The organism is Thioclava sp. (genome assembly GCF_048263065.1).
GTDB lineage: Bacteria > Pseudomonadota > Alphaproteobacteria > Rhodobacterales > Rhodobacteraceae > Thioclava.
In genome coordinates, this window is record NZ_JBLXEM010000001.1 from 277,474 (window position 1) to 391,849 (window position 114,376).

Sequence of the window (114,376 nt, forward strand, 5' to 3'; positions counted from 1 at the left end):
CGCCCCGCGCCGTTGCACGTTTGGAAAGCTACGCCCCCGCTTGGCCGCTGCCGAAAATCTTCCGCATGACCAAAGGCGGCAAACTGATCGAAGGCATCTTCGTCGGTGAAACCATCAACACGCCCTCGATGCTGTGTGTCGAAGACTACCTAGTGTCGCTGAAATGGGCGAAATCCATTGGCGGGCTCGAGGGCCTTGTGGATCGCGCCACGGCGAATGCGAAAACCGTCTGGGATTTCTGCGATGCACGCGACTGGATCGCGAATCTCGCCAATGACCCGGCGACCGCCTCGACCACCAGCGTCTGCGTGAAGTTCACCGATGATCGTATCAAAGATGGCGCGGCATTTGCCAAAGCCGTCGCCAAGCGTCTGGAAAAAGAGGGCGTCGGTCTTGATCTTGGCGCCTATCGCGACGCGCCCGCAGGTCTGCGGATCTGGTGCGGCTCGACCGTCGAGCAGGCCGATATCGCAGCGCTTCTGCCGTGGGTCGAATACGCATTCGAGGCCGAGATTGCGGCGCAAGCCTGATCTTGATTGATTGACGGGCGGGCCATGCAGGCCCGACCCCTCCCCAAAATTCAGAAAATTCAAGGAACCCAGAAAATGGCTCCCAAAGTTCTCGTCTCCGACAAACTCTCCGAAACCGCCGTGCAGATTTTCCGCGACCGTGGCATCGAGGTCGACTTCGAACCCGGTCTTGGCAAGGATAAGGAAAAGCTGGCCGAAGTGATCGGCAAATATGACGGTCTTGCGATCCGCTCGGCCACCAAGGTCACCGCGAAACTGCTGGAAAGCGCGACCAACCTCAAAGTTGTCGGGCGCGCCGGCATCGGCACCGATAACGTCGATAAAGAAGCGTCCAGCAAAAAGGGCGTGATCGTGATGAACACGCCGTTTGGCAACATGATTACCACCGCCGAACACGCCATCGCGCTGATGTTCGCCGTTGCGCGCCAGATCCCCGAGGCCGATGCCTCCACCCAAGCGGGCAAATGGGAAAAGTCGAAATTCATGGGGGTCGAGCTGACCGCCAAAACGCTGGGCGTGATCGGCGCGGGCAATATCGGTGGCATCGTGTGCGACCGTGCGCGCGGCCTCAAGATGAAAGTCGTGGCCTATGACCCCTTCCTGTCCGAGGAAAAAGCCGCAACGATGGGCGTCGAAAAGGTCGAGCTGGACGAGCTGCTCAAGCGCGCCGATTTCATCACGCTGCATGTGCCGCTGACCGATCAGACCCGCAACATCCTGTCGGCGGAAAACCTCGCCAAGACCAAAAAGGGCGTGCGCATCATCAACTGTGCGCGCGGCGGTCTGGTCGATGAAAACGCGCTGGCCGAGTTGCTGAAATCGGGCCATGTCGCGGGCGCGGCCTTTGATGTGTTCTCGCAAGAACCTGCCACCGAGAACGTGCTGTTCGGTCTGCCCAACGTGGTCTGCACGCCCCACCTTGGCGCCGCCACGACCGAAGCGCAGGAAAACGTGGCCCTGCAAGTGGCAGAGCAGATGTCGAACTACCTGCTCGACGGGGCCGTTGAAAACGCGCTCAACATGCCCTCGATGACGGCTGAAGAGGCCAAAACGATGGGCCCGTGGGTCAAACTGGCCGAGCATCTGGGTGGTTTCATCGGTCAGATGACCGAAGACGCGATCAAGGCGATCAACGTCACCTATGACGGTGTAGTGTCGGAAATGAACCTCAAGGCGCTGGATTGCGCCGTGATTTCGGGCATCCTCAAGGCCAGCCAACCGGACGTGAATATGGTCTCCGCCCCGGTCATCGCCAAGGAACGCGGCATTCAGATTTCCACAACCTCGCAAGATCAAAGCGGCGTGTTTGACGGCTACATCAAAGTCACCGTCGTCAGCGAAAGCAAGGAACGCTCCATCGCGGGCACCGTGTTTAGCGATGGCAAGCCGCGCTTTATCCAGATCAAAGGCATCAACATTGACGCCGAAGTCGGCAATCACATGCTTTACACCACCAACAATGACGTCCCCGGCATCATCGGCAAGCTTGGCACGTTGCTGGGCGATCATGGCGTGAACCTTGCGAACTTCACCTTGGGCCGCTCGAAACAAAGCGGCGAGGCTATCGCAATCGCCTATGTCGATGAGGCGGTTCCCGCAAGCGTCGTGAAGGCGATGAAAGACACCGGCAACTTCAAACAGGTGAAACCGCTGGAATTTAACGTCGATTGATCTAACTGAACGCACGAACGGGCCCCTCGCGGTTGCGGGGGGCCTTGTGCATGAAGGGGGCGAAATGCGCAGCTATGCTATCGGCGATATCCACGGCCATCTTGAACAGGTGCGCGCAGCACATGCGTTGATCGCGGCAGATCGTGCGACCTGTGGCGATACTGACGCCCCAATCGTGCATCTTGGCGATCTGGTGGATCGCGGGCCGGAGTCAAAAGGCGTGATCCAGTTTCTTATGGATGGGCAGGCACGTGGCGAAAACTGGGTTGTGCTGCGAGGCAATCATGACCGGATGTTCCTGGGTTTCCTAAACGATCCAGCCGCACAAGACCCGATCCTGAGCAGCCATGTCACCTATCTCAACCCGCGCGTCGGCGGTGAAGCAACGCTGCAAAGCTACGGTATCCCTGATGCTTTTTCCCGCCCCCTGAGCGAAATCGTCCCGCTGCTTGGTGCCGTCCCGCAATCCCATCGCGACTGGCTGGCTGCACAACCCGCCTATTTCTTGCGCGACGCCGCGCTGTTCGTCCATGCAGGCATTCGCCCCGGCGTTGATCTGCACGATCAGGTCGAGGATGATCTGCTCTGGATTCGCGAGCCGTTCCTGTCAGATCCCCGCGATCACGGGGTGCTTGTCGTGCATGGTCACACTAACATTCAGGCGGCCACCCATTACGGCAATCGCCTGAACCTTGATAGCGGCGCAGGCTATGGCCACCCGATTTCTACAGCCGTGATCGAAGGGCGCGACGCGTGGTTATTGACGCCTGAGGGCCGCGTGCCCCTCACCCCTCACCGCGGCTCGAAGTAATCCAGCGGGATCTTGAGGTAGCGACGTCCGTCGCTCTCCGCCTCAGGCTTACGCCCGCCGCGAATGTTGATTTGCAACGCCGCGAGCATCAGCTTGGGCAGCGGCAAGGTCGCATCGCGCGCCTCACGTGTTTCGATGAAATCGGCGCGGCTGATCCCGTCCTTTACATGTTTGTTGTCGCGGCGATGCTCGGCCACCGTTGCCATGCAGCGCGGCTCGCCCCCGTCGCCGGGATAATCATGGCCGATGAACAGGCGCGTCTCACGCGGCAGGTCCAGAATGGCGCGCACCGAGTCCCACAACTCTGCGGCCGATCCACCCGGAAAATCCGCGCGGCTCGTCCCATTTTCGGGCATCATCAGCGTGTCATGCACAAACGCTGCATCGCCCACCACATAGGTAATCGAAGCCAGCGTATGCCCGGTCGACAGCATCACCCGGACATCGAGATTGCCGATCTTGAAGCTCTCGCCATCGGAAAACAGATGATCCCATTGCCGCCCGTCCTGCGGCAAATCGGGCGTGTTGTAGATACCGGCCCACAGGCTTTGCACCTTGCGCACCCGCTCACCAATGCCGCGTTTCGCGCCCAGCTGATCGGCCAGCCAGATCGCCGATGTAAAGTGATCGGCATGGGGGTGCGTGTCGAGCACCCATTGCACGTCGATCCCCGTCTCGCGGATATAGGCCAAGATCGCCTTGGCATTGCCCAGACCCGTCGCGCCCGCCTGCGGATCATAATCCCAGACCGGATCAACCACGGCCCCCTTCATCGTATCGGGGTCGTGAAACACATATTGCCAGCTACCGGTGGGTTTATCCCAAAAACCTTTGACGATGGGGTGGGCGGTCATGGTGGCCTCCTGAAATCACATTCGCTATCTGGAATGTGTCGCTGCCTTGCAAGATTTCAACCCCCCGCCATCCGCGCAGTAACGTGCCGTCATTTTCGCACCACCCCTCTGGCCGCAGCCGCGTACAAAGCCTACCGTGACGCCAACCCAAACTTCAGGAGGCTCTCATGACCGGCATCGTCATCCTTTCCGCGACCCGCACGCCCATCGGCACCTTTGGCGGTTCGCTTTCGGGCTTTTCGCCCATTGAACTCGCGACCATCGTCTCGAAAGAGGCCATCGCGCGCGCCGGAATTGCCCCCGAGAAAATTAACCAAGTGGTGTTTGGTCACATCATCAACACCGAGCCGCGTGATATGTATGTCAGCCGCGTCGCTGCCGTAAATGCTGGCGTCCCTGTCGGCACCCCAGCGATGAACGTCAACCGCCTGTGTGGATCGGGCGTGCAGGCAGTCGTATCAGCCGCACAAATGCTGATGCTTGGGGATGGGGATTTCGCGCTGGCGGGCGGCGCCGAAGTCATGAGCAAATCGCCCTACATCCTACCCGCCGCTCGGTTCGGCCAGAAGATGGGCGATGCGAAAGTGGTTGATATGATGACCGGCGCGCTGTCTTGCCCGTTCGGCACGGGCCATATGGGTGTGACGGCAGAAAACGTCGCTGCGGAATGTAACATCACTCGTGAAGAACAAGACGCGGTGGCGATGCAAAGTCAGGAACGCGCCGCCGCTGCCATCGCTGCGGGCCACTTCAAAGAAGAAATCATCCCCGTTGAAATCACCACCCGCAAGGGCACGATCGTTTTTGACACCGACGAACACCCGAAAGCCACCAGCCTAGAAAAACTCACGTCGCTCAAGCCGGTCTTCAAAAAAGACGGCACCGTCACCGCAGGCAATGCCAGCGGCATCAATGACGCGGCGGCAGCCCTAGTCATTGCCCGCGAAGACGCCGCCGCTGCTGCGGGTCTAAAGCCGCGCGCGAAAATCACCGGCTACGCCTTTGCCGGTGTGCGCCCCGAGGTCATGGGGCTTGGCCCGATCCCCGCCGTGCGCGCTTTGCTGGAAAAAACCGGTCTTAGCGCCAGTGACTTCGACTGGATCGAAAGCAACGAGGCGTTTGCCTCGCAAGCCATCGCCGTCTCAAAAGAGCTGGGCCTTGATCTTACTAAGGTGAACCCTGATGGCGGCGCGATTGCACTGGGCCACCCGGTCGGCGCAAGTGGGGCGATCCTGATCGTCAAGGCGCTCCATGCGCTCGAACGCACCGGTGGCAAGCGCGCGCTGGTCACGATGTGCATCGGTGGTGGCCAAGGCATCGCTTTCGCGATCGAACGGGTCTAAGTCGCGCCTAACACGATTAAATTTAATAGTATTTTCAGCGCCCTGTCGCCAAATACGCGCGTCTGAAATTAAGTGTAAATTCACCGCCCTGTGCCAATCTGCCCCCGAAGGAATGCTTTCGGGGGCAACTGGCGCGTGATGCAATCGACTATCGCGGATAAACTGGCGCAAGAACGCCGGGCCCGGCTTGGGGCTGAACGCATGCTGGAGCAGAAAAAGAACGAACTGTTCGCCGCAAACCAGAAACTGGCTGTGCATGCGCGTATGCTGTCTGACCAGATCGTCGAACAACGTCAGGGCCTTGTGCGCGCGCTCAATGAAACGGAAACGCTTAAGGGCGAAAATACGCGCGTAAAAACCGATCTCGAACACGCCAATTCGATGGCGATGATCGCGCAGCGTCGCCTCTGGGACGCGATCGAAACGATTACGCAGGCCTTCGCCGTTTATGATAGCGACCTGCGCCTCGTTGCGGCAAACCGGACATATCTGTCCTTCTTTGAGGGTGAGGTCGCGATAGCGCCGGGCACCTCCTATGATGATGTGCTGCGGTTCGTGGCGGAACGCGGCATGTTCGATTTGCAAGGGCGCGATCCGCAAGACTGGCATTTCGAAATGAGCGCGCGCGTTCGTAGCCGCGATATCCGCCCCGTCGAAATGCAATCCCATGACGGGCATTGGTATCGGCTCAACAATCGCTGGGGCGCGCAGGGCGATCTGGTGACCTACGCGCAAGACATCACCGAGTCGATCGCCCGCGAGGATGAGTTGCGCGAGGCCCGCGATAAGGCCGAGGCCGCAAATCGCGCCAAATCCGCCTTCCTCGCAAATATGAGCCATGAACTCCGTACTCCGATGAATGGCGTCGTGGGCATGGCTGATCTGCTTTCAGACACTGAACTGACCGAAGAACAACAGCTTTATGCCGATACGATCCGCTCCTCGGGTGAGGCGCTTTTGACGATCATCAACGACGTTCTCGACTATTCCAAGATTGAGGCCGAGCGGATGAAACTCTATCCCGAACCCTTCGATCTGGAACGTTGCCTGCACGAAATCACGGTGCTGCTACAGCCCTCCGCCAAGGACCGTGACGTCAAGCTGCTGGTCGATTACGACCTGTTTCTACCGACAAGGTTCAAGGCCGATCCCGGCCGGATGCGCCAAATCCTCACCAATCTGCTGGGCAATGCAGTCAAGTTCACGCAAAGCGGCCATGTGCTTGCACGCGTCGTCGGATTTGAACGCAGTGAGGCGCAATACGAGCTGCATATCACGATCGAAGACACCGGCATCGGCATCGCGCCCGAGTTGCTGGAACATGTGTTTGGCGAGTTCAATCAGGTCGAGGTTGATTCAAACCGCAAGTTTGAGGGAACGGGTCTGGGCCTTGCGATCACAAGCCAGCTTGTAGCGTTGATGGGGGGCGAGGTGTGGGTCGATAGCGCGCTGGGCGAGGGGTCATGTTTCGGCTTCAAGCTCACCTTGCCCCGCTGCGAACCCGTCACGCCCGTCGACGCGCCCTCGCCGCCCATCACCCTGCGCGCCGCGCTGGTCGTTGACGATCTGCTGGTCAATCGCGTCATTCTTGAACGACAGCTCCAGACCTATGGCCTTGAGGTCACGCTGTGTCGTTCGGGCGAAGAGGCGCTGCATGTTGTGCAGGACGGTGCGCAGTTCGACGTCGTGCTCAGCGATCATCACATGCCCAATCTTGACGGGTCCGCATTCGCACAAAAACTGCATGCGGCAGGCGTCGAGGTGCCGATCTTGCTGCTCAGTTCCGACCCGAACGCCGCGCAAAGCGAGGACGTGGCGGGCTATCTGCAAAAGCCAGTGCTGCGCTCGGAACTGTTCCGCGCCTTGCAAGACCTGTCAAAATCCACCCCGATGTCGCCCAAGCCAAACGCCCCGCCCGTCGCGCCCGCCAGCCCCGTGTCGCTGCGCCAAATGCGCGTGCTCGCCGCCGAGGATAATCGCACAAACCAGCTTGTCTTTGCCAAGATGGTCAAGGATTTCGACATCGACCTGCGCTTTGCCACGAACGGGCGCGAGGCCATCGCAGCATGGCGCGATTTTGCGCCCGATCTGATCTTTATGGATCTCTCGATGCCCGAAATGGATGGCCGCGAGGCCGCGCGCGCAATCCGCGATGCAGAACCGCTTGGCGCGCATGTGCCGATCTGCGCGTTGACTGCGCACGCGATGGACGGAGACTGCGAGTCGATCTTTGCCGCGGGCATCGACCACTATCTGACCAAGCCTTTGAAAAAGATTGCAATCGCCGAACGTCTCAGCGCCGGACGTCCAGATGAGGCGCGCCCGCCCATCCCCGAGTAACCTCGCTCAACGATACTCTGCCAGCACCGCTAGAAATGCATCGCCAAAGCGGTCCAGTTTCGCCTCGGGCAATCGAGTCAGCCGCGCCAGATCGTCTTGCGTGTGCGGCTTGACCTCAGCGATCTTGCGCAACAGCGATGTCGAACACGACAAGGGCCGCGCCAGCCCATCTGCGCCGCGCTCCAGATCGCGCTGAACCTGCGCCAGACGGTCAAAAATTTCGCCCGCCGGACTGCCTGCCAGCTTGCGCCGTGTCGGATGCATTTCCTCGACCGCCCCCGCGATCACACCCAGAAACGCCGAACCATAGCTTTCCAGCTTTTTCGCGCCGACCCCGCCGATCCCCGCCATCTCGTCCAAGCTCGCGGGCCGTTTCTCTGCCATCTCGATCAGCGTGCGATCATTGAAAATGATATAGGCAGGCATGCCCGCCGCCTCGGCCAATGCGCGCCGTTTCGCCTTAAGCGCGGACAGCAGCGGCGCATCCTCATCACTTACCAGCGCCTTCGCCGTGGTTTTGGCCTTTGCCTTTGTCACCAGATCACGCCGCAACGTGATGCTTTCCTCGCCGCGCAAAATCGGATGCGCGCGGGCCGTCATCACCAAAGCTCCGTGGCGCGACGCATCGGGCCGCATCAGATCATGCCCCATCATCTGGCGAAATACGGCCTGCCATTGCGCCCGGCTCAGATCGCGTCCGATCCCGAAGGTTGGCAGCTTATCATGGCCGCGTTGGGTGATCTTGTCCGTCGTGCTGCCCAGCAAAATCTCGATTAAGTGGCCCGCGCCAAACCGTTCATCGGTGCGCAGCGCCGCCGACAAGCCTTTGCGCACGGCCTCGGTGCCATCAAACAAGTCAGGCGGGCTGTTGCACAGGTCGCAATTGCCGCAGGCCGTAGCGTCCTCGCCAAAATAGCGCAACAACTTCACGCGCCGACATCCGGTCGCCTCGGCCAGCCCCAGCAGCGCGTTCAGCCGTCCGTGATCGGCCTCTTTATGCTCGGGCGGGGCAAGCCCCTCGTCAATCTGGGACCGCCGAAGCCGGATATCATCCGGCCCGTACAGCGTCAGCGTCTCGGCAGGCGCGCCATCGCGCCCTGCGCGCCCGATTTCCTGATAATACGCCTCGATGGATTTCGGCAAATCGGCATGCGCGACCCAGCGGATATCGGGCTTGTCCACGCCCATCCCGAACGCCACTGTCGCCACCACGATCAGCCCGTCTTCTTGCTGAAACCGCACCTCGACTTCGCGGCGATCATCGGCGTCCATCCCGCCGTGATAGTGGCACGCCGAATGATCCGCCTCGCGCAGCGCCCGCGCCAGCGTCTCGGTTTTCGCGCGCGTGCCGCAATAGACGATGCCAGACTGGCCCTTGCGCGCTGCCGCAAAGCTCAGGATTTGCTGACGCGGCTGATCTTTGGGCGAAAATGCAAGGTGGATGTTGGGTCGATCAAACCCGCGCAGAAACGTTTCCGGCAGCACGCCATCAAACAGCCGCGTGACAATTTCGGCGCGGGTTTCTTCATCGGCGGTGGCAGTAAAGGCCGCCAAAGGCACCCCAAGAGTGCGCCGCAATTCCCCGATACGCAGATAATCGGGGCGGAAATCATGGCCCCACTGGCTGACGCAATGGGCCTCATCCACCGCGATCAGGCTGACATTCGCGCGCCGCAGCAAGTTGATCGCCCCACCCGAGGCCAGCCGTTCCGGCGCCATATACAGTAGTTTCAGCCGGCCCTCATCCAGCGCAGCAAAGACCTCTTCGGTCTCTTCCTCGGTATTGCCCGAGGTCAGTGCGCCCGCCTCAACCCCCGCCTGTTTCATCGCGCGCACCTGATCGCGCATCAGCGCAATCAGAGGCGAAATCACCACCGTCACGCCATCGCGCATCAAGGCAGGCAATTGAAAACACAAGGATTTGCCGCCTCCCGTGGGCATGATCGCAAGCACATTATGCCCCGCGATCACCGCACGGACGACCTCTTCCTGACCGGGCCGGAACGCATCGAACCCCCAGACCCGCGCCAACAGCGCGGATGGGTCGTCGATCAGGTCCGACTCAGACATTATATGGCGTTGCCGTAAAAGAAGCCCGCGTTGTTAAACAGCGCCTGACGCAGGATGATAATCACGATGAAGGCCACCAAGGGCGCCAGATCAAGCCCGCCGGTATTAGGCAGGAACTGGCGAATGCGGCCATAGATCGGCTCCAGCAGGTTATTCAAACCATACCAGATCTGACTGACCAACGGCTGACGCAGGTTGAGTACCTGAAAATTGATCAGCCAACTCATGATGATATGGGCAATCATGATGAACCAGATCACATTCAGAATAAGGACGAGCGCTTGGAAAAGCGTGACCATTGAAAACCTCCGCTTTGGGTCGCTAGGACAGGTAAGCGAGCCTTGCACGCAATGCAACCGTCACACCTGCGGCTTTTTCCGTAACGTCGTTATTGACGCGCCTGCTGCAGCGCGGCACCGCTAGGCTATGTACCCAATTATTCGCATGACCAAAGAGTACCTGAAGTTCCGCAAGGCGCCTGCATTGCCGGTCACGGGCACCCATATCAGCCATCACAGATGCTGGCCGTGGGATATTGACCTGTGGATGGAGTTGAACAACGGGCGCACCCTGACGTTGTATGATCTGGGGCGTATTCCGCTGGCGATGCGCACCGGTCTATGGGGCGCGCTGAAAAAGAACCGTTGGGGCATCACGGTGGCGGGCAACACCACGCGCTATCGCCGTCGCGTGCGCGCCTTTCAACGCTTTGAGATGCGCTCGCGCTGCATCGGTTGGGATGACCGCTGGATGTGGCTGGAGCACGCGATGTTCGTGGATGGTGAATGCACCTCGCATGTGCTGATCCGCGGTGCTGTGACCTCGCGTAAGGGGATGATCACCCCCGCGCAGGTGATTGCCGAGATGGGGCTTGATATGCCAAGTCCCGATTTGCCCGACTTCGTGACCGCTTGGGCCGAGGCCGATACAAAACGTCCCTGGCCACCAAGTTTCTAGCGCTTCCAAGCACTGTGACTTGCGCCACCCCGATATTTCGGGCTTGATCGCGCGAAAGGCGATTAACGTCTGCGGGGGACAACATGATTACAGCACGCAAGCGCATCTGGGGCTGGTGGTTTTTCGACTGGGCCAGCCAGCCCTATAACTCGCTGCTGATCACGTTCATCTTCGCGCCGTTTATGAAAGACCTGCTAGGCTCTGGCACTGGTGCTCAGACCGTCTGGGGCTATGGTGTCGGGCTGGCGGGGCTGGTCGTTGCGCTGTTTTCGCCTTTCCTTGGGGCCATCGCAGATCGGTCGGGGCGGCGGATGCCGTTTATCTGGGTGTTTTCCATCATGTATGTGCTGGGCGCTTGGGGCCTTTGGTATGCGGTGCCGGGCAATTACAGCCTGATGCTGATCATGCTGTCTTTCGCCATCGGCATGATCGGGATGGAATTTGCCACTACCTTCACCAATGCCATGCTGCCCGATTTGGGCCCGCGCGAGCAGATCGGAAAAATATCAGGCTCGGGCTGGGCCTTTGGCTATGTCGGCGGGCTGATCACGCTTTTAATTATGCTGTTTTTGCTGCAAGCCAGTCCGACTTCTGGCAAAACAATGCTAGGGATCGCGCCTTTGTTCGGTCTTGATGTGACCACGCGTGAAGACACCCGCGTCGTCGGGCCACTGGTGGCGATCTGGTATACGGTGTTTATGATCCCGTTTTTCTACTGGGTGCGCGAGCCGCGCAAAGCCGATGCCCTGCCAGTCCGCACAGCCCTGCGCGGCGCATGGCCCGAATTGCGCGCCACCCTGCGCGCGCTGCCCAAGCGCCGTTCGCTCTCGTCTTTCCTTCTATCGTCGATGTTTTACCGCGACGCCTTGAACGGCATCTACACATTTGGCGGGCTTTACGCGGCAGGCGTGCTGGGTTGGTCGATCACGATGATCGGCATCTTCGGCATTCTCGCCATCATCACCGGGGCGATCTTTGCGTGGCTAGGTGGTAAGGCCGATGACCGATTTGGCCCGAAATCAGTGATTGTGGTGAACGTGGTGATCCTGACGGCGGTAGTGATTGGCGTCGTGTTTATCTCGCGCGATCATGTCTTTGGCATCGCCGTCCCCGCTGACAGTAACCTGCCCGACATCGCTTTTTACGTCCTTGGCGGGTTGATCGGGGCCTGTGGTGGCGCATTGCAATCGGCCTCGCGCACGATGATGGTGCGCCAAGCCGACCCTGAAAAAATGACTGAACATTTCGGTCTTTATGCGCTGTCTGGAAAGGCCACGGCCTTTATCGCGCCGCTCGCGATTGGCATCACGACCCAGATCAGCGATAACCAATCCACCGGCATCACCCCGATTATCGTGCTTTTGATTCTGGGTCTGGTGCTGCTAAGCTTCGTGAAAACCAACGGAGATCCGCAGCCCGAAGGGTAAACTATGTTTCGTTTAATGATTATCGCCGCCGTTTCGCTTTGCACGTCCCTCGCTCCAGCGGCATCCGAACCTCTCGCGCGCCAGCTTTTTGGCTCAAAATCGGCCCCCTCAAACCAAGCCCCCGCCGCGATCGGGTTTTACTCGCGTGGCTGTGCGGCCGGGTTGCAAGCGATGCCGCAAAGCGGGCCGACGTGGCAGGCGATGCGCCTGTCGCGCAATCGCAATTGGGGCCAGCCCGAGATGATCGCTTATTTGCAAGATCTCTCGCGCTACGCGGCCAGCCTGTCCGGCTGGCAAGGTCTCTATATCGGCGATATTTCCCAACCCCGCGGAGGCCCGATGACGGGCGGTCATGCCAGCCACCAAATCGGGCTGGATGCCGACGTCTGGATGCTGCCGCCGCGACGCCTTGATCTGAGCCGCGCGCAGCGCGAGAAGATCTCGTCGATCTCGGTGCGCACCGCCGATCAGCGCCGCACCAATGGCAATTGGACCCCGCAGCACATGGCGCTGCTGCGTCATGCAGCCTCTGATCCGCGCGTGGACCGTATCTTTGTGACTGCGGCGGCCAAGATCGCGATGTGCAACTCCACGCCGCGCAATGATCGCGCGTGGTTGCAGAAAATCCGCCCGATCTACGGCCATAACACCCATTTCCACGTGCGCCTGAAATGCCCGCCCGGCGCGCGCTATTGCGAGGTGCAGAAACCCACCGTCGCGCAGCTTTCCAAGGGGGGCGATGGCTGTGACGAGACGCTGAACTGGTGGGTGACCGACTACCTCAACCCGCCGAAAAACACTGCGCCGCCTAAGAAGAAAGGCCCGCGTAAGAAAAATGCCAAGACATACGTCATGTCGGATTTGCCCAACCAATGCCGCGCCGTTCTTTCCTCGCGCTAGTCGCGGGGGCGTTGGCGCTGGGGCTTGCGGGGCTATCTGCCACCGCCGCTCAACCGCGCGCGCAGTTCCTGCAATCCTATCACTGGCGGATGCCAGACCAGTCGCTTTTCGGTGGCTTTTCGGGGTTTGAGATCGGTCCGAACGGGCGCAATTTCGTCACCCAATCCGACCGAGCAACGCTGTGGCGCGGCCAGATCCAGCGTGACGAAAAGAGCGCGATCACGGGGATTGACCTGACGTCGGGACCGACCAAGCTGCACAACCTCAAGGGCGCGCTGATGCCACACCGCTTTGCGGATTCTGAGGGACTGGCGCTTGCGCCTGATGGCTCGGTCTATCTCTCGTTTGAAGGCGAGGCCCGCGTTGCCCATTTCGCCACCGATGGCGGCCCGGCGCATGATTTGCCCCGCCCCTTGGCGTTCAAACAGATGCAGCGCAACTCCTCGCTAGAGGCGCTCGCGATTGCGCCTGATGGCACGCTTTACACGATGCCGGAACGCTCCGGCGCGCTTAACAAACCCTTTCCGGTCTGGCGTTGCCGCGATGGCAAATGGAGCCAGCCTTTCGCTATCCCCCGCTCGGGCGACTGGCTGCTCGTGGGCGCAGATTTCGGCCCCGACGGGCGGCTTTATGTGCTCGAACGTGATTTCTGGGGGCTTCTTGGCTTTCTGACCCGCGTGCAGGTCTTTGACATTACAGGTGACACGCTCAGCGGCGGCGACGTTCTGATCCAGACCGGACCGGGCAAGCATGACAACCTTGAGGGCATTTCCGTCTGGCAAGACAGCACCGGCGCAATCCGTCTAACGATGATCTCGGACGATAATTTCCGCGTCTTTCAACGCACCGAAATCGTGGAATACCGCCTACCACCAACTCCCAAGGGGGATTGACGCAAACAAAACATAGGCGTATCGCGCGCTTGCTTGGATCGACCAAGCCATGTCCCCGCTACCATGTAAAAACGGATGAAATGATGACTCGCTTCCTACCTGGCATTATTGCCATGGCCATTATTGTGGTGGCCTCGAATATCCTCGTGCAATTCCTTGTCGGTGACTGGCTGACATGGGGCGCGTTCACATACCCCTTTGCTTTTCTCATCAATGACGTGATGAACCGCGTTTATGGCCCCGCCGCTGCGCGCCGCGTGGTGTTTGCAGGTTTCGTCGCCGGCGTGGCCTGCTCGCTCATCGGCAGCCAAATTATGCTGCAAGGCGATGGCTACACCTACCCCGCCGTCACGCTGCGCATTGCGCTGGGTTCGGGTGCGGCATTCCTCGTGGCGCAAATGACCGATGTGTTCATCTTTGACAAGCTGCGTAACGGCGTGTGGTGGCGCGCGCCTGCGGTCTCCACGCTGATCGGCGCCTCGCTGGATACGATGATCTTCTTCTCCATCGCGTTTTCGGCCACGCTAACCTTCATTGAGCCGTCCAATGACGTGTCTTGGGCGGGCGCACATCTGCCGCTTTTGGGGCTTGGCCCGGAAGTGCCGCTTTGGGTATCGCTGGCCTGCGCCGATTGGCTTGTCAAACTTGCCCTCACTTTAATTGCGCTGATGCCCTTTAAGGCAATTGTCACAAAACTTTCTCCACGGATTGCGTAAAAAAACTTGTCACACACAAAATATGTGGCAGGCTGTGGATAACGGCAACGCATGAAAGGAGGTGGTCCAGTGTCTAGAGTGATAGTGGAGAGAGGTGTCGGGACAGTGAGGGGGGCCGTGGCCTAAGGGCAAACCCTAGGGCAAATGAACCCTGACTGGGACGGCTGGATCCTTCGGACCCTAACCGGACCATCTCCGTAGATCTCGGAGGGCCGTCTCACATCGAGACGGCCCTTTCTATATGGAAAACCGCCCCGCCATCCGGCGAGCAGCCGCGTTTCACGCCTTGCAGGGCTGGACCTTAGATCACTTTGGTGGCATCCCAAGATCAAGCCCCAAAAGATCAGGCAAGGAGCGATAAAATGAGCGACGAACAGCCCGACGTAAAATCCCTCAGCTTTGAACAGGCGATGAAGGCCCTCGAAGAGGTGGTCAGCCAATTGGAACATGGTGATGTGGCGCTGGATCGATCAATCGCGCTCTATGAACGTGGCGCTGAGTTGAAAGCGCGCTGTTCCAAGCTGCTCAAAGAGGCTGAAGAGCGTGTCGAAAAGATCACGCTGGGTGCTGATGGCGCACCCCAAGGCACGACTCCTGCTGACGGGCTGTAAATGTTCAAGGCGCGCCTGATTGACGTTCAAACATCGGTGCAAGCCGCGCTGGACGCAGCCGTGGCGCGCCAACCCGAAGGCCCGCTGCGTGCCCCGATGCACTATGCGCTGCAAGGCGGCAAACGCCTGCGCGCGTTTTTGGTGCTCGAAAGTGCCGCTTTGTTCGATTTGCCGCAATCTCAAGCCATGCCAGCGGCGGCGGCGGTTGAGGCCCTGCATGCGTTCAGTCTCGTGCATGATGACATGCCCTGCATGGATGATGATGATCTGCGCCGCGGCCAGCCCACTGTTCACGTCAAATGGGATGAGGCCACCGCCGTTCTAGCGGGCGATGCGCTGCAAACGCTGGCGTTTGAGCTGTGCTGTGATCCGATTTTGGGCGCGCCAGATCGCCGGATCGCCTTGGTCGAGGCTTTGGCGAAAGCCTCTGGCGCGGCGGGGATGTGTCATGGTCAAGCGTTGGATATTGCTGCAGAAACCGCCAAAACCCCGCTGACCCTTGATCAGATTATCGCCCTGCAAGCGGGCAAAACCGGCGCGCTAATTTCCTTTTCGGCGCGCGCCGGGGCGATCTTGGCCGGGGCTGATCAAACCGCGCTGCGTATCTACTCCGATGCGGTGGGCCTCGCCTTTCAGATCGCCGATGACATTCTGGATGTGACCGGCGATGAGGCCGCGACCGGCAAGCGCGTGGGCAAGGATGCTAGCGCGGGTAAGGCGACTTTCGTGTCGCTGCTTGGGCTGGAAGGTGCGCAGACTCGCGCAGCCGAGTTGATTGAAACTGCAAGCGATGCGCTATCTGCTTATGGTGAACGGGCAGAAAACTTGCGGGATGCCGCGCGTTTCGTTATCTCCCGTAAAACCTAAGCGAGCCGAAAGCAGCCAGATGAGCGATAGCGCCAATCCCGTGACCGTGACCCCGACTCTCGACCGGGTGCGTCTGCCTGCGGACATGAAAGGTCTGTCGGATGCCGAGTTGAAAAAGCTCGCCGATGAGCTGCGCGCTGAAACGATTTCCGCCGTGTCGCAAACCGGCGGGCATCTTGGCGCGGGGCTGGGCGTGGTCGAGTTGACCGTGGCGTTGCATGCGGTGTTCGATGCGCCGCGCGACAAGATCATCTGGGATGTCGGCCATCAATGCTACCCGCATAAAATCCTGACCGGGCGGCGCGATCGTATCCGCACCCTGCGCATGAAAGACGGGCTGTCGGGGTTCACCAAACGCTCGGAAAGCCCCTATGACGCATTCGGCGCCGGCCATAGCTCGACCTCGATCTCGGCGGCACTCGGCTTTACGATGGGGCGCGAATTGGGCGCGGAAACCGGCGATGCGATTGCCGTGATCGGTGATGGCGCGATGTCGGGCGGCATGGCGTTTGAGGCGATGAATCACGCGGGCCACTTGGGCAAGCGGATGTTCGTCGTGCTCAACGACAATGAAATGTCGATCGCCCCGCCGGTCGGCGCGCTGTCATCCTATCTCACGCGGCTTTACGCCGAAGGTCCGGTGCAAGACCTCAAGGAAGTCGCCAAGGGTGCCGCGCGGGCCTTTTTGCCCGAGGCGTTTCAAGAAGGGGCGCGCCGTGCCAAGGAAATGCTCAAGGGCATGGCGATTGGTGGCACCTTGTTCGAGGAACTCGGCTTTACCTATGTCGGCCCCGTCGATGGTCACGATCTGGACCAGCTATTGCCGCTGCTGCGGATGCTCAAGACCCGCGCCAAGGGTCCGGTGCTGATCCACACGCTGACGAAAAAGGGCAAGGGCTACGCCCATGCCGAAAGCCGCCCTGATGGCGGCCATGCCACCGCAAAATTCGATGTCGCAACGGGTGCGCAGGTCAAGGCGGTGTCGAACGCCCCTAGCTATACCAAGGTGTTCGCCGAAAGCCTGATCAAGGAAGCCGCGAAAGACGAGAAAATCGTCGCGATCACCGCCGCGATGCCCGATGGCACCGGGCTGAAACTGTTTGCTGAACACTATCCGCGCCGCTGCTTTGACGTCGGCATTGCTGAACAGCATGCGGTGACGTTCTCCGCTGGGCTTGCGGCCTCGGGGATGAAGCCGTTCTGCGCGATCTACTCGACCTTCTTGCAACGCGGTTACGATCAGATCGTGCATGATGTCGCGATCCAACGCCTTCCCGTGCGCTTTGCCATCGACCGCGCCGGGCTGGTGGGCGCTGATGGGGCGACCCATGCGGGCAGCTTCGATGTGGGCTTCATGGCTAGTCTCCCGGGCATGGTCGTGATGGCCGCGGCCGATGAGGCCGAGCTGGTGCATATGGTCGCCACCGCCGCCGCACATGATAGTGGCCCGATCGCGTTTCGCTATCCGCGTGGCGAGGGGATGGGCGTGGATATGCCCGAGACGGGCGTGCCGCTGGAAATCGGCAAAGGCCGGATGATCGCAGAAGGGGGCCGCGTCGCTATTCTCAGCTACGGAACGCGTCTGGCCGAGGTGCTTAAGGCGCGCGAGGCATTGCAGGCGCGCGGTCTTGCGCCCACCATTGCCGATGCTCGGTTTGCCAAACCGCTCGACACTGATCTGATCGACCAACTTGTCGCCAATCACGAGGCGCTGATCTGCATCGAAGAGGGCGCGATTGGTGGCTTTGGCAGCCATGTGTCGAAATATCTGTCAGATCAGGGCGTGTTCGATCGCGGCTTCAAGTTCCGCTCGATGGTGCTGCCCGATACGTTCATCGACCATGCCTCCGCCGATGACATGTATCGCAGCGCCGGAATGGACGCGCCCCAGATTGAGGCGAAGGTTCTGGAACTGCTCGGCGTCGCCGTCGCCAAGCGCGCTTGAGATAAGCAGCGCTTAATTCAGACGCCGGAAAATAAGCGCGGCTTATGCGGCCTCGTCTGCGCTTAGCAAGCCCTCGTCAACCAACCGCCGCGCCCAACCATCTGGCCCCTCAAACAGGTGCGTTTTCCAACCAAACGTGTGCGCCGTGGCAATATTGTCAGCGCGATCATCCGTAAACAATAGCTCGTGCCCGCTAAACCCGCTCGCATCCTCGACCATCTCATAAATCTTCGGATCGGGCTTGGTCACCCCCATATGCCCCGAGATGAAATCGCGATCGAATTCGCGCAGGAACGGGTAATGGGTCGCGGCGAAATCATAGCTCCCGATCCCGAAATTCGTCAGCGAAAATACCGGCATTCCCTTCGCCTGAAGGGCCTTCATCAAGCGCAACGAGCGCGGAATCTCGGGCGTCGCCATCTTGATCCACTCATCATGCCAAAGCCGGATTTTGTCGCGCCATCTCGGGTGCTGCTCGGCCACGGCGTAGATCGTCTCGCGAAATGGTGCACCACGGTCGATGTCGTCATTCATCGCGTGCAAATCGACTTGCGCGAACATTTCCTCGCGCGCGGCCACGGGCATGATCGAGTCGTAATATTGCTCGGGTTGCCATTCGATCAGCACATTGCCGATGTCGAAAATCACCGCCTCAACCATGTTTCGCCTCTCTCATAGCGGCCCGCGTCACGCGATCCAGCGCATCCGCAAAACGCGAGCGATCTGCTTTGGAGAACGGCTTCCCGCCGCCCTGACGAAACGGATCAGCACTGCGCAAATCAGACATTAAGTCGCGCGTCGCCAGCACATTTCCGATATTCGCGGGCGTTAGTGCCTCGCCGTCCGGGCGCAAAACGCGCGCGCCTGCCTCAACACATTTCGCCGCCAGCGGAATGTCATTGGTCACGACCACATCGCCAACCGTTGCGCGCTCGGCGATATACATATCAGCAATATCAGGGCCTTGATCGACATAGACCATCTCAACCAACGGGTTGGGCGAGGGCCGCAGCCCGCCATTGCTGACCAAGATCAGTTTCACCTGCAATCGGGTCGCAACGGTCTCGGCCTCGGCTTTGACCGGGCAAGCATCAGCATCGATCCAAATCACTGCCAAAGCGCCTCGGCGTGGAAATCAATGTGATCGGGGATGAACGTTTGCACGAAGAAGTAGCTGTGATCATAGCCCTGCTGCATCCGGAACGTGCCCGGCTGCCGACGCGTTGCCATCGCACTTGCCAGCGCCTCGGGGCGTAGCAGTTCAAGAAACTGATCGGAGGTACCCTGATCGACCAAGACCTCGCCGTCAAAGCCGTTTTGCCACATCAGATGCGAGGCGTCATGCTGCGCCCAAGCCGTCTCATCCTCTCCCAGATACGCGCCTAACTGCTTGCGCCCCCAATCCGAGTTCAGTGGATTGGAAATCGGCGCAAAGGCAGAAACCGAGCGGAAGCGCCCCGGCAAACCCATGGCCAACGTCAACGCCCCATGCCCGCCCATCGAATGACCGGTGATCGACTGGCGTTCGCTATCAATCGCGAAACTGGCGGTCACGACGCGCGGAAGTTCTTCGGCGACATAATCCCACATCTGGAAATGCTTGGCCCAAGGGTCTTGCGTGGCGTTGACGTAGAACCCTGCACCCTGACCCAGATCGTAATCCTCGTGATCTGCCACCCCCTCACCGCGCGGGCTGGTGTCGGGAAAGACCAGTGCGATGCCATGTTCAGCCGCGTAGGCCTGCGCGCCGGTTTTGTTCATCGCGTTCTCATGCGTGCAGGTCAGGCCAGACAGATACCATAGCACCGGAACGGGGCCGAACTCGGCCTCGGCAGGCAGGAACAGACCAAAGGTCATTTCGCAATTCGTGACTTGCGAGTCATGCGCATAGACGCCTTGCACGCCACCAAAACAGCGATTTTCCGAGATCGTGCGCATCGCGCCCTCCTACATTTGCACCCAGTGAATGACCGCCGGAACGGTCAGAATCGAAACGGCGGTCGAGACGAGGATCGCTGCTGACACACGCTGCGGCGCGACCCCGAAATGTTGCGCTAGAATATAGACATTGCCCGCGACGGGAAGGGCTGCCGCCGCAATCATGACGCCCGCCGCATAAGGATCGACATCAAAGATCATTAGCGATGTGATAGCGATGGCCAGCGGATGCAGGAACAGCTTGCCGAAGGATAACCAGATCGCGGGCGCAGGCTTTTCGGCCGATTTACTGGCCAGCGAGGCACCAATGGCAAACAAGGCACCCGGCGTGGCCGCCGCCCCCAACAGCGTGACAAATTCTTCAAGCGGGCCCGGCATCGGCAGTTTTAGAGAAGCCCAGATCAGCCCCGCGCCCATCGACACGATCATCGGGTTCTTTAATAAGCCCATGGCAACCGGCGCAACGGAAACCCGCCCGTGGCGCGTGGCGGTGATGATGATCGTGATGATCGAGGAAAACACAATTAGATCGCAGGAGAGCACCATCAGCACTGGCCCCACCGCTGCTGGCCCGAGCAGCACGACCAGCATCGGAACGCCCAGAAAGCCGGTGTTCCCGGTCATCGCGGTGTGGCTTTCCATCGCCGCCAACGCGGTGGGCAGCTTGCGCGCTTTGGCAACCGCGAATGTGATCAGCCAAACCGCCCCAGAGCCGCCGAGATAGGCCAGCACGAAGTTCAAATCGAACAGTTCCGCCAGCTTTAGATTGGCCGAAAACTTGAACAGCATCGCGGAAAGCGCAAAGTAAAAGACGAATTTCGTCAGCCATGCCGTGGCTTCGGCTGTGAAAAACCGGATCTGCCCGGCGAACCAGCCCAGCCCGATCAGGGCGAAAAATGGTAGCGTCTTGAGGAAGATATCCAGCATTACCAAGCGCTAGCATGCGCTCAAGGCAAGTGCCAGATATAGAATGAGCGTTGTTTGCTCAGGAAAAGGTGCCTCCGGCGGGAGTATTTACGGCTAGATGAAAGGGGTACGTGACCTTCTATTCATCTAGCGCAAAATACTCCCCGCGGAGCGTCCGACATCGCCAAGGGCGCGAAGCTTGCTTTAGCCCGCGCCGATCAATACACCGGCGGCAAAGACCAGCGCGCCACCCAGCACGACCTGGAAGGCTGCGCGCAGGAACGGGGTTTCCATAAAACGGTTCTGGATCCAAGTGATGGCCCAGAGTTCAAGGAACACAACGATCATGGCGATGGTGGTTGCGGTCCAGAAATCGGGGATCAGGTAGGGCAGCGCGTGGCCCAACCCGCCAAGCGTAGTCATCACGCCTGAGGCGATGCCGCGTTTGATGGGTGAGCCGCGCCCCGAGATCACGCCATCATCATGGGCTGCCTCGGTGAAGCCCATGGAGATACCCGCGCCGACCGAGGCCGCAAGACCCACGAGCAGCGTGGTATGTGGGTCATGTGTGGCGAAAGCGGTGGCGAAGATCGGCGCCAGCGTGGACACCGAACCATCCATCAGCCCGGCCAGACCCGGCTGCACCCATGTCAGGATGAACTGGCGGTGGGCCTTGCGGTCTTCTTCTTCCTTGGCGTCTTCGGGAAGATGGGTCGCGGTTAGTTCAGCGGCCTTTTTCTCATGGCCTTGTTCGGCCGCAGCAAGATCGCCTAGCAATTGGCGGGTATTGGCGTCTGAACTGCGCTGTGCAGCGAGGGTGTAGAATTTTCCCGCATCGCGCTCCATCGCTTCAGCCTCGCCACGGATGGTGTCGAGCGAAAGGTTTTGCGCCAGCCAGATCGGTTTGCGCGCATAAAACCCCGCGACATGTTCGCGCCGGATGAGGGGGATCACGTCGCCAAAGCGTTTGCGGTGTTGCTCGATCAGGCGGCGGCGATGTTCGTCTTCTTCTTGCGCCATGCCGTCGAAAATTTCGGCGGATGCGGGGTATTCCTTGCGCAGCATCTCGCCATATTGGCGGTAGATTCGCGCGTCGTCTTCCTCAGAAGAGATCGCAAGGGCAAGCACTTCTTGTTCGGATAAATCGGCGAAACGGCGGCGGGAGGTGAAACCGGCGAACATGTGGCATCCTTATTTAGAACGTTTCTAAATTACCAAGGGTTGCGGCGATTGCAATGCGCTATTTTGACCGGATCGGTTATGAGCGCCCGAGATGGGCCTCTCCGCGTATTTCAGCAAGTCGTATTTGGTGTTCGCGTTCGCGGAAACGGGCACGATCTGCATCCGTAAACTCGGCAATACAGCGATGGCAGGACACGCCTTTTTCATAATCGGCGTGTCGCTTGTCTTGGGCTGAAACGGGGCGGCGACAAGCGTAGCAGCTTTCGTAATCGCCTATTTCCAGCCCGTGGCGCAGGCTCACCCGATTGTCGAACACAAAGCAATCGCCATTCCAAAGTGAACCCTCTGCGGGCGTTTCCTCAAGGTATTTCAGGATGCCGCCTTTGAGGTGGTAAACGTCTGAAACCCCTTCGGAAATCAGGAAATTCGTGGCCTTTTCGCAGCGGATGCCCCCGGTGCAGAACATCGCCACGCGCTTGTTGTGAAAGCGCGGGGCGTTTTCGCGCCACCAGTCAGGGAATTCGCGGAAGGATTTGGTTTTAGGGTCGATTGCGCCCTCGAACGTGCCGATTTCGACCTCGTAATCGTTACGGGTGTCGATCACCACCGTGTCGGGCGAGGCGATCAGATCGTTCCATTCGGCGGGCTCGACGTAATGGCCGACGCGGGCGCGCGGATCGACATCGGCGATGCCCATCGTCACGATTTCTCGCTTGAGTCGCACTTTCATTTTGCCAAAGGGCATCTTGTCAGCGCCGCTTTCTTTCCACTCAAGATCGCCGCAACCGGGCAGGGCGCGGATATGGGCCAGCATCGCGTCAATGCCTGCACGCGATCCCGCGATGGTGCCGTTGATCCCCTCGTGGGCCAGCAAAAGCGAACCTTTGACATCCTGCGCGCGCGCCAAATCGGCCAGCGGCGCTTGCAGTGCGGCGGGGTCGGGGAACTTGGTGAAATGATAGAGTGCTGCAACGGTAATCATGCACAGGGGCTTAGCGCCGCAGGGGGTATTCTGGCAAGGGCTGGATTGACCGCGCGGGCCTGCCGCCCTACCCATTATGAAACCTTGGGAGAAACGCATGACCAAAGCCTTGATCGTGATTGATGTGCAAAACGACTTTTGCCCCGGTGGGAAACTGGCGGTGGAAGGCGGTGACGAGATCATCGCGCGGATTAATGCGCTGATGCCGGAGTTCGAGGTGGTGGTTCTGACGCAAGATTGGCACCCGGCGGGGCATTCGTCTTTTGCCTCAAGCCATGAGGGGGCGGCGGCGTTTACGCAGATCCATATGGCGTATGGTTTGCAGACGCTGTGGCCCGATCATTGCGTGCAAGGCAGCAAGGGCGCAGAGTTTCACGCCAATTTGGCGGTTGATCGCGCTCAGATGGTGATCCGTAAAGGGTTCCGCGCGGCGGTCGACAGCTATTCGGCGTTTTTCGAGAATGACCACAAAACCACCACGGGGCTGGCCGGATATCTGCGTGATCGCGGCGTCGATGATGTGACCTTTGTTGGGCTTGCGACCGATTTCTGCGTGGCGTGGTCAGCGCTGGATGCGGCGAAGCTGGGGTTCAAGGCGACGGTGCTTGAAGGCGCGTGCCGGGCGATTGATTTGGACGGATCACTGGCTGGCGCGCGCGATGCGATGCGCGCGGCTGGCGTGACATTGGAGCAATAAGCATGGTCGATATTGCCACTCGCGTTTATAATCACAAATGGAAAATCGACCCGATTGTGCGCTCGCTGATCGACACGGATTTCTACAAGCTGTTGATGTGTCAGTCGATTTTTCGCAACCATCCGGACACGCAGGTCACGTTTTCGCTAATCAACCGCACGAAATCGGTGCGTCTTGCCGATCTGGTCGATGAGGGAGAGCTGCGTGAGCAGTTGGATTATGTGCGCTCGCTATCGCTGGCGCGTGGCGAAAGCACATGGCTGCGCGGTAACACGTTTTACGGCAAACGGCAGATGTTCCGCCCCGATTTCATGGAGTGGTTCGAGGGCTTTCAACTGCCGCCCTACTATCTGGAAAAGCGCGACGGCCAATATGAGCTGACCTTTGAGGGCAAGTGGCACGAGGTCATGCTGTGGGAAATTCCCGCGCTAGCGATCTTGATGGAGCTGCGCGGGCGTGCGGTGCTGGACCGGATGGGGCGGTTTGAATTGCAGGTGCTCTATGCGCGCGCGATGACGAAGGTTTGGGAAAAGATCGAAGCGCTGCGAGAGCTGCCCGGGCTCAAGATCGCCGATTTTGGCACGCGCAGACGGCACTCGTTTCTGTGGCAGGATTGGTGCGTGCGCGCGATGCTTGAAGGCTTGGGCGATAGTGGCAAAGGCGGTGCGTTTACTGGCACGTCGAATTGCCTGATCGCGATGCGTCGCGACATCGAGGCGGTGGGCACGAATGCGCATGAATTGCCGATGATCTATGCCGCGCTGGCCGAGGATGACGCCGAGTTGGCGTTGTCGCCCTATAAGGTGCTGGCCGATTGGCACGAAGAGCACGAGGGCAACCTGCGCATCATTTTGCCCGACACTTATGGCACCCAGGGGTTCCTTGATCACGCGCCTGATTGGTTGGCTGGATGGACGGGGATTCGCATCGATTCCGGTGATCCGGCGACGGCGGCTGAGGTGGCTATTGATTGGTGGAAGGCGCGCGGCGAAGATCCGCGAGACAAGCTGGTGATTTTCTCGGACGGGCTGAACGTGGATAAGATCCGCGAATTGCATGCGAAGTTTTCAGGCCGCGTGAAGGTCAGCTTTGGCTGGGGCACGCTGCTGACCAATGATTTCCGCGGGTTGGTGCCCGATGATGAATTGGCGCCGTTTAGTCTTGTGTGCAAGGCGGTCTCAGCCAATGGGCGCCCCACGGTCAAGCTGTCGGACAATCCCGAAAAGGCGATGGGCCCACCCGATGAAATCGCGCGTTACAAGCGTGTGTTCGGGGTCGGCGCGCAAGAGGCGATAGAAGTCATCGTTTAGGCGGTCATCCAGTCCAGCACGACATAGATCAGCGCCGATAGCCCGGCGCTCACCGGCACGGTGATGATCCACGCCGCGGCCACTGTCAGCATATGCGAGCGGCGCACCAGAAGACGGCGTTTGCGTTCCTCAACTGGCACCGGTTTGCCTTTGCGGATGCCCAGTTCGCGTGCGCGTTTCTCTGAATGCCATTCGCGATAAAAGCCCACGCCAAAGATGCCGCCGACCGCGATATGGGTCGAGCTGACCGGCAGCCCCAGCCATGAGGCGACAATCACCGTGATCGCGGCGGAAAGGGCGACGCAATAGGCGCGCATCGGGTTGAGCTTGGTGATTTCATTGCCCACCAGCCGGATCAGCTTTGGTCCGTATAAAAGCAGCCCGAACGAGATCCCCAGCGCGCCCACTGCCATAACCCAAAACGGGATGCCGACTTGCGAGGCGATATCGCCTTGTTCAATGGTGTGCACGATCGCGGCCAACGGGCCGACCGCGTTGGCCACATCATTGGCGCCATGCGCAAAGCTCAGCAGCGCGGCCGAGACGATGAGCGGTAGAGAAAACAGCGATTTCAGGGATTTTTTGCGATTCTCCATGCCTTCAGATTGGCGGCGGATCATCGGGATTGTAACCATCCAACAGGCAACCCCTGCCGTGATGCCGATCAATATCGCTTGCAGAAAGCTGATTTTGAACAGATGTTTCAGCCCCTTAAGCGCAAGATAGGCGGCGAATGCGCCTGCCATGATCCCGATCAGGATCGGCACCCATTTGCGCGCGGCCGCGATCTTGTCATCGACATAGACGACCTTGGTTTTGATAATCGCCAAGAAGAGGGCCGCGATTATCCCGCCCATCACCGGAGAGATCACCCAACTCGCCGCGATCATGCCCATCGTGCCCCAGTCAACCGCGCCAAACCCTGCCGCCACGATCCCTGCGCCGACAACGCCGCCAACGATGGAATGGGTGGTCGAGACGGGCGCGCCCAGCCATGTTGCGAGGTTGAGCCAAAGCGCTGCGGCCAAAAGCGCGGCCATCATTGCCCAGACGAAATGCGCAGAATCCGGCAGCGCGTTTGGCGCGATAATACCTTTGGCGACGGTATTGACGACATCGCCGCCCGCAACCAGCGCGCCGAGGCTTTCGAACACCGCCGCCAGAACCAGCGCCAGCCCCAGCGTCATCGCCTTGGAACCCACAGCCGGCCCCATATTATTGGCCACGTCATTGGCCCCGATATTGAGCGCCATATACGCCCCGATCACCGCTGCGGCGACGACCACAAGATGGCCCGGTTGCCCGCCCATCAGCAGCGCCGCTGCCAGCCCCGCGAGCACGATAAAGGCAAGCGCCACGCCCGGCGCGATCAAGCCGCGCGAAACGGTATGTGCGCCTGCCTCAAGCCGACCGATCCGTTTGAGGTCCTTGTCGAGCGTCTTCCACTGATTGACGGGCGGCTTGTTGTCTTCGGCACTCACGATCACATACCTGTCATGCTGCTGTCATATGACCGTCGGCCCTAACGGCTTCGTCTTGGACAAACAAGGGACAGGCCGTGTTTAGCGGTTCAGGCCCCGCAGAATTTTCTTCAAGCCGTGCTCATCAACACGTTTAGCGGCCTGATTGGGCGAAAACCATTGCCGTTTGCGCTGATGATCTTCGGGATAAGCCTTGGACATTCTCTCAATTTTGAGGTGATAGACCAAAACGTCAGTTGGCACGACCAAGCCGCCCTCAAGGCGCTTGTCATAGCGAAAGCTGCCCAGTGGATCTGAGGAAATGTGCCCTTTCACACCAGCCTCTTCCCATGCCTCTTGACGTGCCGCGCCCGCAAGTGAGCGGCCCCGCATTGGCCAGCCTTTGGGGATGACCCAGCGCCCGGAATCGCGCGAAGTGATCAGGAGCACCTGCACCTTGCCATCGCGCAAACGGGTGCAAAGCGCCGCCACCTGCAACGAGGCGGGGCGGCGTCCCAAAAGATCTTTGGCCACGCGTTTGGCCAGTTTCAGGGTTCCTGTTGCCACGGAGCCGTTCCATCAAGCATATGTTGTGCGAAATCGCATGCACGCTCTACATAAGCGATTTGGCGCGGGTCGTCACCCGCTGCACGGCTCACAATCCAGCCACATGACGCAAATCCGCGCAATGCCACAAAAAGCGGCAACAAGCGGGCCTGATTGTCAGGGAGCGCGCGCTGGGCGCGGTATCCGGCTAGCAATCCGCTGACTTGTGCGCCCCAAAGCGGATCGCGCCAGCCTTGCACAAGGGCCGTGGCCAGATCGTAAAGCCGATAACCCAGGCCGCAATCGTCAAAGTCAATCAGCGCCAGCCCTTGCGATGTGGCCAGCACATTTTCACGCAGGATATCTGCGTGGATCGGGCCGAAATCTTGCGCTTTGGTGATTTGAGTTTGCGCCAGCCTGCGCGCGTTTTGCAGCAGCGCAGCTTGCGCGGCGGTCAGCGCGGGGTGCTGCCAGAAGCGACCCCATTGCGGGTGCTCGCCGAGCAGGCCTTCGCGGTCCCAAGCATGGCGGGTGAAATTCGCCGGTGGGGTGGCGTCGCTCGCGTTGTGGAGCTGCGCGATCAGCGCGCCCAACGTCTCGGCGTGGGCGTTCACCTGTGCCGCGTCCGGCCCAAGCGATTGATCGCCTGCGCCAATCGGCACACCCTCAAGCCATTCCACACACGAGGCCACGCGATTGCCCGCGCCCCCTGTCAGCCGCCCGTTGACGCCGCGTACCGGGCGCGGCACGGCCAGACCCTGCGCACTGAGCGCTTCGCACCAGCGCAGTTCGGATTCGATCCCCGCGCGGCCTTGATAACCGGGGCGATGCAGGCGCAACGCGACGTGGCGGCCATCCTTCAAGTGCGCCTCAAAGACGATGTTCTCGCGGATGTTCACAAGCCGAGGCGGAATCGCGGTTTGACCCCAGGTGAACAGCGCGGTTTGCGCCATCGCCATCGCTTTGCGTTCAGACATCATGCGGGGATCTCGGCAAAACTGGCGCGGAGTTGGTCGATCAGGAAATCGACATCTTGGCGCGAGAAGACCAGCGGTGGGCGGATCTTGAGAATGTGCTGGGCGCGACCCACGCGCCCCATCAGAATGTGGCGGTTGCGCATCGCCTCGACTATTTGTCCGGCCTCATGGCTGGCGGGTTGCCCCTCGCGCGCCAGTTCAATCGCGGCGAATAGGCCAAGCCCGCGCGTGTCGGCGATCAGCGGGTGTTCGATTTGACGCAGGCCCTGCAGCAGATAGGCCCCGATCTCGGCAGCGTTTTGTTGTAGTTCTTCGTCGTCGATCACGCGCAGCACCGCCATTGCCGCCGCACAAGAGACTGGATTGCCGCCGAAGGTGTTGAAATAACCGAACGCCTCGCGGAAGGCAGCCATCACATCGGCGCGCGCGACTACGCCAGCCACCGGATGCCCGTTGCCCATCGGCTTGCCTAAAGTAACGATGTCGGGCGCGAAGCCCAGCCAATCATGACCCCAAAAATGGCTTCCGATGCGGCCGAAACCGGGCTGGACCTCATCCGCGATGATCAAGCCACCGGCTTGGCGGATGATTTCGACCGTTGGATCGAGAAAGCCGGGGGTGACGGCGGGCATTCCCTCGTTCGCGAAGATCGGGCAGAGCATGAAACCGGCGAGCCCGTGACCCGAGGACTCTAGTTCGGCAATAGCTTGCGCGACATTTGCCGCGAACGCCTGCGGTTGCGCCTTCAGCGAGCCGCCCAACGGCGCAAGACTGTCGGGCGCGGGCACACGGCGGATATGGTCGGGCCAGCCCCCGATTGGCGGACGCCGCGTTGAGAGATGCGCGACTGCCGTAGTGTTGCCGTGATAGGTGTTGTCGGTGGCGATAAAGCCGCGCTTGCCGGTCACCGCCTGAGCCATGCGCAAGGCCACGTCATTGGCCTCGGACCCGGTGCAGGTCATCAGTAGTTGGTCGAGGCCGTGATTTAGACGCGCCACTAACGCCTCACCGTAATCGAGAATTCCCTCATGGAGATAGCGCGTATGGGTGTTCAGCGTGGCTGCCTGATCGGCGATCGCGCCCACTACGCGCGGGTGGCAATGCCCGACATGGGCAACGTTGTTATAGGCATCGAGATAGCGCTGACCCTGCGCGTCCCACAAATACGCGCCCTGACCGCGTGTGATATGCACGGGCTGGTCGTAAAATGTCGGCACATTGGGGCCTAGCAAGCGCGTGCGCCGCGCAATCAGCTCATTCTCCATCATCCACCTTTCCGCGCATCGCCTTGACCTCTCCACGGATCGTCTTTGCCTTCAAACGGCGGCGCTGGCTGCCCTTAGTTGGCTTGGTAGCGATCCGGCGTTTGGGGCGTTCGCAGGCCTTGCGGATCATCTCGGCTAGACGCTCGCGCGCGATCTCACGGTTGCGCGCCTGAGACCGCGTGTCTTGCACCTGCAACAGCAGCGCGCCCTCCAGCGTCCATTTGCGCCCGGCCAGCCGTTTCAAACGGGCCTTCACGGCAGGCGGAAGATTGGGCGACCGCTCGGCCTCAAACCGCAATTCGACGGCAGTCGAGACCTTGTTCACATTTTGCCCGCCCGGCCCTTGGGCACGGGTGAAGCTCTCGACGAGTTCCCAGTCTTCGATGGTGATCTGATCGTTTATCCGCAACATGACGCCAAGCTAGCGCGTGACGGGGAAAACGAAACCCCTTGGGCTTCCTCTTGATCGAAATATCCCGGGGGCGCGCGCTAGCGCGGGGGCAGCGCCCCCTGCTTGGCTACTATTTATCGCCCTCCGGCGATGGGGGCAGCGCCCCCTCTGCGGCTTGCAGGCGCGCACCGTCATGCCCGGTGATCCGCACGTGCATCAATGTGCCCTCTGCCTGATCACTGCCGAAAGCCACTTCGGCAAAACCCTCGGTGCGGGCCATGCGCGGACCTTCTGTCAGCACGATGTGATCACGCCCGATCTGCGCATCCAGATGGGTCGTCAGCGCAGCCTGCCCCTTGGCGCGCAACCGGGCGGCGCGCTCTTTGATCGCGGGGCCTTTGACGGCGGGCATCCGCGCGGCGGGGGTGCCTTGGCGGGCGGAATAGGGAAAGACGTGCAGGAAAGTCAGCCCGCAGTCATCCACCAGCTTGAGCGAGTTTTGAAACATCGCCTCATCCTCGGTCGGGAAGCCTGCGATGATATCGGCGCCAAACACGATGCCGGGGCGTAGTTTGCGGGCCTCTTCGCAAAAAGCGATGGCGTCGTCGCGCAGATGGCGGCGCTTCATCCGCTTGAGGATCAGGTCATCGCCATGTTGCAGCGACAGGTGCAGATGCGGCATCAGGCGGGGTTCGGCGGCGATCGCAAGCATCAGATTTTCATCCGCCTCAATCGAATCAATCGAGGAAATCCGCAACCGCGCTAGATCGGGCACCAGCCGCAGGATGCGCATCACCAGATCGCCAAGGCGCGGGAGGCCCGGCAGATCGGCCCCCCAAGACGTCAGATCGACGCCCGTCAGCACCACCTCGTTAAAACCGCGATCGACGAGGCGCTTGATTTGTTCAACCACCACGCCTGCGGGAACCGAGCGTGAATTGCCCCGCCCGAACGGAATGATGCAGAAAGTGCAGCGGTGATCGCAGCCGTTTTGCACCTGCACATAGGCGCGATGGCGGCCAAACCCATCGATCAGATGGCCCGCCGTCTCGCGCACGGACATGATGTCATCGACCATCACGCGCTCGGTCTGACCAATGAAATCGGGGCCTTTCGGGGCAAGCTGCGCCCAAGTGTCAGCTTGCATTTTTTCGTGATTGCCGATGACGCGCGTGACCTCGGTCATCGCAGAGAAGGTTTCGGGTTCGGTCTGTGCTGCGCAGCCAGTCACGATCACTGGCACATCGGGATTTTCCCGCGCCAGACGGCGGATTTCCTGCTTTGCCTTGCGCACGGCTTCGGCGGTGACGGCGCAGGTATTGACCACGACCGCGCCTTCCAGCCCGGCCTGCGCGGCCAGTTCTTTCATCGCCTCGGTCTCATAGGCGTTGAGCCGACAGCCGAGCGTCGAGAAAACGGGTGGCTTCATAGCGTGGCCAGAAAGTCTGGGGTGAGGGTCGCGTCGAAGACATGCGCGACCGGGCCGGTCATCCAGACGCCATCTTCGCGCCAGTCGATTTCCAATTGGCCGCCATCGACATCGACCAGTACGCGCTTGCCCGTCAGCCCGCGCAGGTTCGCGGCGACGGCGGTGGCGCAGGTGCCTGACCCGCAGGCTAGGGTGATTCCCGCGCCGCGCTCCCAGACGCGCATGCGCAGGTGGTCGGGCGTGATGAGGCTGGCGAATTCGACATTGCTGCGCTCGGGGAAGATCGGGTCGTGCTCGACCGCGGGGCCGAGGCCTGCAACATCGACCGCCTCGGCATCGGCAACGAAATAAATGCAATGCGGATTGCCCATACCCACCGCAATCGGATCACCGCTGAGCGGCAGATGCGCCGGATCGGCCGAGGGCGCGATCGGAATCAGCGCAGCCTCAAGAATCGGCGCGCCCATATTGACTGAAACCAGCCCGTCCGCACGTCGCAGCGCCGCAAGCTGGCCGCGTTCCGTCGTTAGCGAGACCTGATCGCGACCCAGTTGGCGCATCATATAGTCGCTGACGCAGCGCGTGGCATTACCGCAAGCGCCCGCGCGCGAGCCATCCGAATTCCAGAAATCCAACGTGAAATCGGTGCCTTGACCGGGACGGATCACCGCCAACTGGTCAAAGCCCACGCCGCGATGACGATCCCCCAAAGCGCGCGCCAGCGCAGGCGTGACCGGATCGGCGCCTTCGCGGGCGTCGATGACGACAAAGTCATTGCCAAGCCCGTGCATTTTCATGAAGGGCAGACCAGCGGTGTTTTGCGCGTTGTTCATGGCGCGCGATATACGCCTGCGCCAAGGTTTTTTCCAGACATGCAATTTTTCAGAGTTTTTGGCCTTGACCCCCATGGCCGGGGTTTATAGAGAAACGCCCTGTGATGGGCCGTTAGCTCAGTTGGTAGAGCAACTGACTTTTAATCAGTAGGTCGTTGGTTCGAACCCAACACGGCTCACCATCACTCCCTTTGTTTACAAAGGATAGCGCGACGTCTGGCTATCGACGCCAACCGCGCCCGCCGTTTCCGAAAGCCATACGAAAGCACGTGAGCGCCAATTCTGGCGTTACAATTTCGCAACGGGCGAATCGGCAGGGCGGGGTAGCGCTTAGGGGCGAACGATTCGTCTCTGACGGTAACTGTTGGCAATCGCCGTAAGGTTCAATGGTTTCAGAGATATGTTGACCGCGTCTTTCGCTTTGAAGGTGCGGTTGTGGGGCTCCCGTCTGACAGGGCACTCATCGTCAGAGGGGAGCGGGCATCGGCATTCTTTGCAGCCTGGTCTGTCACTCAATGATTTGGTTGGGGCTACGAATACCCCGTGCCGCGGCTATTAAGAAGACACCGTCAATGGACTAGCCCTCGCGATGAATCCATTCAACACGTTCAGCATTCTGATTGGCTGACCGCCGCCAACTCGTCGGCCATGAGGCTCATTGACCTGCTGCCCGGCTGCGCATGCCGGCATCCGCGATAGCTGCGCTCGCGTAACTCAGCACGGGGCTGTCGCGATAGCAGCTATCGCGGATGCCGCATCTTACAGGTGTGAAACCCTGACCCTAAAATTCGGCCACGAGGTCACGCAAACCCTCGGGAATCTCAGGCCAGTCTGGCTCAATCCCCTCGGAAATCGCATGTCGCGCCGTGCTCAACATCGCAGAAATCCACTGCTGCGCGCGCCGGAATGCTTCCATTTGCTCGGTGCTCAGCTCGCCGATGATCGCGGCGCTTTGAATATTGGCCATCGTGTTTGCGTCAAGAATTCCCGCGATACGTGTCGCACAGGCGTCCTTGATTGAACGCGCCCGCATCGCCTTGGCTTCTGTCGCCTTCGCGTCAGCCGTCACCAGCTTGGTCATATCCATTTTAATGCTCATGCGGTGATCTCCTCATCCTGATAAGGTGGCAGCACAATCGGTCCGTCCTGAGTGACGATGATCGGCTGCGGAAAGCGGGTTTCATCAGGCGCATTCGGCCCGCATGGCAGCGCAATGATCAGACACAACTCGCCATCATTTCGGCTGATCGGCCCGACGATCCAGTCAGACCCAACGGCATCAGCAGGCAGGGTTGCGCCGTCTGGAATTGCCGATAAATCAAGCGTTTGACCGTTGAACGTCAGCGTTTCGCCTGTGCAGGACAGTGTCAAAGGCGTGTCTTCGCGGCGGGGGGATAAAGTGAGTTTCATGTCGATCTCCTCAATACCAACGGCCAATTGCATATAAATCTAGCGAAAAGGTTCCGCTTTGTGGAATGGGATTGCGAACGTTCCAGGAGTCAACGTTTCTCCCGTAGGCGTTTGTTTTTCCGCCATACCATGCCGTGGCGGCAGCAGAGCTGAACTCTCGAATAGAGGCAGAGCCGAACGGAGGTGTCGCGAAAACTGCGGGCATCGGATACGTCACGTTGAGTCCCGGCGCAAAATCATGATCGATTGTGGCGGTGCAAATTTGAGTGCCATCGGCAAACCGGACATATCTTCCATTCGCGTTTGATCCCCGTTCAAGCACAGCGCCCGACGGGGTGCCGCTCAATTGAGACACGGTGCCGACGACATTTGATTGGTCGTAAATTTGCGCCCAGGTGCTCCACGTGCCTGTGACGCAAACTCGATGCCATCGCCCCCCAACGCCACTGGTTTTCCAAACGATCTGTAATAGGGAGCCATTGCCGAACTGATGAACGTCGATTTGGCCATGGGTCACAGCGAAGGGGAGAGAGGCTACGTTGACGCTCGACGGGGAGAAATTCCAGTGACCGGCCGGAGTATCGATCGCGTCGATATCCGCAATTTCCGGACTATACCCCACGTCCGTCTGGCCCAATCCGAAAGCCCCTACGGTCATCAGCCGCCCTACTGTCACGTCCGCTGCGTCGCTTTGCACTGCGGCCCCGCTAAGCTGACCGCTTTGCGCGCTGATCCGCAATGCCTCGGTCCAAGCCATTCCATCATCGGACACCTTGATGTGAAAGTCGTTATCGCCCGACAGCCCCATCTCTGCATGGCCGGTCCAATCGCTCTGATACAACAGCGAGGCCGTGTCGGTTTCGCTCGCCTTGTTGAGCTTGAGCCGATGACCCGCCCCGGCATGGGTAAACAACGAGGCTTCGGATGCGACCGCAAGCCGGTTGGTCGTATCCCAATCGGTACCAATCCCCAGTCCATCCAAGCTTTGCAGTGTCGTGGCAATTTCCTGCCATTCCTCGTCCACAAAGATACATTGAATAGCGGCGCTCAGATCCCAAGCGTACCAGCCCTCTTGTGGCGCAATGAAAAGCCACTCAAAGCCGGTCCATTGCGCTAGCATCCCGCCTTTGCCAGCCCAATCACCTTGCGGCACGGTGGCCAAGGCATGAATCGGCCCGGCCTCGGGCACGGCTGGCGGGATCGTCGCCCCCCGCGCCTCCAGCACCAATTGCGTCAAAACATCGAGCCGCTGAAGCGCCTCGTTATAGGTGACGTGTTTCTGCGCCTGACTGGGCAGCATATAAGGCAGATCGAGACGTACGGAACTGTCCGACATGAGAGTTGGCCTCTTGCACTGTTAACAATTCAGCACTTTATGAGGCAAATCTCTCAACAAACTCTGGGGCGTCCGCCCGTCGCGGTCACAGTTCCTTAATCAATAACGCAAGATTTCCCTGCGTTTTGCCGCTAAACACCCTAACTTAGCGCGCCATATCGGGGCGCCCGATTGAGCTATACGCCTCGAACCCCGCATTGCGCGCGTCCTCCGCGCTATACACGTTGCGCAAATCTGCCATGCGCGCCGTCTTCATCCCGCCAGCGATACGCGTCAGATCAAGCGCGCGGAACTCGTTCCATTCTGTCATGATCACGATCAGATCACTGTGCTCGGTTGCCGCATAAGGATCATCAAGCCACTCGACGCCGGGCAATAGATGCTCGCCTTCATGGCGCCCCTGGGGATCAACAACGCGCACCTTCGCACCGCCACCCAGCAGCGCTGGCACCACAGTCAAGCTTGGCGCATCGCGCATATCATCGGTGTTGGGCTTGAACGTCACGCCCATGATCGCAATCGTTTTGCCGTTGAACGATCCGTCACACAGCTCCAGCAGCTTATCGACCATCCGGCGCTTGACCTGTTCGTTGATCGCGATCACGGCCTCGGTAATCATCATCGGCGAGGCATTTTCCTGACCGATCCGTGCCAGTGCCTTGGTATCTTTCGGGAAACACGACCCACCATAACCCGGTCCGGCATGCAGGAACTTCTTGCCAATCCGGTTGTCCAGCCCCATCCCCTTAGAGACCTGTTTCACATCCGCGCCGACTTTTTCGCACAGCGCGGCAATCTCATTGATGAAGGTGATCTTTGTCGCAAGAAACGCGTTCGCGGCGTATTTGATCATCTCGGCAGATTCCAGATCCGTCACGACAATCGGGAATTCACGCAGATAAAGCGGGCGATATATGTCCGCCATCACCTTCGCTGCGCGCTCGGTCTCAATACCAACAACAACACGATCCGGCTTCATGAAATCGTCAATCGCGGCACCTTCGCGCAGAAATTCGGGGTTTGAGGCGACGTCGAAATCCAACTCGGGGGCGGTCTCGGTCATCACCTCACGAACCTTGCGGTTGGTTCCAACCGGCACCGTCGATTTCGTCACGACAACGATATAATCCTTGGCCGCCTTCGCCACCTCTTGCGCCGCCGCCATCACATAGGTCAGATCCGCATGGCCATCGCCCCGCCGCGTCGGAGTGCCCACAGCGATAAACACCGCCTCAGCTCCTTCCATCGCCTCGTTCAGATCCAGCGTGAATCGCAAACGTCCCGCCTCCACGTTGCGCATCATCAACTGATCGAGTCCGGGCTCAAAGATAGGCACCTTTCCGCTATTCAGCATATCAATCTTGCGCGCATCTTTGTCGACACACACCACATCATGCCCGAAATCCGAGAAACACACGCCAGAGACAAGCCCGACATAGCCGGTTCCAATGACAACAATCCGCATAACAATCCCTCGTCTTTCAAGCTGGCGAAACGCTGGTGCGTTTTCGAACCGGACGACTGTTTTATAACCGCCGATTATACGATGTCCATTTTTCCCGATCATCCACAAGAGGCAGCCGGCGGATTGTGGCGAGGCAAAGACCGTCAATAGTGTTACCTAGGCGTATCAGCGTTGACGTGTTGGCACTTGTTCAGCACCGCAGCTTTGCTCATCTCGTGACCAGACAGGATTCTGGGTCTGAACGCCCCACACGTCCCTAAAGTAGTAACACGTGCTCTATTGATCCCGTAAAGAGTGAACGGTATGAGCGAATAAGGCAGGCTCTAAGGCTTTCTGGGCCACAATTGGGACGCCGCTGATCGCGGCGAGACAAATCAGGACACCGCCCCATGAGAGCCATTTGCCACATCGGGCATCATAAAACCGGAACAACGTCCCTACAGGCCTTCCTGTCCCGCAATGCCCCAAGCTTGCTCAAAGGTGGTATTTTGTATCCGTGGGTTGAATCTCAAGGTGCAGCTTTCGCTGTTGCTAGTGCCGTCGGTCGGCTTGATCTTCCAAAGGAGCTACCGATCAATATTCGCGAGGCGCATAACGCCCTAGCATTCCGGATGCTGGCAGATTCCGTTGAAAGCTGGAAAGTGCCGCCCTATCACACGGACCTACCGCACTCGCGTCAAATGTTGCTTGCTTTGAACAATCAAATCGAAGCGATCAGCCCCGATCATATCGTGCTCTGCTCCGAAGTCATGTCCCAGTTTGGCAAGGTTGCGAAGGGGCAAATCTCGCGTTTGCGTGGGGTCGGTCTCGCGGGTGCTGATGAAATAACAATCTGGTGCACCTTGCGCCGCCCCGATGAGCAATTGGTTTCTTGGCATGGTCAGCAGATTCGCTTTGGTCAGGCGCCCGCACCGCTATGCGATCCTGAAAATGGATTGAATCTGAATTGGCTCCATTTCGACTATCGCGGTGTTCTAAAGCCTTGGCTTGACGAAATTCCCGAGGCAAAAATTGTGCTGCGCCCCTATACGGAAACCTTGGCAGAGGGCGGCTCAGTCAAAGATTTCGTCAAGCATGCGGGAATTCGATTCCCCAAAAAACTGCGATCCGTCCCGCGGATGAATGTTAGTCTTAAGCCCGCGGTCCTCACATTGATGCGCGAAGCCAATCTGAATTTGCCCCCCCCCGCCGCGCGAGAATTGGCGCAGGTGCTCCCCCATCTTGTCGAGGAATTTACGCTTGCCGGATCAAGTGAGGTTGAACTCCTTGGTCAACCCTCTCGGGATCGACTTCTAGAGCGATTCCTTGCGATCCATGACTGGCTGTCTGAAATCTCTGGCCGGACGATGTTTTTTACGGATCTCGATGGCATGAGCCGTTGTCGTCCGATCCCCGAGAAAGAGGCATTGCGGCAATTGCTTGATCAGATGTCGCCCGACCTTTTCGCTCACATGGAGCACGCTGAAATTGGCGAATTTGTTGCCGGATTGTGCAATGCGTTCAGACCGTGAGATTGCTGAAAAGGTCGCGCAGCAGTGGTAGTTAGGCCCATTTTTCCGGTGCAAGCGCTTTTATGGCCCGAGTTGGGTGTCTCGACGGAGCGCGACTTATACGTAAAGCTTCACGGGCCGGTAACCTATTGCAGAGCGACGCAAAGTCTGACTTTCGGTCCCGATGGCGTTGCCGATTTCAGCACCGCAGCCAATCTACTTAGCCTTGGCAAGTGGCGCCGCGAATGTGGCTTGAAAACGCTGGGGCTCAGGGTCGAAGGACAAGGTCAGTTCAAGTTAACCGTCTTTCAGTCCGACTCGGAACACTCATCGCGTTACATTTTCAAAAAGATCGTCCATCTCGCAAAAGATCGCCCTTTCCAGTTGGATCTTTCGCCCTTCGTGCTACGCGGCCAATTGGGTGTGGTCCACTTTGCCCTAAAATCTCTGGGCGAAGGCGATGTGAGTGATGCAGTCTGGGAAACCAATGATCCACCGTTGCGAAATCCCAGTCTGACGCTGTCCATCACAACCTTCAAACGTGAGACGGCGGTGCAGGCCAGTGTGGCCCGGTTCGAGAGCTTCATGAAGAAAACGGCGCTCGCCTCTCGGTTTCATCTCTTGGTGGTGGATAATGGGCGCAGCGCGAATATCAAACCTTCCGCACATGTCTCGCCCATCGACAATGATAACCTTGGCGGGTCGGGTGGTTTTGCTCGCGGCCTTTACGAGGCCGAGGCACGCGGCGCCACACACTGCCTGTTCATGGACGACGACGCTGCGGTTCACATGGGCGCGATGGAACGGGTCTGGGCGTTTCTCGCCCATGCGCAAGACGAGAGCACCGCAATTGTCGGTTCAATTGCCATGGCCAATAAGCGCTGGGCCTTATGGGAAAGCGGCGCGATTTTCGATAGCAGTTGCCGTCCGCAATGGCAGGGAACGGATCTTCGAGATTTCTTAAAGGTGCTGGCGATGGAAACCGGTTCGACACTGCCAAAACCATACAATTTCTACGGTGGTTGGTGGTTCTTCGCTTTCCCGATTGCATCCGCGGCTCACAAGCCCTTTCCGTTTTTCGTGCGCGGCGACGATGTAAGTTTTTCGCTCGCAAACCGATTTAACTTCGTCACGCTTCCTGGTGTTATCTGTTTCCAAGATGCCGATTTTTCTGACAAAGAGTCGCTTCAGACCCTGTATCTCGACCTACGCAGCCATCTGATCCATCACCTCGCCCTACCGTCGATGGATATCGGTTTGAAGCGCACCCTTCGCATACCCGCCTGGTTCTTTGCGCGCAGCATGATGCAACTTCATTACGACTCCCTGAAGACCCTTAACCTCGCACTCGAAGACGTCTTGCGTGGACCAAAGTTCTTTGCCACCAATGCCGACATGACAGAGCGTCGCGCCGTTATCGCAAAGCTGCGCAAGATCGAAACATGGGCGCCACTGATCGGCGATCCTCCCGTATCAAAACGGCGCTTTGACCCTAGAAGTAATCGGTTCTGGCATGCGCTCATGAGATACTCATTGAACGGGCATCTGTTGCCGTTTTTTGGCTTTTGGGGAAATCACATCACGCTGAAATCCGGCCAGCGCGGAGCCCTCCACGAGGTTTGGGGCGCCGCGCGTATTACCTATATCAGCGCAGACGGATCGCAGAGCTTTACGGTTCGCCATTCCAAGCGCGCCGCTTTGTGCCAAGGGTTGCGGATGACCAAAAACGAAATCGCTTTGGCGCGACGCTATCGCGACCTGAAAGCACAATGGCAAAAGGGCTATGGCGATCTCACGTCGTGGCGCTTCTGGTTGAAAAAATTTGGCTTGGACGCGCCGGAAGGTCGTTGATGGGGGCGTCTGTCAGAAAGGCTCGCAGGCCAAGGGCTATTCAGCCTTGGACGAGCCCAGTGTTTCACCCAGTTTTGCAAGGTGACGCGCGACAAGCTTTTGAGCGATGTCAGCTTTGTCCGCCTCTGCGTAGCACCGGAATTCAGGCGCATTTCCAGAGGGTCGCAGATGCACGATGGTCCCATCCTCGAAACGCACGCGCAGACCATCGGTCAAATCCAGTCGGGTTTCGGCTGCTTCCTCGTCGAAGAATGACTGCCGCGCTGCGGGGTCTTGGACGAGTTTCTCAAGAAAGTTTCGCGACATTTCGCTGGGGACACCTGCAATGCGATCTGCGGCGGTAAAGCGTTGCGGCAAGCTGGCGACAAGAGACGCCAAAGTGCGACCGGTTGCGCGCGCGGTCGCAAGCGGCGCAAGGATCGGCAGCAGGCAATCGCGTGTCATCAGCGGCGCAATCGGCCCCGCCCGGCCTTGCGCCTCAAATCCCAGAAGAAAGCCGCCATTGGCCTCATATCCAACGACCCGGGCGTCAGGGGTTTGGGCGCGCACCTTCTCCATTGCGTCGATAACAAAGGGCGAGCCGATTTTCGTGAGATGAACGGCGCGAAACTCGGGCATCTCAGAGATCATGCTGTTTGACGACACCGGCGTGCAGATAATATCCGCGCCAAGGTTGCGCGCGGTAAGCGCCCCCAGCACATCACCCGCAACAATGCGCCCACTGGCATCGGCCACCATCGGGCGGTCCGCATCCCCATCGGTAGAAATGATCGCATCCAGGCTGTGATCTGCGCACCAACCTGCCAACATGGTGCGGGTCTGCGCATCGAGCGCCTCGGTATCTACCGGAATAAAGGTCCCCGAGCGCCCCAGCGGGATCGCGACGCCGCCCAAATCCTCAACGACGGCAACCATCAGATCACGCGCGACAGAGCTGTGTTGATAGACCCCAATACGTAGACCACGCAGCGCTTCAGGGCCAAAACCTAATACGTAGCGCGCCAGATAGTCCGCCGTTGCCGACGCATCTTCGTGTGCGAACCCGCCGCTCACATGCGCTGGCGGGCGCCCCAGATGGCCGTTGATCGCAACCTCGTCTGACTTCGAAATTTCCCCTGATGGCACATAAAACTTCAGCCCGTTGCGATCAGCGGGAATATGACTGCCCGTCACCATGATCGCCGCATGACCTTGGGCCATAGCTGAAAGCGCCAGCGCGGGGGTCGGCAGCGCGCCGCAGTCAATCACGCTTATGCCCTCGTCGCGCAAGGCCGCGCGCACCGCTTGAGCAATCGCTGGCGAGGAGGGCCGCAGATCGCGCCCTAGATGCACCGCGTCTCCCGTGGGGCAGGCCGCAACAAATGCCCGACAATAATCGCCCACGAGATCGGGAGTGAGTTCAACCACAAGACCGCGCAGCCCACTGGTTCCGAATTTGGGTGCCATCTTTGTCTCCACTCAATTTTGCGTATCTGGTCGCGGGCGCAGCTTGGGGATCAGTCCCGTGCGTAAACATCCTCGTAGCGAATAATGTCGTCTTCGCCCAGATAAGACCCGGTTTGCACCTCGATCAAAACCATAGGCACTTTGCCCGGGTTTTCCATCCGGTGAACCGCCCCAAGCGGAATGTAAACGGATTGGTTTTCGGTGACGAGCTTTACATCGTCGTTCACACTCACCTTTGCGGTGCCTTCGACGACGATCCAATGCTCGGATCGGTGATGATGCGATTGCAACGAAAGCGCGCCGCCCGGATGCACCACGATCCGCTTAACCTGAAAACGGTCACCGATCACGAGGCTTTCAAACCAACCCCACGGACGATGGTCTTTGGGGAAAGTGGTGGCTTGCAGTGCGTGCTTTTCTTTCAGCGCGGCGACGGCCAGTTTGACGTCTTGGGCGCGCGACATATCCGCGACAAGAACAGCATCGGGCATCGCAATCGCGATGATGTTTTGCAACCCGATCCCGACCACCTCTAGCGCCCCATCTTCAGAGCGCAGTAAACTGTTGTCGCAATCCAAAGCCGTCGCATGATCGGACGTGACGACGCCGCGCGCATCAGGATTGCCCTCGCGCCAGACAGCGTCCCAGCCGCCAAGATCGCTCCAGCCAGCGGCGAAGGGCACGACGGACAGGTTGTCGGCCTTTTCCATCACCGCGTAATCAATCGAAATATCGTTGGCCTTGGCCCACGGATCGGGGGCAAGGCGGAGAAAGCCCAAATCGGGTTTGCCCTGATCAACCGCCGCCTGCACCGGCCCGATTAAGTCCGGGGCATGGGCGCGGAATGCGGCAAGGATTGTTTTCACCGAGAACAGGAAAATCCCGGCATTCCAAAGATACCTTCCTGCCTGCAGCATTTCCTCGGCACGCGCCGCATCGGGTTTTTCGACAAAGCGCCGCAGCGCCAAGGGTTGGGCCGAGAAATCTAGCGGATCCTCGGCCAGTTCCAGATAGCCATAGCCGGTCTCGGGATGGGTTGGCTTGATGCCGAACGTTACCAACTGCCCGGCGCGCGCCGCCTCGGCCCCGGCAAGGGTGGCCGCGCGAAAGGCCTCGATGTCGGGAACAACGTGATCGGAGGGCGCGACAAGCATCAAGCCATCAGGGTCGCTTTTCTCCAGCCAAAGGGCTGCGGCAAGCACTGCGGGCGCCGTGTTGCGCCCCTCGGGTTCAATCAGGATTGCGCCGGGATCAATGCCAATCTCAGTCAGCTGTTCTGCGACAATGAAGCGGAAATCCGAATTCGTGAGCACCAAAGGGGGCGCAAACCCCGCATCACAAAGCCGCAACGCCGATGCTTGGAATAGCGTGTTTTCGCCAACGAGAGGCACGAATTGTTTGGGGTAAGACTTGCGCGACAATGGCCAAAGACGCGTGCCAGATCCACCGCAAAGAATGACAGGCGTGATCATGGTTCGGCCTTTCCGTTGGGTTATTTCCCAATGATTACCCATGAATTTGGCGAGTTTTTCAAGGCCTATTCCCCGACACGCATTTTAGAGGCCGAATCTTACTAAGATTTCAGGGCTTACGACTTTTCAGGCAACGCGGTTTTGACAATGCAATCATGAAGAACACATGGGTCTTGCCGAAAAGCATCCAGATGAAGGCGTCTTAAGCGTGTTTTGGACAAATGCCCGAGAACTTCTGATCTTGTTAATACGGTTAACTATAAATATGGACGGAAACTTGAAATGAAGGAGGGTGGCAGGGTCTGCGAACCCTGATCCGCCACATTGGCGGGCACACAGTTGGGGAACTGTAGGATGACCAAGAGGGCGCTTATCACGGGGATCACGGGGCAGGACGGGTCGTATCTTGCCGAACTTCTTTTGGAAAAAGGATATGAGGTTCACGGCATCAAGCGCCGCGCCTCGCTGTTTAACACCCAGCGCATTGATCACATCTACGAAGACCCCCATTCGGGAAAAGAAAACCTGAAGCTGCACTACGGCGATCTTAGCGACACCCTGAATCTGACACGGATCTTGCGAGAGGTCGAGCCGGACGAAGTCTATAACCTCGGGGCTCAATCCCATGTCGCGGTCAGTTTCGAAGCGCCGGAGTATACCGCAGATGTGGATGCGATCGGAACGTTGCGTTTGCTTGAGGCGATCCGGTTCTTGGGGCTCGAACAGAAATGCCGGTTCTATCAGGCCTCGACTTCTGAGCTTTTCGGGCTGGTAAGGGAGACACCGCAGACCGAGAATACGCCGTTTCACCCGCGCTCTCCCTATGCGGTCGCCAAGATGTACGCCTATTGGATCGCAGTGAACTATCGTGAAGCTTACGGGATGTATGCTTGCAACGGGATCTTGTTCAACCACGAGTCCCCGCGTCGTGGCGAAACCTTTGTGACGCGCAAGATTACACGTGGCCTGACCAATATCTCGCAAGGGCTGGAGCCGTGCCTGTATATGGGTAACATCGACTCATTGCGCGATTGGGGTCATGCCAAGGATTACGTGCGCATGCAGTGGATGATGCTGCAACAAGACGAACCCGAGGATTACGTGATCGCGACGGGCAAACAATATTCGGTGCGCGAGTTCATTCAGTGGAGCGCAGCGGAACTGGGCCTGACGCTGGAGTTCTCGGGGAGCGGAGTTGACGAGATCGCAACCGTTTCCAAGATTGAGGGCGATAAAGCGCCCGCGTTGAGTGTCGGTGATGTCGTCATGCGGATCGACCCGCGCTACTTCCGCCCGGCCGAGGTTGAAACGCTGCTGGGCAACCCCGCGAAAGCCAAACAAAAACTTGGCTGGGTGCCAGAGATCACCGCGCAAGAGATGTGTGCCGAGATGATTGCCGAAGATTTCAAAATCGCGCGGCGCTATGCTTTGCTCAAGGCGCATGGGCTGGAACTTCCCGTCAGCCTGGAGTGAGTGAGACGCATTTGAACGGGGGGCAAATCGCCACCCCAAAATCAGGATGCCAAGGCCATGAGTAAAATATACATAGCAGGCCATCGCGGCATGGTAGGGGGCGCCATTTTGCGCCAGCTTGAGGCGCGCAAGGCCGCTGGCGAGGACCTTGATCTGATCACCCGCACGTCGCGCGCTTTGGATCTGACGGATCAGGCTGCTGTGCGTGATTTCATGCAACGCGAAAAGCCAGATCAGGTGATCTTGGCCGCGGCAAAGGTTGGCGGAATTGTCGCCAATAATAGCTATCCAGCGCAGTTCATCTATGAAAATCTGATGATCGAATGCAACGTGATCCATCAAGCCTATGCCGCCGGGGTCAGGCGATTGCTGCAGCTCGGCTCGTCTTGCATCTACCCAAAACTGGCCGCGCAGCCGATGTCGGAAGATGCGCTACTGACGGGGACACTTGAGCCCACCAACGAACCTTACGCGATTGCAAAAATCGCCGGGATCAAGCTTTGCGAAAGCTATAATCGGCAATACGGCACGGATTACCGCTCGGTCATGCCGACGAACCTATATGGGCCGGGGGATAATTTTCATCCCGAAAATAGCCATGTTCTGCCCGCGCTGATTCAACGGTTTCACGCTGCGGCGCGCGATGGGGCTGATGAGGTTGTCGTCTGGGGGTCGGGCAAGCCGATGCGCGAATTTCTGCATGTGGATGATATGGCCGAAGCGTCGCTGTTCGTGCTGGGCCTTGACCCGGCGATTTATCAGCGCGAAACGCAACCGATGCTGAGCCATATTAACGTCGGTTCGGGCAGCGATGTCACAATTCGCGAACTGGCAGAGACGGTGGCGGATGTGACTGGCTATACTGGCAAGATCCGTTTTGACGCCTCTAAACCCGACGGAACACCGCGCAAACTGTTGGATGTTTCGCGACTCGCCCGCCTTGGCTGGACGGCGAAGATCGGCCTGCAAGAGGGTATCCGCGAGACTTACAAATGGTTCTTGGCGCAAGATCTGGCGACACTGCGCACGAAGTAATTCGGCCTCGACGATCACAACAAGACGCTCACCTATTTTAGTCGATGCGCGTCCTTTGCGCGGCTTGGTTTCTTACAAAGGCGAAGTCGCGAAGGCGGGCAGATCGGTCCCTTTGGCCAAGAACGCATCGGCGGTATCAAGCGCCTCGCGGATAGTCACGTCCATGTCGAGATAGCGGTAGGTGCCCAGACGCCCGACGAAGGTGACGCCCGAGGTTTGCTCGGCCAGTGCGACATATTCGGCCAACAACGCTTTTTCTTTCACCTGCCGGATCGGGTAATAGGGGATATCGTCTGGTTCGCAGGCGCGCGAGAACTCGCGGTAGCAAACCGACCCCTCATGGTTTTCCCAAGGCGAGAAATGCTTGTGCTCGGTGATGCGGGTGAAGGGCACCGCTTCTTCGCCGTAGTTCATCACTGCGCAGCCCTGATAATCGCCCTCATAGGTGAAGCGTTCGAAATCGAGCGTGCGATAGCCAAGCCGACCCAGTTCATAGTCAAAATAGCCATCGAGCGGGCCGGAATAGAAGACGTGGTCATAGTCGCCCACCATCTCGCGGGTGAACCGAGTGTTCAGATGTACGGTGATGGCGGGATGATCGAGGATGCGCGCGACCATCTCGGTGTAGCCATTCTCGGGCATGCCTTGGAAACGATGGAAGAAATAGTTGTCGTCATAGTTGAAACGCACCGGCAGGCGCTTGAGGATCGCGGCGGGCAATTCGGTGGGCGAGACGCCCCATTGCTTGATCGTGTAGCCTTTGAAGAACGCCTCATACAGAGCGCCGCCGACGAAACGCATCGCCTGCTCCTCGAAATTCTGCGGCTCGGCGATGCTGGTATCGGCCTGATCCTCGATGAAGGCGCGCGCCTCATCCGGGCGCATCGTGCGATTATAGAACTGGTTGATCGTATGCAGGTTGATCGGCAGCGAAAAAACCTGCCCGCCCGAGGTTGTTTTAACGCAGTTCTTATAAGGCATGAAGGTTTCGAAGGAATTGACGTAGTCCCAGACCGCTTCATCATCGGTGTGGAAGATATGCGGGCCGTAGATATGCACCATCACCCCGGTCTGCGCATCGCGTTCCGTATGGCAATTGCCTGCGATATGCGGGCGACTGTCAACGATCGTAACCGAATGACCCGCCTCTGCCAGCTTGCGACCAATGACAGCACCGGAGAGACCAGCCCCGACGAGCAAGATGTTCATACGTTGACTTTCAAAACACAACCTTAGCGTGTTTTTCCATAAAGCCCGCGAAAAATCAATATGAGGATACCGCTTGGCGCGCCGGCTCCCGAAGCGGCGCATGGATGACGGCGATACACTAAACTATGATGACGTCACTTGAGCTAATGTCATCGACCGACAGCCCTTGCAGCAACACCTCGCCGCCATGCCATTCCAGCCAGACGCCTTGGGAGGAGTTGGTCATTGCAAGTGCATCAAAGCTTTTCTCGCTGATATCAAGCACAAGATAGTCAACGCCCGGTATAAAATCGGTGATTTCGTTTCGATCTGAAAGAGCATCAAACGCGAATCCGTCAGAATCAAGTCCGCCAGTCAAAAGATCATAGCCGCTCCCGCCTTCAAGCCAATCTTTCCCGCCGCCACCAGATAGGACGTCGTCCCCGCCGCCGCCGAACATGGCGTCTCTTCCGGCGTTGCCAAACAGTTCGTCATTGCCTGAGCCGCCATTGATGAAGTCATTGCCGCCGCCGCCAGAAATGACATCGTCTCCGTTTCCGCCATCCAATGTGTCATAGCCAAACGCGCCATACAGTGTGTCATCACCATCCCCCCCTAACAGGGCGTCGCTTCTCGCACCGCCATGCATCCAATCATTTCCACCGCCGCCCGCCAGACTGTCTTCTCCGCTTCCGCCGAGCATGCTGTCATGTCCGTCGCCACCATCCAGCGTGTCAAAGCCATATGCGCCATACAGTGTGTCATTGCCATTTCCCCCCACCAGAGTGTCGCTTTTGCCACCACCGTGCATCCAGTCATTTCCAGCGCCGCCGAACATGCTGTCTGTTCCGTATCCGCCATCCAGCCGGTCATTCCCATCTTCACCGTAGATCGTGTCGGCTCCACCGTTTCCAAACAGAGTGTCGTTCTGTGCCCCACCATTCAGCCAATCTTTACCACCGCCACCTGCGATTGAATCGTTGCCGTTCTCTCCTTCAAGGCTGTCATTTCCAAACGCACCATAGATTGAGTCATCGCCATTGCCGCCAAGCATAGTGTCATTGTGCGCGCCCCCATGCATCCAGTCGTTGCCCTCCTCTCCGAAAATGAGGTCACGCCCATTCTGACCCTCAAGCCAATCATCGCCACCCGATCCGTAGATGCTATCTGCGTCGTCTCCCCCGATCAGCGTATCGTTTTGCGACCCGCCATGTAGGCCGCCAGGCACGTTTGTATCGGTATTGCCTAAGTCATCGGGAACGACATCGTCGGGCGTGCTGTCATCTTCGCCACTCGTAAGCACCATTGGCGGGCGGTTTGCGTTCCAGTCGATGGATTGAAAGATCCGATCTGCGGTCAGGGTTTTACCATCAGCACTGCGAATTTCGGTCTCTTCACCACCGCGAAAGGTAAGGACCGCGCCCCATGATGTTTCGGTAACGCTAAGGCGGCTGGTATCATACAGCATCGGGATTGCGGTCAGATCGAGATGATCGATCGACGCATCGAAATCGGTGATCACATCGCGTTTATCATCGGCATTCAGAACGAAAAAATCTGCTCCAGCGCCGCCGCTCAGGCTATCTTGGCCCCAGCCGTCGATCAAAATATCCGCGCCAGCGCCGCCGCGCAAATCGCTGTTGCCCGTTCCGCCGATGAGCATGTCGTCCTTGCTAGTGCCGTCCAGACGGCCACTATCCGTTGACAGCACGGCCCCCTGATTGGCGAGCGACACTGTGAGCCGGCTTAGCCCCGACGTCTTGTCCGAGCTGACTAGAATATCGAGCTGATCACCGGAACTGACTGTCGTAAGCGCCGAGATGTTTTCAAGCCCGGAATCTAACGTATCCGCAAGGCTATCGAGGTGAATCAACTGGCCGTTCGAGGCTAGCGTGAACAGGCTGAGGCCCGCGTCCCCGCCTCCGGCGACGATATATGTCCAGTCCCCAATCTGCGTGGCTGTCATGCTTTGCGTGCGGCCAAAGCGGGTGTCGAGCGTGTCGATCAAGTGGTCGGTTACGCTTAGTGATCCGTCATTGTGCAACTCAAGTGCGGTAAGCGCGCCGCCCTCGCCCGTGTCAGCAGAGCTTGTGACAAGAATGTAGCGATGCCCATCCACTTCGACAGCTTCCATGGCGGTCGGGTCGCTGAGAAGTCCAAGACCGGAGGCCACGCCAAGAGAGCCTGTGGTGGTCAGCGCGCCAGTACTTTGCGAAATGGAGAATGCACTGACGCCTTGTTCGGTGCCCGAAAGCGTTAACAGGAACTCCTTTCCGGCGAGTTGCACGGTCGCCATGGCGACCGGATTTTGCAGATAAAGATCGCCAGTGTCGCCATAAGACGCACCCGCCTGATAGCCGCCCGCTCCATCGGGGGCGAAGCATTGCAGCTTGTCTGCGGCGTTCATTGCATAGACGAAACCGCTTTGCGCGACGGCAATTACGGGGCCCGTCAGGCCATCTGCTTCGGGCAGACCCACCTTAGTCGATGACCCGATCTGGCCATTGGATTGGACGGAAAAACCAAATGTGCCATCCTGAGACGTGCCGCCCAAGACCGCGATTATTGACCCGCTTTCTACCTTAATCACGGTCGAGCCGCCTGTGACAGCATAAGACATCGACGTGTTATAGACGACGCTGTCGATCAGAACTGCATCGTCTGAATCGGCGCTTAGACAAAAGCTGAGCACCCCGCCTGATGGGCCGTTGACCGCCAGAATGATCGGATCGCCCGCAGCATCAAGAACCTGCATCGAGCGAATGTCGACCGCAAGATCGCCCCAAGACGCCCCTATTAGAGAACGGAATTCGAGACTCAGCATCTCTAGTCACCCATAATCGCTTACCCCAAAACAGGTCTGGCGCTGGGCTGTGGGGCTTTGGGGGGCGCAATCGGGCGAAACTGTGGAGAACGGCCCAAATTTGAAAAGAAGTTATTGCAAACCGGACGCGTTCGGCGTGCCTGTCACGCGCGCATTAGGGCTTCGTGCTCATCAATTGCCTCGTTGAGATCGTCGAAATAATACAGCTTGCCGCCGTCAAGTATGATCCCTGCATCGCAAAAATCGCGCATCTCTCGCATATTATGCGTCACCATAATCGAGCTACTCGCTTGCATCCGGTCGCGGAAAACAAGGCGGCTTTTATTGCGAAACCGAGCATCGCCGACGGCTGTCACCTCATCGACAAGATAGGTATCGAACCGGATTCCCATCGACGTGCCAAAGGTGAGCCGTGATTTCATCCCGGAAGAATAGGTGCGCACCGGCATCTTGAAGTGTTTGCCCAGCTCCGCGAAATCTTCGACGAAATCTACCAGGCTGTCAGTGTCGACTCCGTAGATCCGTGCCACGAAACGCACATTTTGCGCGCCCGTCAGTTCGGGGTGGAACGAACCGCCAAAGGCTACCGGCCAAGAAATCGACCCATCCGAGACGACACGACCGGAATCGGGTGGCAAGATGCCGGCGATGATCTGGATCAGGGTCGATTTCCCCGCGCCATTGCAGCCCAATAGCCCCAGCGATTTCCCCGTGGGCAAGGTAAGGTTAAGGTTGTCGATCACGGTCTTGCGCTCACCAGCAACCCAAAAGCCTTTTTGAGAGGTTCTCGAACCGGATCATGACACCCCTAACCCCGATCGCGGATCGAATAGTAGATCAAAACGATGATCCCCCAGCTCAGCAGCAAGAACAGCGCCGCAAGACCAAAAATCATGGCGCGTTGCGGATATTCTGGAGAGTCCGCCAAGGTCGGCGTGATGTAAGTCGCCAGATATCGGGTCTGACGTTGCGCGCTGTCATAGGCGGAATCGCGCGCGGTCAGAGCAGCGCGGTAGACCTTTTCAGCGAACTCTTGGTCGACGGTCAGGCCCTCAAACTCGGACATCAGGGCGGGGTAATCCTTGCCCGTTCCAGGCACGATCGTCGTCGCTAGATTTTTGCGTTCCGTCGCGATGCGTTCGCGAATGGCCTGAATGCGACGTTTGGCCTGAGTGACGCGCGGGTCGTCAGCGCTTGTCGAGGCGGCCAATTGGTCAAGCGCGACGAGTTCCTGGGCGAGTTGCTGCTGGAGGTTGTTCGTCACCCCCATTCGACCTTGGATGTCTGATTGCAGATCGACAATCTGCGTGCGGGTCCGAAACTCGGTTAGTTTTTCGCGCGCCTCGCGAAGCTGCTCTTGCGCCTTTTCAAGGTCGCTATCGGCATAGCGAATGGCATCTGCTCGGGCGAGATCGTTGAGCCCGTTGACCATTTTCGTACTTTCGTCGACGATTTCTTGCGCGATTTTCTGGGCCATGTCGGGCGTGAAAGTGTGCACATCAATTTGCAGCAATCCACTACTTTGATTGTAGGTAACGCGCACGACACGCCCCCAGTACCAATGCAAATCCTCAGCGGTCGCATCGGGCCACAACGCATAGGCTGGATCACTTTTCCAATGGGATGAAAAATAGGTGCGTAGATGGAGCTTTTTGTCGACCGCAAGCGCCAAATTCTGGCTACGGATGAACTGATACAGAACATCGCTATCGGGCGAAGAGGAGCCACCGGTAAACTGCGTCAAGCCACCCAAAATATCCGAGGAACTTGTTTCATCGGACTGGCGCACCGAGAACCCAGTCGTTGAGCCATAGCGATCATCTGCTACGGCCCACAAATAGATCGCGACAACAAAAAGCGGGACTAAAACGATTGCAATGAAGCTGGTCAAAACGCCCCAGTGGCGTTTGCGCATGCGCGCCGCTCGCGCCAGTGGCCGCGTCTCGACAGGTTTCTGGGCGCGTGTGCCCTGCGGTTTTCCTTTTTGCTTGTTGGCTGCCTGCTTTTGGCCCTGAGGCTGGCGTGCCGTCGGCTTTTGCGCCGGGACCGCGTCTTTATTATTTTCGCCTGTCAAATTCCTACCTCAAGAACGTGGTTTGCAATCGTGTCCAAGACTAACATAATAGATTTCGAGATCACCAATACAAAGGCGCCTCTCATTGACATCCGTCCCTATTCGCCCGCCTGCACCACCCGGACGCGGAGTGTCGCAAAGGTTTCGCATGGCGCGCACCGTGACAGCTCTTATACTGCGGGAAATGTCAACGCGCTACGGCCGATCACCCGGAGGATACGTTTGGGCAATTATCGAGCCTCTTGGCGCCATCTTGATCTTGACCGTAGCGTTTTCGTTCGTTCTGCGATCTCCGCCTATCGGCAATAGCTTCGTCTTGTTCTTTGCGACTGGCTTTGTGCCGTTCGGGTCCTTTCAGACGCTTTCAAACCTCATCGCGCGATCCCTTCGGTTTTCAGGGGCACTACTATCTTACCCGGTCGTTACCTGGGTGGATGCGATCGTGGCCCGCCTGTTACTCAACAGTCTGACACAGGTTCTCGTATCGTACATAATTTTGGGCGCGATCTTGTCCTTACAAGCTGACCCAGTCACGCTGAACCTGGTGCCAATCTTGGAGGCGATGGCGCTGGCGCTACTTTTAGGCTTAGCGGTGGGCACTCTGAATTGCGCGCTAATGGGGCTGGTGCACGTATGGGACCAGATCTGGTCAATTCTCACCCGGCCCTTGTTCCTCGCCTCGGGAGTGTTTTTTCTCTACGACGCGCTTCCAAAAATGGCGCAAGATATTCTGTGGTACAATCCGTTAATGCACATCACCGGTCTGATGCGTCAGGGCTTCTATCCCAGCTATGATGCCGATTATGTGTCCATCCCATATGTGGTCGGGGTCTCTCTGGTCATGTTGTTCTTCGGGGTTGTGCTGCTTGGTCGATATCATCGGCAAATCCTGACATCGTGACGGATCGCGTGTGATTGCATGTCCCTCTTGAAGGGCGACACACTGACCTGTTTGAAAGGGGGCTCAACGCTTACTTGCCCAAGCCAAAACGGTTTTATGAGCGATATCGGTACGTCGCAAGATGCCGTCGCGCAGCGCGCGACCGATCAGCGCGAGGAAAAGCAGCCGCTCGCCTTGATGGAAGCGCGCCTTCAACAGCCATTTCGGAACGATCACCAAGAGCACTGGCAAAAACATCCAACCCGCAGCCATGCGATACAGCAACAGCAGGTTGCGATGGTAGTAATAGACCTTCCACATCGGGTGAAATCGGCCTCGCTGCGAGTTGGCAAACGTCTGGCAGTCATGTTCAAACCGGATATCAGGCGCAAAGGCTATCCTGCCCCCCTTTTTCGATAGCCCAAGTGTATAAAGCCCATCATCGCCGTATAGAAACAGCCCCGGATCGGGCAGCCCGGCCAAGGCCAAGCCGTTGCGTGAAATGAAGAAACCAACGAATGAGGTCACGTCGATTTTCAACGCGTGATCTGAATCGTAAGCGTCGGGCGTTATGCGAAAACCGTCGCGCCCTTGCAGTAGCGTGCGCCAAAATGCCCGACCGTTTGAGAACGGATTGCGCGAAGGCCGGTTCATCTCACAGATCCGGCCATCAGGGAAATAAACCGCCGCCGCCAGCGCATCCCACTGCCCTAAATCACGCGCGTGAAATGCCGCCAAAGCGCCGGATTCGGGGCGGGCATCATCATCCATAACGACCATCCAGTCGGGATCAAAGCGATCCCGCGCGATCGCCATGCCGCCCGCGAACCCCCCGGCACCGCCAAGGTTGGTTTCACTGCATTCGATCACCAATCTCGGATCACACAGCGAGGCCAGCCAATCCGCAGTACCATCGTTTGAGGCATTGTTGAACACGATCACCGCTTGCAGGTCTTCGGCTGTGTTTTCAAGCAAGCGCGACATCGTCGCCTTGAGCTGAGCCAAGCGATTATAGGTCACTACCACCGCAACCAAACGGTTCGCCGCGCGATGTTGGCTGTCAGTGATGTCGCCGTTCTGCATCAAAACGCCGTTCCTTTGTGTGCTCGTCCCGTAGCGCGGGTCGGCGCCGCTTGGTTTTCTATCGCGTGAGTGATGGCAAAAGACTTTACGCTTCGGAAATCAGACGTTTCAGATAAGCCCCGTAGCTGTTTTTCCCGAACTGATTAGCGCGTTCTGCCAAAGCGTCCGCATTGATCCAACCATTGGCAAAGGCGATTTCATCGGGGCTACCGCTTTGCAAGCCTTGGCGTTGCTCAAGTGTGCGCACGAAATTCCCGGCGTCGAGCAAGCTCGCGTGGGTACCGGTATCCAGCCAAGCGTAGCCGCGCCCCATTTGCTTGACCGACAACGCACCATCCGTGAGATACATCTCAAGCAGCGACGCGATTTCAAGTTCGCCGCGCGCCGATGGGGTCACGTCACGGGCCCGTTCGGGCGCTGTTTCATCAAGGAAATATAGTCCAGTGACCGCGTAGTTCGAAGGCGGTTTCGCAGGCTTTTCGACAATCGCGCGCACTTGGCCGTTAGCATCAAAATCCACCACGCCGTAGCGTTCGGGATCGGCCACATGATAGCCGAAAACCGTACCCCCGGCCGCCGCGCGATCTGCCTCCTCCAGCAAAATCGGCAAACCATGACCGAAAAAGATGTTGTCACCCAGCACCATCGCCGAGGGCGCGCCATCCAGAAAATCCTCGGCCAGAATATAGGCCTGCGCAAGCCCGTCCGGCGCGGGCTGCATGATATATTCCAGCGAGATGCCCCACTGGCTGCCATCGCCCAGCGTGCGTTTGAACTGGTCTTGATCGACTGGAGTCGTGATAATCGCGATCTCGCGGATGCCCGATAGCATAAGCGTGGTCAGCGGATAATAGATCATCGGTTTGTCATAGATCGGCAGCAGTTGCTTGGACACGCCGATGGTGATCGGGTACAGTCGCGTCCCGGTGCCGCCGGCCAGAATGATGCCTTTGCGTTGGGTCATTGCGCCGCCTCCAGATCGCTTAGAATATGTGCCAGCCCGGTTTTCCAGTCTGGTGGTTCAATCCCGAAATCCTGCGTGAGGCGTGAACAGTCCAGCCGCGAGTTATGCGGTCGCGCAGCGGGTGTCGGGTATTGTGCACCGGGGATACCGGTGACGGTGATGTCGCGGTGGGCTTGCACAAAAATTTCGGTCGCAAAGTCTTTCCAACTCACCCAAGGCATGCCGCCGTAGTGATAAACTCCGCCGCTCTGGCCTACACCCAGCGGCGCCGCAATGCGCAGCAATGTGGCGGCGATGTCAGCGGCAGGTGTCGGCCCGCCAATTTGGTCATCGACAATGGCCAGTGCATCGCGGGTTTGCGACAGCCGCAGCATCGTTTTTACGAAATTATTGCCGTGAGACGACACCACCCAGCTTGTGCGCAAGATCGCAGAGCGCCCACCCGCCAGCGCGATGCCCTTTTCGCCCGCCAATTTTGACCGGCCATAGGCGTTGAGTGGCGCAACCGGATCATCAGGCTTCCAAGGGGCATCGCCCGTCCCATCAAACACGTAATCGGTCGAGAGATGCAGAAACGCAATTCCCTTGGCGGCGCAAGCCCGCGCCATGGCCGCAGGTGCATCGCCGTTGATCACGGTGGCCAAGGATTCCTCTTCTTCCGCACGGTCTACAGCTGTGTAGGCCGCGGCGTTGATGACGCAAGTCGCGTTACTTTCCTCGATCACTTTGGCGCAGGCCGCCGGATTGCTTAGATCCGCCGCGTCACGGCCCAGTGCGGTGACCTCGCCTTGTCGCCGTAACTCGGTTGCGACCTGACCGGTCTTGCCGAAAACGAGGATCATGTCTTCACCCCAAGCCGCTCACCGACGCCGGAGCGGGTTTGCAGCGCACGCCACCAATCTTCATTGTCGAGATACCATTGCACGGTTTTCGCAAGCCCTTGTTCGACGGTCACGCTAGGGCGCCAACCCAACTCGTTGCGAATACGGCTGGGGTCAATCGCGTAGCGCGCATCATGGCCGGGCCGGTCGGTGACAAAAGTGATCTGGTCGCTATAAGAGCCCTGCGAGTTCGGCCTTTTCTCATCAAGGATTGCGCACAGCGTTTTAACCAACTCAAGGTTACTGCGTTCATTTTCGCCGCCGATATTGTAGCTGCGCCCCGGCGCACCTTTTTCGAGCACCAGCAGCAGCGCATCGGCATGATCCTCGACATATAACCAGTCGCGAATGTTCGAACCATCGCCATAGATCGGCAGCGGATTGCCCGCCAAAGCCTTCAGAATGACTACCGGAATCAGTTTTTCCGGAAAGTGAAATGGCCCGTAATTATTCGAGCAATTGCTTAGAACAACCGGCAGTCCGTATGTCTCGTGCCATGCACGCACCAGATGGTCGGAACTCGCCTTTGAGGCCGAATAGGGCGAGCGCGGATCATAGGACGTGGTTTCCGTGAATTTAACGCTTGGGTCATTCGGGAGAGAGCCGAACACTTCATCGGTTGAAATATGATGAAAACGGAACGATGCGGGCTTGCCTTGCGCCGCCCAATAGCGCCGCGCCGCCTCCAGCATGTTGTAAGTGCCGGTGATGTTCGTCTCGATAAAATCGCCCGGTCCGTCGATTGATCGATCGACATGGCTTTCCGCCGCCAAATGCATCACCGCGTCGGGCTGATGACGATCAAACACCGGATCAAGCGCGGCACGGTCGCGAATATCGACCTGTTCAAAGGCGTAATGCGCACTGTTTGACACGCTGGCAACGTTTGCAAGGCAAGCGGCATAGGTCAGAGCGTCTAGATTGACGACGTCATGCCCGCGCGAGATGGCCAGACGCACGACTGCTGATCCGATAAACCCTGCGCCTCCGGTAACCAAGATTCTCATTCGCGGCTCTCCCAAAAGAATGGGCTGTCGAGATCAGTGAAGCTAGCCGCCTCAGCATCTTTTGCCGAAAGTGCTGGCGCAATCCCCTCGGGAAGACCCCAGTCAATCGCCAGATTTGGATCATCCCACCGTATCGCGCCCTCAGTCTCGGGCGCATAGTAATCCGTGCATTTATAGATGATTTCGGTATCCGGCTCATGCGTCACAAAGCCATGTGCGAAGCCCGCCGGAATCAGCAGTTGCCGCCCATTCTCAAAGCTAAGTTCGGTCCCGAACCACTGACCATACGTCGGGCTCCCCTTGCGAATGTCGACCGCGACATCCCAAAGCCGCCCTCTGCCGCAGCGCACTAATTTGTCTTGCGCGTGGGGAGGCGATTGAAAGTGTAGGCCGCGAATCGTACCGTTCGCCTGGGACAGCGAGTGATTGTCTTGCACGAAATCAAAATTGAGCTGGTTTTGCGCGAACGCTTTTGCGCTAAAGCTTTCGCAGAAAAATCCACGGCTATCGCCAAAGCGTTTGGGGGTTATGATCAGGACGCCGACGAGGGGCGTTTGTTCTATAAGCACGCGGGGCTCTCATTGCGTTGGATCTTTCAATCGGCAAAATGGTCTAGAATGGATCGGATTGCCAGTGTGGAAACGCATTGGGGTCGCCGCAGAGGGGCCGAAGTCTCGATAACATTTTGCTTGAGTGGCTGAGTGGGAGTTTGGCCTCGCACCCAAAAATACCCTTCTTGTTCCACCAAAATTCTATCTGATTAATTCACCAAAAATTCGGCATGCAATGCGCCTGCGGCGTTGATGCTTTTTAGGATGTCGATCATGTCGCGCGGGCTCACCCCAAGCGCATTCAGACCAGCGATGACTTCAGACAATGTGCTGCCCCCGGTCACCTCCGCCATGCGAATTCCGGGTTCTTCCGTGATTGATGCCTGCGAGCGCGGCACGACCACAGTTTCGCCCTCAGAAAACGGGTTTGGCTGCACGACCAACGGACGTTCTTCGACTTTGAGCGTCAGGTTTCCCTGGCTGACTGCCACGCGTGAGATGCGCACATCTTGCCCCATCACGATGGTTCCCGAGCGTTGATCAACGACCACGCGGGCACGCTGTTCGGGTTCAACACCAAGGTTTTCGACTCGTCCGATGGCATGTGCGACTGATCGCGCGCGTGTGGATTTGATGTCAAGCGCGACTGTGCCGCCATCCAGCATCTCAGCGACGCGCCGACCGTATTCGCGGTTGATCACCGTTTCAATTCGACTGGCGGTGGTAAAATCTGGGGTGCGTAACGCAAGGCGCACCACGCTCAAATCATTGATCGAAAAATCAATTTCACGCTCGACGCGGCCACCAGCCGGGATGTTGCCCGATGTTGGTACACCCTGCGTAACGGTCGCGCCCGCGCCTTCGGCGACGGCACCGCCTGCAATGATCGTGCCTTGTGAAACGACATATATTTCGCCATCAGCCGCTTTGAGCGGAGTCATTACCAAAGTGCCACCCAGAAGACTCTTTGCATCGCCAATCGCCGAGACGGTGACATCTATTTGGCTTCCAGCGCGCGCAAATGGTGGCAATGATGCTGTCACCATCACAGCGGCAACGTTCTTTGGCCGAAATTGTTCGCCGGTAACGTTAACGCCGAGTCGCTCAAGCATGTTTGACATGATTTCTTCAGTGAAGGGCGCATTGCGCAAACCATCACCCGTTCCATTGAGCCCGACGACAAGGCCATAGCCCACGAGATCGTTGCCGCGCACCCCATCGAATTCGACCAGATCCTTGATCCGGATCGGAGTGGCTGCCGACAGGCAGGGCACGAGCAACAAACAGAGGGCGAGAAAGGTTTTGAGCATTATAGATAATCCGCTAGCGAGAGCCGCGAGAGCCGCGACGTCAGTGTGTAAAGCGTTTCGAGTTGGGTACTGACGGCCTCAAGTGCAGTCGCGCTTTCATAGGGATCGGCAGAGATTAACTCGGTTCTTGCCAGTTTTAGGGACGTACTCTCGGCTTGGTTGCGTGTTTGGGCATCGGCGATTTTACCTTGCTTCGAGCCGATTTCGGCTGCCAACCCTGTAAGACTAGAGTTGCCCGATAGGATACGTTCCCCTGCCGCTGCAGAGAGTGTTGAGCGCGCTCCTTGGTCCCCTTCGTACAGCCCGTCAGCCATCAGCGACGCGATTGCAAACCCTTTGATCACGTCTCGAATACGCGGATCGGACGCAGAGCTGTCAATAGATGTGGTTTCACCATCTGCGATACGAAAACTTAGTCCCAGCCCGTCATCGCCAAGATAGGCTGTGTCGACGAAGCCGCCGCCTCCGGCGGGCGCATCAAACCAGCTATCAATCAAGGCAATTGCATCTTCTGGCGATGTCGCTCCAGAAATTTCAGTTTTGAGCGCTGACAGGATATCTGCGGGATCTGCTAAAGGTGCGGTGTCGGTGGCCGCGCCAGAAAAGACATAGCGACCCGCCACGTTGGTATTGAGTGCCGATATCAATGTGTCGAACTTCACCGCCGCATTGGCAGCGGTGACATCTATCAATGTCGGGCTGGAATTTGTGGTGGCCGACAGTAAGGTCGTGCCGGTATCCTCGGATAAGGATCTCATAACAGATAATGTTTCCTGCATCGTATCTGTCGTAAGCGCCGCTTCGGTTGTGACGACGTTATAGCTCTCCATCATCGAAAGGCTGCGATTTATGCCGGATAGTGAGGAAAAATCGCCGGCCACGGCTGCGCCTATATCTTGCTTAATGCCGCTGACGACTTCTTCACTGAGTTGCGACAGCGTCGTCTTTAGCTGCGTGTTATGCTGGCGTAGCTGAAAGCTTTGGGCCATATCGCCGATGGAAACGTAGTTCATCTCACAGCTCCAGTAGTGTATTAATTAGAGTGTCTACGGTCTGCATCACCTTCGCGTTGGCGGCATACATGCGTTCGACTTGTAGAAGCGTTTGTAGCTCTTGGTCGGTATCGACCCCGTCGGCGAGCGCCATTTCGTTCAATGTTTCGTGGCGCGCGGTGGCAAAGCTTTCGGTTGCCTCAGCGCTTTGACGTTTGCTTGAAAACTCGGACATCAAACTCGCGGCCAAACTGGAGGCACTGTATTTCGAGACGCCAAAATCACCCGAAGACGGAGAGCTTTGAGCTGTTAGCGCGTCGGCGAGTGACGTCAGAATTTGTGAGTTTCCGACCGAGCCCGCGCTGGTTGCGCCCAAACCGTCGCGAAGATGCCAGAGCGCTCCGCCCTGATCGGGATCGGCAATTGCGTTGATCGAAATCCGACTGCCCAATCCCAGTTCATTCGCCGTGTCGAGCGCCCCACCAGCATCGGTAAATAGGCCCGGACTGCCGGGGCTTAGGGTTGGGTCAGTTGCGGGATCAGAGAAGCGTTCAATTAGGTTGCGCGCATAGGCGTCAACTTGGGTCTGTGCCTGCGGCGCCAGTTCGTCGCGGATCGAAAATAGAGCACCGAGCGAACCTCCGCCCATCAGTCGATCATCGGCGGTTGCAATGTCCATTCCGTTGATCGTGAGACCAGAAAGCGCCCCCGAATCCTGCGTCATGTCAGCGGTAATCGTACCCGCTGCGGAAAACCCGATCTCGACCGGATTGCTTTCCAGCAGAAATGCACCACCAGTCGTTACTAGGCTGATCTGATCATTATCGCGCGCGATTTGGCGAACGGGAACGATTGTCGAAACTTGATCAACCAAGACCTGACGTTGATCGAGCAGTGTGCTGGCATCATTACCGGATGCGCGCAAAGAAAGAATATTGCTGTTGAGGGTGTCGATCTGTGCCAGTGATTCATTGAGGAGATTGACTTGGGATCCGATAGATTGATCGGCATCCATGCGCGCTTGTTGAATGTTGTCGCTGGTATCGCCCAAATGGGTCGTGATTGATTTTGCGGCTTCCAGTATGGCCGTTAGGCGAGATTCGCTTTCAGGCCGACTCGCAGCCTCAACAAAACTGGCTTCGAGGTCGGACAATTGGGTTGAGAGCGACCCGGCCTTTTCGGGATTGCCGAGCCAGCCCTCCATCTGTGAATAGAAATCGGTGCGCTTGCCGGCGTTTTCAGCACTTGCATCGGCGAGGCGACGATCTTGCAGGACGGTTTCGTTAACCGCGCGATTGATGCTGGTTACTGCTACGCCAGCACCGTTTGCGCCAAGCATTTGAGACGATAGCTGCACCTCGCGGCGTGCATAGCCCTCGGTCATGGCATTTGCGGTATTGGAGGCCACGACCTCTGCCATCCGCGAGGACGCGGTGAGCCCGGACAAAGCGTTGGATAGAGCGAGCGTGATGCTCATCATGGCCTCCTATCTGTGATCCTACCTTGATCAGCGTTTGATATTCGTCGTCTCTTGCAGCATCTCGTCGACGGTCTGGATGACCTTGGCATTCGAGGAATAAGCGCGCTGCGTCTGGATAAGGTTGGTAAGTTCCTCTGCGACATCGACGGCAGAGCCCTCTCGTGCGTAGCCCTGAATCGAGCCGGTTGGCCCGTCGCCCGCGTCCCATAAGAAGAACGACCCCGACGTTGGCGAGACCTGGAAGGTCTGGTTATCGAGCGAGGTAAGCCCGTTCTGATTGGGCACATCAACGAGCGGGATTTGATAGACGGTGCGGATGAAACCCGTGTCATAGGTCGCTTTGAGATAGCCGTTCTCGTCGATTTCGACGGCCGTCAGGTTACCCACGGGAGAGCCGTCTTTGTTGATAGATGTGGGGGCAAAACTGTCTGAAAGCTGCGTCAGCCCGTTGGTGTCACCGATCTTACCGATGGTCACCTCCATCGAACCGCCTGCGACCGTCAGATCAAGAGTGCCTGCGGTAGAATCATACGATCCGCCCGAAACTACGCTAACCGAGGCAAGCGTTCCGCCTGACCCGCGACTGTCGTCGAAGGTTAGCGTGTATTCACCGATGATGCTTTCATCGGCAGCGGTGGCTGAGACATCAACCGTCGCAGAGTCACGGATCACCATCGTCCATTCATTCGAACTTCCCGTGGCGGGAACGGTCGGCGAGAAACTGATATCAAGCGTTTCTGACGTATCGAGGTTGCCGAAATACTCGATCGAAAGCGGTAGCGTATCTCCTGCTGCACCTGCCTCGGTGTCGACCGCAGGCAGGTTCACACCCAGGTTCATCTTCGTGGTCGGATCACCAGCTGTTTGGTTGGCGTTGACGACAACGGGTTGTAGACCGGCGGTGGTGTCGCGCGGCATGACCGAGATCGAACCATCGGCGTTGGCGGGCCACCCCATCAGGACAAGGCCGGACTCGGTCATCAGCGTCCCGTCGGCATCGGTGCGAAATGCGCCCGTAGTCGTTAATAGAAGGGTCGGGTCACCAGACGAGGCTTCAACCTCGACTGAGGCGGCAACGGGCAACATGCCACGCCCCGTCACCGCGATATCAAGCGCGTTCGAGGTGCCTACAAGCGCGCCCCGTTCTTCGATCAAACGGTTGGTCGAGGCACGCACACCACCAGCGGAATACGACCCCGCGCCGTTTGAGTCGTCGATCACCATACTTTCGAACTCGGTGACCACGCGCTTGTACCCGTAAGTCCCTGAGTTCGCGATATTGTCTGAAATTGTAGCGAGTCGGGTGGCATTGGCTGCCAGACCGGCTACGCCAGCGTTCAGCGAAGAGGAAATGGACATTAAGTGCGCCTTTCTGCTGCTGTGTCCGAATTGCAGCTAGATTGGCGCGCTTTGGTTTAAGATCGTCCTAACATCTCAAATTTTTCCGACTTCTTTTTAGCGACGACTGCGCAACAAGATGATCTCAAGCCTGTTATTGCGTACATCCATCGGCTTTTTTACGCTTGGTTTGCGGTCGGCAAAGCCAGTAAGGCGCTGAATGCGGATTTTATCGAAATCCGCCGCTTCCAGCAGTTCGCGCATGGTTTGCGCACGCGCCGACGACAGTTCCCAGACCGGATCACGCTTGAGCATTTGCGGATACGACCGCGTGTATCCGTTGATTGCGACCTGATTCTTCACCAAGCCGAAAACACGCGTCAGCATTTCTGCAAGCTCGCGGGTCAGCGGTTCTGGCGTGGCAGTATCACCGTCAAAAAGCGGCTCTCCGGGAAGATCGAAAAACTCTACGATCAGACCTTCATCAGTCACTTTTGTCACGATATGGCGCGCCATCTGCTCCGAGACCATCGACTCACCGCCCACACCCGTCAGGGCCTTTTCGATCTTCTTCGCGGTTTGGTCGAACTGCGCCTTTTCAGTGTCGTTTTTGTCTTCCGCCGAGTTTTGACCTTTGGCCTGATGTTCCTCAGTCGGATTTAGCGCGGTTGCGCCAGTGCCGGTTTGCGCGATCTGATCTTCGGAAAAGACTGACTCGCCGCCAAAGGCGCCATCGCCGCCACCGGAAATCCGGTTGATCGGAATTGTCGGACTAAAATAATCCGCGATTCCCTTGCGTTGTTTTTCAGTCGTTGCGTTCAAAAGCCACATCAACAGAAAGAAGGCCATCATGGCAGTCACGAAGTCAGCATAGGCAACTTTCCACGCCCCACCGTGGTGCCCGCCGCCGCTAACGACCTTCTTACGTTTGATGATGACTGGAGCCGCTGTATCGCGCGCACCCATCACACCACCTCATTTTCACCCATGAGGAGATTTAGCAGAGCGGGTTTAACACGCAGTTTACAGATAAAATGCGCGCTATCTTGCTCAGCCCTTGTTGTTGGTCGGGCAATCGCTAGATTTGGCACATGACGGGGCCTGTATTTCAGCAAGATCAAGACCTGAGCGGGCTGATTGCCTGCCCGTACTGTGATGTCTTGCACCGTGCAGAGGAACTGGCCGATGGACAGAGGGCGAAATGCGCGCGCTGTGGCACGGTTCTAATGTGGCCGCGCGAGGGGGCGTTTTTGCACGTTGTGTCATTCTCGTTTACCGGGATGATCCTGATGATCGGGGCGATCTTTTTTCCGTTTCTCGAAATCGCGGCAGGGGGTCTGTCGCATAAAAGCTCAATCTTTGGCGTTGCGATGGCGTTTTCGGACGGGTTTCTGGCCCCACTGGCCTTCGCGGTGCTGACGATGATCGTGGCCTTGCCGATATTTCGTTTTACCGCCCTGATCTACACGCTTTGGCCCCTCGCCAACGGCAGACCTGCCTATCCTCACGCCGCTACGACGTTCCGGCTGGTGCAAGAGCTGCAACCTTGGGCAATGGCCGAAATATTCATTATCGGAACAGCGGTGGCGCTGGTGAAAATAGCGGGGCTTGCGACGGTATCTTTGGGTCCGGCCTTTTGGGCATTTTGCGCGTTGATCATCGTGATTGCGCTAAAAAACAGCTTTGTCAGCGACTGGACGATATGGAAAGCAATAGGACAGAAATGAACGCATTAACGGCGACCGATGCCGGTCTCGTCGGCTGCACGCGCTGTGGCCTCGTCTGGCATCAGGATGAGTCGCATTGCGGGCGCTGTGGGGCGCATCTGCGCGTTGTGAACAGTCACGGGCTTCAGGCCGTTTGGGCGTGGTGGATTGCGGGATTGGTTTTTTACATTCCGGCCAACCTTTTGCCGATGCTGGTCACGACGACGCTAGGCCATGCGCAAAAGAACACGATCGTCGGCGGCGCGATTGAGTTGTGGAAACACCACAATTATGGGGTCGCGTTGATCGTATTTGGCGCCTCGATCATGATCCCGATTGGCAAATTCATCGCCGTCGCCTATCTGGCGCTGATGGTAGGCAACGAAAGCCGACGTGGCGGGGCTCCGCATTTGCATATGCTGGAGGTTGTCGAGTTCATCGGGCGATGGTCGATGATTGATGTCTTTGTCGTGGCGATCCTGTCTGCGCTTGTGCAACTGGGTTTCGTTGCTTCGGTTCACCCGGGCCCGGCGGCGGCGTCTTTTGCGCTATCTGTTGCTTTTACAATGCTTTCCGCCCAAAGCTTCGACCCGCGTCTGATCTGGCGCGGCCCTGATAGAGAGAAAAAATGACCGACACGCCCGAGCCCGGCCCGGCCAAACTTGATACCTCCAAAGCTCCGCGTCCGATCTGGTCGCGGCTTTCGGTGGTTTGGATCGTGCCATTGTTGGCCTTGGTGGTCACGCTTGGGGTCGCCTTTAAGACGTATTCCGATCGCGGGGTGCTTATTCATATCGATTTCAAAGACGCCACCGGGGTCGAGATTGGCACGCCGCTGAAGTTTCGCGAAGTTGATGTCGGCAAGGTTGAGACCGTGGGTTTCACCGCTGATTTAACAAAGGTGCGTCTTGGCGTGCGTGTGGATAACGATGTCGCGCCCTATATCGACACGAAGACAAAGTTTTGGCTGGTGCGCCCTGAAGTATCGGCGCGCGGGATAGAAAACTTGGGGACGGTGTTATCTGGCACCTATCTTGAGGGATTTTGGACCAATAAGCCCGGTGCCCCGCAGGCCGAGTTTACGGGGCTTGAACAGCCGCCGATTTCGCCCGATCCCAGCAAGGGAACGAGCATTGAGCTGAGCGCGAAGGATGCGGGCGGTATCGTTGATGGCGCGCCGATTCTTTATCGCGGGATCACGGTGGGCCATTTGCAAAATCTGCGTCTGGACAAGGACTCATCGGGCGTGATCGTCGATGCGTTCATAGAGACGCCCTATAACAAATTGCTTTCGACCCAAACGCGGTTCTGGGACACGTCCGGGTTCTCGGTGAAAGTCGACACTTCGGGTCTAAGTCTTGATGTGCGCTCACTGGCGACATTGGTGCAGGGCGGGGTTGAGTTCGATACATTCACAAGCGGTGGCGGGATCGTGGATAACGGTCACTCGTTCCGCTTGTTCGCAAGTAAGGACTTGGCTGAAAACTCGATCTTCCAATCCGATCAGATCGACCCGCCACGCTATACCCTGTTATTTGACGATCCGGTGCAGGGGCTAAATGTTGGCTCTAAAGTGCAGTTTCGAGGCGTCGAGGCAGGCGAGGTTACGGGACTTGCGATCAAGGTCCGTGAAGATTCGACGGGTCAGCGGTTTGCACAGCAACAATTGACGATTGCGCTTTCGCCCGACCGTTTGGGTCTGGCGCGCGATACTGACGCTGAACAGGTCACGCAGTTCCTTGAAGGCCAGATTGAGAATGGGTTGCGGGCTCGGATTGCCTCGGTCGGGTTGTTGGGCGGGACGATGGTCGTCGAACTGACCGATGTGCCAAATCAGCCTAAAGAAACGATGAATCTGGATGCGAAACCTTATCCCTCTATCCCGACGGCACCGATGTCTGAGAACGACATCGCGAAATCTGCCAAAGGGGTGTTCAAACGCATCGAGGATCTGCCGATTGAGGATCTGATGAACTCCGCCATTCGCACGCTGGATTCGATTTCGGCCGTGGCCGAAAACGAAAACACGCGTAAAGTGCCGGAGGAGTTGTCAGGGCTGCTTGAACAATTGCGCACCTTTACGGGCGATCTGAACAAGCAAGGCGCTGCGGATAAAACGGTGGCCGCACTGGATCGTGTGACCGAGGCCGCGTCTTCGGTGCTCGAAGAGCTTTCCGGCCTTGATCAAACGCTTTCTTCCGCCGACAAGGCCGCACAGGCCATTGCGGACATGCCGCTGGGCGATATCGGCAAAAAACTTGATACGATCCTTGCCGATATTAACGGGCTGCTGAATAAGCAGGGCACGCAAGATCTGCCGCAATCGCTGAACGCGACGCTTGAGCAAACGGCAGCGATCTTGGAGCAGTTGCGCAAGGCTGGGGCGGCGGAGAAGCTGAACGAGACTTTGGATGCAACGCAGCAAGCGGCCGGGTCAATCTCCAAGGCGGCAGATCGCTTGCCCGAATTGACGCAACAGTTGCAAGACCTCGTGGGTCAGGCGCGTGCGCTGGTGGCAACTTATGGCCAAGGGTCGAACTTCTCAAACGAGACGAATAACATGCTGCGAGAACTGCGCCGCTCGGTTGCCGATATCGGCGCAGTGGCGCGGCTAATTGAACGCAACCCGCGTGCCTTTATTCTGGGCCGCTAATTGGAGATACCGATGACATTGTTGCGCCTTATCCCGCTCTGTTTGCTGGCTCTCGCCGCGTGTTCGGACCCTGAAAAGGTCGCGCGCTATCCGATCGAGCCGCCTGCGGTTTCCAAGACCCTTCCTAACCGGCTAGGCACTGCCGAGCTGCGCGAAGTGTCGTTGCCGCAATATGCCACGGCGCAAGAGATTCCCTATCAAACGGCAGATGGGGCGTTGCGGTCAAACCCGGACAATCTGTGGGCAGATGATCCGGGCCGTTCGATGACGCTCGCATTGGCGCGCCAGATTTCAGCGGTGTCGGGGGCTACCGTGTTGTCTGACCCTTGGCCGCTCTCTGACCCGCCGCGCCGCCGCATTGAGGTGCGCATCGAACAGATCCTGCCGGGCGCAGATGGTGCTTTGCATGTCGCGGGAGTGTATTTTGTCACGCCAGCCGGGCTGGATGCCGGAAATGACGTCGTACGCCGCTTTGACTTTACCGTGCCAATCGCAACTGCCGAGCCTGGTGGTGAGCCGACCCCAGCCGCCATTGTCGCTGCTCAAGGTGCCGCGGTGACTGAATTGGCACGGCGGATCGCGCGGCTCAATTAACTCCCGCTAAGGAAGCGTCCGAATTCGCCTTTGGCAAAGACCAGCGGTGCGCCCTTGGCGGTCACGCTAAAGCGTGTGATGCGACCGATGATGATGGTGTGATCACCCCCATCATGGCGCGCCTCTGTGATACATTCGAATCGCGCGAGCATATTCTCAAGCAGCGGCACGCCTTCGGCATTGAGCGTGTATGGCAGCCCGTCAAACCCGTCGCCGCGTTTGGTGAAGCGTTGCGCCAGAGCCTCTTGGTCGTCGCGCAACACATGAACGGCAAAAGCGGGCGTTTGCGTGAAATGCGCGTGGCGCATCGAACTGCGCGCGGCGGACCACAAGACCAACGCAGGTGAGAGCGAAACCGAGGCAAAGCTATTCACAGTCATGCCGACCGGCGTGGCCTCATCGGTAGATTCACAGGCCGTGACAACCGTCACGCCGGTCGCGAACTGACCTAACGCCTTTCGCAACAGGCGCGGATCACTCGGGTTGGGCGCATGGCCAAGCCCCGACGCCTCGGCTTGGGTCATCGCCGCCTCGATATCGTTGCTTTCACTCATTCTCTCTCCTTGCCTGCCCCTGAAATAAGGGACGGGCTGGCAAGAGCAAGCCTTAGCAGTCCAATCTGAGGAAATGATCCAGAGAAAATACGCCGGGCCCCTTTTTGATCACAAGTATAAAGCAGATCGCCTAAAGCCCGTGTGTCAGCCATGCGTCGGGAAAGACAAAAGTCTGAATGACGAGCGTCATCATCAGCAACGCCAGTGCCGAAGCGCGCGTAAACAGGCCGAAAACAAGCAAGATCGGCATCAGGTGCTCTGCAAATGTCGCAGCGACCGCAGCGATGTGGGGCGGGATCACAGGCAAAGCATAGATGTGCTCAAACAGCGTGTAAGTTGAGTCCTTGATCGAGAACCCATCCACCTTGGTGCGACCGGATTGCCAGAAGATTGCCGCCGGAAAAACGCGCGCGGCGAGTAAGACGATACTGTCGGGACTAAACCCACCCGTCTTTGTGATGTACGAATATAGGTGAAATAGTCTCTTATTCTGGCGTTGCGCCAAAGTTTGATCGGTCATTTCAGCCTCCCTTGGGTGATGTCTGAGATCAAATCGTTTTGGACCAACAGGACCAGGGCGTCGGTGAGGTCAAACTCTGGTCCCGCTTGCGTGCAGAAGGTAGCAAGTGTTTGCCGCGCCAATAGTTGTTGAACGAAAACGCCAAGCTGCGGCGAGTTCACCGGAGCGATAACGTTCCCAAGGCCCCGCCGCGCGATCATCACGGTCTCGGCTCGCCAATTCTCGGAACATAGCGGTGGGGAACCTTCGGGTTGTTGTGAGGCCCAGATGCTGCCAGCGGGTGTTGAAAGCGTCAGTTTTGTACCGATGGATGCAGGTGCATACGATGATGCCGCGCCAAGGTGTTGAGCTGTGTCGCTTTAACCGGACTTGCATTGGCGGCTTGGTAGGCGCGGCTGCGTGCCCACTCGATACGCGCGACATCCGAAAGATAGGGTAGCGAAGATAGTGAGCCTAACGCGGCCAAAACTGCGGAAACTCGATGCACCAACCTGTAAGTATCGGGCTGCGTGGGGGGATGCTGCGCGATAAACATCTGAGCCACGCCAGCAAAGCATTCCGCCCCAACAAGCCGTTGCGTCGCCGGAAACTGCCGAGACAGCGCTTGAGCCAATTCATAGGCGACATTGTTGCGATAGACGTTGAAGCGCTGGGTAATGTCGGACGGATCATCCGCTTGCGCTCCCACCGGCAGTTGATCGCCGCTCAGTGCGATTTGAAAGTTGTGTGCAAATTCAAGATGCGAGGACATGGTGTGTGTTCTCCAGTATCAGAGCTGCACGATGCGCTTCGGCCATCAGGGTCGCGAAATCGGGTACGTCATTGGCCCATTCGACCAAGCTAGGCATTGGGCCAAATTAAGCGACTATTTCACCATAAAGTCTCCAAACTGGTTCACTTACAGGTTTACCACGAGAGTCGATAAGCAGGGGGCCAGAAGGCAGGTCTTCGCTGTCGTGCCCTGCAAAATGGATCTCGCCAACGGCCTGCATCGGGAACGTTGTGAGATAGGCGCGCGGATCTTTGCGATGGTTTACGCAGGATACAAACACGTTATTCACATCAAGAAGCAGACCGCATCCAGTGCGCTGCGCGATCTCGGTGAGAAAAGCGGTCGCCGGAATATCTGATCGTGCGAAGGTCAGATAGGTCGCGGGGTCTTTCCAACAGGATTTGGCGCCCGAGATGCACTTGCAGATGATCGCACACGATGCGCAGTGTCTCATGGGTGTAAGGCAGGGGAAGAAGATCGTGCATCCAAGTGCCGCAGTGGCTCGCCCACGCAAAATGCTCGGAAAAGCTTTCAGGCTGATAGCGATCGCAAAGGGTCTTAAGGCGCGTTAAGTGGATTTCATCTAGCGGGTCAGGGCCGCCGATGGACCGCCCGACACCATGCACCGAGATGGCATAGTCCGCGCGCAACCGTTCCAGCATCGCATGCGGCATTCCGCCGGCATTTATGTAATTCTCAGCAAGAACTTCAAAGAAGCCGAGATTAGTTTTTGTCTCTATTATTGCGGGAAAGTGCTCTGGTTAGAAGCCTAGGCCAGTTTTTGCAGGTAACATTTGCGGCTCCCTGGTGGGGTGCCGGGGCAGGCAGAGGCCCGCCCCAAAGCGTGATCACATTTTGATCGGTTCAAGCGAGCCCATACCATGAGGCGTCTCGATTTCGGCACAGGTGCCTGCGGGAACGAGTTTCCACGCGTTGCCTTGATAGTCCTGCGTGGCGGTGCCTGCGCAGGTGGTGCCGGGACCGGCGGCACAATCATTTTGACCGGCAAGCGCCACGCCAAAGCACTTTTCCATCGTCTTGGACATCTCATCAGCATGTGCGGCGGTCGCGATGCCCAAGGCACATGTGACGGCGGCGGCGATCCCTATAGTGGTTTCAATCTTGCTCATTTTATTCTCCCTAATTGGTTGCGGGCAGGTTGTGGCCCTGTAAACCATTCGCATCCGCTCACCGAAGCGTTACGATGAGTGAAGAAAAAAATTTTCGGGTGTGCAGTAACGAATGGGCGCTGCACTGCGAAGGGACCGAATGATGCATGATCGGCAGGCAGATTGGAGTCGATTGCTGCGCGCTGCCAATGGGGGTGACGCGGAGGCCTATAAAGCGTTTTTACATGCGGTGACGCCGGTTTTGCGCGGGGTTGTGCGCGCGCGCTCGGCAGGGTTGCCGCCCGATGATTGCGAGGATGTGGTGCAAGAGGTGTTACTGGCGATTCATCTCAAGCGGCATACATGGCGCCAAGATGAGCCCGCGGCGCCTTGGTGCTATGCAATTGCGCGTCACAAGGTGGTGGATGCGTTTCGAAAACGCGGGCGTCGGGTGCATGTGCCGCTTGACGACTTCGCCGAAGTTTTGCCTGCCGCGCCGGTCGCCGATCCGACCGAGCGCAATGACATTGAACGGGTGATTGATCATCTCGAGCCACGCGCTGCGCAACTGGTGCGCGCGATTGGGCTAGAGGGGCATTCAATTGCTGAGACCGGCGATATGCTGGACATGAGCGAGGGGGCGGTTCGGGTCATGCTGCATCGCAGCCTCAAGAAACTGGCCGCGCTAAGAGAAAGGCTGATCGAGATATGAAAACCGATGATCTGCTGAATATGCTGGGCAATGACCGGGTGGCAGAGTCGCTGCCGGGCGCAGTGCTGTGGCGTTGGTTGGTGCCTGCGGCCCTGTTTTCCTTTGCGGCGATGGCGTTGGGGCTTGGCGTGCGGTTTCCGCTGTCTCAGAACCTGTTTCAGCCTGAAATACTGCCGAAATTCGTGTTGCCGCTAATGCTGGGGCTTTTGGCTGCGCCGCTTGCGTTGCGTTTTGCGCGACCATTGGCGCGACCGCGACTGGCTTGGCTGTGGGTGATACCGATGCTTGGCATGGCGCTACTGGCCTTCGGTTATCTCACAACGCCGTCGCAGGCGCGTATGATGGCGTTCACGGGTAAGACGATTCTGCCTTGTTTAGTCTCTATTCCTGCACTTTCCGCACCACTTCTGGCTGCGTTTCTAATGGCTTTACGGCGCGGGGCGGTGTTGGCACCTGCGCGTGCAGGGTTGATCGCGGGGCTTGCCGCAGGGGGTTTGGGTACCGCAATTTATGCGTTGCATTGCACCGAGGACAGCCCGTTGTTCTATGTTGTCTGGTATGGCGCTGGGATCTTGATCACCGCCGGGGTTGGGGCGTTGATCGGGCGCAAGGTGCTGCGCTGGTGATAGCCACTAGCCCGGCCAGACGGCCAGCTCGTTGAGAAATGCAGCATGCAACGCCGGGTTGGCCACGACCAGCCCATTGGATTGCGGCACCGGCACGTTAAAGCGCAGCGCTTTGCCTTGGCGGTCGGTGGCAGCTAGATTGGCACGCTGCGCAATCAGGCTGGCGGCGGCGATGTCCCATTCCCAAGCGGGACGCAGCGAGATCGTGGCGTCAAACCGCCCCTCGGCCACCAGACACAGCCGCCAAGCCAAGGATGACCGAAAGCTGCGCTTATAGTTTGGCACGCCGTGTTTCCACTGACTTGGGTTGTCCGAAAGCTTTGACGTCAGCACGTCTGCGCCTGATAGCTCTGCGTGATTTCCGGACGTGATTGATACGCCGTTCAGCAAGGCAGGCCCCTCCGCCGTCGCGCTGTATGTCAGACCCAAAGCTGGCAGATGGACCACGCCAGCCACGACACGCCCGGCTTTGGTCACCGCAAGCGCATGGGCGAAACCACCATCCCCTGCCAAAAACGCCCGCGTGCCATCAATCGGGTCAATGATGAAGCAGTGCTCTTCGTCAAGACGCGCTGGATCGTCGACGCTTTCTTCCGACAGCCAGCCGTAATCAGGGCGGGCGGAACGTAAGACATCTTCGAGCATCGTGTTCACCGCCAGATCGGCCTCAGAGACAGGGCCGGCCCCATCTTCCTTGTCCCAGGCCTTGGGTGCGTTCTGCCAATATCGCAGCGCGATCTTTCCCGCCTCTTCAGCCGCTTCGCGCAGCAAGAGCAAATCAGTCTCCGGCAAGCGTCATTCCTTCGATTAAAAGGGATGGCACGATGTGGCTTAGGTGCAGCCGGGCGTCATTCGCCGGGCGGATCGAACGCAGCATATTGCGCAGATTGCCCGCGATTGTGCATTCGTTGACGGGATATTGGATTTCCCCGTTCTCCACCCAAAAACCAGAAGCACCGCGCGAATAATCACCGGTATTGGGGTTAATCGTGGCCCCGATGAATGACGTCACCAACAGCCCTGTTCCCATATCGGCCAGCAGCTCGGCGCGGCTTTGATTGCCTTGGGTTAGGGTCACATTTCCTGCCCCTGGCGATGGCGGCGACGAGGTGCCACGCCCGGCATTGGCGGTCGATTTTAGCCCCAACTTGCGCGCGGTCGCCAGATCAAGTGTCCAGCTGCGCAACACGCCGTTGTCGACGATGGCGCGGCGCATTGTCGGCAAGCCCTCGGCATCAAACGGGCGCGATCCAGAAATACGTTTGCGATGGGGCTCTTCGATGAGCGAAAGCGCGTCGGGCAGCACGGCTTGATCCATCGCGTCGCGCAGCCACGAGGCCCCGCGCGTGATCGCTTGACCGTTCACAGCCGCCAGCAGATGCCCGATCAGCGAGCCCGAGATGCGTTCATCCAGCAGCACGGGATAAGCGCCGGTTTTCGGGCGGCGCGGATTGGCGCGCGCCGCTGCGCGTTCGCCTGCGAGACGCCCGATTTCGGTGGCGCTGGGCAGGTCTGATTGAAAGATCCGGCTTTCGGCGGCCCAGTCACGTTCCATCTCAAGGCCCTCGCCCGAGATCGCCACGGCAGAGTTCGAGCGGGAACTGCGGCTGTAGCCACCGTTGAAACCGTTGCTGACCGCGAGATGAATCCGGCGGAAACTATAGGCGGCAGAGGCGGATTGCACCTGATGGACGCCCGCGACCTCTAGCGCTGCGGCTTCGGCCATGCGGGCATCTTCCTGCAAGGCTGCGGCTGCGGGTTCCTCTGCGGGATCGGACAATTCGAGGGCAGCGACGTCCCAATCTTTCGCAAGATCGGCGGCATCGGCGAGCCCGATATAGGGATCTTGCGGGGCTTCGCGGGCCATGGCGACCGCGCGTTCCGCCATTTGTTCCAGCGTGCGGGTGGACGTATCAGAGGCCGAAACGCAGGCCTGCCGCCCATCCATCAGCACGCGCAAACCGATCTCGACGCCTTCGGAGCGCTCGGCCTGTTCCAGATGGCCTGCGCGCACGTCAATCGCGACGGATCGGCCATCAACCGCGATTGCGTCGGCCTCAGATGCGCCGGCACGTTTTGCGGCTGCCAGCAACGCCTCGGTCAGCTTGGGCAGGGATTGCTCGGTCATGCTCACCTCATGAATGACTTGGGGCCGCCCGGTCGTGCCGGACGGCCCCGGTTGTTCTGCTACGTCTCTTACTGGACGCGTTGCCCGTTGACGAGGACTTCCCCGCCATCTTTGAATTCAACTTGCGACTGCATCTCGTCATCGCCGGTCGGCTTGGCGTAAAGGCCTAACATCATCCGGCCAAACATGATTTGATCTTGCGGCACCAATCCGGCGGCAACCAGATTATCCATCAGCGCATTTGCGCCTTTGAGGGTGAAATCAAGCGTGCCAATAGGTTTCGGGGTCGGTCCGGCGTTGTCAAACTCGACTGCGCCATTCCCGCGCAAATCCGCGCCCGCAACGGTTAGTTGCAGCGCATCCACATTGGCGCTGTCCACTTTCATCGGCGGTACCGACATATTTGCCGCCTCGGGGGAGAAAAGGTCAGACGTGACCGTAGCGTTACCTGAAAGGTCAATCACCAAGCTTGCCGGATCGCGTGGCAACTTGCCTTGAGGATCAAATAGCGACCAGACATTGTCCGACAGCGTCAGCCCCTTCAGCGCGATTTTCGCTTTGTAGGGTTGCGTGTCACCTAACGCACTCACTGGAATTGTGAAATCAGCGTCCAATTCATCCATCGCAGCCGAGACCGGGAAGGGCAGTTTCTGCGACGTCATTTCCATCGTCGCTTTGGTGCCGGTTCCGGCGTAATGCATCCCGTCTTTGGCCATTTTGACGTCGAACGAGCCAGATTGGGAGCTGCTTTTCATTTGCACGGGGCCATCTTTGGAGTCTGCCGTGATCTCATAACTTCCAGCGCCATAGCTCGCTTTAAAATCGAGATTCATGCCGGCGTTCAATGCTTGATCAAGTTTTTCCATTGCCACGCCATTGGGCAGGATGAAATTGCCGGAATAAGCAACATCCGCGATTTGGCCGGTCATGTTGAACGTGCCACTGGTCTCCGGGTCAGCGCCGGATGCGGTGAACTTCACCAGCGCGCTTTTGACTTGCGAGGCAACGTCATGGCTGTCGCCTTGTTTCATCTCGTAGCGTCCGGTCGTGTCCTCGATCGAGGCCCAGACTTTGACCGGCATTGTTTCACCATCCGTGCCGATTTTTTGATCCATCTCGATGGTCATACTCGGCGAGGTGATATCGTAGATCATATCTTCGGGAGAGCCCGAAACGACGACCGACGTTCCCGTCTGGGTCATCACCATATCCATGCGCATCGGGTCTTCTTCCGGCAGATCGGCGGTGGCTTCGCCGGTCATTTTTTCAGCCATCGTGGCCTCGACCGTGCCATCGCCGCGATCACGCAGCATGATCTTGGGGATGGTCATGGTGAAACTAGAATCATCCATCTCGTTGACGAGTTTCACGTCAGACACATTCAGCGTGTCGCCCTGACGGTCGGTGCTGCCGGTGAGAACCTGATAGCCGTAAGCCTCATAGCCCTTTTGCCACGCGTCCCAAACCTGTTCGGGGGTGACATCCGCGAATGCGGACGTCGTCGAAAGAAGTGTGACGCAAAGTGCGCCGATTCCAGCCGTGTTGACCCGTGCCATATGCGCACCTTTCCTGATATCTAGATCTTGGCGCTATCCTCTTGTGACCTCGGGTGATGGTCAAGGGGCAGCGGTGCTGTTAAAGCGGATCAACCCACTCATAAACGGAGATGTGCATGATCCGGCTTACGATTGACGAAGGTTTTTGGCTTGTCACGCTTGACCGACCCGAAAAAGCGAACTCGTTGACGGGGGCAATGTTAAACGAAATTGCCGATTTCGCGCAGCGCGCCAGCGCCGAGGGCGCGCGGGTGTTCGCGATTACCGGGGTCGGCAAGGTGTTTTCGGCGGGTGCTGATCTGGATGAGGCGCGCGCCGGGCTGGCGACAGATGCGGTCTGGGAGCGGCTGTCGGGCGCGATTGCAGCGCTGCCCTGTCTTAGCATCGCGGCACTGAATGGCACTTTGGCCGGGGGCGCGATGGGCATGGCGCTGGCCTGCGATTTGCGGATCGCGGTGCCGGGGGCGAAGGTATTTTATCCGGTGATGAAACTGGGGTTCTTGCCGCAACCCTCTGACCCCAAGCGCATGACGAAACTGATCGGGCCCGCGCGCACTAAGATGATTTTGATGGCAGGGCAGAAAGTTCCGGTCGAAGAGGCGCAGGCATGGGGGCTGATCGACCGCATCGTTGCGCCGGATCAGTTGCTTGAAAGCGTGCGAGATTTGGCGGGCGATGCGCTGGGCGCGAAGGCGACCCATGTCGCGGCGATCAAGGCGCTGATCGACTGAAAAAGCCCGGAGGGTTTCTCCGGGCTTTGAGTTTGGCACGAGATCGCGTTTATGCGAAAACGCTTTCTTTGCCGAAGTGCTTAACAAGCATGTAATAGACCACGGCGCGGTATTTGCTGCGCTCGGAGCGGCCATAGGTCTCGATTACGGAATCGATCGCTTCCATCAGCGCGGGGCTGTCGGCCAGCCCAAGCTTCTTCACGAGGAAGTTGTTCTTGACGGTTTCAAGCTCGGATTTGTCCGATCCGGCAACGGTCGAGGCATCGGCATTGTAGATCGAGGGGCCGCAGCCAATCGTCACTTTTGTCAGCAAGCCCATATCCGGGGTCATGCCACATTTGCTTTTTAGATCGTCCGCATATTTGGCGATCAGCTCGTCTCTTTTTCCCATGTATCTCACCTGTTTTCGAATTTCGTCCCTGAAAAGGGCCTGTGAATGCGCGAAGCCTAAGCTGAGTTAAAGAAATTACAAAGATAAAATCTACGGGGAAAATAGCTGTGGGATTCCCCCGTTGGATGTTGCGCAAGCCTGCCCAGCTCTAATAGAGAAAGGCCGCACCCAAAGGCGCGGCCCTGTCATTTGATTGGCACCGCTTCAGTAGCGGTAGTGTTCCGGCTTGTAGGGGCCTTCGACAGTGACGCCGATATAGGCCGCCTGATCGGGGTTCAACTGAGTCAGTTTCACACCGATCCGGTCGAGATGCAGACGTGCGACTTTTTCGTCAAGCGCCTTGGGCAAGATGTAAACACCAGGCTGGTATTCGTCGCCCTTGGTCCACAATTCGATCTGCGCGAGCACTTGGTTAGTAAAGCTGGCCGACATCACGAAGGACGGGTGACCCGTGGCATTGCCAAGGTTCAGCAAGCGCCCCTCAGACAGCAGAATGATGCGATTGCCCGAGGGCATCTCGATCATGTCCACCTGTTCCTTGATATTCGTCCATTTGTGGTTCTTCAGGTTCGCGACCTGAATTTCATTGTCGAAATGGCCGATATTGCCGACGATCGCCATGTTTTTCATCTCGCGCATGTGCTCAATGCGGATGATGTCTTTATTGCCGGTAGTGGTGATGAAGATGTCGGCGCTGTCGACCACATCTTCGAGGAGCACAACCTCAAACCCGTCCATCGCCGCCTGCAAGGCGCAGATCGGATCGACTTCGGTGACTTTCACGCGCGCGCCTGCGCCAAATAGCGACGCCGCGCAGCCTTTGCCGACGTCGCCATAGCCGCAGACCACGGCGACCTTGCCAGCCATCATGACGTCGGTTGCGCGGCGGATGCCGTCGACGAGCGATTCTTTGCAGCCGTATTTGTTGTCGAATTTCGATTTGGTAACCGAGTCATTCACGTTGATCGCGGGGAAGGGAAGTTGGCCCTTTTTGTGCAGATCGTAAAGGCGGTGAACGCCAGTTGTGGTTTCTTCAGACACGCCCTGAATGGCGGCCTTGGTCTTGGTGAACCAGCCGGGGGTTTCGGCCATGCGCTTTTTGATCTGCGCGAAAATGACTTCTTCTTCTTCCGAGGTCGGCACTTCGATCAGGTCTTTTTCACCCGCCTCAACACGTGCGCCCAGCAAGACATACAGCGTTGCATCGCCACCATCGTCGAGGATCATATTCGCGCCTTCGGGGAACATGAACGAGCGATCCAGATAGTCCCAATGCTCCGCAAGTGACTGGCCTTTGATCGCAAAGACGGGCGTTCCGCCAGCCGCGATGGCCGCCGCTGCGTGATCTTGCGTGGAATAGATGTTGCAGCTCGCCCAACGCACATCGGCGCCCAGCACCTTGAGCGTTTCGATCAGAACAGCCGTCTGGATGGTCATGTGTAACGATCCCACGATCCGCGCGCCTTTCAGCGGCTTCGAGGTGCCGAACTCTTTGCGGCACGCCATCAGCCCCGGCATCTCGGTTTCGGCGATCTCAAGTTCCTTGCGGCCAAACTCGGCCAGCGCGATATCTTTGACAATGTAGTCGGCCATTTGTGGCTCCTGAAAGTTCATTTGCGCTGTGTGTAACACCGGTGACTTAGCCCGGCAATAACAGCATCAATGACCTTAGGTCGCTGGCAAAATGCCCTCTTTGTGCAGCAGAGCGATCGGGTTTTCGCCGCTTTTCCAGTCCATGCCAGACGACACCACGCAAGACACGCCATCAGCGCGCGTATAAAGTGCCGTCCAAGTGCCCATCATATTCGAGCCAAGCAGCTCGACCTTACGGTTTGACCCGAGGGATTTTTGAAAGCGCGGGCTTTCGGCGAAATCATGCTGCAGAACTTTGAGCATCTCACCACGGTGATCGCAATAAGGCACGTCCGGCGATTGCGCGGTGCCAATCGTGGTGATTTTATCGAAAGCGGCGAGATCGGCATAGGGCATCGCGGCGCTGTCTGAATCCATCGGGCGACCACTACCGACATAGCCGTTCAGCATTGTCTGGCGTGGTGTTTCCATTTGCGGGTTAACGCTGTTGCTAACGCTCGCTAACGCGATGGTTGCGGGGATGCTGAGCGCCAGAACGCCTGCGAAGATAACCTTTGAACGCGAGAAGCTCATCGAGCCCTCCTTTACTGTTTGTTGAACCTGAAACGCGTGATTTTGCGAAATGTTCCGCGCATCGCTTGCGTTTACATGCCAAGGGGTCTTGGCTAGGGGTTTGAACGCCTTTGGTTAAATACGCAGAGAACGGATTTTTGGATGAAACGCGCGTGGCAAAGAATGCTTTCGGGGCGTCGGCTTGATCTGCTGGATCCGACGCCGGTGGATATCGAGGTTGAGGATATCGCCCACGGGCTTGCCTTTGTGGCGCGCTGGAACGGGCAGACCTTTGGCGATTGGCCCTATTCAGTTGCCGAACACTCACTACTGGTCGAGCAAATTTTTACCCGCCAGAACGCGAAAGTCGAGCCGCGCTGGCAATTGGCGGCGCTTTTACATGATGCGCCTGAATATGTGCTGGGGGATATGATCAGCCCGGTAAAAGCGGCTGTCGGGGAAGGGTACGGCGAATTGGATGAGCGGCTGGTTGCCGCAGTTCATATCCGGTTTGGTCTGCCAGCAGCGTTGCCGGTCAAAATAAAGCGCGCGATCAAAAAGGCCGATATCATTTCGGCGCGCCTTGAGGCCGAACAGATTGCGGGGTTCTCTAAAACCGAAGCTGATCGCATCTTTGGGAAAATTGATGCTGATGTTGCGGCGGAATATGAAATTCGCCTGCGCCCTCCCTCGCAGGTGCGCAAGGATTACACGCAACGCCACGCTGATTTGCTGGCGCAGATGGCAATCTGACAAAGGCCCGCACATGGCGGGCCCTTTGAGTGCAATCCAAGTTATATTTAGATCGCGAGATCATCCAGTGACTTGCCTGAATCCAGCGCGGCTTGCACCCAAAGCGGCTTGCGCCCGCGCCCGGTCCAGGTCTGGCTTTTATCGGCGGGGTTGGCATATTTCGGCGCAACGGTGCGACGCGGCTTGGTGCCACCTGCGCTTGTCAATTCAGCTAGTGAAAAGCCCATATCACGGGCGGTCTTTTCAAGCTGGTCAATCGCTTCTTTCTTTTTGCGATCCTGAAACGACTCGATGGCTTTCTCTACACGCTTGCGGAGCGATTTAAGCTCGTCCAGCGGCATATTTTCTAGATCCATGTGAATACCTCGATTACTGATCAATGAGGCACTCATATCATATTCAATTAAGTTTCAAGTAGTTTTTCGTTAGCGCGGGCTGCGCTTGGCAAGAATTCGCTGCAAAGTGCGACGATGCATATTTAGGCGGCGCGCGGTTTCCGAAACATTGCGATCACATAATTCATACACACGCTGGATATGTTCCCAACGCACGCGATCCGCGCTCATCGGGTTTTCGGGCGGCGGGGGCAGGTCTTCGCCACGTGCCAATAGTGCATTTGTGATATCCGTCGCATCGGCAGGTTTCGCCAAATAATCGGTTGCGCCCATTTTTACGGCAGCAACAGCCGTTGCAATAGCGCCATATCCGGTTAGCACAACAATTCGGGCATCAGCGCGTTTTTCCCGCAGTAGTTCGACAACATCCAGACCGCTACCATCCTCTAGCCGCAGGTCAATCACGGCGTAGGCGGGCGCGTTTGATTGCACGATCGCGCGCCCGGCGGCCACTGTTTCGGCGGTCTGGGGCTCAAATCCGCGCTTTTCCATCGCCCGTGCGAGACGAGTTAAGAACGGAACGTCGTCATCAACGAGAAGAAGTGAACGATCCTGCCCGATATCGGCGTTGCTTTCGTCTACCATATGATCCCCCGGCGTGTTGCGCTTGTTTGGTTCTAAGTGGTTGCGCCTCTGTGGTCAATTTCCGCTTTTGGCACCCTTCCACGCATCGATAAAGCAGCCGATGCGATCTGCCATTTCGGCAGGAGGCGTGTCGCGGTTGAAATATTCGACAAAGCCGATATCTGGAAACACTAGATAGCTTTGCGTGGAGTGGTCGATCAACGTGTAGGGATCCCCCGGATTTTGCACATTATAGTAGGTGCGATATTCCTGCGAGACCTGTTTGATTTCTTCTGGCGTGCCCGTCAACCCGATCATTTTCGGATCCATGATATCGGTAAATTGCTTGAGCATTTCTGGCGTGTCGCGCTCTGTATCGACCGAGATAAAGACCGGCGTCACCGAGTAGCCCCTCTTCTCAAGCAACTCCGTGGCCTCGGCATTGCGCGCATTGTCCAGCGGGCAGACATCGGGGCAATAGGTATAACCGAAATACAAAAGGCTCGGCTCGGTGATGACGTCTTTATCGGTCACCTGTTTGCCGTTCTCATCCGTCAGAGTGAACGGCCCGCCAATCTGATCGGCTCCACCCGCGACCACGCTGGATCGGCATTGCGCGAAGATATCTTTGTCTTTGCTGCGCGAGATGGAAAACCAAGCTGCGCCAAGGCCAATCGCGACGATGGCTGCAGCGGCGAGTGCGGCGGTGGATGTTTTCATTGCGAATGCTCCTTCATCACACTCCATTGATCGCGCGAGAGCGGGCGACTATCAATGCTCTCGCGCAGGTTTTTATTCACTGTGCCCTTTCGACGTGGAGAAAAGATGCCCCAACGCCATGAGGCCCAGCTTGGCCCCCCCGAGACCCATCAGGACTGGGTGCGTCTGCGCACGCTGATTTTTCTGCGCTGGGCGGCGATTGTGGGGCAGCTTGGCGCTATTGCAATTGCCTATTACATCTATGACATCGCGCTGGATTTGCCACTATGTCTTGCAACCGTGGGGGCGGCAATCGCTGCAAATGTCGTCGCGATCTATCTTTTCCCCGACACCAAGCGTTTGACCCAGACCGAAGCCGCCGCCACTTTGATGTTCGATATGGCGCAACTGGCGTTGCTGTTGTCGATCACAGGCGGGCTTACCAATCCTTTCGCACTTTTGATCCTTGTTCCGGTGACGATCGCCGCAACGGCGCTCAGTCGTTCGGCCACGATTATTCTGGGGCTGGCGACGATGGTGATGATTTCGATCGTTGCGCTGATCTATCTGCCGCTTGAGACCCATTCCGGTGAAATCCTGACCGTGCCTGCGGTTTTCGAATTTGGCTATTGGCTAGCGATTGTGATCGGCGTCGCATTTCTGGGGGCTTATGCGCATACTATCTCGAATGAGAACCGGTCGATGGGTGATGCTTTGCGCGCCACGCAACTGGCCCTTGCGCGGGAACAGAAGCTGACCGATCTGGGCGGTGTTGTGGCTGCCGCCGCACATGAGCTGGGCACGCCTTTAGCGACGATCAAGCTGGTGTCGTCGGAGTTAGCTGATGAGTTGGATGCCTATCCTGAGCTACGCGACGACGCGCTGCTGATCCGCGAGCAAGCTGACCGATGCCGCGATATTTTGCACTCGATGGGGCGCGCGGGCAAAGACGACCTGCATCTGCGCACTGCCCCCTTACTGGCGGTGTTACGCGAGGCGGCGGAACCGCATTTTGAGCGTGGCATCGACATTTTGTTCGATACGCGACCCCTGCCGGGCGGGAGTGAACGACAGCCCACGATCTACCGCTATCCCGAACTGATCCATGCGCTGCGCAACTTCGTGCAAAACGCCGTCGATTTCGCCCGCACCACTGTTTGGGTCGAGGCAGAATGGGATGAAGAGACAATCCGGGTGCGGGTCAGCGATGACGGACGCGGCTATCCCAGCAACGTGCTGAACCGCATTGGTGATCCGTTCTTGCAGCCGCGCTCCAATGCGTCTGAGCGCAAGGAATATGAAGGCATGGGGTTGGGTGTTTTCATTGCCAAGACCCTGCTTGAGCGCACGGGCGCGCAGCTTGCGTTCTTTAATGGCGATGCGCCTTATGATGCTCAATCGGATAAGCCGTTGCGATGTGGGGCCGTGGTCGAAGTGCGCTGGCCCGCCGCCCAGATTTTGGCACCTGAGACGGGGGCTCTGGGGTTGAACCAACCGATATTGACCTAAACACCTCGCATTTGCCCTATTCGCTTAACGCGTCATTAACCTATTTCCACTCATTCTTGCCTTGGGACAGGTAAGAGAGGCCAGGTAATGGCAAATATTTGGTTTGAGGCCGGAGTCATTGTATTCACCTCGATTGGATCGGGGGTGCTTGCACTTTTCATTCTTTGGAGGGTTTTCGGACGCAGTGCTGCGCCGCAATTGGGCGCAATCGCGTATCCGGCGTTAGAAGAAACCGTTTTCCTGTTTGACGATGAAGTGTTGGTCGATGCCAGCGGCCCTGCGCGCGCCTTGCTTGAGGCAACGCCAATGGGGACCAGCGACTGGGCGCGCCTGTCTGCGTTCGTCGCTCCGCGCTTTCGCGATTTTATCGCGCAGATGGCAACATTGGCCGAGCATGGTCGGCTCGAGTTGACTGCCAGAGAGGGTGACACAGGGCTGCGGCCGCTACAGCTGCTTGCCGAGAATGTGAACGGGCTTGCGCGGATCACGCTCAGCGATCCGAATGCTGAGGGGATTGGCAAGCTCGTCGATAGCCTGTCGCAATGCGCACTTGAAGATGAGCTGGAGATGATGCGCCAAACACTGGATCGCTCCCCCGTATTGGCATGGCGCGAGGATGAAGGTGGCGTCGTTGGTTGGGCGAACCGTGCCTATATTCTGAAATCCGGTGCGTTGGAGACAACGGAAGACGGGTTTGTCTGGCCGCTTCCCTCGCTGTTCCAGATCGACGCGGACACAGGGCGCAAAGGCCCCCGCAGGCTGGCTCTAGAAGCTCGTGATGGCAGTAAATCTTGGTATGATTGTTACTCATTTGCCCTGCATGAGAGCGTGCTGCATTTTGCGTTGCCCGCCGACGCGACCGTGCGTGCAGAAAAGGCGCTGCGCGATTTTGTGCAAACGCTGACCAAGACATTCGCCGATCTGCCCATCGGGCTTGCGATTTTTGACCGCCAAAGACAGCTACAATTGTTTAACCCCGCGCTGATTGACTTGCTGCAACTCAGCCCGCAATTTCTGTCGGGTCGGCCCACGCTATATGCGTTTCTGGATCGGTTGCGCGAGGCGCGGATGATGCCCGAGCCGAAAGACTATCGCAGCTGGCGTCAGCAGATGACGGAACTGGAAACCGCCGCTGCCGCCGGGTTTCATTCGGAAACCTGGAGCTTGCCGGGCGGGCAGACCTATCGTGTGACCGGGCGCCCGCATCCCGACGGCGCTGTTGCGTTTCTATTTGAGGACATCTCGGCGGAAATTGCGGCAACGCGGCGGTTTCGGTCCGAGTTGGAGGTGAGCCATGAGGTGCTTGACCAACTCAACGATGCCGTGGCGGTGTTCCAGTCCACTGGCGAACTCATGCTGTCAAACAAGGCCTATGGCGCGATGTGGTCGCTTGATCCCGAGGCGGTCTTGGGCCAGCTAACCCTGATGGATGCGATTGGGCATTGGCAAAAAGGCTGCAAGCCGACCGCCTTTTGGGCCAAGCTGCGTGAGCGCGCCAACCGGATCGGGACGCGCGATAGTTTGAGCGAAACGATATCGTTACGCAACGGTGAGGCTCTGACATGCACGCTGAGCACGTTGAGCGGCGGCACCTTGATGGTGCGTTTCCTAAGCAATAGTGCCGCAGAGGTGAAACAGCCCGCCCCCGCGCGTCGTAAAACCAATCTGATTGCGCACGGTTAACCCCTTGCAGCGCGCGGGCAGCAGCGTAAAACTCGCGCTATGCAATCGCGAGCGCTCTGTCTGAACCTGCCCGATCCTGATGCGACCAGCCGGCTTGGCGCGGTTGTCTCTGAGATGCTGGGGTGCGGCGATGTCTTGCTGTTGGAGGGACAGATCGGCGCAGGTAAAACGCATTTCGCCCGCGCACTGATCCAGCACCGTCTGGCGGCCCAGGGGTTACACGAAGATGTGCCCTCGCCCACATTCACGCTTGTCCAGACCTACGAGGCCGATTGTGAAATTTGGCACGCAGACCTTTACCGTCTGACCCATCCCGATGAGCTGTTTGAACTGGGCCTTGAGGCCGCCTTCGAAAGCGCGATCTGTCTGATCGAATGGCCGGACCGTTTAGGCTCTAATACACCGGAAAATGCATTGAAGCTGTCGTTTGACCTGACCGATGACGGGCATGCGCGCCGTGTTTGTCTGAGTGGAAACACCGATTTGGCGGCACGGATTATGGAGCGTTGGAATGGTTGATTCGCGCGCCGTGGACCGGTTTTTGACGCGGGCTAACTGGGCCGATGCGACGCGCGTGAAACTAGCAGGCGATGCCTCGGCGCGCAGCTATGATCGGCTATCACTGAACGGGCAAACGGCGGTCTTGATGAAGGCCCCGCCGGGTGAGGAAATGTCTCGATTCCTGCGCATCGGGGATTATCTTGCGCAAGCCGGGTTTTCGACGCCCAAGGTGCTTGCGCGTGCCGAACCTGATGGTTTTCTGTTGCTTGAAGATTTCGGCGATACCTTGGCGGCACGCGCGCTGGCCGATGACCCAAGGCGCGAAGCCGAAATCTATGGGCAGATCACCGACCTTCTGATTGCATTGCAGGATGTCCCAGCGCCTGACTTTCTGCCGCTTCTTGACGGGCCAGCCTTGGCGGAATTGCTGGCGCTGACCCCCGATTGGTATCCCTGTCTTTCGCCTGAAGCTGCCGCTGCGCTCACTAAGAAAATCGCGGATCTTTACACTGAGCTTGCGCAAGAGCCGAGCGGGATTTGCCTCCGTGACTTCCATGCGGAGAATATTATTTTGCTGGATCGCGCCGGCGTGCGCGGCCTCGGGCTTCTCGATTTTCAAGACGCGGTGCGTTGCCATCCGGCCTATGATTTGGTTTCTGCTCTGCAAGATGCGCGCCGCGATGTGTCGCAGGCTTGCGCGCGGCGTGAAATTGCGCATTTTGCGGCACGAAGCGGGATTGAGGCAGATCGTTTTGCCGCGATTTATGCTTTGCTGGGCACGCAAAGGGCGCTTCGTATTCTCGGGATTTTTGCGCGACTGTGCCTGCGCGACGGGAAACCGGGTTATCTGGCGCTGATGCGGCGGGTCTGGCGCAATATTGAACGCAATTTACGCCATCCGGCGTTGAACGGTATCGCGCAGGATCTGCGTGCAGCCTATTCTGAACCCACCGCCGAGCTTATTGCTGAACTGGAGGCCGCATGCGCGACACGCCGCAATCCGTAATGCTATTCGCTGCCGGGTTCGGCACGCGCATGGGGGACTTGACCAAAACGCGCCCAAAGCCTTTGGTTGAGGTGGCCGGAAAGCCGCTGATTGATCATGCGTTAGACATAATCGACGAGGCCGGGGTCGAGCGTGTGGTTGCGAATGTTCATTATCTCGCCGATCAGGTTGAGGATCATCTCGCCGGGCGGAACGTGATGATCTCGGATGAACGAGCGCAGATTTTGGAAACCGGAGGAGGGCTTCGCAAGGCTCTTGGGCTTCTTGGCAAAGGTCCAGTGATGACGCTGAATACCGATGCCGTCTGGCGCGGCGAGAATGTGATTACAAAGCTGCGTACGCACTGGGACGGCACCGAAATGGATGCGCTGCTGGCCTTGGTGCGTCCGGAAAATGCGCTGGGTCATCGCGGAAAAGGAGACTTTGCGATGGATGCACAGGGGGGCCTGACACGCGGGGAGGGCTACGTCTATACCGGTGCACAGATCCTCAATCCCGCTGGAATAGGCTCTGTTTCAAAAGATGCTTTCTCGCTCAATCTGCTATGGGATGAGATGATCGCTCGTGGCCGCGTTTACGGCGTGATCTATGATGGCGGTTGGTGTGATGTGGGTCAGCCCAGCTCGATCGCTTTGGCTGAATCCCTGCTTGGGGATAGCTGATGACTGTTTTTGCGCTTCCGCCCGGCGTGGATTTCCCGAAAGAACTGGTCACCGGACTGATAGACCGCATGGCATCGCAGCCGCCTGAATCGATGGCGCGGGTGCAGCTCTATCTGAATTCCGGTCGAATGTTGCGCAGGGTTCGAGAGGAATTCCAACGCTCTGGTGCGCGCTATCTGCCGCGTTTGCGACTGGTCAGCGATCTTGGGCAAGATCCGCTCGCCGGGTTGCCGTTGGCCGTTTCGCCTTTGCAGCGCAAACTTGAACTGGCGCAATTGGTTGAGCAACTGACCCGCGCCATTCCTGCATTCGAGGCGGGTTCCAGTCATTTTGCGCTGGCAGAGAGCCTTTCTGCTCTGATGGCCGAGATGCAAAGTGAAGGCGTACATCCCGACGCGCTTGAATCTATCGAGATCTCGGAAAGTCATGCCGAGCACTGGCGACGCAGTCTTGATTTCATTCGCATCGTCGCGCGTTATTTCGAAGACGATGCGGCGCTTGATGCGGACGCGCGCCAACGCCAAGTCGTCGAGGCGATCTACCAGCAATGGCAAACGCACCCGCCTGCAGACCCTATTATCGTCGCTGGATCGACGGGGTCACGGGGCGCGACGGCGACGTTCATGCGCGCGGTTGCTGATCTGGATCAGGGCATCATCGTTCTGCCCGGATTTGACCGAGATATGACAGATGCGGCGTGGAATAGTCTCTATTCCGGCATTTTTCCGATCGAAGATCATCCTCAGTTTCGCTTTCGTGCATTGCTGGACAAGTTGGATTTAGCCGTCGGTGATGTTGAGGATTGGCGGGCGATCACTCCGCATGACCAAGCGCGCAACCGACTTATCTCGCTCGCCTTGCGCCCCGCGCCTGTCACCGATCAATGGCGGGTCGAGGGGCGTGACTTGGGCGATCTGCGTGACGCTTGCCGAGGGCTGACTTTGATTGAGGCGCGCGATCCTCGCCAAGAGGCGTTAGCTTTGGCGCTGGTTTTGCGTGAGGCGGCTGAGAACGGCACACCCGCCGCGTTGATTACGCCAGATCGGTTGCTTGCGCGTAGGGTGACCTCTGCGCTTGATCGTTGGGGGATCATTCCCGATGACAGCGCGGGTCAACCGCTGCAACAGACAGCACCGGGGAGGTTGCTTCGCCATGTGGCGACGTTCTTGGGGCAGCCGGTGACAATTGCTGATCTTCTGGTTCTGTTGAAACATCCACTTTGCGCGACGGGTGCGGGGGCGAATGCGCGCGGTGAGCATTTGCGCCTTACGCGCGACCTCGAATTGGAGCTGCGGCGAAACGGTCCGGCGTTTCCGACGCCGGACGCCTTGCTGGCATGGGCAGAGAAAAAGTCAGAGGATCGCGATGATTGGGTCGATTGGCTGTCACGTGTTTTGACGGGATTTGAAGCTCCGGAGAGAACGTCACTTTCGGCCACTGTAGACATGCATTTGGCATTGATCAGCTTGATTGCCGCTGGCCCAAAAGGAAGCGTCGAGGCCAGCGAACTGTGGCGCGAAGAGGGTGGCCGCGAGGCGTTGCGCTTGATGGAAGAACTGCGTCGAGAGGCTCCACATGGCGGGGACATTACCCCCGCCGCCTATGCCGATTTGGTCAACCGACATTTGCAAAGCGGTATCGCGCGTAGCGGCGTTTCTGCCCATCCATTGATTGCGATTTGGGGTACGCTTGAGGCGCGCGCGCAGGGCGCCGACTTGGTGATTTGTGGCGGGTTGAATGAGGGGAGCTGGCCCGAGGCGCCCGCGCCAGATCCTTGGCTCTCGCGGCAAATGCGGCTTGAAGCGGGTCTATTGTTGCCCGAACGGCAGATCGGCCTATCGGCGCATGATTTCCAACAAGCCGTTGCCTCTAAGACTGTCGTGCTAAGCCGGGCGCGGCGGGATGCCGAGGCCGAGACGATCCCGTCACGTTGGCTCAACCGTGTTCTAAACCTCGTTCAAGGCTTGCCGGATCAGCATGGACCAGAGGCGATCGACGCGATGCGTGATCGGGGGACGCAGTGGTTGCGATTGGTCGATGCCATGGAAGCGCCGCGGCTGGAGCTGCGCTCTGCCACGCGCCCTTCGCCGCGACCACCCGTGGATCAGCGTCCGAAAAACCTCTCTGTTACGGCGGTTCAGACCCTAATTCGCGATCCTTACGCGATTTATGCAAAACGTGTTCTTAAGCTTTTCCCGCTTGATCCGTTACGGCCATCCCCCGATCCGCTTTTACGCGGGCAAATCCTGCATGAAATAATTGAACGGTTCACGCGTGAGCGGCCCTTGAATGAAGAGGCGGACGACGCACGCAAGCGTTTGATCGCGATCACGGATAACGTTCTGGATGCTGAAGTTCCGTGGCCGAGCACGCGGCGAATTTGGCGTGCACGGATCTCTCGGATTGCGCAAAAGTTCTGTGAGGATGAGGTGGAACGGCTACAGTCCGGTGTCCCTGCTGTCATCGAAGAGAAAGTCACTATTCCACTGGAACACGTTGATTTCACCATCACGGCTAAACCGGACAGAATTGATCTTCTGAGTGACGGGACGGTCCGAATCTATGACTATAAGTCGGGCGCTTTGCCCAGCGAAGCCGAGGTCATCGCTTTTAACAAACAGATGTTGCTTGAGGCTGCGATGGTTGAGCGCGGCGCATTTGAGACGCTTGGCCCGCGTGCTGTCAGCGCGATGACCTATGTGCGCCTTGGCGGGGCGGCGGAAACGCGTGACGTGAAAGGCAAGTCGAAGGATCGGACCGAGACGCCGGAGGAGGCATGGGTGCGACTGACCGAACTGGTTGTGCGCTATCAGCGGCCTTCACAGGGGTTCACTGCACGGCGGGCAATGCAAAAGACGCGCGACAGCAGCGATTATGATCTGCTCTCGCGGTTTGGTGAATGGGACGCGACGGATGAGCCTGAGCCGGAGGATTTGGTATGAGCCGGGATGAGGCCAGTGAACGGCAGATCCAAGCCTCGATGCCAAAAGATTCGGTTTGGCTGGGCGCGAATGCGGGCTCGGGCAAGACGAAGGTTCTGACGGATCGTGTCGCACGCATGTTGCTGAACGGTACCGAGCCGCAACGGATTTTGTGTCTAACCTACACCAAAGCGGCCGCCGCCGAGATGCAAAACCGTCTGCTAAAGCTGCTTGGCGGCTGGGCGATGATGGAGGAATCCAAGCTGCGCAACTATCTTGCAGCGTTGGGTGAAGAGGGTGTGATCACAGATGATCGCTTGGCCGAAGCGCGCCGACTGTTTGCGAAGGCAATTGAAACCCCCGGTGGGCTAAAAATTCAAACGATCCATGCGTTTTGCGCCTCTTTGTTGCGGCGCTTTCCGCTTGAGGCGCAGGTGCCTCATGGGTTTAGCGAGATGGATGACCGCGCGGGTGATCTGATGCGCGAAGATCTGTTGGAAGAGATTGCGCTTGGGCCTGATCGCGGCGCGTTGGATGCACTTTTGCTTGCGTATTCGGGCGAGGATCTTGAAGCGATATGCAGAGAAATTAGCCAAAATAGAGTCTATTTTTTACCGAAACGGAGCCATGCCGAGATTTTTCGCAGCTACGGTTTGCCAGATGACGTGACGGCGCAAAGTATAGCCGCGCGCGCGTTCGAGCCCGGTGATCTTGAGTTGCTCCAAGGCGCTGCACCGCTTTGCTCGGCCAGTGGCAGCAATGATCAAAAAGTCGGCGCTGTTTTTGCGCAAATTGACACGCTCGATCTCGCGGCATTGGGTAAGCTTGCCGATGTGATGAACCTGAAAAGCGGTGCCAAGGTGCCTTATGGGTCCAAGGGCGACAAGTTGCTGACCAAAGCCTTACAGGAGAAACTTGGCGAAGCCGTGTTTGAGGCGCTCAAGGATTTGGCAGAGCGTGTGGCCGAGTCCCGAGAAGAGCGTCTTGCCTTCGTGGCTGCTGAGCGTAGCCATGTGCTGCATCGTTTTGCGCAAATCTATTTGCCGCAGATCGCGCGCTATAAGGCACAGCGCGGCTGGCTTGATTTCGACGATCTGATCGAACGCGCCGCTGCGCTGCTATCGAACCCTTCGGTGGCGCAATGGGTGCTGTTCAAACTCGACGGTGGGATTGATCATATCCTGGTGGATGAGGCTCAGGATACAAGCCCCGGCCAGTGGCGTGTGATCGAACGGATTGCCGATGAATTCACCTCCGGGCAAGGCGCGCGCGAAGCGGATCGCACATTGTTCGTCGTGGGCGATCGCAAGCAGTCGATCTATTCCTTTCAAGGTGCCGATCTTGAGTATTTTGAGGCGATGCAGAGCCACTTTCAGGCTAAATTCGAGGGTATCGGATCGCCCCTGCGAGCGCTGGAACTGGAGCACTCCTTCCGGTCCTCTGCCGCGGTGCTGCGCGTTGTGGATCAGAGTTTCGCGCAAGGCGCGGTACAGGGCTTAGGCGGCCCGCCACACCACATCGCTTTTCAGACGGATTTGCCGGGTCGGGTCGATTTGTGGCCGGTGGTCGCGCAAGATGTCGCGAATGCGGACAGTGACTGGCAAGACCCGGTTGATCTGGTGCGTGAGACCTCGGACACCGTGGTGCTTGCCCGCGCGATTGCGGCTGAAATTCGCGCGATGATTGATCAAGGCGTTCAAATTTCGGATCGCGAGGCGGATACGGGGGCGCGTCCGGTGCATGAGGGCGATTTTCTAATCCTCGTGCGTCGTCGCTCTGACCTATTTGCCGAGACCATTCGCGCCTGTAAGGCTGCCAACCTGCAGGTTGCGGGGGCTGACCGGCTGAAATTGGGTGCGGAACTGGCCGTGCGGGATATCCGTGCGCTTCTGGCATTTCTTGCGACACCCGAGGATGATTTGTCGTTGGCAGAAGCCCTGCGCTCACCGCTTTTGTGTTGGAGCGAGGCAGAGGTTTACGCTTTAGCGCATGCGCGTGGGGGGTATTTGTGGCAGGCGCTGCGTAAATCTGAGGCGCGTCCTGACACTCTCGGAATCTTGCACGATTTACGTGATCACGCAGATTTCCTGCGGCCGTTTGAGTTGATCGAGCGGCTTTTGACCCGTCATGGCGGGCGCGAGCGGTTATTAGCACGTTTGGGCGCAGAGGCTGAAGACGGGATTGACGAGCTGATTTCGCAGGCCCTCGCGTTTGAGCGGAGCGAAGTGCCCAGCTTGACCGGCTTTCTAGGCTGGCTTGAGGCCGATGAAGTTGAGGTTAAGCGACAACTTGAAGGCGCGGGACGGGCTATTCGGGTGATGACGGTGCATGGATCGAAGGGGCTTGAATCCCCAATCGTGATCTTGCCCGACACGGCAGAGCGCAAACCCAAGAATGACGCGCAAGTTGTCAAGCTTGCAGGGGATCTGGCGGGTTGGAATGTGACCAAAGACGTCGCGCCTGATGCGCAACGTCAAGCGCAGGAAAAGACTGCCGCGCAACGCGAGGCGGAATCGCTGCGTTTGTTATATGTGGCGATGACGCGGGCCGAAAAGTGGTTGATCATTGCGGCTGCGGGCAAGACGGGGGAGGGCGAGGATAGCTGGTATTCGCGGATCGCTGAAGGGATGAAACAGGCCGGAACAGAGACTGTTTCAGGCTATAGCTCAGCTCTGCACGATCTTGGCCAGATTCAGCGTCATAGTCACGCTAAGTGGCCTGAAGCCTTAGCAGATACGACAGCCGAGACTCAGACATCGGCGAGGGCGGTTTTGCCAAAATGGGCCCATGAAGCCGCTCCGAAGATTCATGAAGCTGAAATGGCGCTTTCTCCGTCCAATTTGGGCGGGGCAAAGGTGTTGCCGGGCGAGGGGGCGATACTGGACGAGGACGCTGCGAAGCAACGCGGGCGTCAGTTGCACATACTGCTCGAACATCTGCCGCAGCGCGACAAAGCCGAGTGGCCCGAGGTTGCGCGCTCGCTGTTGGGGTACGGCGAAGAGGCGCTGCGTTGGGCCGAAATAGAGCCTGTTTTGAAGGAAGCTAGCCGTGTTCTGGACGCCCCGCATATGGCGGAGTGGTTGGGCGAAGGTGCGCTTGCGGAAGTCGAGATCAGCGCCGATCTGCCTGAATTGGGAAACCGGCGCATCCATGGCTTCATTGACCGCCTCGTAATCGGGGACGATGAAATCCGCGTGCTGGATTACAAATCTAACGCCGTGGTGCCCGATCACCCCGATCAGGTTCCGGAGGGACTGGTGCGCCAGATGGCCGCCTATCGCGGGGCCTTGCGCCTGATCCATCCCGGCAAGCCGGTGCGCTGCGCGATTTTGTGGACTGCGTCCGGCAGTGTGATGCCGCTCAGTGACGCACAGCTTGATGCGTCATTGCGCACACCCCCTGTATCTTGACGAAGGCTAGGTCGGAACCTACGTTCACACCAACCGAATTTTCAGGAGGCTGATATGGCTACTGTCGCTGTTACCGACGCCACTTTTGATGAAGAAGTGCGTAAATCCGACGTTCCCGTCGTCGTTGATTTCTGGGCCGAATGGTGTGGCCCGTGCCGTATGATCGGCCCATCGCTTGAGGAACTGTCCGAAGAAATGTCGGGCAAGATCAAGGTCGTGAAGATCAATGTCGACGAAAACCCCGACAGCCCGGCGACGCTGGGTGTGCGCGGTATTCCGGCGCTGTTCCTGTTCAAGGACGGCGAGGTTGTGTCGAACAAGGTTGGCGCTGCGCCGAAAGCCGCGCTGCAAAGCTGGATCGAATCGTCGATCTAAGCACTTTGCAATTGATCAAAAAGGGCGCCTTCGGGTGCCCTTTTTTCATATAGGCCAGTCGAAAGTTCTTAAATGAGCGCGTAACCGCTCTTCAAATTCGGGGCGGCCGGCATTCAATGCGTTGAGTTTCAAAAACCAATAGAGATAGCGCGCGACTGGCGGGGTTTCATCAATTCGGCGAAACGCGGCCTCTACCCCATCGCGCGGAACGGATCCCGCGATATGGTGAAACTCTGACTTCGCAAACAGGATCGCTGGTTTTCGCAAAAAGAAGCCTTCCAGCGCGAGGGCACTGTTTTGCGTTGCGACATAGCGGCACTTGGGCAGCAAATCTGGCGATCCGCCTAACTGAAAGCGGAAGCGTGAGAACCGCGATGCGAGGTGCTCAAGCGCGGTGATTTCGTCGGACGTATAGGTTTCTTTCGGGTGCAGGGTCGCGACGACCGATCCGGCATGGCGCGCCAAAATCTCCTCGATCATTTGAATTGGGCTCATGGCCTGAAACGAGCGGTGCTCGCGCAGCTTTCCTTGCAGCGCGATTAGGGCCAAATCGTCTTCATTCGTCGGATTTACGCCGGGATAGAGCCTATTTTTCCACATTCCGAAGAAATGTGCAGCCTCCGTTCCGTCAATCTCATCGGCAGTGAAATCCGCTTTAGCGACCGGCCATTCCCAACGCTCGGCGCTTTCCTCGATATGCCAGAACGCGCCCACATAGCTGCGCCGACACGTCAGGGCGCGCGCATGAGTTGGCGGCTCCATATGATACAGCGCATAGCCCGGTTTCTTGCGTGCGGCGCGTCGTGCTGCCGGGCTGGTTTCGTGCAGATCGACGATCCAGTTCACTGCCTGCAGCGCGCCGATCAGACGGGTAAAGAAATTGTGTTGTCCTTTGCGAACCTGAAACAGGGTCGCCGGATCTAGGTAGATGGATAGGTGCCGCTCTGTCATGGCCGGACGCTAACGCGCGCGGGCGAACCGGGCAAGCGGGGTTGCAGGGCGCGGCTTGCGGCCTCATATCTGCGATAACACGGAGGTAGTTATGGCAGACGACAAGTTTCCCGGCTGGCACGGAACAACGATCATCGGCGTTCGCAAAGGCGGCCGTGTGGTCGTGGCGGGTGACGGGCAAGTGAGTCTTGGCCAGACCGTTATCAAGGGCACTGCGCGCAAGGTGCGCAGGCTTAGCCCCGGTGGTCATGACATTGTTGCGGGTTTCGCGGGATCTACGGCGGATGCGTTCACCTTGCTCGAGCGGCTTGAGAAAAAGCTTGAGGCATCGCCGGGGCAACTGGCGCGCAGTTGTGTTGATCTGGCCAAAGACTGGCGGATGGACAAATATCTGCGCAATCTCGAAGCGATGCTGATCGTGACCGATGGTAAGGACTTGTTCGTGCTGACGGGTGCGGGTGATGTGCTGGAACCCGAAAACGACATCGCGGCGATTGGTTCGGGCGGGAACTATGCCTTAGCGGCTGCGCGCGGCTTGATGGAAACCGATCTGGATGCCGAAGCTGTGGCGCGCAAAGCGATGGCGATCGCGGCTGATATCTGCGTCTACACCAACGGAAATCTGACGGTGGAGACAATCGGTGAGTGAAATCACGAAGGACGATCTGCGCGCCGCAGTCGCCGCCGGTCATCTGAGCGAGGCGCAGGCGGCGAGCGTGATGGCGCTTGCAGCTAACCGTATCGCCGGTCGCGCCGCGCTCCCAGCCGAAGACGAACCGTTTGAACTATTTCGCGGTTTTGCCGAGATTTTCGTGACCGTCGGCCTTGCGATCCTGATCACCGGCACGTTCGGGTTTTTGTTGTTTCTGGGCGGGAATAGTGGCTACGTCTTTCTGATTCCGCTCACTGCGTTATTCGCCGAGTATTTCACCCGCAAACGCCGCATGGTGCTTCCCTCGATCCTGCTAACGCTAACGCTGGCGGGGGCGGTTCTGGCGAGTTTCCTTGGCACTCCCGTGATCAGCGTGCGCTTTGTCGCACAGGACCCGATTTTGAACCTCGCGCTGGGCATAACCGCGCTGGGGCTGATCGCGTGGTTCCTGCGCTATCGTGTGCCCTTCTCGATGTTCCTGGTCGGGCTCTGCGTATTGGCGATCCTGCTTAACATTGCCAAGGGACTTGAACCGGAAGTCGAGATGGCGCAGGCCATCGACATGTTCGATCTTGCGCGGGGATCGTCGATTTCGCTGGCGATGCTGCTGTTCGGCTTTCTCGCGCTGGCGGGCGGGATCTGGTTTGACATGCGCGATCCCCATCGGCTGGGGCGGCAATCTGCCTCGGGCTTTTGGCTGCATGTGCTGGCGGCGCCCGCGCTGGTGAATACCGTGGCGCTGACCTTTTACAAGATGGGGCCAGGCACCGGATATGCCTTGCTTTTGCTGGCGTTGATCGTGGCCGCTGCACTTGCGCTGATCATTGACCGGCGGTCCTTTTTCACTGCTGGCATCGGCTATATGATTTTTCTCAGCTTCTACGCGTTTGGCGATGCTGCCGATCCGCGCAGTTGGTGGGTGGTGCTGATCCTGATTGGGCTGGCGCTGACCGCGCTTGGCTCGTTCTGGACCGAACTGCGCACCCGCCTGATGCGCCTTATCCCTGAATTCCCCGGCAAATCTCGTTTGCCGCCTTATGTTACGGAGTAATCCATGACCAATCTGACCCCCCGCGAAATCGTTTCCGAACTTGACCGCTTTATCATCGGCCAGAAAGACGCCAAGCGCGCCGTTGCCGTGGCGCTGCGCAATCGCTGGCGTCGCCATCAACTGGCCGATGATATCCGCGAAGAAGTGTATCCCAAGAATATCCTGATGATCGGCCCGACCGGGGTTGGTAAGACAGAAATCTCGCGCCGTCTGGCCAAACTGGCAAAGGCACCGTTTCTCAAGGTTGAGGCCACCAAGTTTACCGAGGTTGGCTATGTCGGGCGCGATGTCGAACAGATCATCCGCGATTTGACGGATGTTGCGCTTGTGCAGACCCGCGACCAGATGCGCGAGGCGGTTAAGGCGCAGGCCCATAAATCGGCCGAAGACCGCGTGATTGAGGCTTTGGCAGGGACCGATGCGCGTGAAAGCACCCGCGAGATGTTTCGCAAGAAACTGCGTGATGGGGTGCTGGACGACAAGGTGATCGAGGTCGAAGTCGCGGATGCTACGGGCGGTATGCCGTTGGGCATGATGGGCGGCCAACCGGGCATGGAAACGCAGATGCAGGGTCTGCAGGACCTGTTCAAGGCGTTTGGCGGCAACCGCACCACCAAGCGTAAGATGACAGTTGCTGAAAGCTATGAGGCGCTGATCTCGGATGAGGCCGACAAGCTGTTGGATGATGAAAAGGTAAAAGCCGCAGCACTTGAGGCAGTGCAAAATTCCGGCATCGTTTTCATCGACGAGATCGACAAGGTGACGGCGCGATCCGATGCACGCGGGGCGGATGTGTCACGCGAGGGGGTGCAGCGCGATTTGCTGCCGCTAATCGAAGGCACGACGGTCTCGACCAAACATGGCCCGGTCAAAACCGACCACATTCTGTTCATCGCCAGCGGCGCGTTCCACATTGCCAAACCCTCGGATCTGCTGCCGGAATTGCAGGGACGTTTGCCGATCCGGGTCGAGTTGCGCGCTTTGACAGAGCAGGATTTTACGCGGATATTATCGGAAACAGATAACGCGCTGACCCGCCAGTATATGGCGCTGATGGCGACCGAGGACGTCACGGTCTCATTCACGCAAGACGGCATCGAGGCACTCGCGCGGATCGCGGCCGAGGTGAACCATACGGTCGAAAATATCGGTGCGCGCAGGCTTTATACCGTGATCGAACGCGTGTTTGAGGAGTTGGCGTTTACCGCGCCAGATCGTGCAGGAGAAAGCGTGACAATAGACGCCGAATTCGTCGAAAAAGAACTGGGTGCCTTGACGCGCGACAGCGATCTTAGCCGATACGTTCTTTGAGACTGGCATCATAGCGTAGCTTTGCTATCGTGTGGGCGTCGGGTCGGGGGCCAAAATATGCTGCGCGTGATGATTGTCATTTTTCTGGTTGTGCTCGCTGGCTGCGCGCCGCGCGGACGGCTTGCGTATCTCGACCAGCCGTCCCCCGAGGCGCGCACGATCTTTGTCGGCTCAACACGAGCACCTGATCCTGAAACCGGTCAACCTTATGGATGGGAGCGCAGCCTTGACCTGCGCCGCGCGCGGTTTGCCGTTGCCACGCCGCCCGATCATGAGGCTGGCGTGATCGACTATCCGAAATTCGGCTATGCGGCCGACCCGAAAACGCAGTTCATGGTGTCCAGCGCGCAGATCGACATGAGCAAGGCCGAGTTCCGCCGTGATTTGAAAGCCGCTCTGGCACGTCAGAACGGGCAGGCCGTCGTCTTTGTCCATGGCTTCAACAATGATTTCGCTGAGGGGCTATATCGAATGTCGCAACTCGGGTCGGATTTCGATCTGCCCGGCGTCCTCGTGCATTATTCTTGGCCCTCGCGCGAGCATATTCTGGGCTATGCTTATGATCGGGACTCGGTGCTGTTCGCGCGTGATGGGCTGTCGCAGTTGCTGGGAGATTTGCAAACGGCGGGGGCGCGCCAGATATTGTTGATCGGGCATTCGCTTGGCTCGCAATTGACGATGGAAGTGCTGCGCCAAGAGGCTTTGGCGCATAACCAGAGCCTGTTAAACAAGGTCTCCGGGGTTGTGCTGATCTCTCCCGATATCGCGGTCGATGTCTTCAAGTCGCAGGCCGAGGCGATTGGCATGCTGCCACAGCCTTTCGTGATCTTTACCTCGCAGCGTGATCGTGCCCTGAAACTGTCGGCGCGCTTGTCCGGCCAAGAGGATCGGCTGGGCGATCTGAAGGATTTCAAACGCGTCGCACGCTATAAGGTCACCGTGGTTGATGTTGGCGCGTTCAGTGTGGGCACCGGGCATTTCGACCTTGGCGATTCCGCGGCACTGATCAAGCTGCTGGACCGAGCCGGGCAAGTGGCGAAAGTGTTGACCGGAGAGCAGATGGGTCGCACCAGTCTTGCGTCGGCGGTGATCTTAACGGTCGATAACGCGACGCAGATCGTGCTGAGGCCGCTATCAGGGGGCTAACGCAGGCGACGCAAATAGACGTAATAGGCCCCGCCGCCGCCATGTTTGAGATGCGCTTCGTTCACTTGCATCACGGCGGGCGCTAGGGGCATCATGCGCAGCCATTGAGGCACCTGATGGCGCAGAACACCCACGCGGCGCGGGATCGGCCCATCATCGTCGCTGCGCTTGCCCTTGCCTGTGATCACCAAAACCAGACGTTTGCCATGGCTTTGCCCGTTGAGGATGAACCGGATCAGTTCGGGATGCGCCTCGGCCAGCGTCATGCCGTGCAAATCAAGTGTGGCCTCGGGATTCAGCTTGCCGCGCGTCATCGCCTTATGCGCCTTGCGATCCATCGTCACCGGCTGTTTAGCCAAGTGCTCTGCCGGGCTGGGTGCAAGGTCAAAACGGTGCGCGCTGGGCTTGGCGTGCTGACCAAGATGAAACCCGCGCAATTCCGGATTTGGTTGCCTTGGGGATTTGGAGGGTGATGCTCCGTCTAAAAAAGACTCTAACTCAGCGGTATCGGCTCGTTTTTCGCGAATGCTGCGGGTGCTGGCGGCTACGCGCGACCAAAGTTCCCGCTCTTCGGGGGTAAGTTTGCGCCGCTTGCTCATGCGCGCCTCTGCAAGATAATCATCCGTCCCTTGGTATTGATCGCACCAGCGAGCCGTCCAGCATCTGCCCCCGAGCCGAGAAAAATATCACCACGCCCCGCACCCTTGATTGCAGAACCGATATCTTGCGCGACCATCAAGCGCACGCCAAAGCCGGGGCAATCAATCCAGACGGGGCTGCCTAAGGGGATAATCGCTGGATCAACGGCAAGCGTGCGCCCCGGTGTGACGGGGCGACCCATCGCGCCGGGTGGTCCCAATGCGTCGGGCAGATCGAGTTTGCGAAAAAAGACGAAAGACGGGTTGTGATTAAGCAGCTCTTGCACGTGGTCGGGGTTCGCGGCGCACCATTCGCGAATACGCTCGGGTGTCATTTGCGCGACGGGTGCCACGCCTTGCGCCACCAGTTGCGCGCCGATGGAGCGATAGGGCTGGCCGTTCTTTCCGTCATATCCAAGGCGCAGCGTTTGGCCATTCTCAAGACGAATACGAACCGAACCTTGAACCTGCGCCAAGAACGCTTCGATGGCGCTTTCGACCCAGACGAGTTCATGGCCTGTCAGCAGATTGCCCGCGCTAATCTCGGCGCGGGAAAACCAAGGCTGATCAGGCTCTATTCCGCCGGGATTTGCATAAAGCGGATACGAAAAGCGCTTTGACTTGACGCGTGCGCCCGCAAGTTCCGGTTCGTAATATCCGGTGAAATGCGCGCCGTTTTCGCCCGCGATCTCGACAGGTTCAAACAAGGTTTCAAACGCAGCACGCGGATTGTCGGTTTCGGCGGGGGCGAGGCCGAACAGATCTGCAGTGACGCAAAACGCCGCCCATGCGGCGGCGTGATCGTCCCGGTCCCAGCCGGGAATGTTGTAGAACGCTAAGGCCACGCGCCTCAGCCGCCCGTGGCGACAAGCTGCCAGTTCGGGTCATTGCTGCCCATCTTGCGCGCGAAGGTCCAAGTGTCGCGCTGTTTGCGCGGGGCCTTGGGGTCGCCCTCAACCACCTCGCCTGCCGCATTGCGCGCCACCGAGATCAGCTCGCTGCCAAAGCGCACCGTGACTTCGGCGTCGTTTGTCGCGTGATCAAAATCGGCATCACTTAGCACCAGTTCGCGCAGGCCCAAAAACTCGGCATGGACGTCAAGCCCCTGTTCCTTGCGCGCATTTACCGCACTCTCAAACGCCTCATAGACGTCAGGAGACAGGAACGGTTTGATTTTTTCGACATCGCCTGTCTCAAACGCCATCAAAATCATCTCATAGGCACCGCGCGCGCCTTGCAGAAATTCCGAGACCGAGAATTTCGGCTCAACCCGCTTCATCGCGGCCAAGGCGATGGCGGCGGTAGAGCCCTCATCGACGTGATCAATAATGTCGGGGTCAGGCCCGCCCTCGATCACCTCGAAATCGCGTTTCGCGGTGGGCGTTGGCTGCTGCTCTGGCTCAATCGGGTGTTCATACCCGTCACGCGTCCCGAGGACGTTTTTCAGCTTAATAATCAAAAAGATCGCGATCGCCGCGAGAACAATTAGTTGGATGACGGCGCTGGACATCGAAACCCCTGTGAAACGAGCTGCATTTGTGTATCGAGTGTTGGCTACTTATGTAAGGCAGCATCAGGATCAAGTCCACCTGCGCGGCTTCGGACGTGCAGAGCGAAGAAAGAGGATGATATGTGGATCTTTTTGGCCTTTTTGGCCGTGCCGTTGATCGAGATCGGGCTGTTCGTCAAGGTGGGCGGGATGATCGGCTTGTGGCCGACGCTTGCGATTGTGGTAATTACCGCCGTTTTGGGAACCGCGCTTGTGCGTCGCGAAGGCGCGCGCGCGCTTGAGGATCTGCGCCGCTCGCTGAACGAGTTAAGCGACCCTTCGCGGCCTTTGGCGCATGGGGCGATGATCTTGGTGGCGGGTGTGCTGCTGCTGACGCCGGGGTTTTTCACCGATGCGTTGGGGTTGTTGCTGTTGATCCCCCGTGTGCGCAACTGGGTGATGACGCGGCTGGCAAGTCGTGTGACCGTCGCGCGTTTTGAAATGGGCGGTTCGCCATTTCCGCCGGGCGGGACTGATCCGCGGCGACCGCGTGACCCGGATGTGATTGATGCCGAGGAAATCGACGATATGGCGCCGCGCACACCACCGCGCAACGGACCGTCGGGCTGGACGCGCGATCAAGACCAGTGACAAGGTCGCATTATTGAGAATTGAGACAGGCGCCGAGCAGTGCTACACCCGGCGCAAACAAGGTTGGAGATATTCATGACTGATCAAGCCAATGGCGCTGATGCCGCTGAACAGCCGCAACTGCGGATGAACATTCTCGCACAATTCGTGCGCGATCTTTCGTTTGAAAACAATGTTGCCCTCAAGGGGCTGCAAGCGGCTGATATTCAGCCCGAGATGCAGGTTCAGGTGAGCCTTGACGCGAAAAAGCGCGCGCAAGACGACCAGTATGAGGTGATTTCGAAATTCAAAGTCACCGCGACGAACCAGACCGATAATTCGACCCTTTATCTTTTGGAGGTGGATTACGGCGGAATTTTCCACATCGAGGGCGTGCCCGAAGACCAATTGCATCCCTTCCTGCTTATCGAATGCCCGCGCCAGTTGTTCCCCTTCGTGCGCCGGATTGTTTCGGATGTGACGCGCGACGGTGGCTTCCCTCCCTTCAACCTTGAGATCGTGGATTTTGTGGCGCTGTATCGCGCCGAGTTGGCACGCCGCCAGCAATCAGAATCGGGCGAACCCGCCACGCTTTCCTGAACCTTTGCCCGCTTGATATTCCCAAGGCGCGGCATGCTGCCTCAGCGACAAGCTGACACCGTGACTTTGAACGCCGCCATGCTCATCCTATGGCGGCGTTCTGCGTTTGCAGCGCGCGTTCGCATGGGACGCGATCACGATGACACAAATTCAGGCCTGGGTCGGCGATAAGCTGATGCCAGTCGAAAAACACGAAGCGCATGCACGGGGACTTCGCCATAAGGCGGTCTCTATTTTTGTCATGGATGGTGACAAATTGCTGATCCAGAAACGAGCGGCTGGCAAAGATCATTCGGCGGGGAAATGGTCAAATACTTGTTGTTCGCACCCCGATTGGGATGAGCGCCCCGAACATTGCGCCGTGCGTCGCCTGCGGGAAGAGCTGGGGATCACCGGGCTTTATCCGGCGCATGCGGATCGCGTTGAATATCGCGCCGAGGTTGAGGATGGGTTGATCGAGCATGAGGTCGTCGAGGTGTATCTTGCCCACGTTCGCCCCGAGATGACGGTCAACCCCGATCCCAACGAGGTCAGCGAGACGCGTTGGGTGGGCTTGTATGATCTGGCCGCAGAGGTGCGCCGTCATCCGGAGCGGTTCTCAAAATGGCTGCGGATTTACATGAACGAACATATGGGACGGATTTTTTCGACGCTTATTTGCTAGGAGCGAAGGCATGTTGGGTGATTTCCGCCGATAGCCTTCACAAATAGCGCGGAACCTTGCGCAAGCTATGGCGTTTCATTGCTATACTTGCGATTCTGCCCCCGCACATGGGGGCGCGACATGGGAACGAAGAAGATCAAGACATTCACACTTAGTTTCGCGATTAGCGTGCTGGCGGCACTGCCCGCAGCCGCCTATGATCTCAGCTTCACCACACCGGGTGCCTCGGATAGTCTGCGCGATACGGTCAAGGGCGTTTCCCTGCTCGAGCAATCTGCCTCGGATAAAAGCAAGGATGCGCAGGATATTTTTTCTGCGGCACGTGCCGATTATAATCGCATTGTCTCAACGCTGTTTTCCGAAGGGTATTATTCGGGGGTCGTGTCGATCAAACTTGACGGGCGCGAGGCAGCTTCGATTCCCCCGCTGGATGCGCCCTCAACTATCCGCAATGTCGTGGTATCGGTGACCCCCGGCCCGAACTTCCGTTTTTCCAAGGCAGAAATTGTTCCGCTTGCGCCAGATACTCAGCTGCCCGAGGGTTTCGCCATCGGTCAGCCTGCGAAATCGGGCTTGGTCGTCGAGGCGGCGACGGCTGGCGTAGACGGTTGGCGTGACGATGGCCACGCCAAAGCGCAGGTTTCTGGTCAGTCGATTGTTGCTAGTCACCGTACAAATACGCTGGCGGCCGATGTTCGGCTTGCTCCCGGACCTTTAGTGCATTTTGGTACGCTCGATGTGTCGGGCACTAAACGCTTGCGGACTAAGAGGTTGCGCCAGATTGCGGGCTTTCCTACTGGCGAGGTCTATGACCCCAAGGAGCTGGAGAAGGTGCAGACGCGGCTGCGGCGCACCGGCATTTTCAGTTCGGTTGCTGTGACCGAGGCAAAGGCATTGAACCCCGATAACAGCATGAATGTCGACCTTGCCGTGGTTGAACAGAAGCCGCGCAAGATCGGCGCGGGTGCCGAGTTGAATAGCGATGACGGGATCGGGCTGACCGCCTATTGGCTGCATCGCAACCTGTTTGGCGGTGGCGAACGGCTTCGCATTGATGGCGCGATCAGCGGGATCGGCGGCGCGACGGGGGGCACCGATTATTCGCTGGGCACGCGGATCGAACGTCCGGCAACCTTCGGCCCCGATACCTCAGCTTATATTGAGACCGAGATCAGCCAATCGAACGAAGAAGATTACGATGAAAACGCCTTTGACATCGGCTTTGGTGTCAGTCGCATCTTCAGTGACAAGCTGACGGCGGATACGGCGATCAAATATGGTTGGTCGAAAGTGACTGACAGCTCTGGCGAGACCTTCTTTCGTCAAATCTACTTCCCGACGACTGTGACCTATGACAATCGCAACAATGATCTTGATCCGACCAAGGGGTATTACATCAAGACTGGCTTGACGCCTTTCGTGGGGTTGGGTGGCGACACAGGAACAGGCGGGCAGCTGACCGCGGATCTGCGTGGCTATACCGGTTTTGGCGCGCAGGATCGTTTCGTGCTGGCAGGGCGCCTGCAACTGGGTCGCGTCTTTGGCTCTGATCTGGCTGAAACACCGCGCGATTACCTGTTTTATTCCGGCGGCGGGGGCACCGTGCGCGGCCAGCCCTACCAATCGCTGGGCGTCACAGTTCTGGACGGAGGCACTTTGACGACGGGGGGCACCGAATTCGTCGGCGTCTCGGGCGAGGCGCGCATCGGTATCACAAAGACGATCGGCATCGTGGCCTTTTATGACTACGGCTATGTGTCTGGCGGTGGCGAAAGTGGCTCGCAGGCCGGTGCGGGACTGGGTCTGCGTTACAAGACCGGGATTGGTCCGATCCGTCTTGATGTCGGCTTCCCGGTCAGTGGCGACACCGGGAGCGGCGCGCAGGTTTATATCGGGATTGGACAGGCATTTTGATGAAACGCGTTCTCCTTTCGCTTGCCTTGATGATCTGGCCCTTGGCCGGGTTTGCCCAAGACAGCACGCCGGTTGATCAAACCGCGGGTCCTGCAACCGAGGCGCAGACACAGCGTGACCGGTCTTATCTGACCGGGCTGATCGAGGATTCGCTGTCGGGCGCCGGGCGCTCGGTGCGTCTTGATGGGTTTGAGGGTGCGCTGAGTTCGCGTGCGACCTTTAGCTCGCTGACGATATCGGACGATCAAGGCGCGTGGCTAACGATCAAGGACGGGGCGATCCAGTGGAATCGCACGGCGCTTTTGACCGGTAAAATCGAAATTGACGAGCTGTCCGCCGCTGAAATCGACCTGCCGCGCCTGCCAAGCGCATCTTCCACAGGCAGCACTGCGCCCACGCCTGAGGCCAAGCCGTTCTCTCTGCCCGACCTGCCGGTGGCGCTGAATATCGGCAAGATCGACGCCAAAAAAGTTTTCATCGGGCAACCGGTGATCGGTGAAGCGGCAACGGTGAAAGTGGTCGGTTCGGTGTCGCTTGCTGGCGGTGAAGGCAACGCCAAGCTCGATATCGACCGGACCGACGGGCAGAAGGGGAAATTCTCGCTGACTGCTTCTTACGATAACGGCACGCGCGAATTGGGTCTGGATCTGCTGGTTGATGAGGGCAAAGGCGGAATCATTTCCAAGATGATCGGATTGCCGGGACAGCCTTCAATTACTTTGGCACTGTCAGGCAGCGGGCCGATCGACAAGTTTTCTGCCGATGTCGTGCTGAGCACCGATGGCCAGCAGCGTCTGGCCGGCAAGGTCTCGGTCGAGAAATCCGTGCCGGAGGGCGCCGTGCAGGGGACTGCGCCGGAAACCGGTTTCTCGGCGGTTTTCTCGGGTGATGTCTCTCCGCTTTTGCCGCCGGAATACCGTGAGTTTTTTGGCGACAATGTGTCCTTCGTTGCGCAAGGGGCCCGCACGGCCTCAGGGCAGACCAATCTTCAGATGCTGGATGTGAAATCGCGCGCGCTTGATCTGCAGGGATCGGCCAAGATTGGCGCGAATGGCTTGCCGCAAAAATTCGACCTGACCGGGCAGCTTGGTCTGGGTGATGGGCAAGAGGTGCTGCTTCCGATTTCGGGCGTCAAAACCTGGGTGCAATCGGGCGATATCAAGCTGGCCTATGATCAGGCGACCGGCGATGGCTGGTCACTAAGCGGACGCTTGAACGAGTTGCGTCGTGAAGATGGCACCAAGATGCTCAGCGCAATTTTGTCGGGCTCGGGGCGTATTCGCCAAGGCGCGCCCAGTAGCGTGGGCGGCACGGTGGTACTAAGCGCGAACGGGATCGAACTGGCGGACGAGAAGCTTGCGCAAGCCGTTGGACCGTTCGTGACGGGCAAGGCCGTGTTCTCGTGGCAGCAAGACCAGCCGCTACGTCTGTCGCAACTTTCTCTACTGGGTCGAGGCTATCGTGCCGATGCCAATCTACGAATCGCGGACCTAGATAAGGGCGCTAAAATCAGCGGCACGGCTCGGATTGATGATGGCGATATTTCTGCGCTGTCGGGTTTAGCCGGCAGACCGCTGAGCGGGGCGGTGTTAGGCTCGATTTCGGGGAATTACACGGTGCTGACGGGGGCGTTTGACGCCGATCTTGATGTGACGGGGCAGGACGTCACGATCAATCAACCGCAAGCCGACGCGGCCCTCAAGGGGCGATCCGAAATCTCGCTCTCCGCCAGCCGGGACGAAACCGGTCTGACGATCAAGGCGTTCAATGCCACCACACGCGTCGTCGTGGCCTCGGCGCAGGGCACCTTGAACAGCAAAGATGGCGTGCTGAATGCGCATGTCGAGACGAAGGACCTGTCGCTGCTGGGCGGCGGCTACCACGGCCAGTTGAGCGCGGATGCCAAGGTGACGCGGTCGGGTGAAACATTCTCGGCCGATCTGGATGCTGATGCGCAAAACCTTGGCATCGGTCAGGCCGAAATCGACCGAGTCTTGGGCGGAAAGACAACCGTTTCCCTAGCAGCCGAGTATACGGGTGGCCGTGTAAAGTTGCAGAACCTGAGCGTAAAAAACCCGCAGGTTACGATCTCGGCGAATGGCGCGGTGAGCGATACGAACCGTCAAATCACGCTGGACGCGCGCCTTGCCAATGCGGCCTTGCTGGCCCCCGGGTTTCCTGGGCCTCTCAGCCTAAATGGCACGGTGACGGATGATGGCACCGGGTATCAGGTGAATATTTCGGGGAACGGTCCGGGCGGCACCAGCGCGAAAGTTGCAGGTCAGGTTGCCTCTGACTTTGCCAACGCCGATCTATCGATAACGGGGACAGCGCAGACCGCACTGGCCAATGCGTTTATCGCGCCGCGCTCGGTGCAAGGCCCGCTAAGTTTCGATCTGCGGCTCAATGGCAAACCGGGGCTGTCTGCCTTGTCTGGTACGATCACCGCAAATGGCACGCGCATCGTCGCCCCGAATCTTGGGATGGAGTTGGAGCAGGTGAACACCCGCGTGCAACTCGCGGATGGCAGGGCGCAACTGGGGCTCACCGGACAACTGGGGTCGGGTGGGTCGCTGACGGTGAATGGACCGATTGATCTGACTGCGCCGTTTAATGGCAACCTAACGATCCGCTTTGATCGGGCGCGCCTACGCGATCCAGAGCTTTACGACACCCGCGCCTCTGGCACGATAACGATGGACGGGCCACTGGCGGGTGGTGCTAAGATTGCCGGCAAGATTACGCTTTCGGATACCGAACTGCGCGTGCCCTCGTCGGGTGTTAGCGGCACGTCCTCGGTGCCTGAAGGGCTGACACATGTTGGCGAAAGTGCGGCGGTGCGCGCTACGTTGAAACGCGCAGGTCTACTGAATAATGGCGATACATCCGCTGAAAGCAGCTCTACCCCAAGGCGTGCTTATCCGTTGGATGTCACTATCGCCTCGAGCCGTGGGATTTTTGTGCGCGGGCGGGGGCTGGACGCCGAGCTTGGGGGGAGCTTGCGCATCAGCGGAACCACGGCCAATGTCGTGCCGATCGGGCAGTTCAACCTTGTGCGTGGCCGTCTGGAAATTCTCGGACAGCGCTTCACGCTGGATAAGGGTCAGATTGCGCTGCAAGGCGCGCTGCTGCCCTATATTGATTTCTCAGCGGTCACTACGCAGGGCGATTACACGATCACCATCTCGATCTCCGGTCAGGCGAATGAACCGCAGGTGACGTTCTCTTCGTCACCTGATCTCCCCCAAGACGAGGTGATATCGCGCCTGATCTTCGGGCGTGGCCTTGAAAACCTGTCCGCCATCCAAGCCGCGCAACTGGCGTCGGCCGTGGCGACTTTGGCGGGCAAAGGCGGCGATGGGATCATCAGCAAGCTGCGCAAAAGCACCGGGCTGGATGACCTTGATATTTCGACGGATGCGTCAGGCAATGCCCAGCTTAAAGCCGGTAAGTATCTATCGAAAAACCTGTATACGGACGTAACTGTCGCCGGTGACGGCACATCCGAGATCAATCTCAACCTTGACGTGAACAAAAACGTCACGGCGCGTGGCACAGTTGGGTCGGATGGAGCTAGCGGGATCGGAATCTATTACGAGCGCAACTACTGATCGTCCTGTCGTGCCTTCGCGGCCTTGGCGTTTTGGTCGTTCAACTCGGCATTGAGGGCTGCCCCCAGCAGTACTGAAAGCGCGCTGAGATAAAGCCAGAAAAGCAGGGCGATCACCGCGCCGATGGATCCGTAAATCTTGTTATACGACCCAAAGTTCGCGAGGTAATAGGTCAGCGCCAGCGAACTCACTCCCCAGACCACGGTCGCCAGCACCGCCCCCAGGGTCAACACCGGGTCGCGCCGCCCCTCGGTATTGGGGCCGTAGCGGTAGAGAATACCCAAGGCGGTGAGCATCAAAAGCAGCATCGCGGCCCAAGGCAGACCCGTTAGCAGAAAACTGGTATATTCGTGAAAGGGCAGGAAATTGATTGCGATCGGCACGAGCACGATGGTTGCCATCGCTAGCAACATGACGCCGACCAGCGAGATCGTCATCAGGTAGCCCAGCACAAAGCTCCAGATCGTGGCGCGGGGCTTGGTGCCGTGAATCACGTTCAGGCCGAGGACCAGTGCCGCGACGCCTGCGCGGGCTGAAAACAGCGTCACGAGGGCCGAAAGGAGTGTGCCAAATCCAATGGAGGGGCGCGGCCCGATCAGCCAACTCTGAATTTGCCCGTTAAGCAATTCATAGGCCTCGGGTGGAATGAACTCTCGCGCGACCGCTAGGTATTGATGAATGATCGCCGGGTCGGAAAATGCGCTCCAGATCGCGATTGTCGCCGAGATGCCGGGAAAGACCGCTAGCATAGCGTAAAAAGCGACACCTGCAGACACCAAGGTAATGTTGGATGCCACGAGTCTGCCCAGCAGACCAAGTCCGAACTTCATCAAATCGCGCAATCGGCTCTCCTTTCGATCACCATTGCGCAAGCACCGCCCGAGTGCAACTTGCGAAGCCCCGCGCGCTATGTTTCTGTTTCCGCTAATAGAAGGAGGCATGCCATGACCTATCACCCCGCCGAAGATCGCTATTCGAAAATGGTCTATCGCCGATGCGGTAGATCCGGACTGAAACTGCCTGCGGTGTCGCTGGGCCTGTGGCACAATTTTGGGCACGATACGCCTCATCAGGTCAAACGCGCGATTTGCCGGACAGCTTTCGATTGCGGGATTACGCATTTCGACTTGGCGAATAATTACGGCCCGCCGCCGGGATCGGCTGAAGAGGCGTTTGGCGACATTCTACGCACCGATTTTGCAGGATTCCGCGACCAACTGATCATCAGCTCAAAAGCGGGCTATGACATGTGGCCGGGGCCTTATGGCGAGTGGGGATCGCGCAAGTATTTGATCGCGTCTTGTGACCAATCGCTCAAGCGGATGGGGCTGGATTATGTTGATATTTTCTACTCGCATCGCTTTGACCCCGATACGCCACTGGAAGAAACGATGGGTGCGCTGGAACATATCTGGCGGTCGGGCCGCGCGCTTTATATCGGGATTTCCAGCTACAATTCGCAACGCACCCGTGAGGCCGCCGCGATCCTGCGCGATATGGGCGTGCCGCTGCTGATCCATCAGCCCAGTTACAACATGCTCAATCGTTGGGTAGAGCGCGACGGGCTGACCGATACGCTTGATGATTTGGGCGTGGGGTCCATTGCGTTTACGCCGCTGGCGCAGGGGTTGCTGACGAAGAAATATCTGGGCGGTATTCCCGAAGGCTCGCGCGCGTCGCAGGGCAAGTCGCTGGATCGCGATGTGATCACCCCCGAGGCGATCGCAAAGATCCATGCGCTTGACGAAATTGCGCAGGCGCGTGGGCAAACTCTGGCGCAGATGGCGATTGCCTGGGTGCTGCGGAAAGGGCGGATTACCTCGGCATTGATTGGCGCATCCAAACCCTCGCAAGTGCTCGATTGTGCTGGTGCAGTGTCTAATTTGGCTTTCACCGATGCGGAGCTTGCTGAAATAGATACGCACGCTCATGATGAGGCGATCAACCTCTGGGCGCGCTCGTCTGAGAGTGTATGAGCGATGTATATCGGCCTCGACCTTGGCACGTCTGGCCTGAAAGGTGTTCTGATTAGCGACGATCAGGAGGTGCTGGCAGAGGCGAGCGCGCCGTTGAATGTCGCGCGCCCGAAAGATGGCTGGTCAGAGCAAGCGCCGCAAGATTGGATCAAGGCTGCTGAGGTGGTGCTGGGCGAGCTTTCGGCCTATGGGCTGGCAGGGCTGCGCGGGATTGGCCTGTCCGGGCAAATGCATGGCGCGGTTTTGCTGGATGCGAGTGACGCGGTGTTGCGACCTTGCATCTTGTGGAACGATACCCGCGCACATGACGAGGCCGCGGCGTTGGACGCCGATCCACAGTTTCGCGCGATCTCCGGCAATATCGTCTTTCCCGGCTTCACAGCGCCCAAGCTATTGTGGGTTGCCAAGCATGAGCCGGAGATATTTGCGAAAACGGCAAAAGTTTTGCTCCCGAAAGATTACCTGCGGCTTTGGCTAACGGGCGAACATGTATCCGATATGTCAGATGCAGCAGGGACAAGCTGGTTGGATACGGGCGCGCGTGATTGGTCGGACGCGCTATTGGCAGCAAATGGCATGCGTCGCGATCAGATGCCGCGTCTTGTTGAAGGCTCTGGCGTTTCGGGCCAGTTGCGCCCTGCATTGGCGACGCAGTTCGGCGCCGGGACCGGCGTGGTCGTTGCAGGTGGCGGGGGCGACAATGCCGCTTCGGGGATTGGTGTGGGCGTAGTGAAGGCGGGGCAAGCCTTTGTCAGCCTTGGCACATCGGGCGTGTTGTTTGCCGCTAATGATGGCTATCAGCCGGATGCGGCATCGGCGGTGCATACATTCTGTCACGCGTTGCCGAACACTTGGCACCAGATGGGTGTGATTTTGGCGGCGAGTGATGCGCTGAATTGGTTTGCGCGCCTGACGGGCGTGCAGGCCAAGGATTTGACGGCGGATCTAGGCGCGCTGAAGGCGCCCGGAAAGACCCTATTCCTGCCCTATTTGGGTGGTGAACGCACGCCATTGAACGATGCGTCGATACGCGGCGCATTTATTGGGCTGGAGCATGCGACGGATCGGGCGGCAGCCACGCGCGCGGTGCTTGAGGGCGTGACCTTCGCGATCCGTGATTGCCGCGATGCCTTGGCTGCGACCGGGACGCAGATTGATAGCTTGCTGGCGGTGGGGGGTGGTTCTCGGTCCGACTATTGGTTGCAAGCGATTGCAACGGCGCTGGGCATGCCCGTGAAGCTGCCCGTTGCAGGCGATTATGGTGGCGCGTTCGGGGCGGCGCGTTTGGGGATGATGGCGGCGACCGGAGCCGGGGCCGAAATTGCAACGCAACCGCAAATCGCGCGCGAAATAGACCCTATTTCGGCCCAAACGGCAAATTTCGACGCGGCACATGCGCGTTATCGCGAAGCCGCCTCGCGAATATCTGGCTTGACCTGAAACGCAAAAAGCCCCGGCTAGAAACCGGGGCTTTGAATTTGGTATGATCGGTAATTTAGGCTGCGAGCGTCTCGGTCGACGAGAAGAACATCGCTTGCGAAACCGCCGACTGCACCTGCGCCTCGGTATAAGGCTTGGTGATCAGGAACGCGGGTTCGGGACGCTCGCCGGTCAGCAAACGCTCGGGGAAGGCGGTGATGAAGACCACCGGCAGATCGGCCCCGAATTGGCCCAAGATATCGTTCACCGCGTCAATGCCCGACGAGTTATCGGCAAGCTGGATGTCGGCGAGGATCAGATCGGGTTTCTCTTTGGCGGCCAGTTCCACAGCCTCGGAGCGCGTGCGCGCGATCCCTGTAATGGAATGACCCATATCCTCGACGATGGCGCGAATATCCATCGCGATGATCGCCTCGTCCTCGATAATCATGATTTTGCCTGCGACAGAGGCTTCCATCTCACGAAGCGCAATGTCGATCAAATCTTGCGCCTCATCAGCGTCGATCTGCATGATCGTGCCGATTTCTTCGACGCGGAAGCCTTCGATCGAGTGAAGCAGCAAAGCCTCACGCGTGTTCGGCGTCAGCGACGACATGTGGTCTTGAGCGCTTGCCGAGAGGCGGCTGTCAGGTTCGCCCAAAGGTGAGCCAGCCGACGCCCAGACGAGATGGAACGCAAGGAACAAAGCGAGCTTGGGATCGTTTCCCTCGAAAGGTGTGGTGTCTTCAAGGATCGCCTCGAGCGTGGCGGCGGCATAACGGTCGCCACTGTCTTGGCTGCCGGTGAGGGCGCGCGCGTAGCGGCGCAGGTAGGGAAGGTTGGCCCCAATGGTGCCGACGATGTCTTCGGACATAAAAGCCCCCTTTTTCGTTTTCTCGGAACCAAACGTTGTAGCCCTGCGTTTGGTTCCGTGCAAAGTATGTGGGATCGGAAACCGGAATGTATAGTGACATGGCTGACGAAAAGTCAAAGTCCAGTATCAAAGAGCAGATCAACGCCAATCTGAAGCGAGTCTACGAAGAAGCCTTGCAGGAAGAGGTGCCTGATCGGTTCAAAGATCTACTGGCGCAACTCAAGGCGAAGGAGGACGGCAAATGAAGACGTCCTCCAAAACCTCTCCGGAGACCGAAATCCGTGATCCGCGCGATGAGCTGCCCGAACATTTGGGTGCACTGCGTGCCTTTGCGCTGTCGTTGACGCGCAACGGAGCTTCGGCTGATGATCTGGTGCAAGACACGATCGTTAAAGCTTGGTCGAATATCGACAAGTTCGAGAAGGGCACGAACCTGAGGGCATGGTTGTTTACGATTTTGCGCAACACGTTTTATTCCGATCGACGCAAGCGCAAGCGTGAGGTGGCCGATCCTGACGGGGTGCACGCGGCGAGCTTGTTCGAAAAACCGGCCCATGACGGGCGCCTTGCGATGAATGATTTCGTGCGCGCTTTTGATCAACTTAGCCCGGAACACCGTGAAGTTCTGACGCTGGTCGGGGCCTCGGGGTTTTCCTACGAGGAAGCCGCCGGAATGATGGGCGTGGCCGTGGGCACGGTGAAAAGTCGAGCAAACCGCGCGCGGGCGCGTCTAGCCGAGATGCTTGAACTCGAAGTGGGCGAGGACATCATGTCGGGCTCGGATCGAAATTCGCTGGCGGTTATGGGCCGATCCGGAGTTGCCGCCGCATGACGCCACAGGCTCCCGAAGGGGCGCAATCCGAGTCCACGCCTGAAATGGAATATTCGCGCGCGCGCCCCAAGGGCCTGCGCGCGGCATTCAATGGTTTGGGGGTGCGGCTGGCTTTGATGCTGGCGGTCGCGCTGTTCCCGCTGTTGATTATCGCAATCCTGCAATCGTCCTCCGTGGCCCGCGAGGCGCAAGCGCGTTCGGAAGCGGCCTTGATGGGCGAGACGATGCGCGCGGTGGCTGGGGAAACCCGCGTTATCCAACATGCGCAGGACGCAGCACGATTGCTGTCGAGCACTGTCTTGCCATTGATTGATGACCCGCAGGCCTGCTCAGCGCGAATGCGGCAGGTGGCCTCGACATTCAAGAATTTCTCGCTTGTCGCCTACATTCCCCTGAGTGGGCAGATGACGTGCTCGAATACCGGGGAGCGGTTTGACTTCTCGGGTGGAGATGTTTTCAATAAAATCTCAGCGGCGACCGACACGACATTCTTCGTCAACCGTACTGCGCCGGTGTCTGGGACGTCGGTATTGGGCGTGGCGCATCCCGTTTATGACGACGCGGGGCGCCATATCGGGATGATCTCGATTTCAATGCCCCATACCGAGTTGTCGCTTGCTAAAGACGGGCCCAAGCTGAACGACGAGCGTCCGCTGGTGATTATGACGTTCGATCCGGAAGGCACGATTTTAACGTCGTCCGACGGGCTGAGTAAAACGCAAGGCCATCTGCCTGCAAATCGTTCGCTCAAACTGTTGGCGGGGGGCGGGGCAGTGACATTTTCTGGTGCGTCCAACTTTGGCCACGAGCGTGTCTATTCCGTTGTCGAAGTGGTACCTCGGCAGCTTTATGCGCTGGGCAGTTGGCCTGCGGAAAAGATGTCATCGCTTAGCCCGTTTGCCGATATCTCGCCGATCTTGTTTCCCGCGTTGATGTGGGCGGCAAGCCTGCTGGTGGCCTATTTTGCGATGCAGAAGCTGGTGATTGGTCATGTGCGCAAGCTCGCCTTTGCGATTTCGAATTTCGCGACGGGAAACCGGATTGTCGGAACGCTCAATCTATCGGGGGCGCCGACGGAAATTCGCGATCTTGCCGAGGCCTATGGTCACATGACCGAGACGATTTTGCATGACGAGGCCGAGTTGGAGGACATTGTTCACCACAAAGAGGTGCTTTTGCGCGAGGTGCATCACCGGGTGAAAAATAACCTCCAACTCATCGCCTCGATCATCAACATGCAGATGCGTCAGGCCCGCACGCCCGAGGCAAAAGGCTTGATGAAAAGCTTGCAAGAACGTGTAATCTCGCTCGCGACAATCCACCGGGGGCTGTATCAGACCTCTGGGTTGACCAATATTCGCGCTCAAGAACTGTTGCCCGATATCGTGCGTCAGATCACGCGCCTGGCGACCGGGCCGGGGCGGCGGATCGCGGTGGATTGTCAAATCGACGATATTCATCTCACACCGGATCAGGCGGTGCCGTTGTCGCTTTTGCTGACGGAGGCGATGACCAATGCGATGAAATATGCCTCGAATGCGGCGGGTAAGCCGACGCTTGATATTACGCTGCGCAAGCTTGAGGGAGGGCGGGCGCGCCTGCGCGTCAGCAACACTGTCGATCCCAATGCCGAACCATCTGCAACCGTAGATGGAACTGGGCTTGGCTCGCAGTTGGTAAACGCTTTTGTGCAGCAGCTTTCGGGTCAGCTCCAAATTGAGACCGTGGATGGGGTCTACACGCTTGTGACCGAGTTCGCGCTTCGTCCGCTTGAAGAAAGCGAATTGCGCCATGAAGAACACTTGAAATCTAATGCTGATGAAACAGCTAAAACTGAAGAGAAATCGTGACTGCACGCTCTGTGCGGTGAGTGTCGAATACGTTTGGCGGAAGTGAACGAGTTACATGCACCGTCTACAAAAAGCAGGAATTCAGGCGGCAAGCAGAACGAAACTGCTTTTGACTGCCGCCGAGGCGTATCCCGCGCTTGAGGGTGCGTTTTTGGATGCCCGCCATGATATTCGGCTCTCTTTCCGCATTTTTGACCTGACGACCAAGCTGCGTTCAAAGCGTGGGCGCGAGGTTGGCAAGACGTGGTTTGACCTGATCCTGCACGTGCTGCGCCGGGGCGTTGCGGTGCGCATTGATATCACAGACTTTGATCCCTGTGCGCGCCCGGAACTGCATCGCGGCACTTGGCGCACGATGCGAATGCTGGCCGCCGTGCGGGAATTGGCGGGTGCGCAGGCCCGGCTGAGTACTCGCGCCTTGATGCATCCTGCGCAATCGGGGTTCTTCGTGCGTCTGGCGTTTTGGCCGATGGCGATGCGCAAGCTGGGCAAGCATGCGCAATGGCTGAACGATCAACCCGCGGCGCAAAGGGAAACTATCCTGCGCGATATGCCCGGTCTGGCACCGTATTTGTCGGGGAATGCCACTCACGGGTTCAAAAAGCGGGTGCTGTCTTTGCCCAGGCTCTTCCCCGCAATCCACCATCAAAAAATCGCGCTTTTCGATGAAAAATGGCTCTATATCGGCGGAT

General features: G+C 58.3%; 105 protein-coding genes, 1 tRNA gene and 2 pseudogenes (2 of these 108 running past the window's edge). 52 read left to right on the forward strand and 56 right to left on the reverse strand.

Annotation, left to right across the window (positions count from 1 at the left end; genetic code table 11):
* The 3 genes from ACN0SD_RS01450 to ACN0SD_RS01460 form a co-directional block, all read left to right on the forward strand.
* On the forward strand, positions 1-530 hold the 3' end of the coding sequence (locus ACN0SD_RS01450; RefSeq protein WP_417806435.1) for a phosphoserine transaminase. Its footprint begins 616 nt before the window's first position; 530 of the gene's 1,146 nt are visible here — the last part of the coding sequence; its start codon lies beyond the left edge, outside the window; the stop codon is at positions 528-530.
* Between the two features lie 75 nt (positions 531-605).
* A complete protein-coding gene (gene serA, locus ACN0SD_RS01455) occupies positions 606-2,201 on the forward strand; it encodes a phosphoglycerate dehydrogenase (protein ID WP_417806436.1) in 1,596 nt (531 codons plus the stop codon).
* A gap of 64 nt (positions 2,202-2,265) precedes the next feature.
* On the forward strand, positions 2,266-3,012 hold the full coding sequence (locus ACN0SD_RS01460; protein ID WP_417806437.1) for a metallophosphoesterase family protein: 747 nt from the start codon (positions 2,266-2,268) through the stop codon (positions 3,010-3,012).
* Here the strand turns inward: ACN0SD_RS01460 and ACN0SD_RS01465 are convergent.
* Entirely contained in the window at positions 2,994-3,866 is an 873-nt protein-coding gene (locus tag ACN0SD_RS01465; protein WP_417806438.1) for an MBL fold metallo-hydrolase, read from the reverse strand. The two genes, ACN0SD_RS01460 and ACN0SD_RS01465, sit on opposite strands and share 19 nt — an antisense overlap.
* Before the next feature lie 167 nt (positions 3,867-4,033).
* Between ACN0SD_RS01465 and ACN0SD_RS01470 the strand changes: the two genes are divergently transcribed.
* Both ACN0SD_RS01470 and ACN0SD_RS01475 read left to right on the forward strand, forming a co-directional pair.
* A complete protein-coding gene (locus ACN0SD_RS01470) occupies positions 4,034-5,209 on the forward strand; it encodes an acetyl-CoA C-acyltransferase family protein (RefSeq protein WP_417806439.1) in 1,176 nt (391 codons plus the stop codon).
* Positions 5,210-5,347: 138 nt separating this feature from the next.
* Positions 5,348-7,549, forward strand: coding sequence for a response regulator (locus ACN0SD_RS01475; RefSeq protein WP_417806753.1), 2,202 nt, complete (start codon positions 5,348-5,350; stop codon positions 7,547-7,549).
* A 6-nt stretch (positions 7,550-7,555) separates the two neighbouring features.
* Here the strand turns inward: ACN0SD_RS01475 and recQ are convergent, their stop codons facing one another.
* Both recQ and ACN0SD_RS01485 read right to left on the reverse strand, forming a co-directional pair.
* Positions 7,556-9,619 (reverse strand): DNA helicase RecQ, encoded by a 2,064-nt coding sequence (recQ, locus tag ACN0SD_RS01480; RefSeq protein WP_417806440.1) that lies wholly within the window; start codon positions 9,617-9,619, stop codon positions 7,556-7,558.
* The gene (locus ACN0SD_RS01485; RefSeq protein ID WP_417806441.1) at positions 9,619-9,918 is read right to left on the reverse strand and encodes a YggT family protein; all 300 of its coding nucleotides are present in this window, start codon (positions 9,916-9,918) and stop codon (positions 9,619-9,621) included. Before ACN0SD_RS01485 ends, recQ begins: the two co-directional genes overlap by 1 nt.
* Positions 9,919-10,045: 127 nt before the next feature.
* Here ACN0SD_RS01485 and ACN0SD_RS01490 point away from each other — a divergent pair, with 127 nt between their 5' ends.
* The 8 genes from ACN0SD_RS01490 to dxs all read left to right on the forward strand — a co-directional run bounded on the left by ACN0SD_RS01490 (position 10,046) and on the right by dxs (position 17,935).
* On the forward strand, positions 10,046-10,576 hold the full coding sequence (locus tag ACN0SD_RS01490; protein ID WP_417806442.1) for an acyl-CoA thioesterase: 531 nt from the start codon (positions 10,046-10,048) through the stop codon (positions 10,574-10,576).
* An 83-nt stretch (positions 10,577-10,659) separates the two neighbouring features.
* Positions 10,660-12,003, forward strand: a complete 1,344-nt coding sequence (locus ACN0SD_RS01495) for an MFS transporter (protein WP_417806443.1) — start codon at positions 10,660-10,662, stop codon at positions 12,001-12,003.
* A gap of 15 nt (positions 12,004-12,018) precedes the next feature.
* Positions 12,019-12,903 (forward strand): penicillin-insensitive murein endopeptidase, encoded by an 885-nt coding sequence (mepA, locus tag ACN0SD_RS01500; RefSeq protein WP_417806754.1) that lies wholly within the window; start codon positions 12,019-12,021, stop codon positions 12,901-12,903.
* Complete coding sequence (locus ACN0SD_RS01505; RefSeq protein ID WP_417806444.1) at positions 12,876-13,796, forward strand: esterase-like activity of phytase family protein; 921 nt, start codon at positions 12,876-12,878, stop codon at positions 13,794-13,796. Before mepA ends, ACN0SD_RS01505 begins: the two co-directional genes overlap by 28 nt.
* 83 nt (positions 13,797-13,879) lie before the next feature.
* Positions 13,880-14,512 carry a queuosine precursor transporter gene (locus ACN0SD_RS01510; protein WP_417806445.1) on the forward strand — a complete coding sequence of 211 codons (633 nt, stop codon included), beginning with the start codon at positions 13,880-13,882 and terminating at the stop codon, positions 14,510-14,512.
* Positions 14,513-14,874: 362 nt separating this feature from the next.
* Complete coding sequence (locus ACN0SD_RS01515; protein ID WP_038128000.1) at positions 14,875-15,123, forward strand: exodeoxyribonuclease VII small subunit; 249 nt, start codon at positions 14,875-14,877, stop codon at positions 15,121-15,123.
* A complete protein-coding gene (locus tag ACN0SD_RS01520; RefSeq protein WP_417806446.1) occupies positions 15,124-15,990 on the forward strand; it encodes a polyprenyl synthetase family protein in 867 nt (288 codons plus the stop codon).
* 19 nt (positions 15,991-16,009) lie between these two features.
* The gene (dxs, locus tag ACN0SD_RS01525; RefSeq protein ID WP_417806447.1) at positions 16,010-17,935 is read left to right on the forward strand and encodes a 1-deoxy-D-xylulose-5-phosphate synthase; all 1,926 of its coding nucleotides are present in this window, start codon (positions 16,010-16,012) and stop codon (positions 17,933-17,935) included.
* Positions 17,936-17,977: 42 nt separating this feature from the next.
* On the opposite strand, the gene ACN0SD_RS01530 is transcribed toward dxs, so the two are convergent.
* The 6 genes from ACN0SD_RS01530 to ACN0SD_RS01555 all read right to left on the reverse strand — a co-directional run bounded on the left by ACN0SD_RS01530 (position 17,978) and on the right by ACN0SD_RS01555 (position 22,943).
* Positions 17,978-18,595 (reverse strand): HAD family hydrolase, encoded by a 618-nt coding sequence (locus tag ACN0SD_RS01530; protein ID WP_417806448.1) that lies wholly within the window; start codon positions 18,593-18,595, stop codon positions 17,978-17,980.
* Positions 18,588-19,052: a YaiI/YqxD family protein gene (locus ACN0SD_RS01535; RefSeq protein WP_417806449.1), complete on the reverse strand. Its 465-nt coding sequence runs from the start codon at positions 19,050-19,052 to the stop codon at positions 18,588-18,590. The genes ACN0SD_RS01530 and ACN0SD_RS01535 overlap by 8 nt, the downstream gene beginning before the upstream one ends.
* Positions 19,043-19,873, reverse strand: a complete 831-nt coding sequence (fghA, locus tag ACN0SD_RS01540) for an S-formylglutathione hydrolase (protein ID WP_417806450.1) — start codon at positions 19,871-19,873, stop codon at positions 19,043-19,045. Before fghA ends, ACN0SD_RS01535 begins: the two co-directional genes overlap by 10 nt.
* 9 nt (positions 19,874-19,882) lie before the next feature.
* Positions 19,883-20,800 (reverse strand): AEC family transporter, encoded by a 918-nt coding sequence (locus ACN0SD_RS01545; protein ID WP_417806451.1) that lies wholly within the window; start codon positions 20,798-20,800, stop codon positions 19,883-19,885.
* Between the two features lie 183 nt (positions 20,801-20,983).
* A complete protein-coding gene (gene mbfA / locus ACN0SD_RS01550; protein WP_417806452.1) occupies positions 20,984-21,961 on the reverse strand; it encodes an iron exporter MbfA in 978 nt (325 codons plus the stop codon).
* Positions 21,962-22,037: 76 nt separating this feature from the next.
* The gene (locus ACN0SD_RS01555) at positions 22,038-22,943 is read right to left on the reverse strand and encodes a rhodanese-related sulfurtransferase (RefSeq protein ID WP_417806453.1); all 906 of its coding nucleotides are present in this window, start codon (positions 22,941-22,943) and stop codon (positions 22,038-22,040) included.
* 97 nt (positions 22,944-23,040) lie between these two features.
* Here ACN0SD_RS01555 and pncA point away from each other — a divergent pair, with 97 nt between their 5' ends.
* On the forward strand, positions 23,041-23,640 hold the full coding sequence (gene pncA, locus ACN0SD_RS01560) for a bifunctional nicotinamidase/pyrazinamidase (RefSeq protein ID WP_417806454.1): 600 nt from the start codon (positions 23,041-23,043) through the stop codon (positions 23,638-23,640).
* A 2-nt stretch (positions 23,641-23,642) separates the two neighbouring features.
* Positions 23,643-24,950, forward strand: a complete 1,308-nt coding sequence (gene pncB, locus ACN0SD_RS01565; RefSeq protein ID WP_417806455.1) for a nicotinate phosphoribosyltransferase — start codon at positions 23,643-23,645, stop codon at positions 24,948-24,950.
* Here the strand turns inward: pncB and ACN0SD_RS01570 are convergent.
* The 7 genes from ACN0SD_RS01570 to dapF all read right to left on the reverse strand — a co-directional run bounded on the left by ACN0SD_RS01570 (position 24,947) and on the right by dapF (position 31,851).
* Positions 24,947-26,431, reverse strand: a complete 1,485-nt coding sequence (locus tag ACN0SD_RS01570) for an inorganic phosphate transporter (RefSeq protein ID WP_417806456.1) — start codon at positions 26,429-26,431, stop codon at positions 24,947-24,949. The genes pncB and ACN0SD_RS01570 overlap by 4 nt on opposite strands.
* 81 nt (positions 26,432-26,512) lie before the next feature.
* The gene (locus ACN0SD_RS01575) at positions 26,513-26,977 is read right to left on the reverse strand and encodes an NUDIX hydrolase (protein ID WP_417806457.1); all 465 of its coding nucleotides are present in this window, start codon (positions 26,975-26,977) and stop codon (positions 26,513-26,515) included.
* Positions 26,959-27,933, reverse strand: a complete 975-nt coding sequence (locus ACN0SD_RS01580) for a phosphotransferase enzyme family protein (protein WP_417806458.1) — start codon at positions 27,931-27,933, stop codon at positions 26,959-26,961. The genes ACN0SD_RS01575 and ACN0SD_RS01580 overlap by 19 nt, the downstream gene beginning before the upstream one ends.
* Positions 27,933-29,201, reverse strand: coding sequence for an aspartate aminotransferase family protein (locus tag ACN0SD_RS01585; protein ID WP_417806459.1), 1,269 nt, complete (start codon positions 29,199-29,201; stop codon positions 27,933-27,935). Before ACN0SD_RS01585 ends, ACN0SD_RS01580 begins: the two co-directional genes overlap by 1 nt.
* Entirely contained in the window at positions 29,188-29,610 is a 423-nt protein-coding gene (arfB, locus tag ACN0SD_RS01590) for an alternative ribosome rescue aminoacyl-tRNA hydrolase ArfB (protein ID WP_417806460.1), read from the reverse strand. The genes ACN0SD_RS01585 and arfB overlap by 14 nt, the downstream gene beginning before the upstream one ends.
* Positions 29,611-29,719: 109 nt before the next feature.
* Positions 29,720-31,018, reverse strand: a complete 1,299-nt coding sequence (mtaB, locus tag ACN0SD_RS01595; protein WP_417806461.1) for a tRNA (N(6)-L-threonylcarbamoyladenosine(37)-C(2))-methylthiotransferase MtaB — start codon at positions 31,016-31,018, stop codon at positions 29,720-29,722.
* Positions 31,015-31,851, reverse strand: coding sequence for a diaminopimelate epimerase (gene dapF / locus ACN0SD_RS01600; RefSeq protein WP_417806462.1), 837 nt, complete (start codon positions 31,849-31,851; stop codon positions 31,015-31,017). The genes mtaB and dapF overlap by 4 nt, the downstream gene beginning before the upstream one ends.
* 106 nt (positions 31,852-31,957) lie before the next feature.
* Here dapF and ACN0SD_RS01605 point away from each other — a divergent pair.
* Positions 31,958-32,033 (forward strand) — tRNA-Lys (locus ACN0SD_RS01605).
* 599 nt (positions 32,034-32,632) lie between these two features.
* Here ACN0SD_RS01605 and ACN0SD_RS01610 read toward each other — a convergent pair.
* The 4 genes from ACN0SD_RS01610 to ACN0SD_RS01625 all read right to left on the reverse strand — a co-directional run bounded on the left by ACN0SD_RS01610 (position 32,633) and on the right by ACN0SD_RS01625 (position 36,062).
* On the reverse strand, positions 32,633-32,950 hold the full coding sequence (locus tag ACN0SD_RS01610; RefSeq protein WP_417806463.1) for a hypothetical protein: 318 nt from the start codon (positions 32,948-32,950) through the stop codon (positions 32,633-32,635).
* Positions 32,947-33,261: a hypothetical protein gene (locus ACN0SD_RS01615; RefSeq protein ID WP_417806464.1), complete on the reverse strand. Its 315-nt coding sequence runs from the start codon at positions 33,259-33,261 to the stop codon at positions 32,947-32,949. Before ACN0SD_RS01615 ends, ACN0SD_RS01610 begins: the two co-directional genes overlap by 4 nt.
* A 10-nt stretch (positions 33,262-33,271) precedes the next feature.
* Positions 33,272-34,597, reverse strand: coding sequence for a DUF2793 domain-containing protein (locus ACN0SD_RS01620; protein WP_417806465.1), 1,326 nt, complete (start codon positions 34,595-34,597; stop codon positions 33,272-33,274).
* A gap of 145 nt (positions 34,598-34,742) precedes the next feature.
* Complete coding sequence (locus ACN0SD_RS01625) at positions 34,743-36,062, reverse strand: UDP-glucose dehydrogenase family protein (RefSeq protein WP_417806466.1); 1,320 nt, start codon at positions 36,060-36,062, stop codon at positions 34,743-34,745.
* A gap of 389 nt (positions 36,063-36,451) precedes the next feature.
* Between ACN0SD_RS01625 and ACN0SD_RS01630 the strand changes: the two genes are divergently transcribed.
* Positions 36,452-37,573: a hypothetical protein gene (locus ACN0SD_RS01630; RefSeq protein ID WP_417806467.1), complete on the forward strand. Its 1,122-nt coding sequence runs from the start codon at positions 36,452-36,454 to the stop codon at positions 37,571-37,573.
* 231 nt (positions 37,574-37,804) lie between these two features.
* A complete protein-coding gene (locus ACN0SD_RS01635; protein ID WP_417806468.1) occupies positions 37,805-39,403 on the forward strand; it encodes a glycosyl transferase in 1,599 nt (532 codons plus the stop codon).
* 36 nt (positions 39,404-39,439) lie between these two features.
* Here the strand turns inward: ACN0SD_RS01635 and ACN0SD_RS01640 are convergent, their stop codons facing one another.
* Both ACN0SD_RS01640 and ACN0SD_RS01645 read right to left on the reverse strand, forming a co-directional pair.
* Positions 39,440-40,849: a phosphomannomutase gene (locus tag ACN0SD_RS01640; protein WP_417806469.1), complete on the reverse strand. Its 1,410-nt coding sequence runs from the start codon at positions 40,847-40,849 to the stop codon at positions 39,440-39,442.
* Between the two features lie 50 nt (positions 40,850-40,899).
* Positions 40,900-42,321 carry a mannose-1-phosphate guanylyltransferase/mannose-6-phosphate isomerase gene (locus tag ACN0SD_RS01645; protein WP_417806470.1) on the reverse strand — a complete coding sequence of 474 codons (1,422 nt, stop codon included), beginning with the start codon at positions 42,319-42,321 and terminating at the stop codon, positions 40,900-40,902.
* Between the two features lie 354 nt (positions 42,322-42,675).
* Between ACN0SD_RS01645 and gmd the strand changes: the two genes are divergently transcribed.
* A complete protein-coding gene (gene gmd / locus ACN0SD_RS01650) occupies positions 42,676-43,794 on the forward strand; it encodes a GDP-mannose 4,6-dehydratase (RefSeq protein ID WP_417806471.1) in 1,119 nt (372 codons plus the stop codon).
* Between the two features lie 57 nt (positions 43,795-43,851).
* Entirely contained in the window at positions 43,852-44,829 is a 978-nt protein-coding gene (fcl, locus tag ACN0SD_RS01655; RefSeq protein ID WP_417806472.1) for a GDP-L-fucose synthase, read from the forward strand.
* Between the two features lie 72 nt (positions 44,830-44,901).
* On the opposite strand, the gene glf is transcribed toward fcl, so the two are convergent.
* From glf to ACN0SD_RS01675, 4 genes and pseudogenes are all read right to left on the reverse strand, one after another.
* Entirely contained in the window at positions 44,902-46,038 is a 1,137-nt protein-coding gene (gene glf / locus ACN0SD_RS01660) for a UDP-galactopyranose mutase (RefSeq protein WP_417806473.1), read from the reverse strand.
* A 118-nt stretch (positions 46,039-46,156) separates the two neighbouring features.
* Positions 46,157-48,841 (reverse strand): calcium-binding protein, encoded by a 2,685-nt coding sequence (locus ACN0SD_RS01665; protein ID WP_417806474.1) that lies wholly within the window; start codon positions 48,839-48,841, stop codon positions 46,157-46,159.
* Between the two features lie 143 nt (positions 48,842-48,984).
* Positions 48,985-49,642, reverse strand: a pseudogene (locus tag ACN0SD_RS01670) (ABC transporter ATP-binding protein).
* Between the two features lie 7 nt (positions 49,643-49,649).
* Entirely contained in the window at positions 49,650-50,756 is a 1,107-nt protein-coding gene (locus tag ACN0SD_RS01675; protein ID WP_417806475.1) for a sugar transporter, read from the reverse strand.
* Positions 50,757-51,063: 307 nt separating this feature from the next.
* Here ACN0SD_RS01675 and ACN0SD_RS01680 point away from each other — a divergent pair, with 307 nt between their 5' ends.
* Entirely contained in the window at positions 51,064-51,816 is a 753-nt protein-coding gene (locus ACN0SD_RS01680; RefSeq protein ID WP_417806476.1) for an ABC transporter permease, read from the forward strand.
* A gap of 63 nt (positions 51,817-51,879) precedes the next feature.
* Here the strand turns inward: ACN0SD_RS01680 and ACN0SD_RS01685 are convergent, their stop codons facing one another.
* From ACN0SD_RS01685 to ACN0SD_RS01730, 10 genes are all read right to left on the reverse strand, one after another.
* The gene (locus tag ACN0SD_RS01685) at positions 51,880-52,878 is read right to left on the reverse strand and encodes a glycosyltransferase (protein ID WP_417806477.1); all 999 of its coding nucleotides are present in this window, start codon (positions 52,876-52,878) and stop codon (positions 51,880-51,882) included.
* A gap of 85 nt (positions 52,879-52,963) precedes the next feature.
* On the reverse strand, positions 52,964-53,842 hold the full coding sequence (gene rfbA, locus ACN0SD_RS01690; protein ID WP_417806478.1) for a glucose-1-phosphate thymidylyltransferase RfbA: 879 nt from the start codon (positions 53,840-53,842) through the stop codon (positions 52,964-52,966).
* Positions 53,839-54,684 (reverse strand): dTDP-4-dehydrorhamnose reductase, encoded by an 846-nt coding sequence (rfbD, locus tag ACN0SD_RS01695; protein WP_417806479.1) that lies wholly within the window; start codon positions 54,682-54,684, stop codon positions 53,839-53,841. Before rfbD ends, rfbA begins: the two co-directional genes overlap by 4 nt.
* Positions 54,681-55,730: a dTDP-glucose 4,6-dehydratase gene (rfbB, locus tag ACN0SD_RS01700; protein ID WP_417806480.1), complete on the reverse strand. Its 1,050-nt coding sequence runs from the start codon at positions 55,728-55,730 to the stop codon at positions 54,681-54,683. The genes rfbD and rfbB overlap by 4 nt, the downstream gene beginning before the upstream one ends.
* Complete coding sequence (rfbC, locus tag ACN0SD_RS01705) at positions 55,727-56,299, reverse strand: dTDP-4-dehydrorhamnose 3,5-epimerase (RefSeq protein WP_417806481.1); 573 nt, start codon at positions 56,297-56,299, stop codon at positions 55,727-55,729. Before rfbC ends, rfbB begins: the two co-directional genes overlap by 4 nt.
* A 191-nt stretch (positions 56,300-56,490) precedes the next feature.
* A complete protein-coding gene (locus tag ACN0SD_RS01710) occupies positions 56,491-57,591 on the reverse strand; it encodes a flagellar basal body P-ring protein FlgI (protein ID WP_417806482.1) in 1,101 nt (366 codons plus the stop codon).
* The gene (locus tag ACN0SD_RS01715) at positions 57,591-58,604 is read right to left on the reverse strand and encodes a flagellin (protein WP_417806483.1); all 1,014 of its coding nucleotides are present in this window, start codon (positions 58,602-58,604) and stop codon (positions 57,591-57,593) included. Before ACN0SD_RS01715 ends, ACN0SD_RS01710 begins: the two co-directional genes overlap by 1 nt.
* Before the next feature lies 1 nt (position 58,605).
* Positions 58,606-60,060 (reverse strand): flagellar hook-associated protein FlgK, encoded by a 1,455-nt coding sequence (gene flgK, locus ACN0SD_RS01720; RefSeq protein WP_417806484.1) that lies wholly within the window; start codon positions 60,058-60,060, stop codon positions 58,606-58,608.
* Positions 60,061-60,090: 30 nt separating this feature from the next.
* Positions 60,091-61,422: a flagellar hook protein FlgE gene (locus ACN0SD_RS01725; RefSeq protein ID WP_417806485.1), complete on the reverse strand. Its 1,332-nt coding sequence runs from the start codon at positions 61,420-61,422 to the stop codon at positions 60,091-60,093.
* Positions 61,423-61,518: 96 nt separating this feature from the next.
* A complete protein-coding gene (locus tag ACN0SD_RS01730; protein WP_417806486.1) occupies positions 61,519-62,367 on the reverse strand; it encodes a flagellar motor protein MotB in 849 nt (282 codons plus the stop codon).
* 125 nt (positions 62,368-62,492) lie between these two features.
* On the opposite strand from ACN0SD_RS01730, the gene ACN0SD_RS01735 reads away from it, so the two are divergent.
* From ACN0SD_RS01735 to ACN0SD_RS01750, 4 genes are read left to right on the forward strand one after another with little or no spacing between them, the layout of a single operon-like run.
* On the forward strand, positions 62,493-63,128 hold the full coding sequence (locus ACN0SD_RS01735; RefSeq protein ID WP_417806487.1) for a paraquat-inducible protein A: 636 nt from the start codon (positions 62,493-62,495) through the stop codon (positions 63,126-63,128).
* On the forward strand, positions 63,104-63,739 hold the full coding sequence (locus ACN0SD_RS01740) for a paraquat-inducible protein A (protein ID WP_417806488.1): 636 nt from the start codon (positions 63,104-63,106) through the stop codon (positions 63,737-63,739). The genes ACN0SD_RS01735 and ACN0SD_RS01740 overlap by 25 nt, the downstream gene beginning before the upstream one ends.
* Entirely contained in the window at positions 63,736-65,760 is a 2,025-nt protein-coding gene (locus ACN0SD_RS01745; protein WP_417806489.1) for an MlaD family protein, read from the forward strand. Before ACN0SD_RS01740 ends, ACN0SD_RS01745 begins: the two co-directional genes overlap by 4 nt.
* 12 nt (positions 65,761-65,772) lie before the next feature.
* A complete protein-coding gene (locus ACN0SD_RS01750) occupies positions 65,773-66,354 on the forward strand; it encodes a PqiC family protein (protein WP_417806490.1) in 582 nt (193 codons plus the stop codon).
* Here ACN0SD_RS01750 and ACN0SD_RS01755 read toward each other — a convergent pair.
* The 5 genes and pseudogenes from ACN0SD_RS01755 to ACN0SD_RS01775 form a co-directional block, all read right to left on the reverse strand.
* Complete coding sequence (locus ACN0SD_RS01755) at positions 66,351-66,878, reverse strand: flavin reductase family protein (RefSeq protein ID WP_417806755.1); 528 nt, start codon at positions 66,876-66,878, stop codon at positions 66,351-66,353. The two genes, ACN0SD_RS01750 and ACN0SD_RS01755, sit on opposite strands and share 4 nt — an antisense overlap.
* 160 nt (positions 66,879-67,038) lie before the next feature.
* On the reverse strand, positions 67,039-67,428 hold the full coding sequence (locus ACN0SD_RS01760; RefSeq protein ID WP_417806491.1) for a DoxX family protein: 390 nt from the start codon (positions 67,426-67,428) through the stop codon (positions 67,039-67,041).
* A gap of 292 nt (positions 67,429-67,720) precedes the next feature.
* Positions 67,721-68,179, reverse strand: coding sequence for a putative DNA-binding domain-containing protein (locus tag ACN0SD_RS01765; RefSeq protein ID WP_417806492.1), 459 nt, complete (start codon positions 68,177-68,179; stop codon positions 67,721-67,723).
* Positions 68,163-68,943 (reverse strand): annotated as a pseudogene (locus ACN0SD_RS01770) (DUF692 domain-containing protein). The gene ACN0SD_RS01765 and the pseudogene ACN0SD_RS01770 overlap by 17 nt, the downstream one beginning before the upstream one ends.
* Positions 68,944-69,048: 105 nt before the next feature.
* Entirely contained in the window at positions 69,049-69,330 is a 282-nt protein-coding gene (locus tag ACN0SD_RS01775) for a DUF2282 domain-containing protein (RefSeq protein ID WP_417806493.1), read from the reverse strand.
* Between the two features lie 139 nt (positions 69,331-69,469).
* Between ACN0SD_RS01775 and ACN0SD_RS01780 the strand changes: the two genes are divergently transcribed.
* Positions 69,470-70,021: a sigma-70 family RNA polymerase sigma factor gene (locus ACN0SD_RS01780; protein ID WP_417806494.1), complete on the forward strand. Its 552-nt coding sequence runs from the start codon at positions 69,470-69,472 to the stop codon at positions 70,019-70,021.
* Positions 70,018-70,647: an NrsF family protein gene (locus ACN0SD_RS01785; protein WP_417806495.1), complete on the forward strand. Its 630-nt coding sequence runs from the start codon at positions 70,018-70,020 to the stop codon at positions 70,645-70,647. Before ACN0SD_RS01780 ends, ACN0SD_RS01785 begins: the two co-directional genes overlap by 4 nt.
* A 6-nt stretch (positions 70,648-70,653) precedes the next feature.
* Here ACN0SD_RS01785 and ACN0SD_RS01790 read toward each other — a convergent pair whose 3' ends face one another.
* The 3 genes from ACN0SD_RS01790 to ACN0SD_RS01800 all read right to left on the reverse strand — a co-directional run bounded on the left by ACN0SD_RS01790 (position 70,654) and on the right by ACN0SD_RS01800 (position 74,331).
* Entirely contained in the window at positions 70,654-71,439 is a 786-nt protein-coding gene (locus ACN0SD_RS01790; RefSeq protein ID WP_417806496.1) for a 3'(2'),5'-bisphosphate nucleotidase CysQ, read from the reverse strand.
* Positions 71,426-72,775, reverse strand: a complete 1,350-nt coding sequence (locus tag ACN0SD_RS01795) for a TldD/PmbA family protein (protein ID WP_417806497.1) — start codon at positions 72,773-72,775, stop codon at positions 71,426-71,428. Before ACN0SD_RS01795 ends, ACN0SD_RS01790 begins: the two co-directional genes overlap by 14 nt.
* A gap of 68 nt (positions 72,776-72,843) precedes the next feature.
* Positions 72,844-74,331, reverse strand: coding sequence for a DUF2125 domain-containing protein (locus ACN0SD_RS01800; RefSeq protein WP_417806498.1), 1,488 nt, complete (start codon positions 74,329-74,331; stop codon positions 72,844-72,846).
* Between the two features lie 116 nt (positions 74,332-74,447).
* Between ACN0SD_RS01800 and ACN0SD_RS01805 the strand changes: the two genes are divergently transcribed.
* Complete coding sequence (locus ACN0SD_RS01805; protein WP_417806499.1) at positions 74,448-75,062, forward strand: enoyl-CoA hydratase/isomerase family protein; 615 nt, start codon at positions 74,448-74,450, stop codon at positions 75,060-75,062.
* Between the two features lie 49 nt (positions 75,063-75,111).
* On the opposite strand, the gene ACN0SD_RS01810 is transcribed toward ACN0SD_RS01805, so the two are convergent.
* The 3 genes from ACN0SD_RS01810 to ACN0SD_RS01820 form a co-directional block, all read right to left on the reverse strand.
* On the reverse strand, positions 75,112-75,453 hold the full coding sequence (locus ACN0SD_RS01810) for a DUF2853 family protein (RefSeq protein ID WP_417806500.1): 342 nt from the start codon (positions 75,451-75,453) through the stop codon (positions 75,112-75,114).
* A 204-nt stretch (positions 75,454-75,657) separates the two neighbouring features.
* Positions 75,658-77,046: an adenosylhomocysteinase gene (gene ahcY, locus ACN0SD_RS01815; RefSeq protein WP_417806501.1), complete on the reverse strand. Its 1,389-nt coding sequence runs from the start codon at positions 77,044-77,046 to the stop codon at positions 75,658-75,660.
* A 75-nt stretch (positions 77,047-77,121) separates the two neighbouring features.
* Positions 77,122-77,619 (reverse strand): hypothetical protein, encoded by a 498-nt coding sequence (locus ACN0SD_RS01820; RefSeq protein WP_417806502.1) that lies wholly within the window; start codon positions 77,617-77,619, stop codon positions 77,122-77,124.
* A 141-nt stretch (positions 77,620-77,760) separates the two neighbouring features.
* Here ACN0SD_RS01820 and ACN0SD_RS01825 point away from each other — a divergent pair, with 141 nt between their 5' ends.
* Positions 77,761-78,351, forward strand: a complete 591-nt coding sequence (locus ACN0SD_RS01825; RefSeq protein WP_417806503.1) for a hypothetical protein — start codon at positions 77,761-77,763, stop codon at positions 78,349-78,351.
* A 47-nt stretch (positions 78,352-78,398) separates the two neighbouring features.
* On the opposite strand, the gene ACN0SD_RS01830 is transcribed toward ACN0SD_RS01825, so the two are convergent.
* The 3 genes from ACN0SD_RS01830 to ACN0SD_RS01840 all read right to left on the reverse strand — a co-directional run bounded on the left by ACN0SD_RS01830 (position 78,399) and on the right by ACN0SD_RS01840 (position 80,030).
* A complete protein-coding gene (locus tag ACN0SD_RS01830) occupies positions 78,399-78,707 on the reverse strand; it encodes an H-NS family nucleoid-associated regulatory protein (protein ID WP_417806504.1) in 309 nt (102 codons plus the stop codon).
* Positions 78,708-78,776: 69 nt separating this feature from the next.
* Complete coding sequence (locus ACN0SD_RS01835; RefSeq protein WP_417806505.1) at positions 78,777-79,331, reverse strand: ActR/PrrA/RegA family redox response regulator transcription factor; 555 nt, start codon at positions 79,329-79,331, stop codon at positions 78,777-78,779.
* Positions 79,332-79,385: 54 nt separating this feature from the next.
* The gene (locus ACN0SD_RS01840; RefSeq protein ID WP_417806506.1) at positions 79,386-80,030 is read right to left on the reverse strand and encodes an SCO family protein; all 645 of its coding nucleotides are present in this window, start codon (positions 80,028-80,030) and stop codon (positions 79,386-79,388) included.
* A 105-nt stretch (positions 80,031-80,135) separates the two neighbouring features.
* Between ACN0SD_RS01840 and regB the strand changes: the two genes are divergently transcribed.
* From regB to trxA, 8 genes are all read left to right on the forward strand, one after another.
* On the forward strand, positions 80,136-81,518 hold the full coding sequence (gene regB / locus ACN0SD_RS01845; RefSeq protein ID WP_417806507.1) for a sensor histidine kinase RegB: 1,383 nt from the start codon (positions 80,136-80,138) through the stop codon (positions 81,516-81,518).
* Between the two features lie 87 nt (positions 81,519-81,605).
* The gene (locus tag ACN0SD_RS01850; protein ID WP_417806508.1) at positions 81,606-83,201 is read left to right on the forward strand and encodes a PAS-domain containing protein; all 1,596 of its coding nucleotides are present in this window, start codon (positions 81,606-81,608) and stop codon (positions 83,199-83,201) included.
* A gap of 39 nt (positions 83,202-83,240) precedes the next feature.
* Entirely contained in the window at positions 83,241-83,720 is a 480-nt protein-coding gene (tsaE, locus tag ACN0SD_RS01855; RefSeq protein WP_417806509.1) for a tRNA (adenosine(37)-N6)-threonylcarbamoyltransferase complex ATPase subunit type 1 TsaE, read from the forward strand.
* The gene (locus ACN0SD_RS01860; RefSeq protein ID WP_417806510.1) at positions 83,713-84,708 is read left to right on the forward strand and encodes an aminoglycoside phosphotransferase family protein; all 996 of its coding nucleotides are present in this window, start codon (positions 83,713-83,715) and stop codon (positions 84,706-84,708) included. The genes tsaE and ACN0SD_RS01860 overlap by 8 nt, the downstream gene beginning before the upstream one ends.
* Positions 84,684-85,370 (forward strand): nucleotidyltransferase family protein, encoded by a 687-nt coding sequence (locus ACN0SD_RS01865; RefSeq protein ID WP_417806511.1) that lies wholly within the window; start codon positions 84,684-84,686, stop codon positions 85,368-85,370. The genes ACN0SD_RS01860 and ACN0SD_RS01865 overlap by 25 nt, the downstream gene beginning before the upstream one ends.
* On the forward strand, positions 85,370-88,312 hold the full coding sequence (addB, locus tag ACN0SD_RS01870) for a double-strand break repair protein AddB (RefSeq protein WP_417806512.1): 2,943 nt from the start codon (positions 85,370-85,372) through the stop codon (positions 88,310-88,312). The genes ACN0SD_RS01865 and addB overlap by 1 nt, the downstream gene beginning before the upstream one ends.
* Positions 88,309-91,701: a double-strand break repair helicase AddA gene (gene addA, locus ACN0SD_RS01875; RefSeq protein ID WP_417806513.1), complete on the forward strand. Its 3,393-nt coding sequence runs from the start codon at positions 88,309-88,311 to the stop codon at positions 91,699-91,701. The genes addB and addA overlap by 4 nt, the downstream gene beginning before the upstream one ends.
* A 54-nt stretch (positions 91,702-91,755) precedes the next feature.
* On the forward strand, positions 91,756-92,076 hold the full coding sequence (gene trxA, locus ACN0SD_RS01880; RefSeq protein WP_038127961.1) for a thioredoxin: 321 nt from the start codon (positions 91,756-91,758) through the stop codon (positions 92,074-92,076).
* Positions 92,077-92,121: 45 nt separating this feature from the next.
* On the opposite strand, the gene ACN0SD_RS01885 is transcribed toward trxA, so the two are convergent.
* Positions 92,122-93,027: a hypothetical protein gene (locus ACN0SD_RS01885; protein WP_417806514.1), complete on the reverse strand. Its 906-nt coding sequence runs from the start codon at positions 93,025-93,027 to the stop codon at positions 92,122-92,124.
* 91 nt (positions 93,028-93,118) lie between these two features.
* Between ACN0SD_RS01885 and hslV the strand changes: the two genes are divergently transcribed.
* From hslV to ACN0SD_RS01905, 4 genes are read left to right on the forward strand one after another with little or no spacing between them, the layout of a single operon-like run.
* Positions 93,119-93,676 (forward strand): ATP-dependent protease subunit HslV, encoded by a 558-nt coding sequence (gene hslV, locus ACN0SD_RS01890; protein WP_038127965.1) that lies wholly within the window; start codon positions 93,119-93,121, stop codon positions 93,674-93,676.
* Positions 93,669-94,730, forward strand: a complete 1,062-nt coding sequence (locus ACN0SD_RS01895) for a hypothetical protein (RefSeq protein ID WP_417806515.1) — start codon at positions 93,669-93,671, stop codon at positions 94,728-94,730. Before hslV ends, ACN0SD_RS01895 begins: the two co-directional genes overlap by 8 nt.
* 3 nt (positions 94,731-94,733) lie before the next feature.
* The gene (hslU, locus tag ACN0SD_RS01900; protein WP_417806516.1) at positions 94,734-96,041 is read left to right on the forward strand and encodes an ATP-dependent protease ATPase subunit HslU; all 1,308 of its coding nucleotides are present in this window, start codon (positions 94,734-94,736) and stop codon (positions 96,039-96,041) included.
* Between the two features lie 57 nt (positions 96,042-96,098).
* Entirely contained in the window at positions 96,099-97,187 is a 1,089-nt protein-coding gene (locus tag ACN0SD_RS01905) for an alpha/beta hydrolase (protein WP_417806517.1), read from the forward strand.
* Here the strand turns inward: ACN0SD_RS01905 and ACN0SD_RS01910 are convergent.
* The 3 genes from ACN0SD_RS01910 to ACN0SD_RS01920 are packed head-to-tail and all read right to left on the reverse strand — an operon-like array spanning position 97,184 to position 99,335.
* Entirely contained in the window at positions 97,184-97,786 is a 603-nt protein-coding gene (locus tag ACN0SD_RS01910; RefSeq protein ID WP_417806518.1) for a Smr/MutS family protein, read from the reverse strand. The two genes, ACN0SD_RS01905 and ACN0SD_RS01910, sit on opposite strands and share 4 nt — an antisense overlap.
* Positions 97,783-98,670, reverse strand: a complete 888-nt coding sequence (locus ACN0SD_RS01915; protein WP_417806519.1) for a murein transglycosylase A — start codon at positions 98,668-98,670, stop codon at positions 97,783-97,785. The genes ACN0SD_RS01910 and ACN0SD_RS01915 overlap by 4 nt, the downstream gene beginning before the upstream one ends.
* 5 nt (positions 98,671-98,675) lie before the next feature.
* Entirely contained in the window at positions 98,676-99,335 is a 660-nt protein-coding gene (locus ACN0SD_RS01920) for a Tim44/TimA family putative adaptor protein (RefSeq protein WP_417806520.1), read from the reverse strand.
* Positions 99,336-99,455: 120 nt separating this feature from the next.
* Between ACN0SD_RS01920 and ACN0SD_RS01925 the strand changes: the two genes are divergently transcribed.
* The 5 genes from ACN0SD_RS01925 to ACN0SD_RS01945 all read left to right on the forward strand — a co-directional run bounded on the left by ACN0SD_RS01925 (position 99,456) and on the right by ACN0SD_RS01945 (position 106,733).
* On the forward strand, positions 99,456-99,965 hold the full coding sequence (locus ACN0SD_RS01925; protein ID WP_417806521.1) for an FxsA family protein: 510 nt from the start codon (positions 99,456-99,458) through the stop codon (positions 99,963-99,965).
* Positions 99,966-100,040: 75 nt separating this feature from the next.
* Entirely contained in the window at positions 100,041-100,544 is a 504-nt protein-coding gene (secB, locus tag ACN0SD_RS01930) for a protein-export chaperone SecB (RefSeq protein WP_417806522.1), read from the forward strand.
* Positions 100,545-100,683: 139 nt separating this feature from the next.
* Positions 100,684-101,208 (forward strand): isopentenyl-diphosphate Delta-isomerase, encoded by a 525-nt coding sequence (idi, locus tag ACN0SD_RS01935; RefSeq protein WP_417806523.1) that lies wholly within the window; start codon positions 100,684-100,686, stop codon positions 101,206-101,208.
* Between the two features lie 120 nt (positions 101,209-101,328).
* Positions 101,329-103,122 (forward strand): autotransporter assembly complex protein TamA, encoded by a 1,794-nt coding sequence (locus ACN0SD_RS01940; protein WP_417806524.1) that lies wholly within the window; start codon positions 101,329-101,331, stop codon positions 103,120-103,122.
* Positions 103,122-106,733 carry a translocation/assembly module TamB domain-containing protein gene (locus tag ACN0SD_RS01945; RefSeq protein WP_417806525.1) on the forward strand — a complete coding sequence of 1,204 codons (3,612 nt, stop codon included), beginning with the start codon at positions 103,122-103,124 and terminating at the stop codon, positions 106,731-106,733. The genes ACN0SD_RS01940 and ACN0SD_RS01945 overlap by 1 nt, the downstream gene beginning before the upstream one ends.
* Here ACN0SD_RS01945 and ACN0SD_RS01950 read toward each other — a convergent pair.
* Positions 106,727-107,575 carry a YihY/virulence factor BrkB family protein gene (locus tag ACN0SD_RS01950; protein ID WP_417806526.1) on the reverse strand — a complete coding sequence of 283 codons (849 nt, stop codon included), beginning with the start codon at positions 107,573-107,575 and terminating at the stop codon, positions 106,727-106,729. The genes ACN0SD_RS01945 and ACN0SD_RS01950 overlap by 7 nt on opposite strands.
* 102 nt (positions 107,576-107,677) lie before the next feature.
* On the opposite strand from ACN0SD_RS01950, the gene mgrA reads away from it, so the two are divergent.
* On the forward strand, positions 107,678-108,709 hold the full coding sequence (gene mgrA / locus ACN0SD_RS01955) for an L-glyceraldehyde 3-phosphate reductase (RefSeq protein ID WP_417806527.1): 1,032 nt from the start codon (positions 107,678-107,680) through the stop codon (positions 108,707-108,709).
* A gap of 3 nt (positions 108,710-108,712) precedes the next feature.
* The gene (gene xylB, locus ACN0SD_RS01960) at positions 108,713-110,149 is read left to right on the forward strand and encodes a xylulokinase (protein ID WP_417806528.1); all 1,437 of its coding nucleotides are present in this window, start codon (positions 108,713-108,715) and stop codon (positions 110,147-110,149) included.
* Positions 110,150-110,204: 55 nt separating this feature from the next.
* On the opposite strand, the gene ACN0SD_RS01965 is transcribed toward xylB, so the two are convergent.
* Positions 110,205-111,002: a response regulator gene (locus ACN0SD_RS01965; RefSeq protein ID WP_417806529.1), complete on the reverse strand. Its 798-nt coding sequence runs from the start codon at positions 111,000-111,002 to the stop codon at positions 110,205-110,207.
* A gap of 98 nt (positions 111,003-111,100) precedes the next feature.
* Between ACN0SD_RS01965 and ACN0SD_RS01970 the strand changes: the two genes are divergently transcribed.
* The 4 genes in view from ACN0SD_RS01970 to ACN0SD_RS01985 are tightly spaced (at most 55 nt apart) and all read left to right on the forward strand, a layout consistent with a single transcriptional unit that may run on beyond the window.
* On the forward strand, positions 111,101-111,247 hold the full coding sequence (locus ACN0SD_RS01970; protein ID WP_417806530.1) for a NepR family anti-sigma factor: 147 nt from the start codon (positions 111,101-111,103) through the stop codon (positions 111,245-111,247).
* On the forward strand, positions 111,244-111,834 hold the full coding sequence (locus ACN0SD_RS01975) for an RNA polymerase sigma factor (RefSeq protein WP_417806531.1): 591 nt from the start codon (positions 111,244-111,246) through the stop codon (positions 111,832-111,834). The genes ACN0SD_RS01970 and ACN0SD_RS01975 overlap by 4 nt, the downstream gene beginning before the upstream one ends.
* A complete protein-coding gene (locus ACN0SD_RS01980) occupies positions 111,831-113,684 on the forward strand; it encodes a sensor histidine kinase (RefSeq protein ID WP_417806532.1) in 1,854 nt (617 codons plus the stop codon). The genes ACN0SD_RS01975 and ACN0SD_RS01980 overlap by 4 nt, the downstream gene beginning before the upstream one ends.
* A gap of 55 nt (positions 113,685-113,739) precedes the next feature.
* Positions 113,740-114,376 carry the 5' end (the start) of a phospholipase D-like domain-containing protein gene (locus ACN0SD_RS01985; protein WP_417806533.1) on the forward strand. It continues 938 nt past the right edge of the window, so only the first 637 of its 1,575 coding nucleotides appear in the window; it begins with the start codon at positions 113,740-113,742; its stop codon lies beyond the right edge, outside the window.

Bases quoted from the DNA above. Each gene is read 5' to 3' on its own strand.
- serA (WP_417806436.1), top strand. From the start codon at position 606: ATGGCTCCCAAAGTTCTCGTCTCCGACAAACTCTCCGAAACCGCCGTG.
- ACN0SD_RS01460 (WP_417806437.1), top strand. From the start codon at position 2,266: ATGCGCAGCTATGCTATCGGCGATATCCACGGCCATCTTGAACAGGTG.
- ACN0SD_RS01465 (WP_417806438.1), bottom strand. From the start codon at position 3,866: ATGACCGCCCACCCCATCGTCAAAGGTTTTTGGGATAAACCCACCGGT.
- ACN0SD_RS01470 (WP_417806439.1), top strand. From the start codon at position 4,034: ATGACCGGCATCGTCATCCTTTCCGCGACCCGCACGCCCATCGGCACC.
- ACN0SD_RS01475 (WP_417806753.1), top strand. From the start codon at position 5,348: ATGCAATCGACTATCGCGGATAAACTGGCGCAAGAACGCCGGGCCCGG.
- recQ (WP_417806440.1), bottom strand. From the start codon at position 9,619: ATGTCTGAGTCGGACCTGATCGACGACCCATCCGCGCTGTTGGCGCGG.
- ACN0SD_RS01485 (WP_417806441.1), bottom strand. From the start codon at position 9,918: ATGGTCACGCTTTTCCAAGCGCTCGTCCTTATTCTGAATGTGATCTGG.
- ACN0SD_RS01490 (WP_417806442.1), top strand. From the start codon at position 10,046: ATGTACCCAATTATTCGCATGACCAAAGAGTACCTGAAGTTCCGCAAG.
- ACN0SD_RS01495 (WP_417806443.1), top strand. From the start codon at position 10,660: ATGATTACAGCACGCAAGCGCATCTGGGGCTGGTGGTTTTTCGACTGG.
- mepA (WP_417806754.1), top strand. From the start codon at position 12,019: ATGATTATCGCCGCCGTTTCGCTTTGCACGTCCCTCGCTCCAGCGGCA.
- ACN0SD_RS01505 (WP_417806444.1), top strand. From the start codon at position 12,876: ATGCCGCGCCGTTCTTTCCTCGCGCTAGTCGCGGGGGCGTTGGCGCTG.
- ACN0SD_RS01510 (WP_417806445.1), top strand. From the start codon at position 13,880: ATGACTCGCTTCCTACCTGGCATTATTGCCATGGCCATTATTGTGGTG.
- ACN0SD_RS01515 (WP_038128000.1), top strand. From the start codon at position 14,875: ATGAGCGACGAACAGCCCGACGTAAAATCCCTCAGCTTTGAACAGGCG.
- ACN0SD_RS01520 (WP_417806446.1), top strand. From the start codon at position 15,124: ATGTTCAAGGCGCGCCTGATTGACGTTCAAACATCGGTGCAAGCCGCG.
- dxs (WP_417806447.1), top strand. From the start codon at position 16,010: ATGAGCGATAGCGCCAATCCCGTGACCGTGACCCCGACTCTCGACCGG.
- ACN0SD_RS01530 (WP_417806448.1), bottom strand. From the start codon at position 18,595: ATGGTTGAGGCGGTGATTTTCGACATCGGCAATGTGCTGATCGAATGG.
- fghA (WP_417806450.1), bottom strand. From the start codon at position 19,873: ATGCGCACGATCTCGGAAAATCGCTGTTTTGGTGGCGTGCAAGGCGTC.
- ACN0SD_RS01545 (WP_417806451.1), bottom strand. From the start codon at position 20,800: ATGCTGGATATCTTCCTCAAGACGCTACCATTTTTCGCCCTGATCGGG.
- mbfA (WP_417806452.1), bottom strand. From the start codon at position 21,961: ATGTTCGCCGGTTTCACCTCCCGCCGCCGTTTCGCCGATTTATCCGAA.
- ACN0SD_RS01555 (WP_417806453.1), bottom strand. From the start codon at position 22,943: ATGATTACCGTTGCAGCACTCTATCATTTCACCAAGTTCCCCGACCCC.
- pncA (WP_417806454.1), top strand. From the start codon at position 23,041: ATGACCAAAGCCTTGATCGTGATTGATGTGCAAAACGACTTTTGCCCC.
- pncB (WP_417806455.1), top strand. From the start codon at position 23,643: ATGGTCGATATTGCCACTCGCGTTTATAATCACAAATGGAAAATCGAC.
- ACN0SD_RS01580 (WP_417806458.1), bottom strand. From the start codon at position 27,933: ATGTCTGAACGCAAAGCGATGGCGATGGCGCAAACCGCGCTGTTCACC.
- ACN0SD_RS01585 (WP_417806459.1), bottom strand. From the start codon at position 29,201: ATGATGGAGAATGAGCTGATTGCGCGGCGCACGCGCTTGCTAGGCCCC.
- arfB (WP_417806460.1), bottom strand. From the start codon at position 29,610: ATGTTGCGGATAAACGATCAGATCACCATCGAAGACTGGGAACTCGTC.
- mtaB (WP_417806461.1), bottom strand. From the start codon at position 31,018: ATGAAGCCACCCGTTTTCTCGACGCTCGGCTGTCGGCTCAACGCCTAT.
- dapF (WP_417806462.1), bottom strand. From the start codon at position 31,851: ATGAACAACGCGCAAAACACCGCTGGTCTGCCCTTCATGAAAATGCAC.
- ACN0SD_RS01610 (WP_417806463.1), bottom strand. From the start codon at position 32,950: ATGAGCATTAAAATGGATATGACCAAGCTGGTGACGGCTGACGCGAAG.
- ACN0SD_RS01615 (WP_417806464.1), bottom strand. From the start codon at position 33,261: ATGAAACTCACTTTATCCCCCCGCCGCGAAGACACGCCTTTGACACTG.
- ACN0SD_RS01620 (WP_417806465.1), bottom strand. From the start codon at position 34,597: ATGTCGGACAGTTCCGTACGTCTCGATCTGCCTTATATGCTGCCCAGT.
- ACN0SD_RS01625 (WP_417806466.1), bottom strand. From the start codon at position 36,062: ATGCGGATTGTTGTCATTGGAACCGGCTATGTCGGGCTTGTCTCTGGC.
- ACN0SD_RS01630 (WP_417806467.1), top strand. From the start codon at position 36,452: ATGAGAGCCATTTGCCACATCGGGCATCATAAAACCGGAACAACGTCC.
- ACN0SD_RS01640 (WP_417806469.1), bottom strand. From the start codon at position 40,849: ATGGCACCCAAATTCGGAACCAGTGGGCTGCGCGGTCTTGTGGTTGAA.
- ACN0SD_RS01645 (WP_417806470.1), bottom strand. From the start codon at position 42,321: ATGATCACGCCTGTCATTCTTTGCGGTGGATCTGGCACGCGTCTTTGG.
- gmd (WP_417806471.1), top strand. From the start codon at position 42,676: ATGACCAAGAGGGCGCTTATCACGGGGATCACGGGGCAGGACGGGTCG.
- fcl (WP_417806472.1), top strand. From the start codon at position 43,852: ATGAGTAAAATATACATAGCAGGCCATCGCGGCATGGTAGGGGGCGCC.
- glf (WP_417806473.1), bottom strand. From the start codon at position 46,038: ATGAACATCTTGCTCGTCGGGGCTGGTCTCTCCGGTGCTGTCATTGGT.
- ACN0SD_RS01665 (WP_417806474.1), bottom strand. From the start codon at position 48,841: ATGCTGAGTCTCGAATTCCGTTCTCTAATAGGGGCGTCTTGGGGCGAT.
- ACN0SD_RS01675 (WP_417806475.1), bottom strand. From the start codon at position 50,756: ATGCGCAAACGCCACTGGGGCGTTTTGACCAGCTTCATTGCAATCGTT.
- ACN0SD_RS01680 (WP_417806476.1), top strand. From the start codon at position 51,064: ATGGCGCGCACCGTGACAGCTCTTATACTGCGGGAAATGTCAACGCGC.
- ACN0SD_RS01685 (WP_417806477.1), bottom strand. From the start codon at position 52,878: ATGCAGAACGGCGACATCACTGACAGCCAACATCGCGCGGCGAACCGT.
- rfbA (WP_417806478.1), bottom strand. From the start codon at position 53,842: ATGACCCAACGCAAAGGCATCATTCTGGCCGGCGGCACCGGGACGCGA.
- rfbD (WP_417806479.1), bottom strand. From the start codon at position 54,684: ATGATCCTCGTTTTCGGCAAGACCGGTCAGGTCGCAACCGAGTTACGG.
- rfbB (WP_417806480.1), bottom strand. From the start codon at position 55,730: ATGAGAATCTTGGTTACCGGAGGCGCAGGGTTTATCGGATCAGCAGTC.
- ACN0SD_RS01710 (WP_417806482.1), bottom strand. From the start codon at position 57,591: ATGCTCAAAACCTTTCTCGCCCTCTGTTTGTTGCTCGTGCCCTGCCTG.
- ACN0SD_RS01715 (WP_417806483.1), bottom strand. From the start codon at position 58,604: ATGAACTACGTTTCCATCGGCGATATGGCCCAAAGCTTTCAGCTACGC.
- flgK (WP_417806484.1), bottom strand. From the start codon at position 60,060: ATGAGCATCACGCTCGCTCTATCCAACGCTTTGTCCGGGCTCACCGCG.
- ACN0SD_RS01725 (WP_417806485.1), bottom strand. From the start codon at position 61,422: ATGTCCATTTCCTCTTCGCTGAACGCTGGCGTAGCCGGTCTGGCAGCC.
- ACN0SD_RS01730 (WP_417806486.1), bottom strand. From the start codon at position 62,367: ATGGGTGCGCGCGATACAGCGGCTCCAGTCATCATCAAACGTAAGAAG.
- ACN0SD_RS01735 (WP_417806487.1), top strand. From the start codon at position 62,493: ATGACGGGGCCTGTATTTCAGCAAGATCAAGACCTGAGCGGGCTGATT.
- ACN0SD_RS01740 (WP_417806488.1), top strand. From the start codon at position 63,104: ATGGAAAGCAATAGGACAGAAATGAACGCATTAACGGCGACCGATGCC.
- ACN0SD_RS01745 (WP_417806489.1), top strand. From the start codon at position 63,736: ATGACCGACACGCCCGAGCCCGGCCCGGCCAAACTTGATACCTCCAAA.
- ACN0SD_RS01750 (WP_417806490.1), top strand. From the start codon at position 65,773: ATGACATTGTTGCGCCTTATCCCGCTCTGTTTGCTGGCTCTCGCCGCG.
- ACN0SD_RS01755 (WP_417806755.1), bottom strand. From the start codon at position 66,878: ATGACCCAAGCCGAGGCGTCGGGGCTTGGCCATGCGCCCAACCCGAGT.
- ACN0SD_RS01760 (WP_417806491.1), bottom strand. From the start codon at position 67,428: ATGACCGATCAAACTTTGGCGCAACGCCAGAATAAGAGACTATTTCAC.
- ACN0SD_RS01765 (WP_417806492.1), bottom strand. From the start codon at position 68,179: ATGTCCTCGCATCTTGAATTTGCACACAACTTTCAAATCGCACTGAGC.
- ACN0SD_RS01775 (WP_417806493.1), bottom strand. From the start codon at position 69,330: ATGAGCAAGATTGAAACCACTATAGGGATCGCCGCCGCCGTCACATGT.
- ACN0SD_RS01780 (WP_417806494.1), top strand. From the start codon at position 69,470: ATGATGCATGATCGGCAGGCAGATTGGAGTCGATTGCTGCGCGCTGCC.
- ACN0SD_RS01785 (WP_417806495.1), top strand. From the start codon at position 70,018: ATGAAAACCGATGATCTGCTGAATATGCTGGGCAATGACCGGGTGGCA.
- ACN0SD_RS01795 (WP_417806497.1), bottom strand. From the start codon at position 72,775: ATGACCGAGCAATCCCTGCCCAAGCTGACCGAGGCGTTGCTGGCAGCC.
- ACN0SD_RS01800 (WP_417806498.1), bottom strand. From the start codon at position 74,331: ATGGCACGGGTCAACACGGCTGGAATCGGCGCACTTTGCGTCACACTT.
- ACN0SD_RS01805 (WP_417806499.1), top strand. From the start codon at position 74,448: ATGATCCGGCTTACGATTGACGAAGGTTTTTGGCTTGTCACGCTTGAC.
- ACN0SD_RS01810 (WP_417806500.1), bottom strand. From the start codon at position 75,453: ATGGGAAAAAGAGACGAGCTGATCGCCAAATATGCGGACGATCTAAAA.
- ahcY (WP_417806501.1), bottom strand. From the start codon at position 77,046: ATGGCCGACTACATTGTCAAAGATATCGCGCTGGCCGAGTTTGGCCGC.
- ACN0SD_RS01820 (WP_417806502.1), bottom strand. From the start codon at position 77,619: ATGAGCTTCTCGCGTTCAAAGGTTATCTTCGCAGGCGTTCTGGCGCTC.
- ACN0SD_RS01825 (WP_417806503.1), top strand. From the start codon at position 77,761: ATGAAACGCGCGTGGCAAAGAATGCTTTCGGGGCGTCGGCTTGATCTG.
- ACN0SD_RS01830 (WP_417806504.1), bottom strand. From the start codon at position 78,707: ATGGATCTAGAAAATATGCCGCTGGACGAGCTTAAATCGCTCCGCAAG.
- ACN0SD_RS01835 (WP_417806505.1), bottom strand. From the start codon at position 79,331: ATGGTAGACGAAAGCAACGCCGATATCGGGCAGGATCGTTCACTTCTT.
- ACN0SD_RS01840 (WP_417806506.1), bottom strand. From the start codon at position 80,030: ATGAAAACATCCACCGCCGCACTCGCCGCTGCAGCCATCGTCGCGATT.
- regB (WP_417806507.1), top strand. From the start codon at position 80,136: ATGCCCCAACGCCATGAGGCCCAGCTTGGCCCCCCCGAGACCCATCAG.
- ACN0SD_RS01850 (WP_417806508.1), top strand. From the start codon at position 81,606: ATGGCAAATATTTGGTTTGAGGCCGGAGTCATTGTATTCACCTCGATT.
- tsaE (WP_417806509.1), top strand. From the start codon at position 83,241: ATGCAATCGCGAGCGCTCTGTCTGAACCTGCCCGATCCTGATGCGACC.
- ACN0SD_RS01860 (WP_417806510.1), top strand. From the start codon at position 83,713: ATGGTTGATTCGCGCGCCGTGGACCGGTTTTTGACGCGGGCTAACTGG.
- ACN0SD_RS01865 (WP_417806511.1), top strand. From the start codon at position 84,684: ATGCGCGACACGCCGCAATCCGTAATGCTATTCGCTGCCGGGTTCGGC.
- addB (WP_417806512.1), top strand. From the start codon at position 85,370: ATGACTGTTTTTGCGCTTCCGCCCGGCGTGGATTTCCCGAAAGAACTG.
- addA (WP_417806513.1), top strand. From the start codon at position 88,309: ATGAGCCGGGATGAGGCCAGTGAACGGCAGATCCAAGCCTCGATGCCA.
- trxA (WP_038127961.1), top strand. From the start codon at position 91,756: ATGGCTACTGTCGCTGTTACCGACGCCACTTTTGATGAAGAAGTGCGT.
- ACN0SD_RS01885 (WP_417806514.1), bottom strand. From the start codon at position 93,027: ATGACAGAGCGGCACCTATCCATCTACCTAGATCCGGCGACCCTGTTT.
- hslV (WP_038127965.1), top strand. From the start codon at position 93,119: ATGGCAGACGACAAGTTTCCCGGCTGGCACGGAACAACGATCATCGGC.
- hslU (WP_417806516.1), top strand. From the start codon at position 94,734: ATGACCAATCTGACCCCCCGCGAAATCGTTTCCGAACTTGACCGCTTT.
- ACN0SD_RS01905 (WP_417806517.1), top strand. From the start codon at position 96,099: ATGCTGCGCGTGATGATTGTCATTTTTCTGGTTGTGCTCGCTGGCTGC.
- ACN0SD_RS01910 (WP_417806518.1), bottom strand. From the start codon at position 97,786: ATGAGCAAGCGGCGCAAACTTACCCCCGAAGAGCGGGAACTTTGGTCG.
- ACN0SD_RS01920 (WP_417806520.1), bottom strand. From the start codon at position 99,335: ATGTCCAGCGCCGTCATCCAACTAATTGTTCTCGCGGCGATCGCGATC.
- ACN0SD_RS01925 (WP_417806521.1), top strand. From the start codon at position 99,456: ATGTGGATCTTTTTGGCCTTTTTGGCCGTGCCGTTGATCGAGATCGGG.
- secB (WP_417806522.1), top strand. From the start codon at position 100,041: ATGACTGATCAAGCCAATGGCGCTGATGCCGCTGAACAGCCGCAACTG.
- idi (WP_417806523.1), top strand. From the start codon at position 100,684: ATGACACAAATTCAGGCCTGGGTCGGCGATAAGCTGATGCCAGTCGAA.
- ACN0SD_RS01940 (WP_417806524.1), top strand. From the start codon at position 101,329: ATGGGAACGAAGAAGATCAAGACATTCACACTTAGTTTCGCGATTAGC.
- ACN0SD_RS01945 (WP_417806525.1), top strand. From the start codon at position 103,122: ATGAAACGCGTTCTCCTTTCGCTTGCCTTGATGATCTGGCCCTTGGCC.
- mgrA (WP_417806527.1), top strand. From the start codon at position 107,678: ATGACCTATCACCCCGCCGAAGATCGCTATTCGAAAATGGTCTATCGC.
- xylB (WP_417806528.1), top strand. From the start codon at position 108,713: ATGTATATCGGCCTCGACCTTGGCACGTCTGGCCTGAAAGGTGTTCTG.
- ACN0SD_RS01965 (WP_417806529.1), bottom strand. From the start codon at position 111,002: ATGTCCGAAGACATCGTCGGCACCATTGGGGCCAACCTTCCCTACCTG.
- ACN0SD_RS01970 (WP_417806530.1), top strand. From the start codon at position 111,101: ATGGCTGACGAAAAGTCAAAGTCCAGTATCAAAGAGCAGATCAACGCC.
- ACN0SD_RS01975 (WP_417806531.1), top strand. From the start codon at position 111,244: ATGAAGACGTCCTCCAAAACCTCTCCGGAGACCGAAATCCGTGATCCG.
- ACN0SD_RS01980 (WP_417806532.1), top strand. From the start codon at position 111,831: ATGACGCCACAGGCTCCCGAAGGGGCGCAATCCGAGTCCACGCCTGAA.